Below are 86,695 nucleotides of genomic sequence, written 5' to 3' on the forward strand. Positions count from 1 at the left end.
CCCGTGCGGGTCGGGGCCGCGCTGGCGGAACTCTGGGCGCTGATCCGCAGCCTGAGGCACCGGCGCAGCCTTGCGGCCTGGCTGGCCTCGTCGATGTTCTCGCGCGATGCGCTGAACGCGCTTTACGGCTTTGGCGGGGTCTATGCGGGCACCGTGCTGGGCTGGCCGGTCTTTCTGGCGGGCGTCTTCGGGGTCATCAGCGCGGTCTCGGCGGCGATCATCAGCTGGCTGGGCGGGCGGGCCGACCGGCGCTTTGGCCCGCGCGCGGTCATCATCGCCTCGATCCTGGCGCTGTCGGCGGTCTGCACGCTGCTGATCGGAATGGACCGGAATTCGGTCTTCGGCATTCCGGCGCCCGACCCGATCCTGGCCGGGCTGCGGCTGCCCGACCTGATCTTCTTTGCCTGCGGGGCGGTGATCGGCGGGGCGGGCGGCGCGCTTCAGGCGGCCAGCCGCACGATGATGGTGCGCCACACGACCGAAGAACGCGCGACCGAGGGCTTTGGCCTTTACGCGCTGTCGGGCAAGGTCACGGCCTTTCTGGCGCCCTTCCTGATCGCGGTGACGACCGATATCAGCGGCAGCCAGCGCATCGGCTTCCTGCCGCTGATCGTGATCTTCCTGCTGGCCCTGCTTCTGCTAAGGTGGGTGGACCCCGAAGGAGAGGCAGAGGGACCGCGCCCATGAAACATATGCTGAAAGCCGCCGCGCTGGTGCTGGGGCTTGCTGCCCCCGCCAGTGCCGATCCGCTGGCCAAGGACGTGTTCGGCGCGTTCCGCACCCCCTCGCAGGGGCCTGCCGTCTCGATCGGCTTCTATTCGCAGGGCTGCGCGCAAGGCATGGTGCAGATGCCCGAAAGCGGGCCGAGCTGGCAGTCGATGCGCCTGTCGCGCGACCGCCACTGGGGCCATCCGGTGATGATCGACTTCCTGCAGGGCCTGTCGCGCGCCGCGCAGCAGGCCGGGTGGCAGGGCCTTTACATCGGCGATATCAGCCAGCCGCGCGGCGGGCCGATGACCTCGGGCCATGCCAGCCACCAGATCGGGCTGGATGCCGATATCTGGATGCTGCCGCCGCCCTCGCTGACGCTGAGCCGCCAGCAGCGCGAGAACATCTCGTCCGTCTCAGTCGTGGCATCGGGGGGGCTGGGGCTGTCGCAGCACTGGAATACCGGACATTTCCAGATCATGCGCGCCGCCGCCCGCGATCCGCGCGTGGAACGGCTGCTGGTCGATCCCGTGGCCAAGGTCGCCATGTGCCAGATGGAGACGGGCGACCGGTCCTGGCTGCGCAAGGTGCGCCCGATCAACAACCATGACCACCATTTCCACATCCGGCTGTCCTGCCCGCAGGGCTCGATCTGCCGGACGCAGGACCCGCCGCCGCCCGGCGATGGCTGCGCCGAGGCGCAGGAATGGATCAACAACCGCGCCAATCCCTCGCGCGCGCCTGCCGCGACGCCGGACCCCGATTACCGGCATCCCCGCACCTATCGGATGAGCGAGCTTCCCCAGCAATGCCAGATCGTCGCCACCTCGCCCTGATCCTGATCGCGCTGGCCGCCCCTGCCGGGGCCGAGCCGGTGGCGCAGCATCTGGCAACCCATATCTGGCGCCATGACGACTCGCAATTCGGCGGCTTTTCGGGCATCGAGATCACCGGGGACGGCACCCGCTTTCACGCGCTGACGGACCGGGCGCATCTGTTCACGGGCCGGATCGACCGCGACGCGGCGGGCCGCATCACCGAGCTGCACATCGAGGACCGCGCCCATCTGTCCGACCGCGACGGCACACCCCTGCCTGCCGGGCATCTGGGCGACAGCGAGGGCTTGGCCGTCGCGCCCGACGGGCGGGTCTGGGTCAGCTTCGAGGGGCTGCACCGGGTCGTGGGTTATGACGATCCGCACGGCCCCTCGGACCCGCTGCCCCGCCCGCCGGTCCTGCCCGGCTTGGGCGCGAATTCCGGGTTCGAGGCACTGGCCCTGCGTGATGACGGGGCGCTGGTGATCGTGCCCGAGCGATCCGCCAGCGTGACGACGCCCTTCACCGTGCTGGCCTTCCAGGATGGCGCATGGACCGAGATGACGCAGATCCGGCGCGACGGGAACTGGCTGCCGGTGGGCGCCGATTACGGCCCCGACGGCCGATTCTATCTGCTTGAACGCGACTTTCTGGGCCCTCTGGGCTTCCGGTCGCGGCTGCGCAGCATGGTGCTGGATGCGGAAGGGCCGCAGGACGAGCATGTGCTGATCGAAAGCGCGCCGATGCAATTCGACAATCTCGAGGGTGTCTCGGTCTGGGGCAGCCCTGACGATCTGCGCGTCACGATGATCTCGGACGACAATTTCCTGTTCCTGCAACGGACCGAAATCGTGGAATACCGCATCACCCGAAGCGACCGGCAGGCGCAGGGGAATTGACAGGCCGGGCAGGCCGGGCGTAAGCGCGCTCTGCCCCGCCACTGCCCGCGCGGGGCCGAGTTCTCCGCCACCTTGTAAAACGGACCCCCAGATGAACCGCTTCCTGCCCGGCATCCTTGCCATGGCCGCCATCGTCGTGGCCTCGAACATCCTTGTGCAATTCGTGGTCGGCGACTGGCTGACCTGGGGCGCCTTCACCTATCCGCTGGCCTTTCTCGTCACCGACGTCATGAACCGCGTCTATGGCCCCGCCGCCGCGCGCCGCGTCGTGCTGGCGGGATTCGTCACCGGCGTCGCCTGCTCGCTGGTCGCCGCCGGTTTCCAGGCAACGACCCTGCGAATCGCCATCGCCTCGGGGACGGCCTTCCTGGTTGCACAATTGCTGGATGTGGCGATCTTCGATGCGCTTCGGGGCGGGCGCTGGTGGCGGGCGCCCCTGGCCTCGACCGTCGTCGGATCGGCGGTGGACACGGCCTTGTTCTTCACCATCGCCTTTGCCGCCTTCCTGCCCGCCGACGCCAATACCGGCTGGGCGAACGAGGCCGTTCCGCTGCTTGGTTACGGACCGGTCAGCGCGCTGTGGATTTCGTTGGCAAGTGCCGACTGGCTGGTCAAGCTTGGTCTGGCACTACTTGCCCTTGTGCCCTTTCGTATAGTTGTCCGCAAATTGTTGCGGTCTGAAACATAATGGCAATTGACTGACAGGGAATCTGTGGCACCCTGAAATTCTAACGGCAATCTTTTGAAAGGAGGTGGTCCAGTGTCGAGAGTGATATTGGAGAGAGGTGTCGGAACAGTCAGGGGGGCCGTGGCCTGAGGGCAGCCCCGAGGGTCGTAACCCCTGATTGGGACCGGACGGGTTTCTTCCATCCCTAACCGGACCATCTCCGTGGAACTCGCGGGCCGTCCCATCGGGACGGCCCGTCTCTTTTGGTTCATGCGGAACCGCGCCGCCCGAACGCCGGCCGGGGCGCGCATGGCCCCGACCGGCATCGCGGCATCAGATCCGCTCGATGGCCAGCGCGATGCCCTGACCGCCGCCGATGCACATCGTGATCAGCGCGCGGCGCCCGCCGATCCGCTCCAGCTCGTGCAGGGCCTTGATCGCGATGATCGCACCCGTGGCGCCCACCGGATGGCCAAGCGCGATCGCCCCGCCATTCGGGTTCACCCGCGCCGGGTCCAGCCCCAGCCCCTTGGTCACGGCCAAGGCCTGCGCGGCAAAGGCCTCGTTCGATTCGATCACGTCGAAATCGGCGGCCTTCAGACCGGTCCGCTCCAGCAATTGCTCGACGGCGGGGACGGGGCCGATGCCCATGACCTCGGGGCGAACGCCTGCCACGGCATAGCCCAGGATCCGGGCACGCGGCGCCAGGCCCGCAGCCTCGGCCGCATCGCGCCGCGCCAGGACCAAGGCCGCCGCGCCGTCATTGATGCCGCTGGCATTGCCCGCCGTCACGCTGCCGCCCTTCTGGAAGACCGGCTTCAGCGCGGCCAGCTTCTCCAGCGTGGTTTCCTTGGGATGCTCGTCGGTGTCGAAGGCGACGACGCCCTTGCGCGACTTGATCTCGACCGGGACGATCTGGTCGCGGAAATGGCCCGCCGCGATGGCCGCCGCCGCCCGACGCTGCGATTCCAGCGCGAATTCGTCCTGCTGTTCGCGGGTGATGTCATGCTCGGCGGCGACATTCTCGGCGGTGACGCCCATATGCCCGGTGCCCATCGGGCAGGTCAGCGCGCCGGTCATCATGTCCAGCATGACCTGATCACCCATCTTGGCACCGAACCGCGCCGACGGCACGGCATAGGGCGACCGGCTCATGCATTCCGCCCCGCCCGCCACAGCGAATTCCGCATCGCCCAGCAGCAGCGACTGCGTGGCCGAGACGATGGCCTGCACCCCCGACCCGCAGAGCCGGTTCACGTTCATCGCGGGGACGGTGTGCGGGATGCCCGCATTCAGCATCGCCACGCGGCTGAGATACATGTCGCGGGGCTCGGTGTTGATGACATGACCGAACACGACCTGCCCCACCTTTTCGGGGGCAAGGCCCGCGCGCTCAAGCGCGGCGCGGGTGACGGTGGTCGCCAGATCGATGGGCGGGGTGCCGGCAAGGCTGCCGCCAAAGCCGCCGATGGCGGTGCGCGCGCCGGACAGGATCACGATTTCGGATGCAGACATGATGGCCTCCTCTCAGGGTGGGCACAGCATAGAAGCCCCGCATCGTGCCGCAAGTCGCAGCCGATGTGCCGTCACGGAACCGGCGCAAATTGCATCGCACGCCAAGGATCGCTATGGTCCCGGGGAATAACGCGATCAGCCGAGGCCCCGATGTCTGCAAACACCCCGCGACTGCGCATCAAGCTGCGCCTCGAATATGACAGCCCGCTGATCCTGGGGCCCGGCAAAGCCGAGCTGCTGGCCCGGATCGACCGCCTGGGCTCGATCTCTGCCGCCGCGCGCGAGATGGGGATGAGCTACAAGCGCGCCTGGACGCTGGTCGAAGAAATGAACACCGCCTTTGCCGATCCGGTGATCGACAGCGCGCGCGGCGGGGCGGGAGGCGGCGGGGCGCGGGTGACGCCGACCGGGCAGGAGGTGCTGCGTCATTACCGCGCGCTTGAGACGCTGCTGCGCGAGGCCGGGGCCGAAAATCTGCGCGCCCTCAACGCGCTTCTGCGGCCCGAGGGTGCGGCCTGATCCGACCGGCGGCAGCCCGCCCATTCCGGCTTTGTGATTTCAAACCCTCGTGTTTTCCGCTAATACTTCGGGAAAACGACCCAAAGAACAGCACGAGGGCAGGATGAACAGGCTTCTGAAGCTCGCGATTGTCGGGCTCGTCGCGTCTTGCGGCGGCGGCAATTTCAGCGCGCCGCGCCAGCTTGACAATGCATGCGCCATCGCGGCCGAGCGCCCTGGCTATATGCGGGCGATGCGCGCGACCGAACGCAAATGGGGCGTGCCTGTGCATGTCCAGATGGCGACGATGTATCAGGAATCGAAGTTCATCGGCGATGCGCGCACCCCGCACCAATACGCGCTTGGCGTGATCCCCATCGGCCGGCAGAGCAGCGCCTTCGGCTATTCGCAGGCCCTCGACGGCACGTGGGAGGAATACCAGCAGGCCACCGGAAACCGCCGCGCCCGCCGCGACAACATCCGCGACGCCACCGACTTCATGGGCTGGTACATGCATGGCAGCCAGCAGCGCCTGGGCCTGTCCAAGCACGATGCCGGGCGGCAATACCTGGCCTATCACGAGGGTCGCGGCGGCTATGCGCGCGGCAGCTACAACCAGAAGCCCTGGCTGGTCCGGGTCGCGGGCCAGGTCAGCCAACGTTCGGAAATGTATCGCCAGCAACTGGCCACCTGCCGCCGCGCCTGATCGTCAGCCCTCCGGCGGCGCCGGCCCAAGCCGCGCCGCCGCTGCAAGGCCCGCCCTGCGGCCGCTGGCCAGGCACCCGGTCAGCAGATAGCCGCCGGTCGGCGCCTCCCAGTCCAGCATCTCGCCTGCGGCGAAGATGCCCGGCAGCGCCTTCAGCTCAAGCCCCGGCGCCAGCGCGTCTGCGGTGATGCCCCCGGCCGAGGAGATCGCGCGATCCAGCCCCATAGGTCCGGCCAGCGGCATGGCCAGCGCCTTGGCGCGCGCGGCCCAGCCGGGCGCATCCTCGGACGCGGGCAGGGGCCGGGCCCATTCCATCAGCAGCGCGGCGCGCACCGGATCGCCCAGCACGCGGCGCAGCCAGTTCCCGACAGACAGCCGCCCGCGCGGGCGCGCAAAGCGCCGCGTCAGCATGGGCAGGTCCAGATCGGGCGCCAGATCCAGCACCGGCGCCGCACCGTCGCGGATCGCGGCGGCGACGGCATAGACGCCGCCACCCTCGATGCCCGCACGCGCGATCACCCATTCACCACGGCAGACCTGCGCCCCGGCGCGGATCGCCACGCCCTTGACGGCAGCCCCGAAATGACGGGCCATTGCGGGCGACCAATCCACCCGGAACCCCATATTCGCGGGCCGGAAGGGCGCGACCGGGACGCCTGCGCGCTCGAGCATGCCCTGCCAGGCCCCATCCGAACCCAGCCTCGGCCAGCTTGCCCCACCCATCGCCAGCACCGCGACACGCGGGCGCACCAGCACCGGCCCTTCGGGCGTCGCAAAGCGGAAGCCGTCCTCGATCCCCTCCAGCCGCCAGCGCCGCCGCAGCGTCACGCCACCCGATTCCAGGCGCGCAAGCCAGGCCCTGAGCAGCGGCGACGCCTTCATCCCGACCGGGAAGACCCGCCCGGTCGAGCCGGTGAACAGCGCGATGCCCAGCCCCTCGGCCCATGACTTCACCTGATCGGGGCCGAAACCGTCCTCCAGCCCGGCCGAGGCGCTTCCGGAAAAGGCCGCGCGAAAGGCGGGGGCGGGCTCATCTTTCGTCAGGTTCAGCCCCGACTTGCCCGCCATCAGAAACTTGCGCGCGGGAGAGGGCATGGCCTCGGCGACCAGCACGCGGCGGCCCGGCGCCATCAGCATCTCGGCGGCCATCAGCCCGGCGGGACCGGCGCCCACGACCAGCGCATCGACCTCGATGCTCACCGCCTGCCCCTCGGCCGCATCGCCAGCCGCAGCAGAGCGCGTTCGACCAGCGGCATCTGCGGCGCGCGGGTCGATGATCGCAGCGTCAGGTCCAGCGACAACAGCGCGTGGACGGCCTCCTCCAGCGGGCCAAGGCCCCAGCCCTGCGCCTGCCGCGCCATGCGGTCGCGGCGCGGGCCGTAGATCGGAGGCCGCGCCCGCGCCAGCGCGACCGCAGGCCCCGCCGGGTCCGCCGCCGCCAGATGCAGCGCCCGGAAATGGCGAAGCGCTGCGATGCAGATCGAGACCGGCGCAAGCCCCTGCGCCGCGATCCGCCGCATCAGCGCGCCGAATTCGGCCTCGCGGCGTTCGGCGACGGCGTGGATCAGCTCGTCCAGATCGGCCTCGATCGTGGCAGGGGCCATCAGCGCGATCTCGTCCGGCGTCAGGGGCAGCGGATCGCCATGCTTGTAAAGCCCGATCTTCTCGATCGTCTGGCGCAGATCGCCGGGATCCAGCGCACGAGCCAAGACCAGCATCTCGCGCATGGCGTCGCGCGGCACCTCGCGCAGACCGGCATCGGACAGCCAGCGGGCGATCTCGTCCTCGCCGGGCGGGTCGTCGTAGATCGGTGCGCAGATCGCCTGACCATGCGTCTCGAAGAGCTTGCGCAGCGCCGAGGATTTCGCCAGCGCCCCTGCCGCGACCACGATCACCGCATCGCCCGCGCGCCAGCCTTCCAGAGCCGTCCGCACCGCATCCGCGGCGCTGTCGGGCGCGTCATCGACCAGTACGACCCGCGGGCCGGGAAAGAAGCCCACCTCGCGCACCGCGTCAATCAGCTGGGCGGGGTCCTTCTTCAGCCCCGCCCCGGCCATGCGGGTCAGGCGCATCTCTTCGTCGGCGCGTTCGCCGACCAGCGCCTTGACGGCCTCGGCCCGCTTCATGGCGACGCGCATCGGGTCCTGCCCGTAGATCAGCAGGCCCGGCCGCGACGGGTCGGGCCGAGCCAGATAGCGCGCGATCTCGGCCCCTTTCAGCAGCATCGCTCAGCCCGGCAGGGTGCGGGCGGCAGCCAGCAGCCGCGTCACGACCTGATCGGCCAGCATCAGGGCCAGCCGCTCGCGCGCGTCGCCCTCGGCCGTCAGCGTCGAGATGGTCGTGCCGGTCGTCGAATACGAGGTGAAGCTGCTGACCCGGCCCTGCGTCAGCACTGCGCCGTCCGGCCCGGTCAGCGCGAAATCGGCGGTGCCGTTCAGCGAATAGCGGGTCGTGATCTCGTCCGGCGTGATCGCCTGAGAGGTGACGCCGACGCTGATCCGGTAATCCAGATCGTAGATCGCCGCGTCCTCGGGCCCCAGCCGTTCGGCCAGCCGGCGGTTGAAGACGAAATCCACGGGCGTGTCCGGGTCGCGGGGCCGGACCTTGCCGAACAGCCGTTTGCCGCCCCCGCCCGGGCCATAGACCGGCTGCAACCCGCAACCGGCCACGACCAGCAGGCCGAGGATCAGCGCCCGGCGGTCAGGCGACCACATTGACGATCCGCCCCGGCACCACGATCAGCTTCTTGGGCGCCGCACCTTCAAGGAAGCGCTGCACCGTCTCGTCGGCCAGGACCAGCGCCTCGACCTCCTCTTTGGGCATGTCCTTGGGGACCGCAATCTCGGCCCGGCGCTTGCCGTTGATCTGGATGGGAAGCGTCACGGTGTCATCCTCCAGCAGCGCCGGATCGGCCTGGGGCCAAGGCGCGTCCACGACCATCCCCTGCCCGCCCGAGATCGCCCAGACCTCTTCGGCCAGATGCGGCACCATCGGCGCCATCAGCTGCGCCATGATGCGCAGGACCGCGCGGCGCGCCTCGCCCCCGGCGGGCGACTTGCCGACCGCATTGGCGAGTTCGTAAAGCTTCGCGACGGCCTTGTTGAAGGCGAAGCCCTCGATGGCCCTTGTCACGTCGGCGATGGCCCGATGCGCGGCGCGGGTCAGCGCGGGATCGTCGCCGCCCTCGGCAGGCGCCTCCTCGGCCAGGCGGAAGACGCGGGCCAGAAACTTGGCCGCGGCCTCGGCGCCTGCGGCGGTCCATTCCACGTCGCGCTCGGGCGGGCTGTCCGACAGCATGAACCAGCGCGCGGTATCCGCGCCGAAACTCTCGACGATGTTCACCGGATCGACGACGTTCTTCTTCGATTTCGACATCTTGGCCGAGGGGATTATCTCGACCGGGGTGCCGTCGGCCAGGCGGCCGTCCGTCACGTCCTCGGGCAGGTGATAGACCGGCCGGCCGCGCGCGTCGGTCGTCCTGTAGATCTCATGCGTGACCATGCCTTGGGTGAAGAGCGCGTCGAAGGGCTCCTTCGCGGCCTCGGGCAGGTGGCCGGTTTTCACCATCGCGCGGGCGAAGAAGCGGGAATAGAGCAGGTGCAGGATCGCGTGCTCGATCCCGCCGATATACTGGTCCACGTTCATCCAGTAATCGGCCTCCGCCCGGTCGGTGGGCGTGTCCGCATGGGGCGAGGTGAAGCGGGCGTAGTACCAGCTGCTGTCCACGAAGGTGTCCATCGTGTCCGTCTCGCGACGCGCGGCGTTGCCGCAGACCGGGCAGGGCACCTGCCGCCAGCTGGGATGGCGGTCCAGCGGGTTGCCGGGCACGTCGAAGGTCACGTCCTGCGGCAGCAGCACGGGCAGGTTCCGCTTCTTCTCGGGCACGGTGCCGCAGGTATCGCAATGGACGACCGGGATCGGGCAGCCCCAATAGCGCTGGCGCGAGATGCCCCAGTCGCGCAGGCGGAACTTGGTCACGCCCTCGCCATAGCCCTGCGCCTCGGCATGGGCGATGGCGGCGTCCACCGCGGCCTCGCCGGTCTGGTCGGCCGCGCCCGCGAAGCCGCGGACATAGGTGACGGTCTCGGTCTTGGCCGGCACAAAGGGCGCCTTCGCCACCAGCGCGTCGGCTTGATCCTGCGTCATGCCGCGCTCGCCGAAGGTGGCGCGGATCGGCAGGCCGTATTTCGTGGCGAATTCGTGGTCGCGCTCGTCATGCGCCGGGCTGCCGAAGATCGCGCCGGCGCCGTAATCCATCAGCACGAAATTCGCGATCCAGATCGGCAGCTGCCAGTCCGCATCCAGCGGATGGCGCACGGTTAGCCCGGTGTCGAAGCCCAGCTTGGGCGCGGTCTCGATGGCCTCCTCGGTGGTGCCGATCTTGCGGCATTCCTCGCGGAAGGCCTCGATCTCGGGGCGAGAGGCGGCCAGTTCCTTGACCAGCGGATGGTCCGGCGACAGCGCGACGAAGCTCGCACCCATCAGCGTGTCGGGGCGGGTCGTATAGACCTCGATCGCCTCATGGCCGGCGGGCGCGTCCACCGTCCGGAAGCGGAACTGAAGGCCCCGCGACTTGCCGATCCAGTTGGCCTGCATCAGGCGCACCTTTTCGGGCCAGCCCTTCAGCCCGTCCAGCGCCCCCAGCAATTCATCGCTGTAATCGCTGATCTTGAAGAACCACTGCGTCAGTTCCCGCCGTTCCACCGTGGCACCGGACCGCCAGCCCTTGCCGTCGATTACCTGTTCATTGGCCAGAACGGTCATATCGACCGGGTCCCAGTTCACCTGCGCCGACTTTCGCGTGATCAGCCCCGCCTCGAGCATGTCGAGGAACAGCGCCTGCTGCTGGGCCACATAGGCGTCGTCGCAGGTCGCGAATTCGCGGCTCCAGTCGATGGACAGGCCCAAGGGCTTCAGCTGGTCGCGCATGGTCGCGATATTGGCATAGGTCCAGTCGCGCGGATGGCCGCCCTGCTCCATCGCGGCATTCTCGGCGGGCATGCCGAAGGCGTCCCAGCCCATCGGGTGCAGCACGCTGAACCCCTGCGCGCGCTTGAAGCGCGCCACCACGTCGCCCATCGTGTAGTTGCGGACGTGCCCCATGTGGATGCGACCCGAGGGATAGGGGAACATCTCGAGCACGTAGTATTTCGGGCGGTCGTCGCGGGTGGCGGTGAAGCTGCCGGCCTCGGCCCAGGCCTTCTGCCATCGGGCTTCGCTGGTGGCGGGATCATAGGGCATCGGGAACCTCGGGCGTCATTCGTTGCCCGCAGGGTTTATACGCGCCGCCGCAGCGGGTCCAGATGCGCCCGCCGTGATCGGTCGCTATAGCCGCCCGTCGCGCAGGCGCAATTGCCGCGCCCGGGTCAGGATCGCATCCTCGACCGCGCGCACGGTGCCCGGCTCGACCGCGGCGCCGCCCTGGCCCTGCAGCGACAGGCGCAGGCTGCGCGCATCCAGCGCCGGATCGCTGATCTGGATCGTGGCGCGATAGGCCCGCCCCCCGCCTGGAGGCGTGCCGAATCCCGTCTGGATCACTCCGGTGAACGGATCGACCGTCTGCACCGGCAGGAAGTTCAGGACCTCGAGGCTGGCATTCCACAGATACTTGTTCACCCCGATGGTCGAGTTGATGTCCTCGGACCGGCCGAACACGTCCTGGATGCGCGTCCCGCGCAGGGCCGGACGCATGTCGGGCTCGTTCAGGGCAGCCTCGGTCGTCGAGGCGTTGCGGGCGCCGCCGCCGCAGGCAGCAAGACCCGCCATCAGCATGGTGGCCATCGTCAGGCGCGCGATGCGTGCAGGTGTCATGCCATCCCCCGGCTGTTGCTTGTGGGCCAAGCATTAGACCGGATCGCCGGTGCGAAACAAGCGCCTTGCCTTGCGCGCGCGGGCGCCGCAACGCGGCATGACGCCGCCAGAGGCAGGCCGCGCAATTCAGGTGTGGCCCTTGTGCATCACAGAAATGGGCAAAGAAATCAGGGCAAACGTGATTCCGTTGCATCACATGTTCGAAAGGGGGAAACAAACAGCATACCCAGGGCGGGATCGCCGGCTTGGGCACCAGAGAGACAAGAGGGAACACACCATGAAAAAGGCTCTTATCGCCTCCACCGCGCTGGTTCTGTCGGCCGGTGTCGCCGCTGCCGACGTCACTTTCTCGGGCTTCGCTCGCACCGGTCTGGACTTCGTCGAAGGCCGCGAGCAGGAATCCCAGATCCAGTCGCGCGTCCGTCTGAACGTGCTGGCCACCACCTCGACCGACCAGGGCGTGGACTTCGGCGCCCGCCTGCGCTTCCAGTGGGACCAGGGCGAGTCGGAACTGGACAAGTTCGCTCCCGGCCAGATCTACGTGACCGCCAGCGGCCTGACCGTTTCGGTGGGTAACGTCGGCACCGCCTTCGACAGCGCCGGCCTGCTCTACGCGTCGGAAATCGGTATCTTCGACCGCTCGCTCGGCAACCCGGCCGGCTCGTTCTTCGCCTACTCGACCGGCGGCTACGGCGCCAACAACAACCGCGTCGGCATCGCCGCGACCTATGCGGTTGACGCTCTGACCGCCCGCATCTCGTACGTGAACACCGACCAGACCATCAGCGGTGGCAACGAAGAGATCGGCGTCTCGGTCGACTACTCGATGGACGCGATCGCCCTGTCGGCTGCTGCCGTTCTGGACGGCGCTGGCATCGACGGCAACGACCAGTACTTCCTGGGCGCTGCCTACACCCTGCCGGGCACCGAGAACAAGGTCGGCCTGAACTGGATCGACAACGGTGACGTCGCCGACAGCACCACCTTCACGCTGTATGGCGAGTTCGAGGTTGCTCCGCTGACCACCGTCAAAGGCTATGTCGCCAACAACGACGCGGCCGGCAACGCCACCGACATCGCCTATGGCATCGGCGGCCGTTACGACCTGGGCGGCGCCTACCTGGCCACCGCGATCCACCGCGACTACAACAAAGACATCATCGCCGACTTCGGTGTGCGCTTCAACTTCTGATCCCACGATCAGCGGTTACGGAAAGAGCGGGCCTTGCGCCCGCTCTTTTCTTTTTGTCTTGTGCGGTCATGGGACTGGATGACATCAGGCGCCGCATCAGCGCGGCCGAGGACAAGGCCGGGCGCGCGCCCGGCAGCGTGACGCTGATCGCAGTCAGCAAGGTGCAGCCCGCCTCGCGGGTCGAGGCCGTGCTGGACCAGGGGCACCGCGTCTTTGGCGAGAACTACGTCCAGGAAACCCAGGGCAAGTGGCCGGACTGGCGCGGACGCTATCCCGATGTCTCGGTCCACATGATCGGCCCTGTCCAGTCGAACAAGGCGCGCGCGGCGGTCGGCCTGTTCGACGCAATCCACACGCTGGACCGCATGACCCTGGCCCGCAAGCTGGCGCAGCATTGCGCGGAACAGGGCCGCCAGCCGCAATTGTTCGTTCAGGTCAATACCGGGGACGAGCCGCAGAAGGCCGGGATCCTGGCCGACGAATTGCCCGGCTTCCTCAGCCAATGCCGCGATCTGGGCCTGTCGCCCGAGGGGCTGATGTGCATCCCCCCCGAGGGTTTGGACCCGCTGCCCCATTTCCGCCTGTTGCGGCGCCTGGCGCAGGATAGCGGCTTGGCCCTTCTGTCCATGGGGATGAGCGCCGATTTCGAGACCGCCATCGCCGAGGGCGCGACCCATGTGCGCGTCGGCTCGGCGATCTTCGGGGCGCGCGATTACGGCTAGGGCCGGCGGCTGACGATCAGTTCCGTCCCCGGCACTGCGCGGGCCGCGATCCACAGAAGATGCGGCCGCGCAAAAGCGATGCAACCCTCGGTCCCGAAGCGGGGCCTGCGCCATTGATGCAGGAAGATCGCCGAGCCCCGGCCCGGCAGCCCCGCCTGATTCCAGTCGGTCGTCAGGATCAGGTCATAAAGCGGATCGGCCCGGCGCAGGCGTTCCTGGCTGGCCGAAAGCGGCGCGCGGACATGGCGGTTATAGGCGGGATGGCCCGGATCGTCGCACCACAGATCGCCCGGCCCGATGGGCCGCGCCCAAGGCGCCGGGGGCGGCAGGCGGTCGGGACGATACCACAGCCCGGTGATGCGGTGGCGCCCCTCGGGCGTCGCGCCATCCCCCTCGCGCTTGGTGGCGCTGATGCCGGTCTTGCCGATGGCGCAGGGAAACAACCGCCCGCGGAATCGCAGCCCGGCTGGCGTCAGGACCATGTCCTCGGCCCTCACAGCAGGTGGCCCGATTTCTGCGCCTTGACGGCCAAGTATCCCTGATTGTGCGGGTTCTGCGGCACGATCAGCGGCACACGTTCGGCCACGTCGATGCCGTGGCCCTGCATCATCGCCACCTTGCGCGGGTTGTTCGTCATCAGCCGGACCCCGCCGAAACCCAGCCGCCGCAGCAGCGCGGCGCCGATGCGGAAGTCGCGCTCGTCATCCTCGAAGCCCAGCCGGTGATTGGCCTCGACCGTGTCGAAGCCCTGATCCTGCAGGTCATAGGCGCGCATCTTGTTGGCCAGCCCGATGCCCCGGCCCTCCTGATTGAGATAGAGCAGGACCCCCGCCCCCGCCTGCCCCATCGCCTCCAGCGCGGCGTGCAGCTGGGGGCCGCAATCGCATTTCAGACTGCCCAGAACGTCGCCGGTGAAACAGGCCGAATGCAGCCGCGCCAGAACCGGCGCGTCGCGGGGCGGATCGCCGATCTCGACGGCGTAATGCTCTTCGCCGCCATTGTCGGGGCGGAAGACATGCAGGCGAGAGCGTTCGGCAGCGATGATCGGCACGCGGGCGGCGGCGACGGGGGCCAGCGCGGCCTCTTGCGACAGCTGCGCCATCAGGGGCGCGGTCGGCAGGCGGGTCAGACCCTCGACCGGAGCGGCGGGCACCATCACTACGGCGGGCAGAAGCTGCGCCGATTTCGCCAGCGCCAGCGCCGCACGGTGGTCCGAGGCGTCGCCCTCTCTGGCGGTGAAGAGCGGCCCCTTCATCGGATGGCGCAGATCGTCCGCCGGATCGGCCAGCGCGCGCAGCCAGGCCAGATCCGCCTCGGGGGGCAGGATCACGCGCGCAAGCCCCGCATCATAGGCCCGCGCCTTCAGCGTCTGGGCCCGCCGCTCGGTCAGGGCCAGCACGGCGGGGCCAAGCGCCCGCAGGTCTGCCAGGCGCGCCGCGGACAGGGTTTCGGCCGCGGCGGCAACGTGGCTGCCCACCATCACGGGCAGCCCCATCCGCAGGTCGGCACGGGCGCGGGCCACGATTTCGGCGAGGGTCGGGATCAGGCTCATCCGGGCGCTTTCTGAAACAATCCGAAACAAAACCCGCTGCTGCGACAAAACCATGTGAGAAATCCGACATGGTGCTGGACGACACGCGGGCGTGATCCTTCATGTGTGCCGAGAAGCCAAAGGAGGCAACATGCCCGGACTGAAAAAAATCCTTCTGGTCGATGACGAGGAAGACCTGCGCGAGGCGCTGGCCGAACAACTGGTCGCCACCGAAGATTTCGACGTTGCCGAAGCCGGCAGCGGCGCCGAGGCCGTCGAGGCCACCAAGAACGCCATTTTCGATCTGGTCGTGCTGGATGTCGGCCTGCCCGACACGGACGGGCGCGAGCTGTGCAAGAAGCTGCGCAAACTGAACGTGAAATGCCCGATCGTGATGCTGACCGGCCACGATACCGATGCCGACACGATCCTCGGCCTGGATGCGGGCGCGAACGATTACGTCACCAAACCCTTCAAGTTCCCGGTCCTGCTGGCCCGCCTGCGCGCCCAGCTGCGCACGCATGAACAATCCGAGGACGCGATCTTCCAGCTTGGGCCCTACACGTTCAAGCCCTCGATGAAGATGCTGATCGACGCCAAGGACCGCAAGATCCGCCTGACCGAGAAAGAGACCAACATCCTGAAGTTCCTTTATCGGGCGCAGGACGGGGTCGTGCCGCGCGACGTGCTGCTGCACGAGGTCTGGGGCTACAATGCGGGCGTGACCACGCATACGCTGGAAACCCACATCTACCGCCTGCGCCAGAAGATCGAGCCCGATCCCTCGAACGCGCGACTTCTGGTGACGGAATCGGGCGGCTACCGGCTGGTCGCCTGAGCCGTTGCGCGAATTCCCGCCGGGCAAATTATGGCGGGAACCGGCGCGGGGGGGATGCGTTTTCTACCCGAAGCCCAGTGGTCGGTGGATGCGGCCACACTCCCTCCTCTCCCTCGCCCCGGCAGTCAGGCTGCCGGGGCTTTTTCTCATCCGCGGCCGTGAGGCGCGGTCCAGTCGGGCCGGGGGCCGATGGGAATGATCCGGTGCGGATTGATCATGTCGTGACTGTAGTAATAGTGCCGCGTGATATGGTCGAAATGCACCGTCTCGGCGACGCCCGGCCATTGGTAAAGCTCGCGCGCCCAGCCCCACAGGTTCGGGTAATCGACGATCCGGCGGCGGTTGCACTTGAAATGCGTGTGATAGACCGCGTCGAAGCGCAGGACGGTGGTGAACAGCCGCCAATCGGCCTCGGTGATGCGGTCGCCGGTCAGATAGCGGTTTTCGGACAACAGCCCCTCGATCCAGTCGAGGCTGTCGAACAGCGGCCCCACGGCCTTGTCATAAGCCGCCTGCGTGGTGGCGAAACCGGCCTTGTAGACGCCGTTGTTCACTGTGTCGTAGATCCGGTCGTTGATCGGCTCGATGGCGTCGCGCAGTCCTTCGGGCCAGTAATCGTCGCGATTGCCGGTGATCCCGTCAAAGGCGCTGTTGAACATGCGGATGATGTCCGCGCTTTCATTCGACACGATCTGGCCGGTTTCCCTGTCCCACAGCACGGGCACCGTCACCCGCCCCGAGGCATCAGGCCGCGCCTTGACGTAGATCTCGCGCAGATAGGACAGCCCGAACTGCCTGTCGCCCGTCGCGCCGTCGAAATCGGTGCGGAATTCCCAGCCCTCGGACCCCATGTCGGGATGCACGACCGAGACCTCGATATGCGGCTCAAGCCCCTTGATGGCGCGGAAGATCAGCGTGCGGTGCGCCCAGGGGCAGGCATGGCTGACATAGAGGTGATAGCGCCCGCTTTCCGCCCGAAAGCCGCCCTCGCCGGTCGGACCCGCGCTGCCATCCGCCGTCACCCAGTTGCGGAACTTCGACGTGTCGCGCTTGAACTCGCCGCCGGTGCTATCGGTGTCATACCATTCGTCCTTCCAGACGCCGTTGACCAATTGGCCCATGACTTCCTCCTTGCTTTCTGTCGTCAGGGCAACGGGCCCCGGCGCGGCTGCGTTCCCCCGTCAGGCGATGGCGCGGTCGCGCGTCTCGGCCCTGACCAGCATCAGGGCCAGCGCGGCCAGCAGCAGCAATGCGGCAAAACTGCCTATGGCAAGACCGAAGCCCTTGGCGAAGACCACGGCCAGCAGGCTGGGCGCAAGGATGCCCCCCAGCCGCGCCATGGCGCTGGCCGTGCCCATGCCGGTGCCCCGCAGATGGGTCGGGTAAAGCTCGGGCGTAAAGGCGTAAAGCGCGCCCCACGTGCCCAGCAGCGCAAAGCTCATCACGATCAGGGCGGCGGCGACCAGCAGAGGCGCGGTCGCAAAGGCGAACATGCCGCAACCCGCCGCGCTGAGGATCAGGAACCCCGTCAGCGTGGCGCGGCGGCCCACGGCCTCGACCCCCCAGGCGGCCAGCGCATAGCCCGGCACCTGCGCCAGTGCCAGCACGACGAGGAAACCGTAACCGCGGACAAAGCCGAAGCCCTCGGTCGCCAGCTGGCCGGGCACCCAGACGAAGACGCCGTAATAGGACAGCGAGACCAGAAACCACACCGCCAGAACGCCAAGCGTGATCCGCCGCAGTGACCCCGCCCAGATCGAGCGTGCGGCCCCGGCCTCGACCGGCGCGGCGACCAGATGGGTCTGGGGCGGCAAGGGCGGCGCGCCATTCACGGCCAGCACCTTCTGGATCACGGCGCGCGCCTCAGCCTGCCGGCCGGTGCGGACCAGATACATGGGGCTTTCGGGGATCCAGAAGCGCAGCAAGAACCCGATCAGGGCGGGTGCGGCGGCGACGAAAAAGATCCAGCGCCACGGCGCATCGGCCCCGAAGCTGACGGCAGCCCAGGCTGTCAGTGCGATGACGATGGTGCCGATGGCCCAGAACCCCTCCAGCCAGACCAGCCACCGGCCCCGGTTCCGGGGGGGCAGAAACTCGGCCATCATGGCGTAGTCGACGGGCAGCGTGCCGCCCACCGCCACCCCGGTCAGGAAGCGCAGCACCAGAAGCCAGGTGAAGTCCCCCGCCCAGACCGAGGCGAGGCCAAAGACCGCATCCATCGCAACGGTCCCGACCAGCACCCATTTCCGCCCGATCCGGTCGGCCAGCCGCCCAAAGAGGAACGCGCCCGCGAACATGCCCAGAAAGAACGCCGTGCCGATCTGCAAGGCGGTCACGCGGTCCAGACCGAAGGTGACGGCCACCGAGGGCGCGGCGAAGCCCACCGCGATGACCTGCATCGCATCCGCCGCCCAGACCAGCCCGAAGATACCCAGCAGGCGCCACTGGAACCGGCCCGTGCCGCCCTGCGTCAGAGCATCGTCGATGGTCATGCGCCGCATGGCAGGCCCTTTCGCGTTTCCCCAATCCATAGCGCAGGCATCCCATATCGCAACCCGCCTTGGCACCCGGCGCCCCCGCCGCTAGGGTCCGCCGCAAAGGAGAGCCCCATGTTCACCATCGCCACCTGGAACATCAACTCGGTCCGCCTGCGCGAAGGGCTGGTCGCGCGCTTTCTGGCCGAGGAAGGCCCCGACATCCTGTGCCTTCAGGAATGCAAGTCGCCGGTCGAGAAGATCCCCCTGACCCGCTTTGCCGAACTGGGCTATCACCACATCGTCGCGCGCGGGCAGAAGGGCTATAACGGCGTCGCCATCCTGTCGCGCCTGCCGATCACCGATGCGGGCGACCGGGATTACGCGCGGCTCGGCCATGCGCGCCATGTCTCGGCCCGGCTGGAAAACGGCGTGGTGATCCACAACATGTATGTGCCCGCAGGCGGCGACATTCCCGACCGCGAGGTCAACGAGAAATTCGGGCAGAAGCTGGATTTCCTGACCGAGATGCGCGACGTCTTCCACGCCGACCGCCCCGAACGCTCGATCCTGGTGGGCGACCTGAACATCGCCCCGCGCGAGGATGACGTCTGGTCGCATAAGCAGCTGCTGAAGGTCGTCAGCCACACCCCGATCGAGGTCGAGCATCTGGCCCAGGCCCAGGATGCCGGAAACTGGGTCGACGTGACCCGCAAGGACATCCCAGAAGGCAAGCTCTACAGCTGGTGGTCCTATCGCTCGCCTGACTGGGATGCCGCCGACAAGGGCCGCAGGCTGGACCATATCTGGGCCAGCCACGACATCGCCAATGCGGCGCATGGCAGCCGCATCCTGCGCGATTGCCGTGGCTGGGAAGGCCCAAGCGACCACGTCCCGGTGCTGGCGCGCTTCGACCTCTAGCGCCTGCCTGTGACCCGATGGGGCCTTTCGCTTGCGCGGCCAAGGCCCCATATTGCGCCCAAGATCGACCAGAACCTCCGGGGACGCCATGAGCATGCTTTTCGACGGGGCCGCAGCACCCAAGACCGATGATTTCATCAAGGACGTGACCGAGGCCGATTTCATGGCCGAAGTGGTCGAGGCCTCGATGCAGGTTCCGGTGATCGTCGATTTCTGGGCGCCCTGGTGCGGCCCCTGCAAGACGCTCGGCCCCGCGCTCGAGGCCGAGGTGGCGCGCCACAAGGGCCGGGTCCGCATGGCCAAGGTGAATGTGGACGAGAACCAGATGATCGCGGGCCAGCTGCGCGTGCAGTCGATCCCCACGGTCTATGCCTTCTTCCAAGGCCGCCCCGTCGATGCCTTCCAGGGCGCGATCCCGGCCAGCCAGATCAAGCAATTCGTCGAAAAGCTGGTGGCAATGGGCGGCGATGACGGCGGGCTGGCCGACGCGCTGGAAGCCGCCGAACAGATGATCGAGGCCGGAGAGACCGCCGACGCCATCGAGACCTTCACCGCCATCATCGGCGAGATGCCCGACAGCCCCGAAGCCTGGGGCGGCCTGATCCGCGCCCATCTGGCCGCAGGCGACGCCGCCGCGGCCTCGGCCACGCTGTCGCAGGTGCCACCCGCCATCGCCGGCGCCGCCCCGGTCGAGGCCGCACGCGCCCAGCTGGACCTTGCCCGCCAGGCCGAAAACGCAGGCCCCCTGACCGACCTGCAGGCGCGGGTCGAGGCCGACCCCGCCGACCAGCAGGCGCGGCTGGATTACGCGACGGCCCTGCACGCGGCGGGCCGGATCGAGGATGCGGTCGAGGTCCTGCTGGACAGCTTCCGCCGCGACCGCGACTGGAACGACGGCGCGGCCAAGGCCCAGCTTTTCACCATCTTCGACAGTCTCAAACCCGGCGATCCGATCGCGCAGAAGGGTCGCCGCCGGCTGTCCTCGCTGATCTTCGCCTGAGCCGATGCGCCGCCGCTTCGATCTTCCCGACCGCATCCCCGTCTTTCCGCTGACCGGGGCCGTGCTGATGCCGCGCGCCCGCATGCCGCTGCACATCTTCGAGCCGCGCTACCTGCAGATGCTGGAAGACACGCTGAAGACGTCCCACCGCCTGATCGGCATGATCCAGCCCGAGGGCGAAGGACTGGCCTCGATCGGCTGCGCGGGGCGCGTGGTGGCCTTCTCGGAAACCGATGACGGGCGCATGATGATCTCGCTCGGGGCGGTGTCGCGCTTCCGGCTTCTGGACACGTTCGAGGGCTTCACCCCCTATCTTCAGGCCGGAATCGACTGGTCCTCGTTCGGCCGCGATCTCGGCGCGCCGGAACAGGATGACGGCCTCGACCGGCAGGCCCTCTTCGCGCTGCTTGCCCGCTACATGGAAAGCGAGGGCCTCTCGACCGATTGGGAGGCCGCCGCCCAGGCCGAGGACGAGCTGCTGATCAACTCGCTCTCGATGATGCTGCCATTTTCGGCGGGCGACAAGCAGGCACTGCTGGAATCGCCCAGCCTGACGGACCGGCGCGAATTGCTGGTCGGCCTGATCGAATTCGCGCTGCATGGCGGCCAGGACGAGGAACGACTGCAATGACCGACACCGCCCCCAGCTTCGACCGCCACATGCTCGAGGCGCTGGTCTGCCCGGTGACGCATGCGACGCTGTCCTACGACGCGGCGCGCCAGGAACTGGTCTCGCGCGCGGCCGGTCTGGCCTTCCCCATCCGCGAAGGCATCCCGATCATGCTGATCGACGAGGCGCGGCAGATCAAGGCCGATGACTGACCCCCTCCACGACCCGCGCCCGGCGGCCTTTCCGCGCGTCTCGGCACGCAGGCTCGGCCCTGTGGCGCTGCCGCTCTGGGTGCGGCTGGTCATCCTGGCCTGCTGCCTGGTCGAGGGCGCGCTGATCGCAGCCGGCCTCTTCGGCTACCCGGTCGCCCGCCATGCGACGGTGATGCTGGGCGGCTTCTGGTCGCCGGTCTTCTGGCAGGGGATCGGCCTCTACCCCTTCCAGCAATGGGTGATGTTCCTCAGCTACGGCCTGCTGCATGCGGGCCTGCTGCACCTCGCCATGAACATGATCGGCCTTGCCGCCCTGTCGCGCGAATTGATGCGGATGATGGGCACGGGCCAGATGGCGCTGATCTATCTCGTCTCGCAGATCGCGGGCGCGCTGGTCTTCGCCTGGTTCGAACCCGCCGCTGGCCCGATGAGCGGCGCCTCGGGCGCGGTCTTCGGCATCGCGGGCGCGCTGGTCGTGCAGACGGCGCTCACGCTCAGACGTCGCCAGCGATCGACGGCACCGCTGGTCCGCGCGGTCGCGCTGATCCTCGGCCTGAACATCGCGCTGACCTTCGCCATGCCCTCGGTCGCGTGGCAGGCCCATCTGGGCGGCGCCTTGGCCGGGATCGCGCTGACCCTCGCCTTCGCCGCCCGCCGCAAAAGCGCCTGACCAGCCGCTTTGCCTTGGCTCAAATATCCTCGGGGGGTCCGGGGGGCGAAGCGCCCCCGGCCTCTCCGCCGGGCGCCTCGGCCGCTTCCTCCTCCGCGACGGGCGGATCAAGCGCCTCCGGCTCCTCGACCCCTTCCATCGCCATCAACCGCCGCAGGGCGGGCCGGAAGCCATCGGCCGACGCATGGACCAGAGCCGCCGCATCCCCGCCTTCGGTCAGATGCTCGGCGACGATCCGGTGGCCCAGCCCGTGGCCGGACCATTTCCGCATCCTGCCGCGTCCCTGGAACCACTCTCCCATATCCTGATCCCGCCGCGCCCACAGGGCGGCCGCCTGTTTCAGCATCCCCGATCCCGGTCGCACCTGATCCCAGGGATCGGCTCCGCCGCCCAGAAGATCGGTCACGAAATGCCCGGCCAGTCCCGCCGCCACCAGCGCCTCGCCCAGGGAACGGTCCACGGGCACCATTTCCCACCGGGTCAGGTGGAACATCTGGCGCGCCAGCATGCGCCGGAAATGCTCGGGGTCGACGCGATCGGGGTCCAGCACCAGTTCGATGACCCCGGCCGAGGGTGCATGGCCCGCAATCCCCCATTCCGGGATCACCGCATCGCCCCGGCGGACGACCAGATCGAAGCGCGGCAGGTCCAGCCGGGCCGAGACCAGTTCCACGACCTCGCGCGCATGGGCGCGGATCTCGGCCATGATCGGGGTCAGCGCGCCGCGCGCATTCAGCATGTGAACCTGCCAGACAGTCATCGATGTCTCCTTCGGCGCCGGTTTCCGCGATCAGATCTCGGGAACCAGAACCTCGCGCTTGCCGACATGGTTCGCCGCGCTGACGACGCCCTGTTCCTCCATCTGCTCGACCAGACGGGCGGCCTTGTTGTAGCCGATGGCCAGCTTGCGCTGGATATAGCTGGTCGAGCATTTCCGGTCGCGCGCCACGATCATCACCGCCTGATCGTAAAGCGCCTCGTCGCCGCTCTCGCCGCCGCCAAGGCCCAGGACCGCGTCGATGTCGTCGGCCTTCTCCTCGTCGACGCCCTCGACCACGCCCGACTTGTAGCTGGGCGGCCCGAAGGATTTCAGATGCGTCACGACCTCCTCGACCTCCTCGTCGCTGACGAAGGGGCCGTGGATGCGGGTGATCCGCGCGCCGTTGCCCATGTAGAGCATGTCGCCTTGGCCCAGAAGCTGCTCGGCCCCCTGCTCGCCCAGGATCGTGCGGCTGTCGATCTTGCTGGTCACCTGAAAGCTGATCCGGGTCGGGAAGTTCGCCTTGATCGTGCCGGTGATCACATCGACCGAAGGCCGCTGCGTCGCCATGATCAGGTGGATGCCCGAGGCCCGTGCCATCTGCGCCAGACGCTGGATGCAGGCCTCGATCTCTTTACCCGCGACCATCATCAGGTCGGCCATCTCGTCCACGATGACGACGATATAGGGGAAGGTCTCGGGCTGGAACTCTTCCGTCTCAAAGATCGGCTCGCCGGTATCCTCGTCAAAGCCGGTCTGGACCGTGCGCTTGAACAGTTCGCCCTTGGACAGCGCCTCGCGGACGCGGCCATTATAGCCCTCGATGTTGCGCACGCCCATCTTGGACATCTTGCGATAGCGGTCCTCCATCTCGCCCACGACCCATTTGAGGGCGACGACCGCCTTCTTGGGATCGGTGACGACCGGCGACAGCAGATGGGGGATGCCGTCATAGACGCTGAGTTCCAGCATCTTGGGGTCGATCATGATCAGCCGGCATTCGTCCGGCGTCAGCTTGTAGAGCAGCGACAGGATCATCGTGTTGATCGCGACCGATTTCCCCGAGCCGGTGGTCCCCGCGATCAGCAGGTGGGGCATCTTGGCCAGGTTCGCCACGACCGGATCGCCGCCGATATCCTTGCCAAGTGCCAGCGGCAGAGGCTGCGTGCCGTCGCCAAAGGCACGGCTGGCCAGGATCTCGCGCAGCAGCACCTTCTCGCGCCGCGCATTGGGCAATTCGATCCCGATCACCGTGCGGCCGGGCACGGTCGAGACGCGCGCCGACAGCGCCGACATCGACCGCGCAATGTCGTCGGCCAGACCGATTACCCGGCTGGCCTTGAGCCCCGGCGCGGGTTCCAGTTCGTAAAGCGTGACGACGGGGCCGGGGCGGACCTCGGTGATCTGGCCCTTGACGCCGTAATCGTCCAGCACGGCCTCCAGCATCCGGGCATTCTCCATCAGCGCCTCTTGCGAGATCTGATGCGTGTCGCCGGCCGTCGGCGCGGTCAGCAGCGCCAGCGGAGGCACCTCGTAGGCCGGGCCGCTTTCGTCGAAGCGCAGGCGCGGCTCGGCCTCGGCCTGGGCGCTGCGCGAGGGTTCGGTGCGCTTGGCGGGGGCCACGATCTGGCGCGGGGTCTCGGCGCCGAAGGGGCGCGGCTCGGATTCGGGCTCCGGAACGGCGGCGGGGGCACCGCCGTCGCGGGCCAGACGCGCCGCGACCGCCGCCAGAACCGACGGCCTGCCCGAGCGCTTGGTGATCGCATCGCTGATGCGGCCGCGCAATTCGTCCTGGGTCGGGGCGGGGCCGTGATCGTCATGGTCGATCAGCTCGGGCTCGATCAGTTCGGGCTCGGGCATCTCGGCCTCCAGCTCGAAGGGTTCGGGCGCGCGGCGCGTGCGGGCGGGGGCGGGTTCGACGCGCGGCTGCGGGGCCTCGTCCGCGCTGCGGGCACGACGGTCGCGCAGGCCCGCGACCAGCGCCTGCGCGCCGCCAAAGGCCGCCTGCGCCATCTGCGCGGCCAGCGCCAGACCCATCACGAAGCGCCGCCACAGGCCGCGCAGTTCGGCCCGGTCGAAGCCCAGCACAAAAGCAAGGATCGCCACCACGCCCGCAGCCGTCAGCAGGCCCGCCACCCGGATACCGATCTGCGCCTTCACGGGCATCAGGTTCAGCATGGCGCCCATCACCATGTCGCCGAAATGGCCGCCCAGGCCATAGGTCTGCTGCCATTCGGGTCCCGGCAGCAGGGTCGAGCAATAGACCGCGACCAGCGCGACCGCGATCGGCGTGAAGATGCCGCGCATCAGCCGCGTCTCGCCCTTGTGCAGCATAAGCCGCAGGCCCCAGACGACACCCGCCAGGACCAGCACCCAGGACCCGTAGCCCGCAATCATCATCAGCGGCGAGGCGATATAGGCGCCAAAGCTGCCCAGAAGGTTCTGCGCCGGTTCGTCCGTCGCCGACAGGAAGCTGGGATCGTCCGAGGACCAGCTGCCCAGGATCATCGCCACGATCACCGCCAGCGTGATCAGGCCCGCGCCCATCAATTCCTTGCCCCGGCGTTCCAGCGCGGCGCGGGTGGTCTGGTCGAACAGCGGATCGCGGTGTTTCGCGTGCCAGCTTGCCATGGCTCAGCCCCTTTCATCCGTCAGAACGTCGACCATGCGGCGCAGGGCCGTCTCGGTCTCGTCGGCATCGGCGACCAGCGCCACGCGGACAAAGCCGCGTCCGGGGTTCTGCCCGTCCACCTCGCGCGCCAGATAGGCGCCGGGCAGGACCTGAATGCCCGCTTCGGCCCAGAGCCTGCGCGCCGCCTGTTCGCCATCTTTCACGGGCAGCCACAGGAAGAACCCGGCCTCGGGCGGCAGGTAGCCCGGCATGTTGCCCAGAACCCGGTCCGCGATGGCGTATTTCTGCTGATAGAGCGCGCGGCTGGCCGCGACGTGATCCTCGTCACCCCATGCGGCGGCGCTGACGGCCTGCACCGGCAGGGGCAAGGGCGCGCCCGCATAGCTGCGCAGGCGGCGCATCTCGCGGATCTGGGCCACGCCGCCCGCCGCGAAACCCGACCGAAGCCCCGGCAGGTTCGAGCGTTTGGAGAGCGAGTTGAACATCACCACCCGGTCGGGCAGGCCCATCGCGGTCGCCACCTGCAGGGCGCCGGGCGGGGGCGTGTCGCGCCAGATCTCGGAATAGCATTCATCGGCGAAGATCAGGAAATCGTGCCGCTCGGCCAGCGTGATCAGCCGTTCCAGATAATCGCGCCCCGCCACCGCGCCCTGCGGGTTGGCGGGCGAGCACAGATAGGCCACCGCGACCCGGTCAAGCAGCGCCGGATCAAGGCCCGCGTAATCGGGCAGGTGCCCCGTCTCGGGCGTGGCAGGGACAAAGACCGGATCGGCCTGCACCGCCGAGGCCGCGACCGCGTAGACCTGATAGAACGGATTGGGCACCAGAATGGCCGGGCGCTGGCCGTTCTTGCGTTCCGGGCACAGCGCAAGGGCCGCGTTGAACAGCCCCTCGCGCGTGCCGTTCAGCACCATCAGCCGGTCGGGGGCCACATCCAGATCATAGCGCCGGCCCAGCCAGCCGCTGATGGCGCCCAGCAATTCGGGCGTGCCCTCGTTCACCGGATATTTCGCAAGGCTGCCGATGCTGTCGGCCATCACCTGCGCGACGAAATCGGGCATCGCGTGGCGCGGCTCTCCGATGGTCAGCACGGTGGGGGCGGCGCCCGGCGCCAGCCCCGGCGTCAGGTCCGCAAGCAATGCCCGCAGACGCGGGAACGCGTATTCCGGCAGGTTCGAGAACCGCTCGGGGAATGCCATCTCTGCCTCGCTTCGGGGTCTGCGCCCCGTTTTCCTGACAGAAACTTTAGCGTGATCGCCGCCTTGCGTCCAGCAAAGAGCGGGCAGAGGGCGGGCAGCCCTCAGACCGCCAGCGCAGCCTCGGCCCCGGCGGCCACGCGCAACAGATGCCGGTCCCGCCCCGCATGCCCCATCAGCGAAATCCCGCAGGCCGGGTGCCCGGTGGGCAGCGTCACCGCCGGCAGGCCCAGCAGGTTGCCGATCCGCGTATTGCGCAGCGTCAGCAGGTTGGCGCGCACGAATTCGGCCTGATCGTTCATCAGCCGCTCGACCGGAGGCGGCAGGATCGGCACGGTCGGGATCAGGACGGCATCGAATCCGCCCGCGACCTCCTTGATCCACTTGCGACGGATGCGGGTCAGGCTTTCCCAGCCGGCGACGTAATCCATCGCGCCGATATCGGCCCCGCCCCGGAAGCGCTCCAGCACCGGGGTCCACATCAATTCCGGCGCATCCTCGATCTGGGCGCGCCAGATGCCATAGGCCTCGGGCGCGAACAGCACCGGCGACAGGGCCAGCGCGCGGTCAGTCCATTCGGTCGCGACATGGGTGATGTGCGCGCCCGCCCGGCCCAGCCGGTCCAGCGCATCGGCAAAGGCGGTGACGGGCGCGGTCTCGGCCCCCTCGAAGGGCGCGCCCTCAAGCACCAGCAGGCGGCGCCCGGCAATCGAGGCATCCGCCAGATCGGGCGCAGGCTGATCCGTCATCAGCGCGAAGATCTCGGCGCAATCCTCGACGCTGCGGGCGATGGGGCCGGTCACGTCGAACTTGCGGCAGAGCGGCACGACCCCCTTTTCCGGCACCGCACCGGGCGTCGGCTTGAACCCCACCAGGCTGTTCCAGGCCGCAGGCACCCGGATCGAGCCGCCCGTATCCGACCCGATCGCCGCCGCCGCCAGCCCAAGCGCGACCGAGACCGCCGCCCCCGACGAACTGCCCCCCGGCGCCAAATCGGGGTCCAGCGCATTGGGCGGCGTCGCGGTCATCGGGTTCAGGCCAAGGCCCGAAAAGGCCAGTTCCGTCAGGTGCGTCTTGCCCAGACAGACCGTGCCGCGCCGCGCCAGACGCGCCAGCACGATGGCATCCTTGCGCGGCACGCGGCCCTCCAGCAGGCGCGAGCCGGCCTCGGTCAGGGTGCCGCCGCTGTCGATATTGTCCTTCCAGCTGATCGCCACCCCGTCCAGCAGGCTGTGGCGGCGCTCCTGCTTGGCGCGGTCATGCGCGGCGACGGCCTCGGACCGGGCGCGGGCGGGCGTCAGCCGGGCATAGATGCGCGCGCAATCGGGATGGTCCTTCGCGGCGGCCAGATAGGCCTCGGTCTGGTCGATGGGGTCCAGCAGGCCCGCCATGATGGCGCGCCCCTGCTGCATGGCCGAGGCCTTCAGCCAGTCCATGCTCAGAAATCCACCGCGATGCCGTTCTTTTCGTAATCGCCGTAGCGCACGGGTTCGGGACCGTCACGGCCGCCATATTCCTTGGGCAGGATCTGGGCGGCGCGCGCCTTGCGGCGTTCCTCGGCCTCGGCCAGGGCGCGTTGGGCGGCGGGGGGAAGATCGCGCATGGCGGGGCTGGCATCGGGCGCCGGAACCTCGGTTCTGTCATCGCTCATGGAAAGATCCTCGGAATGGTCGTAAGGGTCTGGGCCAGTCTTGACGAAGATCTAGGTGAAGGAAAGCGTTTTGGCAAAGCCGGGCGGCGATATGGCGCGGAAGGGCGCATTGCGATTGATCCAGGGCGTGCGCGAGGGGCGCTCGCTCTCTGACCTGTCGGGCGCCTTGCGTGCGCTGCCGGTGGCCGAACAGGCCCGCGCCGCCCGGCTGGCCGCCGAGACGCTGCGCCATCAGGGCCGGGCCGATGCCGTCATCGCCGGTCTGGTCGCGCGCAATCCGGCGCCCCAGATCGCCGACGTGCTGCGCCTTGGCGTGGTCGAGATGCTGGAACTGGGCGCGCCCGCCCATGGCGTCGTGGGCGCCGCTGTCGATCTGACGCGGGGCCTGGGCAAACGCGGGCAGGCGGCGGCGGGGATGGTGAACGCGGTGCTGCGCAAGGCCTCGGCGCATCAGGGCTGGGCCGAGCTGCCGCCGCAGCGCCTGCCCGAATGGCTGCGCGAGCCGCTGTCCGAGGCCTACCCCCCCGAAACCCTGCTGGCCATCGAGGCGGCCCATCAGCGCGGCGCGCCCCTGGACCTGACGCTGAAGCCCGGCGCCACACCCCCGCCCGGCGCCGAGGCCCTGCCGACCGGATCCTGGCGCATCCACGGCCCCGCGCAGGTCACCGCCCTGCCCGGCTTTGCCGAGGGCGCGTGGTGGGTGCAGGACGCCGCCGCCGTGCTGCCGGTGCGCCTGCTGAACCCGCAGCCGGGCGAGGCGATCGCGGACCTCTGCGCCGCGCCGGGCGGCAAGACGCTGCAACTGGCCGCGGCGGGCGCCCGCGTCACCGCGCTGGACATCAGCGAACAGCGCCTGAAGCGCGTGGCCGAGAACCTGTCCCGCTGCGGCCTTGCCGCCGATCTGCTCGCGGGCGACGCGCTGGACTGGCGGCCTGCCACCCCGCCGGACGCGATCCTGCTGGACGCGCCCTGTTCGGCCACCGGCACGATCCGCCGCCATCCCGACCTGCCCCATATCCGCGACGGCCACGGCATCGCCGAGCTGATCGAATTGCAGGCCGCGATGCTGGATCACGCGCTGGCCGTGCTGCGCCCGGGCGGGCGGCTGGTCTTTGCCACCTGCTCGCTGATCCCGGACGAGGGCGAGGTGCAGATCGACGAGGCGCTGTCCCGCCATCCCGGCCTGACGGTTGAACGCCCCGACCTGCCCCATATCGCCCTGCCCGGCATCGACCCCGCCTGGATCACCGAGGAAGGCGGCCTGCGCCTGCGCCCCGATTTCTGGGCCGACCGGGGCGGGATGGACGGGTTCTACATGGCTCTTCTGCGAAAGCCGGGCTGACAGGCCGGGGCGCGAAGGCCCCGCTGGCGCTGGACCTTCGGGCAGGCTTTCGCTAATCGGGCTGCGAACCAGATCCTCGAGGCCCTCATGACCGACCCCGTCGCCCTCAAGCGTGCGCTGATCTCCGTTTCCGACAAGACCGGCCTGATCGATTTCGCCCGCGCGCTGGATGCGCGCGGCGTCCAGATCCTGTCCACCGGCGGCAGCGCCAAGGCCCTGCGCGATGCGGGCCTGACCGTGACCGACGTGGCCGATGTCACCGGCTTCCCCGAGATGATGGACGGCCGCGTCAAGACCCTGCACCCCAAGGTGCATGGCGGCCTGCTGGCCCTGCGCGACAATCCCGGCCACGTGGCCGCGATGGAGGAACACGGCATCGGTGCGATCGACCTGCTGGTCGTGAACCTCTATCCCTTCGAGGAAACCGTCGCCAAAGGCGCCGCCTATGACGACTGCATCGAGAATATCGACATCGGCGGCCCGGCGATGATCCGGGCGGCGGCCAAGAACCACGGCTTCGTCACCGTGGTCGTGGACGTGCAGGATTACGACGCGGTGCTGGCCGAGCTGGACGCGAACGGCGGCACGACCCTGCCCTTCCGCCAGAAGATGGCGCAGATCGCCTATGCCCGCACCGCCGCCTATGACGCCGCCGTGTCCTCGTGGATGGCGGATGCCATCGGAGAGGCCACGCCTCGCCGCCGCGCCTTCGCCGGCACGCTGGCGCAGGGCCTGCGCTACGGCGAGAACCCGCACCAGCAGGCGGCCTTCTACGTCACGGGCGACGCGCGCCCCGGCGTGGCGACGGCGCAGCAGCATCAGGGCAAGGACCTGTCCTACAACAACATCAACGACACGGACGCCGCCTTCGAGCTGGTGGCCGAGTTCGACCCGGCCAACGGCCCCGCCTGCGCCATCATCAAGCACGCCAATCCCTGCGGCGTGGCCCAGGGCGCGACCGCGCTTGAGGCATACAAGCGCGCCTTCGACTGCGACCGCACCTCGGCCTTCGGCGGGATCATCGCGCTGAACCAGCCCCTGGACGGCGCGACGGCCGAAGAGATCGTCAAGATCTTCACCGAGGTCGTCATCGCGCCCGACGCCGACGAGGACGCGCGCCGCATCTTCGCCGTCAAGAAGAACCTGCGCCTGCTGACCACGGGCGGGCTGCCCGACCCGCGCGCCGGCGGGCTGGCCTGGCGGCAGGTCGCGGGCGGGCTCTTGGTGCAGGGGCGCGACAACGGCCATGTGGCGCGCGCCGACCTGAAGATCGTGACCGAGCGTCAGCCGACCGAGGCCGAACTGGCCGACCTGATGTTCGCGTGGACCGTCGCCAAGCACGTCAAGTCGAACGCCATCGTCTATGCCAGGGACCGCGCGACCGTCGGCATCGGCGCAGGCCAGATGAGCCGCGTGGACAGCACGCGCATCGGGCGCCGCAAATCCGAGGATATGGCCGAGGTTCTGGGCCTGCCCGAGCCGCTGACCAACGGCGCGGCGGTGGCCTCCGACGCGTTCTTCCCCTTTGCCGACGGCATCGAGGCGCTGGCGGCGGCGGGTGCCAAGGCGGTGATCCAGCCCGGCGGCTCGATGCGGGATGACGAGGTGATCGCGGCGGCGAACCGGCTGGGTCTGGCGATGGTGCTGACCGGCCAGCGGCATTTCCGTCACTGATGGCCGCGCCGGCGAAACCCCTGCGCGCCCCCGCGCGCAAGCCCGCCACCCCGCGCAAACGCGCGCCCAAGGGGCCGCAGCGCGCCGATATGCGCCTGGTCGCCTGGGTCGCGGCGGTGATCTTCGTTCTGGATCAGGCGCTGAAATACTGGGTCGTCCATGTCCTGCAACTGGACCGCGTGCGCGCCATCGACGTCTTTCCGCCTTGGCTGAACCTGCGCATGGCATGGAATCAGGGCGTCAATTTCGGGCTCTTCGCCTCGGATCAGGACGTGATGCGGTGGGTGCTGATCGGCATCGCCTTGGTGATCTGCCTCTGGGTCTGGTTCTGGGTACGCCGCAGCGCCTCGGGGCGGCTGGCGCGGATCTCGGCGGGGCTGCTGATCGGCGGCGCGCTCGGCAACGTGATCGACCGCATCCTTTATGGCGCGGTGGCCGATTTCCTGAACATGTCGCTGCCGAACTGGCAGAACCCCTACAGCTTCAACGTGGCCGACATCTCGATCTTTGCGGGCGCCATCGGGCTGGTCCTGATCCCGCAGCCGCAGCCCGAGCCGCCGAAGAAGCCCCGCAAGCCGCGCGCGAAACCGGCAACGCCCAGGGCGACCGTGCCCGAGACCATCGCAGCGCCGGATGCCGATGCCGGTGAGGGGTCTCGTAAGGAGGCCCGTGACGAGGGCCGTGACGGGACCGGAAAATCCGGCTAGAACGGGCGCAAAGGACCAGAGGGGCAGGACATGCGGGCATATGCGCTGATGATCGGAGTGGCGGCCGCGACGGCGCTTGCGGGCTGCTCGGGCGATGGCAGGCTGATGAACATCCGTGCGGGGCAGACCTCGCCCGACGAATTCGCCATCCTGCCGACGCGGCCCCTGTCGATGCCCGCCGATCTGGCCGTGCTGCCGACGCCCACGCCGGGCGGCGCGAACCTGACCGACCCGAACCCCCAGGGCGACGCCGTGGCGGCGCTTGGCGGCAATCCGGGAAGGCTGGCCGATCAGGGCATCGGCGCGGCGGACCAGGCGCTGGTCGCGCATGCCTCGCGCCTGGGCACCGACCCCTCGATCCGGGCGACGCTGGCGGCGGCCGACCTGCGCTGGCGCGAGCGCAATGCCCGCCGCCCGCTTGAGGTCCTGTTCAACACCACCGTCTATCAGCGCGCCTATGCGCCCATGGCGCTGGACCAGCGGGCGGAATTGCTGCGCTGGCAGCGCGCGGGCGCCGTCACGCCGACCTCGCCTCGGCCGCAGACGCGCTGATCCGATGGATCAGGTCCTCGATCCCGCAGCGCCGGATTTCGGCGCCGATCCTTGGCCCGCCTATGCCCGCCTGCGCGCCATGCCCGGCCTGCCCTGTTGGGCGGCCTTTGACGGGCATCTGGCCAGCCGGATGGAAGATGTCCGCGCCATCGCGCTGGACCGGCGGATGGTCCGCTCGGCGGCGGCCTTCCTGCCCCCGGACGAGGTGCGCCGCCTTCAGGTCGCGGGAAATTTCCACGACATGCCGTTCCATGAACGCTACGTCCAGACCTCGATGCTGGAGGTGGACGGCCCCGACCATGACCGCCTGCGCCGCGCGGTCTTTCCCTTCTTCACCAAGACAAGGCTGGAGAGCCTGCGCGGCTTCGTGACCGACTGGGTCGCCCGCGAGCTGGCGCCGCTGATCGGCGCGGGGCCGGTGGATTTCATCGAGACGCTGGCCGCGCATCTGCCAGGGCAGGTGATCGGCCATCTGATCGGCACCGACCCGGCGCTTGCCCCGCAGATGACCGCCTGGTCCGAGGATGTCGTCAGCTATTTCGACATCGACCGCAGCGCCGCCAAGAAGGCACGCGCCGAGGACGCCACGCGTCTCTTCGCCGAGTTGCTGGAGGATCTTTACGCCGCCCGCCGTGCCGCGCCGCGCGACGATCTGATGAGCGCCATGATCGGCGCCGAGGCCGAGGGCCTGCTGACCCATGACGAGCTGATCGCCACGATCATGCAGATCCTGCATGCGGGGCACGGATCGACCATCGACGTGATCGGGTCGGGGCTGAACGCGCTGATCGGCCATCCCGACCAGATGGCGGCCCTGCGCGCCGAGCCGGCGCTGATGCCGCAGGCCGTGCAGGAGATGTTCCGCCATTCCGCGCCCCTGCCCTTTTTCCACCGCTACGCGTCCGAGGATCTGACGATCTGCGGGCAGGACTGGCCCAGGGGGACGAAGTTCGGCCTGCTTTACGCCAGCGCGAACCGCGACCCGAAGGCCTTTGCCGATCCCGACCGGCTGGATATCCGGCGCCGGCCAAACGTGCATCTGGCATTCGGCGCGGGCGCGCATGTCTGTCTGGGCAACAATCTGGCGCGGCTGAACATGGAGGTGCTGTTCTCGGCCCTTCTGTCGCGGACGCGGGCGATGGAGCCCGCAGGCCCGGTCCTGTGGAAGACCGGCCTGCAGGCGCATGGCCCGCGCAGGCTGCCGCTGACCCTGATCGCCTGAAGCCGATCCGCGCCCGACGGTCGGGCAGCGGCGAAAGCCCGACCCCATCGAGGGGCCGGACTTTCGCGGGCTTCGCCCCGCGCGCCCAAAGGGCCGATCCGCCGACACATTCGCTTGAGTCCGGGTTGCGCCCGGATCGCGACAGGTCCAGATTTCCAACCGGAAAGAGGAGGTTGGTTCCCCGATGCCCTGCCCCGCCCTGAAAGCGCCCGTCACCGCCGCCCTGCCGCTAATGGGGGGGCTGATCCTGTCCGCAGGCACCGCCCTAGCCGATCTGGCCGATGGCGTCACCCATTTCACCCTGCCCAATGGGCTGGAAACCGTGGTGATCGAGGATCGCCGCGCCCCGGTCGTCGTGCAGATGGTGTGGTACCGGATCGGCGCCGCAGACGAGGAACCGGGCAAGTCCGGCATCGCGCATTACCTGGAACATCTGATGTTCAAGGGCACGGACACGCTTGGGCCGGGCGAGTTCTCGCGCATCGTGACGGCCAATGGCGGCAGCGACAACGCCTTTACCTCGTGGGATTTCACGGCCTATTTCCAGCGCATCGCCAGCGACCGCCTGCCGATGGTGATGGCGATGGAGGCCGACCGGATGGCGAACCTCAACATCTCGGACGACGACTGGCTGGCCGAACGCCAGGTCGTGCTGGAGGAACGCGCGCAGCGCATCGACAGCGATCCACGCGCCCTGTTCGCCGAGGAACTGAACGCGGTTCTCTACGACAACCACCCCTACGGCCGCCCCATCATCGGCTGGCGCGACGAGATCGAGGCGCTGACGCTGGACGACGCGAATGCCTGGTATGACGCGCATTACGCGCCCGACGCGGCGATCCTGATCGTGGCGGGCGACGTCTCGGCCGACGAAGTGCGGGCACTGGCCGAGGAACATTACGGCCCCATCCCCGCGCGCGGCGACATCGCCCCCCGCCAGCGCCCGCAAGAGCCGCCCAAACGGGCCGACAGGCGCCTGGAAATGTCCGACCCCCGCGTCCCGCAGCCGCAGATGACGCGGCGCATCCTGGCGCCCGCGCGCGAGGCGGGCGACCAGCGGCAGGCTGCCGCGCTGACAGTGCTGGCCGAGTTGCTGGGCGGATCCTCGCAGACCTCGGTCCTGGGCCGCGAACTGGTGCTGCCGGGCAAGGCGCTGTTCGCGGGCGCGCGTTACGACGGGCTGTCGCTGGACCAGACCGACTTCGCGCTGTCGCTGGTGCCTGCCGACGGGGTGTCCCCGGCCGAGGCCGAGGCGGCGCTGGATGCCGCCCTGGCGCGGTTCCTCGAGGAAGGCCTCGACCCGGCCGATCTGGAACGGGTGCGGACGCGGATCAGGGCCTCCGAGGTCTATGGCCGCGATTCCGCCCATGCCCGCGCCTATGATTTCGGGCAGGGCCTGTCGACGGGCCTGAGCGTCGAGGACGTGCTGGACTGGCCACGCATCCTGAGCGAGGTGACCGAAGACGAGGTGATGCAGGCCGCACGGCTGGTTCTGGACAATCCGGGCCGCGTGACCGGCTGGCTGCTGCCCGATGCGCCCGATCCCGACAGCCTTGCCGCCGAGGCGCCCGCGACGCTGCCCGCGCCTGCCCCGGCCCCCGAGACCCCCGCAACCGCCGAATCCGAGGTGCAAGGATGATCCGCGCCGCCCTTTTCTCGCTGTTCGCGGCCTTCGCCCTGCCCGTCCAGGCGATCGAGATCCAGGAGGTCACGTCGCCCAAGGGGATCGGCGCATGGCTGGTGCAGGATGACAGCATCCCCTTCGTCGCGGTCGAGTTCCAGTTCCGCGGCGGGGCCAGCATGGATGCGGCCGGCAAGCGGGGCGCGGTCAACCTGATGACGGCGCTTCTGGAAGAGGGCGCTGGCCCCCGCGACGCCACGGCCTTTGCCCAGGCGGTCGAGGATCTGGGCGCGCGCCTGTCCTTTTCGGCGGGCGACGACACGGTGAATGTCAGCCTGCGCAGCCTGACCGAGACGCGCGACGAGGCCGCCTCGCTTCTGGCCGAGGCGCTGAGCCAGCCGCGCTTCGACGATGCCGCGATCGAGCGCGTCCGCGCGCAGGTGCTGGCGGTGATCCGGTCCGAGGCCAACAACCCCAACGCCCTTGCGGCGCAGGAGCTGGCGCGGCAGGCCTGGGGCGAGCATCCTTACGGCAGTTCGGCCAATGGCACGGCGGCCAGCGTCGAGGCGCTGACCCGCCCGGATCTGGTGGCGGCCAAGAACCGGGTTCTGGCGCGCGACCGGGTGGTGGTCGGCGCGGCGGGCGACATCTCGGCCGAGGAGCTGGGCCTGTTGATCGACAAGGTTCTGGCGGGCCTGCCCGAGCAGGCCACCGCCCCCCTGCCCGACCCGGTCGAGCCTGCGCTGACCAGCGGCGTGACCGTCATCGACTGGGACAGCCCTCAGACGGTGGTCAGCTTCGCCGGGCCGGGCATCGCCATCGACGATCCCGATTACTTCGCGGCCTTTCTGGCCAACCACATCCTGGGCGGCGGCGGGTTCAGTTCCCGCCTAATGGAGGAGATCCGCGAAAAGCGCGGTCTGACCTATGGGGTCGGCACCGGGCTGTCGACCGGGCTTTACGGCCAGACCTGGCGCGGCGGCATGGCCAGCGCCAATGCCACCGTGGCCGAGGCGGTCGAGCTGATCCGCGCCGAATGGGCGCGCATGGCCGAGGGCGTGTCCGAGGACGAACTGGCCAATGCCAAGACCTATCTGACGGGCGAATACGCGCTGCGCTTCGACGGGAACGGGCGGATCGCCTCAATCCTGGCGGGCATGCAGCTGATCGGGCTGCCGGTCGATTACATCGAGACCCGCAACGACCGCGTCGAGGCCGTGACCGCCGAGGATGTGCGCCGCGTGGCGGGCGAATTGCTGGACCCTGACCGGCTGCGCTTCGTGCTGGTCGGGCGGCCCGAGGGGATCGAGGCCGACGACGACCTGCCGCTGGCGGCGGAATAGCCGGCCCTGCGGGCCGGCGGTGGCGCCGCGGCCGGCACGCCGGCCGACCGCGGCGCGGTCGCGCGGCTGGTCGGGGCGAATCTCTGGCAGGCAAGCGGGCGAGATGCTAGATATGGGGGCATGAACACGCACGCCCCCAATATCCGGCCCGATGACCGACCCGTCATCCGGCAGCTGGACGAGGCCACGGCCAACCGCATCGCAGCGGGCGAGGTGGTCGAGCGTCCGGCCTCGGCGGTCAAGGAGCTGGTCGAGAATGCGCTGGATGCGGGTGCAAGCCGCATCGACATCGCTATCGAGGAAGGCGGGCGCCGCCTGATCCGCGTGGTCGATGACGGTTGCGGCATGACGGCGGACGACCTGCCGCTGGCCCTGTCGCGCCATGCGACCAGCAAGATCGACGGCAGCGACCTGCTGGCGATCAACAGCTTCGGCTTCCGCGGCGAGGCGCTGCCCTCGCTTGGCGCGGTGGGGCGGCTGGTCATCACCTCGCGCGCGCGGGGGGCGGATGCCGCCCAGATCGCCATCACCGGTGGGCGCGTCGCGCCGGTGCGTCCTGCGGCGGGCAATCCCGGCACTGTTGTCGAATTGCGCGACCTGTTCTTTGCCACGCCCGCCCGGCTGAAGTTCCTGCGTTCGGACCGCGCCGAGACGCAGGCCGTCGCCGAGACCGTGCGCCGCCTTGCCATGGCCGAACCCTTTGTCGGCTTCACGCTGACCGCCGACGGGCGCGAGATCTTTCGTGCCGATGCCGAACAGGGCGAGCTGTTCGGCGCGCTGACCACCCGGCTCACGCGGATCATGGGCGCGGATTTCATCGACAACGCCCTGCCGCTGGACGCGACGCGGGATGAGGTCACGCTGACCGGCTTTGCCGCGCTGCCGACCTATTCGCGGGGGGCGGCGGTGGCGCAGCATGTCTATGTGAACGGGCGCCCGGTCCGCGACAAGATGCTGACCGGGGCCTTACGGGCGGGCTACATGGATGTGCTGGCGCCGGGGCGCCATCCGGCGGCGGTGCTGTATCTGACCTGCGATCCGCAACTGGTCGATGTGAACGTCCACCCCGCCAAGGCCGAGGTCCGGTTCCGCGACCCGCAGGCCGCGCGCGGGCTGGTGGTCAGCGCGCTGCGACATGCGATGGCGGGGGCGGGGCACCGCGCCTCGGCCACGTTGGGCACGGCGGTGGCGGATGCGTTCCGCCCCGAGACGCCCGCGACCCACACCCCCCGGACATGGCAGGCGCCGCCGCCCTCGGCCCCGGCGATCCGGGCTGCGCAAGAGGCGCAGGCGCCGCTGCTGGCGTCGGGCTTTGCCGAGGCCAGCGCCTCGGCCCGGCTGGAGCCGGTGACCGAGGCCCCGGCGCATGCGCCCCTGGGTGCGGCGCGCGCGCAGATCCACGAGAATTACATCATCGCCCAGACGGCCGACGGGATGATCATCGTCGATCAGCACGCCGCCCATGAACGGCTGGTCTATGAGCGGCTGAAGGCGCAGGCCGCCAGCCGCAGCATCACGACGCAGGCGCTGCTGATCCCCGAGATCGTCACCCTGTCCGAGGCCGACGCGACCCTGATCCTGTCGCTGGCCCCCGATCTGGCCGAGCTGGGGCTGGTGATCGAGCCTTTCGGCCCCGGCGCCATCGCGATCCGCGAAATGCCCGCGCTGCTGGGCCGTCTGGACGGGACGGCTCTGATCCGCGACATCCTGGACGATCTGGCCGATCAGGGCGTGTCCGACCGGCTGCAGGCGCGGATCGACGCGGTCCTGTCCTCGATGGCGTGCCACGGGTCCGTGCGGTCGGGCCGCCGGATGAGCGCGGACGAGATGAACGCCCTGCTGCGCGAGATGGAGCGCACCCCCCGGTCGGGTCAGTGCAATCACGGCCGCCCCACCTGGGTCCGGCTGGGTCTGTCGGATATCGAGCGCCTTTTCGGCCGCAAGGATTGACCCGCGCCGCCCTCGGCGCGACACTGGCGCGAAGGGAGGTGCGACATGCTGCAAATCGCCACCGACAAGATCGCCCATGTGATCATCCGCGCCCGCGACTATGACAGCGGGGTCAATCCCTGGGCCCATCAGGGCAGCCGTCGCCAGCACGGCACGCGCACGGAACTGCACGATTTCATCGATTCGATGAACGATGACGAACAGGCCAGCCTTGTCGCGGTCATGTGGATCGGCCGCGAAAGCTTCGAGCCCGAGGAACTGGCCGAGGCCATCGCCACCGCCCGCGCCGAACGGACCACCCCCACCGCCGATTACCTGATGGGAGAGCCGCGTCTGGCCGATCTGCTGGAGGCCGGGCTCGAGGCGCTTGGCATCTCGCCCGAGGATGTCGAGGACGCGCTGCAGAAGCCCGTCTGACGCAAGAACCCCGCCCGGACGGGGCGGGGTTCGGATCATGTCGCCATAGCCCGATCAGCCCTCGGGCGTCAGGCGGATCAGGGCGCCGTTTTCGTGGTCGGTGATGACCATCAGCGCACCATCGCTGGCGACCTCGATCTCGCGCACGCGGCCGATGCCTTCGGCATAACGCTGCTCGCCGGTGACGCGGCCATCCTCGATCGTCAGGCGGATGATGTCCTCGCTCTGAAGGCCGCCGATCAGGGCGTCGCCCTGCCAATCGGCGAACATGTCACCCTCGTAGAAGGCCATGCCGCTGATCGCGGGCGAGGGGTCCCAGTAATAGACGGGCTGCTCCATGCCTTCCTGCGCGGTCAGGCCCTCGTTCACCTCGGGGCCGGCATATTCGACGCCATAGGTGATGACCGGCCAGCCGTAATTCACGCCCGGCTGGATCAGGTTCAGCTCGTCCCCGCCGCGCGGGCCGTGTTCGTTGAACCAGATGTTGCCTTGCGGATCGATGGCGCCGCCCTGGATGTTGCGGTGGCCCATCGACCAGATCTCGGGCAGCGCGCCCTCGATCCCGGCGCCGGCGGGGCTGCCATCCTCGCCGTTGATGCGGATCACCTTGCCAAGCGTCGATTGCGGGTCCTGCGCATATTCGCGCGGCTCGGGGTCGGACCGCTCGCCCAGACCCACGATCAGATGCCCCTCGTCGTCAAAGAGGATGCGGGCGCCGAAATGCTTGGTCGATTCCCAGGCGGGCACCTGCTGCCAGATGCGTTCGACCTCTTCCAGCGCGGTGGCGTCCTCGTTCAGGATGCCGGTGGCGATGGCGGTGGTGTTCTCGCCGTCCTCCAGCGGCTCGGCATAGGTCCACCAGACGCGGCGGGTCTGCTCGAAATCAGGGGCGATGGCGACATCATGCAGACCGCCCTGATCGCGGGCATCGACCTCGGGCAGCCCCTCGATCGGGTCCGAGACCTCTCCGTCCGGGGTGATGACGCGCATCCGGCCCGGACGTTCGGTCACAAGCCAGTTGCCGTCGGGCATCTCGACCAGACCCCAGGGATGTTCCAGCCCGTCGGCGATCACCTCCTGCGCCAGGGTCAGGTCGTCCTCGATCACCGGGGCGCGGGTCTGGCCCTCGAAGGCCGGGGTCTGGCCGAATTCCGCGCCATGCGGCGGAGCGTCGTTGAAATCCTGGGCGAAGGCCGCCCCGGCCAGAAGCCCGGTCCCTGCGGCAAGTGCCAGCGTGCTGATCGTCAGGCTCGGAGCCTTGGGGCGCGCATTCGTCGTCATCGTGGTCCTCCATTCCGTCTGGCTGTGTCGGGGACCGAACATCCCCTGCACGGAATGCGTTCCGCGAAACGGTTCACGAAGGCGTCAGGGGCGGGAACCGCGCGTCAGCGGGGCCGGTGCTGTTCGAACAGGGCCTCGGCCCGCGCCCAGGGGGCGGTGAAGGCGTCCAGCTCCTCCAACACGGGCAGCAGCTGCGCCGCATAATCCTCCGAGCTTTCCAGCGGCAGCATCGAGGGCAGGTTGTCGATGGCCATGACATCCAGAACCGGGCTGTCGGCGACGCGCAGCACGGGTGCGTCCCAATCGGTCGTCCGGTCATAGACCTTGATCGGAGAGAATTCGCTGGTCGGGTCGCAGGCCACATCTCCGATCACCGCCAGCGCGCGCGGCGCGGTGATGGCGGATCGCGGCACGAAGACCGGGGCGCCCGGCTGGGCGAGGATCGCGTTGATGAAGATGTCGTGCATCAGCACCTCGGGGAACGGGCCGCCATGCGCGGTCTCGGCCATGTCCCACCGGGTGACGGTCACGCCCATCGCCGTCAGCAGATCGCAGGCGCCGCCGCCCACCCGGCCCTTGGCACCGATGACGATGGCGCGCGGCCGGGGCCGCCCCGTCGCATCCATCCGCGCCCGCAGATCGGCCAGCAGCGCGTCGCGGCGGGGCCATGCCCGCACCGGCGGGCAGATCCCGCCCGCCTGCTGCGCGACCCAGGCCGACAGGGACACCGCCGCCCCCGCATAGCCCGCCCAGTAGCCGAAGGCCGCCAGCCTGCGCCCGGCCTCGTCGGTCAGGTATTCCAGATCCAGCAGCGTCCCGCCCCCTTCGGCAAAGCGCCGCAGCAGCACCTGCCCTGCGGGCTGGCCCTTGTAGGCATGGCCGAACATGATGTGGCGGTGACGCAGCGGCGTGCCGTCCTCGGGCAGCTCCTTCAGGCCGAAGACGATCGCCTCGGCGGGGGCATCGCGCCAGCTTCCCTCGGGGGCGATGGTCGCACCGGCGGCGGCATAGGCATCCGTGGCGATGACGCGGCGCGGGCTGTCCTCGACCGTGACGGCGAAGCCCTGCACGATCAGGCGGCGCACGCCGTCGGGCGTGATGCCCACGCGATCCTCGTTCGGCCGGCTCTCGGCCCTGACCCACAGATGCGTCATAGCGTCCCCCTTTTGGCTGCCGGTCAATCTGTAGGTCAGCCGGGGACAGGCGGCAACCCGGCCCGTCAGAAGGGCGCGGGGCTGGAAAAGCCCAGCACCTCGCCGCTGTCGGGATGGCGCAGGCGCAGGCTTTCGGCATGCAGCATCAGCCGGGGATGATCCGCCGCCGCGCCCGAGGCGTAAAGCGGATCGCCCAGGATCGGATGCCCGGTCTCGGCCATGTGGACGCGCAGCTGATGGCTGCGGCCGGTGACGGGAATCAGCCGCACGCGCGTCTCGGCATCATCGGCCCGGATCACCCGCCAGTCGGTCTGGGCGGGACGGCCCTCGGCATGATCGACCTTCTGGCGCGGGCGGTTCGGCCAGTCCACGATCAGCGGCAGATCCACGCGCCCGGTCTTCGGCTCAAGCCGCCCGGCCAGCCGCGCGACATAGACCTTGCGGACCTGCCGCGTCTCGAACTGGCGCCCCAGATGGCGCTGCGCATGCGGGGTCAGCCCGAAGACCATCACCCCCGACGTGTCCAGATCCAGCCGATGCACCAGAAGCACGGTCGGAAAGGCCCCGCGCAGTCGCGCGATCAGACAATCGGCCCGGTCCTCGCCGCGCCCCGGCACCGACAACAGCCCCGATGGCTTGTCCACGACCAGGATCTCGTGATCGGCATGAAGGACTGTGATCCCGCCTTCGGGGGGCGCATAGACGAAATCGCTCATCGCGCCACGAGGCGCAGCGCCAGCCCCGCGAACATCACCGCCGCGATGCGGTTGACCAGACCCAGCCGCTTGCCGATGACCTGCCCTGCCAGCCCGCCGACGATGCCGTAGCCCATCGTGACCAGCGTGCCGGTAAAGGCGAAGATCAACCCCAGGCCAAGGATCTGCTGCCAGATCGGCCCCCAGGCGGGATTGGTGAATTGCGGCAGGAAGGCCAGCATGAAGAGGACGGGCTTGGGGTTCAGCGCGTTCGACAGGAAGCCGCGCCGGATGATCGACCAGACGCGCACACTGCCCCGCGCGGCGGGATCGACCTCGCCCGCATTCCAGCTCTTCCAGGCCAGCCACAGCAGATAGGCGGCCCCCAGATACTTGATCGCCCGCAGCGCCTCGGGATGGGCGGCGACCAGCGCGCCCAGACCCACCGTGGCCAGCGTCACATGCATCAGCACGCCCAGACCCACCCCGAACCCGGCCCAGGCCCCGGCGCGCGGCCCGCCCTGGATGCCGCAGGCGCTGGCGAAGAACACGTCTTGGCCCGGCGCGAAATTCAGGACCAGCCCGCCCAGCACGAAGGCCAGCAGCTGGGCCGAGGGGATGGCGGCGATCGTTTCCCAGATCATCGGGACTCCTGCATCAGAGATGGCCGAACACGTCGGCCAGAATGCCTGCCAGCGCCTCGGCGTCGCCTGCGTCAAAGGCGGCGGGCCGGTCGCTGTCGATGTCCAGCACGCCGATCAGCCGCCCGCCCGCGCCGAAGACCGGCAGGACGATCTCGGACCGCGTGCTCGAGGAACAGGCGATATGGCCGGGAAAGGCATCGACATCATCGACCAGCTGGACCTCGCCGCTGCGCGCGCAGGCCCCGCAGACCCCGCGCGAGAACGGGATCACCAGACAGCCATGCCCGCCCTGATAGGGCCCGATCTTCAGCAGCTCCGGCGCCACCACCCGGTAAAAGCCGGTCCAGTCGAACCGCTCGTCCGAATGATGCAGCTCGCAGGCCACGGTGGCCATCAGCGCGACCTCGTCGGTCTCGCCCTCGCAAAGCGCCCGGATGCGGGCGCGGATCTCGTCATAATCGCTCATTCCCCCTGAATACGCCCGGCCGCGGAAACAGGAAAGCCCGCCCCTTTGCCTTGGTGAAAATATCCCGGGGGGAGTCCCCGCACGGGGACGGGGGGCAGCGCCCCCCTTGACCCGCTCTGGCACAAGAGCCCGCCTTCTGGCAAAAGAAGCCCGCGCGGGCATGGCCTGTCGGGCCGGGGCCGCGCGACCGCGAAAGGACGGCTCGGGACAGCATGCTGGCATGGTTCGAACTGGATGAAACCGCTTCGCCCGGTCAGGCCGACCGGATGATCGAGACGCTGGCCCAAGACCTTCTGGCCCGGGGCTGGCGGCTGGCCGGGGCGGTGCAGCGCAATCTCGACCGGGGTGCCGATTGCGCCTGCGACATGGAACTGCATCTGCTGGGAAGCTCCGGCCCTCCGGTGCGGATCTCTCAATCGCTCGGGCCGGGCGCCTCGGGCTGCCGGCTGGACACGACCGCCCTGGCCGGGGCCGCAGGCCGCGTCGCGGCGGGGCTGGCCGAGGCCGAGCTGGTGATCCTGCCGAAATTCGGCCGGCAGGAGGCCGCCGGCGCGGGCTTTCGTGATGTCATCGGCCGGGCACTGTCCGAGGGCATCCCCGTCCTGCTGCATGTGCCGCACCAGCAACGTGCGGCCTTTGCGGAATTCGCCTGCGGAATGGGGTCGCGCCTGGCCCCGGACGGGTTGCGCGACTGGTGCGAGGGGCTGCGCACATGATTCAGGTCGACGCGCGCGGACTGCTCTGCCCCCTGCCGGTCCTGCGCCTGCGCAAGGCGCTCGAGGGGCTGGCGCCCGGCGACCGGCTGGTGCTTCTGACCAGCGATCCGATGGCGGTGGTCGATGTGCCGCATTTCTGCGGGCAGGCCGGTCATGTCATGGTGCAGTCGCGCCCGATCGGGGAAGGCGCGCATGAATTCGTCGTGACGCGGGGCTCTCTGTCGGCCCCGACCGCCACTGACCTCGACCCCGGGAATGGTTGAAGACCGAAGATGAGCATGGCGTTCCTGTCCAATCGCAAGCGGTTCGACGACCTGACCCAGCAGGAGGTCGTTGCGCTGGCCATCGCCTCGGAAGAGGACGATGCCCGCATATATCGCAACTGGGCCAGCTTCCTGCGCGCGGATTATCCCGCCACCGCCGCGATCTTCGACGCCATGGCGCAGGAGGAGGACAGCCACCGCCGCGCGCTTCTGGACCTGCATCGCGAACGGTGGGGCGACGCGATCCCGGTGATCCGCCGCGAGCATGTGGCCGGCTATCCGATGCGCCGCCCGGCCTGGATGATGCAGAACCTGACGCTGGACCAGATCCGCAGCGAGGCCGCGGGGATGGAGCGTGACGCCGCCGATTTCTATGCCCGCGCCGCGCAGCTCAGCCAGGATGCGGGCATCCGCAAGCTTCTGGGCGATCTGGCCGCCGCCGAGCGCGATCACGAGACCCGCGCGGATGAACTGGCGGACGCGCATCTGGGCGGCGATGCCCGCGCGGCCGAGGATGCGGTCGCCCATCGCAACTTTGTGCTGACCTGGGTCCAGCCCGGTCTGGCGGGGCTGATGGACGGTTCCGTCTCGACGCTGGCGCCGATCTTCGCGGTGGCCTTCGCCACGCAGGACCCCTGGACGACCTTCATCGTGGGGCTTGCCGCTAGCCTGGGCGCCGGGATCAGCATGGGCTTCACCGAGGCCGCATCCGATGACGGCGTCGTCTCGGGGCGCGGCTCGCCCATCAAGCGGGGCATCGCGGCGGGGGTGATGACCACGATCGGCGGCCTGGGCCACGCGCTGCCCTATCTGATCGCGGATTTCTGGACCGCGACCACCATCGCGATCATCGTCGTCTTCCTGGAACTCTGGGCCATTGCCTGGATCCAGAACCGCTGGATGCAGACCCCCTTCTGGCGGGCCACCTTGCAAGTCGTGGTCGGCGGTGGTTTGGTGCTGGCCGTAGGCATATTGATCGGGTCCGGCTGAGGCCCCACGGGGGCAGCATGAGCCATTCCAGCGCGCGCCATGGCTGAGGTCTTTCTGCGGACCCTGCCCTTTTTCGGACTGATCGGTCTGGGCTGGCTGGCCGCCGCATCCCGCGTCTTCCCGCCCGAGGGCGCGGCCTGGCTGACCCGCTTCGTCTTCTATTTCGCGCTGTCGGCGATGCTGTTCCGCTTTGCCGCCGGGCTGGATCTGGCGGCGATCTTCGATCCGCGCTTCGTTCTGGCCTATCTGTCGGGATCGGTGGCGGTCTGGGCCATCGGCATGGCGGTCGCGCGGGCGCGCGGCCTGCCCCTGCCCGAGGCCGCGATGGAGGCGCATTGCTGCATGACCGGCAATACCGGCTTTCTGGGCGTGCCGATGCTGGTCGCGCTGATGGGGCCGGTGGCGGTCGGGCCGCTGTTGATGGTGCTGACCATCGACATGCTGGTCTTTTCGGCGCTGATCACGCTGATCGTCCACGGCGCGCGGCAGGGCGGGCTGCGGCTGGCGGCGGTCCTGCCGGTGCTGCGCGGGCTGGCGGGCAATCCGATGATCCTGTCGATGCTGGCCGGTCTGGCCTGGGCGCAATCGGGCTGGACCCTGCCGCGCCCCTTGGACGAATTCCTGGCCCTGCTGGGCGCGGCCGCGACGCCGGGCGCGCTCTTCGCCATCGGCGCGGGTCTGGCCGGCCGCCGGCTGGTCCGGGTGGCGGCGGCCGGCTGGCTGTCGGTGGCCAAGCTCGTCCTGCATCCGGCTGCGGTCGCCCTGGCGGCCTGGGCCTTCGGCGTGCCCGCGGTCGCGGCGGCGGTGATGGTCGCGGCCTCCGCGCTGCCCGTCGCGGGCAACGTCTTCATGCTGGCCGAACATTTCCGCATCGCGCCGCAGCGCGTCTCGGCAGCGATTCTCGTCTCGACCGCGCTTTCGATCCTGACCATTCCCGTCGTGATGCTGCTGATCACGACCCCCTGACCGAAAGGAGCCCCATGCGAACCCTCGACCGGCTGGACCTGACCAACCTGAAAGTCGATCTGGACGCGGACGGCATCGCCAGCGTCACGCTGAACCGCCCGGCCAAGCGCAACGCGCTGGACCTTGCCACGATCGAGGAGCTGATCGACGTCTTCCAGGCGCTGCCCCGCTCGGGCGCGCGGGCGGCGATCCTGTCGGGGGCCGGTCCGCATTTCTGCGCGGGCCTCGATCTGGTGGAACATCATCAGGCCAACCGCACGGCGGCGGATTTCATGCATGTCTGCCTGCGCTGGCACGAGGCCTTCAACAAGATGGAATATGGCGGCGTCCCGGTGATCGCGGTGCTTCAGGGCGCGGTCGTGGGCGGCGGGCTGGAACTCGCCTCGGCGGCGCATATCCGCGTAGCGGGCCCCGACACCTATTTCGGCCTGCCCGAGGGGCAGCGCGGCCTGTTCACCGGTGGCGGCGCGACGATCCGCGTGGCAGACCTGATCGGCAAGGCGCGGATGATCGACATGATGCTGACCGGCCGCCTCTATCGCGGGGACGAGGCCGTGTCGGTCGGGCTCTGCCAGTATCTGGTGGACGATCCCGCCACGAAGGCGCGCGAGATCGCGCTGGCGGCGGCGGCGAACCCGCCCTTGTCGAACTTCGCCATCTGCTCGGCCATCAGCCACATGCAGAACATGAGCGCGCTGGACGCCGCCTATGCCGAGGCCGCCGTCGCAGGCGTGGTGAACACGCAGGAGGCCGCGCGTGGCCGCCTTGCCGCCTTCGCCGACGGGACAGGGCCGCGCATCAAGCCGGGCGCCTGATCGCCGCGACGCGTCGCGCGCCTGTGCCGCAAGGCGCAGGGGCGGCGGCCGGTCGGGCCTCGATGGCCCGGCCGGGCGCGGCTGGGCGCGCCGCCGCTACACCGTGCCGCCGTTGACGAACATCGTCACCCCGATGCCCAGCCCGCCGATCACCACGAATCCCAGCAGCGTGAACAGCCCGTCCCGCGCCAGCATCCCGAAGGACAGAAGCAGCACGACCGCCCCCAGGATCGACGAGGTGAACGGCACCAGTTCCAAAAACGGCATCATCAGCCCGCAGGCCAGACACAGCGCCTGCGCGATCCACAGGACCGGCGGCCAGACCAGGACGCGCAGCCGGTTGCGGGTGATCCGATCCAGCCAGCCCGCAGGCCGCTTCATCCGGGCGGCAGCCGATAGCAGGCGCTCGCTGTCGATCTCTTTCTCCAGCAGCCAGCGCGGCAGCCAGATCCGCTGCCGCTGCGCCAGCATCTGCGCCGAGACCAGCGCGATGGTGATCCCGCAGAGCGACGAAAACAGCGGCACGCCCGACAGGGGCGAGACCACCGCCAGCGCGGGGATCATCAGCTGCGGGATGAAGCTGTCGCGGCCTAGCGCGTCGATCACGTCGCGCAGACGCGTGCGCTCGCCCTGTTCCGCCACGGCCTGAATCCGGCCCATCAGCCCGGTGATCGTCTCGTCGCCGTCCATCATCCCTCCGCCAAGGCCATGCAGCGAACGCCGCCCCGGTGGAAAGGTTCACCCCGCCCGGCGTGCCGCGCCCAGAACACGGTCCAGCGTGGCCAGAAAGCGCGCACGCTCGGCCTTGCCGAAGGTGCCGCCACTGCCCTGATGAAACGGGTTCGCCGCCCGGATATCGGCCATCAGGTCGCGGGCGGCAAGGCGGGGACCGATGTTCGAGGCGCTCAATTCTTCGCCAGCATGGGTGACGACCCTTGCGCCTGCCTTGATGCAGCGATCTGCCAGCGGCAGGTCGCCCGTCACCACGACATCGCCGGGCCCGCAATTCTCGGCGATCCAGATATCGGCCAGGTCCGGCCCCTCGGGGACGATCTGCAAGCGCACCAGCGGATGCGTGGGCATCCGCAGCCCGCCATTGCAGACCAGCACCATCTCCACGCCCATGCGGACGGCCACCCGTTCGGCCTCGGCCTTGACCGGGCAGGCATCCGCATCGATGTAGAGCGTGGTCATCAGTCGCGCAGCAGCTCGTTGACCGAGGTCTTGGACCGCGTCTTCGCGTCCACCCGCTTGACGATCACCGCGCAGTAGAGGTTCACGCCATTCTTCGACGGCATCGAGCCCGAGACGACGACCGACCCGGCGGGAACCTCGCCATACATGACCTCGCCGGTCTCGCGGTCCACGATCTTGGTGGATTGCCCGATATAGACGCCCATGCCCAGGACCGAGCCCTCGCGGATGATGCAGCCCTCGACCACCTCGGAACGGGCGCCGATGAAGCAATCATCCTCGATGATGGTGGGGCCGGCCTGCAGGGGCTCCAGCACGCCGCCGATGCCCACGCCGCCCGACAGATGCACGTTGCGGCCGATCTGCGCGCAGGAACCGACCGTGGCCCAGGTGTCCACCATCGTCCCCTCGCCCACATGGGCGCCCAGGTTCACGAAGGAGGGCATCAGCACCGCGCCCTTGGCGATATAGGCCGACCGGCGCACGATCGCGCCCGGCACGGCGCGGAAACCGGCCTGCCGCCATTCGGCTTCGGTCCAGCCGTGGAATTTCGAGGGAACCTTGTCCCACCAATTGCCGCCCTGCGGCCCGCCCGACATCTCTTCCATGTCGTTCAGGCGGAAGGACAACAGCACGGCCTTCTTGGCCCACTGGTTCACATGCCATTCGCCCGTCTCGCGGCGCTCGGCCACGCGCAGTGTGCCGTTGTCCAGCGCGGTCAGGGTGGCCTCGACGGCGTCGCGAGCCTCGCCCCTGGTGGCAGAGGTGATGCCGTCGCGCGCCTCCCAGGCGGCTTCGATGGCGGCTTCCAGTGCGGCGTTGTTCATCTGCGGTCCCCCGGTCAAGTGTCGCGACCGGGATTAACGGGCTTGCCCCGCCGACGCAATGGCGGGGCAAGACCTTGGGTCAGCGCCTGTCCGTCAGGCGGCCACGTCCAGCTTGACCAGCGTCTGGTTCAGCAGCACATAAGCCACCTCGCCAAAGGTGACGGGGCCGGTGAAGCCGCCGGTGCTGCGGCCCTCGAGTTCGCCATAGAGGTAGTTCAGGATACAGTTGCACGACAGCATCCGTTCGCCGCCCGTCCCGGCCTGCGCGGCAAAGCTGGCGACGTAATCGCCCTGGGGCGCGGCCAGGCGGTATTCGACGCCCGGAAAGACGGGGGCGTAGAACTGGACCTCGTGCGCCACGGAATCGACCGCGCGGAACGACACGTTGATGTTCGCGCCCGCATAATCGGCGACCAGCGGCAGGCGGGTGTCGAAACCGTGCTGCGTCACATAATCGGCGAAATCGACCTCGGCGCCGTTGATCACGGCCTTCTTCACGGCGAAGCCGCCCTCGGGGAAGGTCACGGTCTGTGCCGGATCCTCGCTTTGCGAGAACAGGTTCACGATGTCCAGACGCGGCTGCGCGCCCTGGGGCAGGGCGACATGCAGCAGCACCGCGCCCTCGTGGTGGCGCGTGCCGGTGGCCCCGTCAAAGACCGAAGGCGCGACGCTGCCGATATCGTCCAGATGCACGCCGCTGATCCAGCCCAGCAGGGGCTGGTCGAACAGGCGCGGATAGGTGGCGCCATCCTCGGCGAAGCGCGCATGCGCCTGCGAGAAGGCGGGAATGATGATCAGCGTGATCCCGCCGGCCGCATAGCCATCGGCCAGCCCCGGCAGATCGGCCACGCCCAGATGGCGCACGTTGGCGGTGCTGCCCTCGGGCAGGGTCGAGCAGAACAGCCGCTCGCGATCCACCTTGCCGCCGGCTTGCGTCATGAAATAGACGGTCGAGCCGCCGATCCACTTGCCTTGCGGCAATTGCGCCATCAGCGCCTCGTCGCCCGCGATGGTCATGACCGCGCCCGCGCGGATGCGTTCGGCCGCTTCGGCGGGGGTCAGGAATTCGTTCTTCATGCTTCGGTCTCCGTCAGAACGTCAGGCCTGCGCCAGTTCGGCGGCGGCGGCGGGGTTGCGGGCGATGTAATCCTTCAGCTCGGCCAGCTTGGCCGACAGCGTCGTCGGGTTTGCACGCAGTTCCACGCGCAGGCGGTTCACCAGGATGCGCGTGCCCAGAGAGGCGCCCTTCAGATCCCCGCTATCGGACAGGGTCCGCTTGAGTATGTCTTCATTTGCCATCGTTTCTCCTTCCGGCGTCATTGTCGCGCATTTACCCAAAGCGCCGTGCAAGAATCGTGCCAGATGAGCAGGGACAGGCTTCCGCGGCGTTCCGCGTCGGTTTCCCGACGGGCCGGCGCGCACAGCATCGGTTTGCCACCGGCGCGCGCGCGGGTTACTGCTGGAAGGCATCAGCGCGAGGCAGGACCATGCACGACGACAGCCGCAAGACCCCGTTCCGCCACAGCGGCGAGGATATCGAGGCCGCGCGCCATTCGCCCGACACGCCGCAGACGCGCGCGCCCTCCTACCGGCTGGCCTTTGCCGACAACGAGTTCCTCCTGCGCGAGGAATTGCGCCCCGTCCGGCTGCAGCTGGAATTGCTGAAGCCGCAGATGATCCTCGATGAACGGGGCATCGTCTCGACCGTGGTGATGTTCGGCGGCGCCCGCGTTCCGTCGCCCGAACGCCAGGCCCAGGCGCGCACGCCCGAACTGGCGGCCCTGTCGAAGTATTACGAACAGGCCCGCATCTTCGCCCGGCAGATGACCGAACGCAGCCTGACGACGGGCGGACGCGAATTCGTGATCTGCACGGGCGGCGGCCCCGGTGTCATGGAGGCGGGCAATCTGGGCGCCGAAGAGGTGGGCGGCCAGTCCATCGGCCTCGGCATCGTGCTGCCGCATGAACAGGCGCCCAACCGGCATGTGACGCCGGACCTGTCGTTCAACTTCCACTATTTCGCCATCCGCAAGATGCATTTCCTGATGCGCGCCCGCGCGATCACGGTCTTTCCGGGCGGCTTCGGCACGCTGGACGAATTGTTCGAGACGCTGACCCTGATCCAGACGCGGCGCATGGCGCGCATCCCGGTCCTTCTGTTCGGCGAAAGCTTCTGGGAAGAGATCATCAACTGGCGCGCCCTGGCCCGCGCCGGCACGATCAGCGAGGAAGACCTCGACCTGATCCGCTATGTCGAGACGGCCGAGGAAGCCGTCGCGATCATCGACGCCTTCCCCGCCCCGGAGCCCCCCGCCACCGAAGCCTAGGAGGCCTCGGCCTCGATCTGGGCGCGGGTCTTGCGGCCCCGTTCGGTCGCGGATTTCAGCTGCCCGCAGGCCGCCATGATATCCTCGCCGCGCGGGGTGCGGATCGGGCTGGCATAGCCCGCCTTGTAGATGATGTCGGCGAAGGCCCGGATCCGCTCGGGCGAGGATCGCCGATAGGGCGCCCCCGGCCATTCGTTGAAGGGAATCAGGTTGATCTTGGCCGGAATGCCCTGGATCAGCTTGACCAGCCGGCGGGCATCGGCATCCGTGTCGTTCACCCCGTCCAGCATCACGTATTCAAAGGTGATCCGCTCGCTGTTCGTCAGGCGCGGGTAATCGCGCAGGGCCTCCAGCAGGGTGGCGATGTTCCAGCGCTTGTTGATCGGCACCAGCCGGTCGCGGACCTCGTCGGTCGTAGCGTGGAAGCTGACGGCCAGCAGGCAGCCGATCTCCTGCGCGGTGCGCGCGATCTCGGGAACGACCCCGCTGGTCGACAGGGTGATGCGGCGGCGCGACAGGGACAGGCCCTCGCCATCCATCACGACCTTCATCGCGTCGCGGACATTCTCGAAATTGTAGAGCGGCTCGCCCATGCCCATCAGCACGATGTTGCTGACCAGCCGGGTCTCGTCCTTGGGCGCCCCCTGGACGGGCCATTCGCCCAGATCGTCGCGCGCCAGCATCAGCTGGCCGACGATCTCGGCCGGCGTCAGGTTGCGGACCAGCTTCTGCGTGCCGGTATGACAGAAGGAGCAGGTCAGCGTGCAGCCCACCTGGCTGCTGATGCACAAGGTGCCGCGCCCCTCCTCGGGGATATAGACGACCTCAACCTCGTGGCCACCGGCGATCCGCACCAGATATTTGCGCGTGCCGTCCTGGCTGATCTGCCGGGTGACGATCTCGGGCAGCACGATCTCGAAATGCTCGGCCAGAAGCGCGCGGTAATCCTTGGCCAGATTGGTCATGGCCGCAAAATCGCGCACGCCCCAATGATAGACCCATTGCCAGACCTGCCCCACCCGCATCCGGGCCTGCCGTTCGGGCGTGCCGGCGGCGATCAGGGCCTCCTGCAATTGCGGGCGGGTCAGGCCGACGATGTTCGTGCGGCCCGTCTCGGGCAGCTTGCGCGGAATGGTCAGCACATCCTGCGTGATCGGCGCAGACGGGGTCTGATCGGTCATGGCACCACCGGCTCTGGGTCAGGGAAAAGGCGCGAAAGGCCGTTATCTAAGCGAAAGCGGGCCGGAAATCAACCAGCCCGCCCCTTTGCCTTGGCCCGAAATATCCCGGGGGGAGCCACCGTCAGGTGGCGGGGGGCAGCGCCCCCCTGCCCGGCCTCACTGACAGCGCGACCGCGCCGTGTTCGTGGCCGCCGTCACGCCGGCCAGGCTGAACGTGTCCTTGGTCGTCGTGCCGCGCGCCGAACGGCCGGTCACGACCGCGCTCGATCCCGCGCGCAGCGCGGCGACCAGCGCCTCGTCATCCGAGGGGCTGCCGGTCCAGGCGCTGTCACCCTCGGTGAACAGGTTGAACTTGCGCCCGCCCACATCGACCTCGACCGTCGAATCCGGGGCGAAGGGATAGCCGCCCGTGAACGAGACCTCGCCATTCTGGCCGGGGCGATAGGCGATATACAGGCGGATATCGCCGCGCGTCACCTCGGCGGGTTGCCCGTTGCGGGTGTTGATGGTCGAACGCGGCGGCGAGACCGCCCAGCATTCCCGCGGATTGTCCGCCGCGAACACCGTCCAGTCGCCCTCGGTGGCGACGACGTTCGTCGATTCCTGCGCCATGGCCGTCCCGAGCCCGGCGATCAGGACGAGGCTGGCGCCCAGTCCGCGCAGCGTGGTGGTCAACATGCTCTGGCCTCCTGCCATTCACTTTCGCCGTTTCGCCCGGCGTTTTCCCTGATTGCTGTGGTCTTTTCAACCATCTGCCGTAAGGATAGCGAAAATCGACCGCCAAGAAAGCCCGGGCTTGCATGATCGCGCAATTGTCACCCTGCCCGCGCGACGCGAAAAACCCCGCAAAAGCAGGGCCGGCACGAGGATGACCATGAATGCAGCAACCCTGATCGAACTCTGGCGCGGCGAGATGCGCGAGAGCCACCATGCCGGCCATGCCGTCATCTGCGACCGGCAGGGCGTGATCGAGGCCTGGGGCCGTCCCGCCACCGTGATCTTTCCGCGCTCGTCGTGCAAGATGATCCAGGCGCTGCCCCTGGTCGAAAGCGGTGCGGCCGATGCGGCCGGGCTGACCGACCGGCAGCTTGCCCTGGCCTGCGCCAGCCATTCGGGCGCGCGGATGCATGTCGAGGCCGTGCAGGACTGGCTGGCCGCGCTTGGCCTTGGCGATGACGATCTGCGCTGCGGCAGCCACATGCCCCGCGACCGGGACGAGAACCGCCGCCTGACCTGCGAAGACGAGGCGCCCTGCCAGTGCCACAACAATTGCTCGGGCAAGCATGCGGGCTTCCTGACGCTGAACCGCCACCTGAAGGGCGGGCCGGATTACGAAAAGGTCGACCACCCCGTCCAGCGCGCGGTCCTCTCCGCCTTCGAGGAGGTGACGCGCCAGACCAGTCCCGGCTACGGGATCGACGGCTGCTCGGCCCCCAACTGGGCCTGCTCGCTCGAGGGGCTGGGCCGGGCGATGGCGGCCTTCGCCACGCCGGGCACCGACCGGCGCGGCCAGGCGATGCGGCGGCTGGTCGATGCGATGCGGACCCATCCCGAGATGGTCGCGGGCGAGGGCCGGGCCTGCACCACGCTGATGCGCGCCTGCGGCGGCGGCGCCGCGCTGAAGACCGGGGCCGAGGCCGTGTTCGTGGCCATCCTTCCCGCGCAGGGGCTGGGTATCGCGCTGAAGATCTCGGACGGGGCGACACGGGCCAGCGAGGCCGCGATCACGGCGCTTCTGCGTCATGTGGGGGTGCTGGCGGCCGATGATCCGGTGATCGCGCGCTTCCTGCCGCAGCCGATGCGGAACTGGCGCGGCATCGCCACCGGCGATCTGCGCTGCGCGCCGGGTTTCCCGGGCTGAGGCGGGGCTGCGTCACGAAATCGTCGCGCTTTGATGCTCTGATGCGCGCCGGGCGCCCCCGCGCCTCGATTGTCCCGATCCGCCTCAAGGTCCGGCGCCCCTTGGCAGAGGCGGCGCCGGAAGCCGGGCTCAGACCATCTGCCAAATCAGCCGCAGGGCCAGCGCGGTCGAGGTGACGACCAGCAGCGGCTTGATCAGCCGCGCGCCCACCCGCGACGCCGCCCGCGCGCCGAGCACCGCGCCCAGGATCTGCGCCGCGCCCATCATCAGACCGATCAGCCACAGGGGCTGGCCGACGACCGCAAAGGCGATCAGCCCGCCGATATTCGAGGCGAAGTTCAGCAGCTTGGTATGCGCCGTGGCCTTCAGAACGCCGTAGCCCGCCAGCGTCACGAAGGCGATCATGTAGAACGACCCCGCCCCCGGTCCGATCAGCCCGTCATAGAATCCCACCAGCGGCACCGCCGTCGCGGCAAAGGCCCAGGGCGCCATCCGGCGGACGCGGTCCAGGTCGTTCAGGCCGGGCTTCAGCGCGAAGAAGGCCGCGATGCCGATCAGCACGACCGGCAGGACCAGCCGCAGCCCGTCGGTCGGCACGCTGCTGATCAGCACCGCCCCCGCCGCGCCCGCCAGTCCCGCGATCAGCGCCAGCCGCCACTGGGCCCGCAGATCGACCAGCCCCTTTGCCGCATAGCTGATCGCCGCCGTCGCTGCGCCAAAGGCGCCTTGCACCTTGTTCGTGGCCAAGGCCTGCGCGGGCGGAATACCGGCCAGCATCAGGACCGGCAGGGTGATCAGCCCCCCGCCCCCCGCGATGGCATCGACAAAGCCTGCCGCGAAGGCCGCACCCAGCAGCAGGAGAATCAGATCGAGCGTGATTTCGGGCATGGTCGCCTTTCGGAGGGCGGGGCGCCGTGGGGGCTTCGCGCCCCCACACCCCCGATTTGGACCAAGGCAAAGGGCTGGTCCCGTGTGCTGTGGCCGTCAGGGCATGACGAATTCGTCGGCGTGGTAGCCCTGAAGGTAGAGGAGCGCGGTCAGGTCGCCGTGATTGATGCGGATCCGCGCCTGCGCGGCGACGGCGGGCTTGGCGTGAAGCGCCACGCCGGCCCCGGCCAGCTGGATCATGCCCAGGTCGTTGGCACCGTCGCCGACCGCAATCGCGTCTTCGGGGGTGGTGCCCAGCCGTGCGGCGATCTCGGTCAGGGCCTCGACCTTGGCTTCGCGGCCCAGGACCGGCAGGGCGACGTGACCGGTCAGCACGCCCTCTTCGGCCAGAAGCGTGTTGGCGCGGTGTTCGTCGAAGCCGAGTTGCCGGGCGACCGATTCGGTGAAGGCGGTGAAACCGCCCGAGACCAGCGCCGCATGGGCGCCGTTGGCGCGCATCGTGGCGACCAGCGGCGCGCCGCCTGGGGCCAGGGTGATGCGGGTGGCCAGCACCTCGGCCACGGTCGTCTCGGGCAGGCCCGCCAGCAGCGAGACGCGTTCGATCAGGGCCTCGTGAAAGTTCAGTTCGCCATTCATCGCGCGCGCGGTGATGTCGGCGACGCGCGGGCCCACGCCCGCCAGATCGGCCAGTTCGTCGATGCATTCCTGTTCGATCATGGTCGAATCCATGTCCGCGATCAGGATGCGCTTGCGCCGGCCCTTGCTGTGCTGGATCGCCATGTCGATGCCGATGAGCTGGAGGTCCTGCCAGACCTGCTGGCTGTCCTCGGGCGCCTTGGACAGGTCGAATTCGGCCGCGATTCCCTGGGCCAGCCAGCGCGGCGCGTCTCCGCCCCATCGCGCGGCAAGGCCCGCGGGCAGGTCCGCATCGAGATTGGCGGCGCGGGGCGATGCGATCAGCGAGACGGTGAACATGCGCGGCATCCTTTGTCAGCACGGGCGGCGTCGGCCAGACGGGTCTAGGGCAAAGTTTTTTCTTGCGCCAGAGCAGGGGCGGGCTTATTTGCGGCGGTGGGACACCCCTCCCCAACGAGGGGCTTTTAGCTGGAAGGCTAGTCACATGACCGATCATGCGATCCCGGCCGCGCGGCCGGCAAATCCGCGCTTTTCTTCGGGCCCCTGCGCCAAGATCCCCCATTCTTCGCTGGACCTGCTGTCGGACGCGCCCCTTGGCCGCTCGCACCGCGCCGCCGTCGGCAAGGCGAAGCTGGCCGAGGCGATCGAGCTGACGCGCGAGGTCCTGGGCGTTCCCGCCGACTACCGCATCGGCATCGTTCCCGGCTCGGACACGGGCGCGGTCGAGATGGCGATGTGGTCGCTGCTGGGCGCCCGCCCGGTCGAGATGCTGGCCTGGGAAAGCTTCGGCGAGGGCTGGGTCACGGATGCGGTCAAGCAGCTGAAGCTGGACGCGACGGTGCGCAAGGCCGAGTACGGCCGGATCGTGGATCTGGCCGAGGTTGATTTCGACAAAGACGTGGTCTTCACCTGGAACGGCACCACCAGCGGCGTGCGCGTGCCGAACGGCGACGCGATCCCGGCGGATCGCGCGGGTCTGACCATCTGCGACGCGACCAGCGCCGCCTTCGCGATGGACCTGCCCTGGGACAAGCTGGATGTGGTTACGTTCAGCTGGCAGAAGGTGCTGGGCGGCGAGGGCGCGCATGGCGTGCTGATCCTGTCGCCGCGCGCGGTGGAGCGGCTTGAGACCTATACCCCCGCCTGGCCGCTGCCCAAGATCTTCCGCATGACCAAGGGCGGCAAGCTGATCGAGGGCATCTTCAAGGGCGAGACGATCAACACGCCCTCGATGCTGGCGGTCGAGGATTACCTCGTGGCGCTGAAATGGGCGCAGTCGATCGGCGGGCTGCCGGCGCTGATCGCGCGGGCGGATGCCAATGCGGGCGCGGTGCGGGACTTCATCGCGGACAAGGACTGGATCGCGGATCTGGCCGAGGACCCGGCGACGGCCTCGACGACCAGCGTTTGCCTGAAGTTCACCGATCCGGCGATCAAGGACGGCGCCGCCTTTGCCAGGGCCGTGGCCAAGCGGCTGGAGAAGGAGGGCGTCGCGCTGGATGCGGGCGCCTATCGCGACGCGCCGGCCGGCCTGCGGATCTGGTGCGGATCAACGGTCGAGACCGCCGATGTCGCGGCGCTGATGCCGTGGATCGAGTGGGCCTATCGCGCCGAGCTGGCCGCGCAGTGAGCCGAGAGGCCGGGGGGCTTTGCGCCCCCCGGACCCCCCGCAGGGTATTTTTCCAACGAAGAAGAGGCCGGACGTCAGCGTGGCCAAGCCCGGACGTTCCCAGACAAGGATGAATGACATGCCGAAGGTTCTCGTCTCCGACAAGCTGTCGGAAACCGCCGTCCAGATCTTCCGCGATCGCGGCGTCGAGGTGGATTACCTGCCCGATCTGGGCAAGGACAAGGAGAAGCTGGCCGAGGTGATCGGGCAGTATGACGGGCTGGCGATCCGGTCCGCGACCAAGGTGACCGAGAAGCTGCTGGAGCGCGCGGGGAACCTGAAGGTCATCGGCCGCGCCGGGATCGGGGTCGACAACGTGGACATCCCCGCCGCCAGCAAGAAGGGCGTCATCGTGATGAACACGCCCTTCGGCAACAGCGTGACCACGGCCGAGCACGCCATCGCGATGATGTTCGCCGTGGCGCGCCAGCTGCCCGAGGCGAGCGTTTCCACCCATGCCGGCAAGTGGGAGAAGAACCGCTTCATGGGGGTCGAGCTCTTCAACAAGACCCTGGGCGTGATCGGGGCGGGCAATATCGGGTCCATCGTGATCGACCGCGCGCTTGGGCTGCACATGAAGGTGCTGGCCTATGATCCCTTCCTGTCCGAGGAGCGCGCCAAGGAGATCGGCGTGACCAAGGTCGAGCTGGACGATCTGCTGGGGCGGGCGGACTTCATCACCTTCCACGTGCCGCTGACCGAGAAGACCCGCAACATCCTGTCGCGCGAGGCCATCGCGAAGCTGAAGCCGGGCGTGCGGATCATCAACTGCGCCCGCGGCGGGCTGGTGGACGAGGAGGCGCTGGCCGAGGCGCTGAAGGACGGGCGCGTGGCCGGGGCGGCCTTCGACGTCTTCGCGGTCGAGCCGGCGACGGACAGCCCGCTCTTCAACCTGCCGAACGTGGTGGTCACGCCCCATCTGGGCGCCTCGACCACCGAGGCGCAGGAGAACGTCGCCCTGCAGGTGGCCGAGCAGATGTCGGATTACCTGCTGACCGGCGCTGTGCAGAACGCGCTGAACATGCCCTCGGTCACGGCCGAGGAGGCCGCGGTGATGGGCCCCTGGATCAAGCTGGCCGGGCATCTGGGCGCCTTCGTGGGCCAGATGACCAACGAGCCGATCAAGGCGATCAACGTCCTCTATGACGGCGTCGCCTCGGAGATGAACCTGAACGCGCTGAATGCCGCCGTGATCGCGGGCGTGATGAAGGCCACGAACCCGGACGTGAACATGGTCTCGGCCCCGGTCATGGCGAAGGAACGCGGCGTGCAGGTCTCGACCACCACGCAGGACAAGGCGGGGGTCTTCGAGGGTTATGTCAAGGTCACCTGCGTCACCGAAACGCGCGAGCGGTCCATCGCGGGGACGGTGTTCAGCGACGGCAAGCCGCGCTTCATCCAGATCCGCGGGATCAATGTCGATGCCGAGGTCGGGCGCCACATGCTGTATACCCGCAACAAGGACGTGCCGGGCGTGATCGGTGCGCTTGGCTCGATCCTGGGCAATCTGGGCGTGAACATCGCGAACTTCACGCTTGGCCGGGCGGCCAGCGGCGGGGATGCGATCGCGATCCTCTATCTGGACGAGGCGATCAGCGACGAGGCCTTGGCCGCGCTGGAGAATACCGGCAAGTTCCAGCAGGCCCGCCGGCTGCAGTTCGAGGTTTGACCTTGGCGCCGCGTCCCGTCATCAAGGGGCGCGGCATCGACACAAGGGGGCGGAATGCGGCTTTACGCGATCGGCGACATTCACGGACAGCTCGACAAGCTGCTCGAGGCCCATGACCGCATCCAGTCCGAGGCCGGCAAGGACGCGGTGATCGCCCATGTCGGTGACCTGATCGACCGCGGCCCGGATTCGCGCGGCGTGGTCGATCACCTGATGCGCGGCCGCGACGCGGGGCGCCCCTGGATCGTCGTGCGCGGCAATCACGACCGCTTCCTGCCCGCCTTTCTGGAACGGCCCGACTGGGTCGATCCGGGGCTGAGTTCGGGACAGCACTGGGTCGACCATCCCGGCTTGGGCGCCGCCGAGACGCTGGCCTCTTACGGGGTCGATCCGGCGCAGGACCGCGACGGCCTGCTGCGCGAGGCACGGCGCGCCGTTCCCACCGATCATGCGCGCTATCTGGCGACGCTGCCGCTGTGGCATCTGCATCCGCTGGCGCTGGTCGTCCATGCAGGGATCAGGCCCGGCATCGGGCTGCTGGATCAGGCCGAACAGGACCTTGTCTGGATCAGAAAGGGCTTTCTGGACAGCGATGCCGATTTCGGCCCGCTGGTCGTGCATGGCCATACCGCTCTGGACAATGCCAAGCATCACGGCAACCGGCTGAACCTGGATGGCGGAGCGGGCTATGGCCGCCCGCTCTGCACCGCCGTGATCGAGCCGCAGGGCGTCCATCTGCTGACCTCCTCGGGACGCGAGCCGCTGGCGCCCGAAGTGGCGGGCTGAGCGCCCTCAGGCGCCCGACAGAAGCAGCATCAGCCACGAGGCCGCGCCGCCCATCAGCGCCGTCATCGGCAGCGTGACCGCCCAGGCGGCCAGGATCGTGGCGACATGGCTGCGGCGGATCAGGCGGCGGCGGCTCTGTTCCTCTTCGGGGAGGTCGGGTCGCGCGGCCTCGCGGCGGCGGCGGTCCTGCCATTCGCGGGCGAAGCCCACGCCGAAGACGCCGCCCACCGCGACATGGGTCGTCGAGACGGGCAAGCCGGAACCAGAGGCGCCGATCACCACCACGGCTGTCGCCAGAGTCACGCAGAAGGCGCGGCCCGCATTCAGCCGGGTGATGCCGCTGCCGACCATGCTGACGAGCCGCGCCCCGAAGAGCAGCGTGCCAAGCGCGATAGTCATGCCCGCCGCCAGCAGGACGGCCCCCGGCACGATGCCGTAACCGCCCCCCGCCCCGGCGCCGCCGATGATCACCGACAGCGGCCCGGCCACGTTGCCGACATCGTTTGCGCCATGCGCAAAGCCCATGATCAGCACCGAGACCAGCAGCGCGGGTCGCAGCAGCGGCTTGGCGCCCGAGCGTCCGGCGCGGGCAAGCTCGGTCGTGACGCCCCGATAGGTGGTGGCCCAGCCGATGGCCGTCGCCGTCGCGGCAAGCCCAAGGCCCGGCCATCCCCGGTCCAGACCGACATCCAGAAGCCGCGTCAGATAGATGGTGAACAGCCCGCACATCAGCCCGACCAGCGCGGGCAGCCAGCGTCGGGCGGCGCGGGCGCGGTCGGGCGCCTCCAGCACCTTGCGTCGCAGCAGGATCACCAGCGAACCGGCCAGCAGACCCGCCAGGATCGGCGCCACGACCCAGGTCAGCGCGATGCCCCCGATCGAGGCCCAGGCGACGCCCGACAGGCCATAGGCGGCCGTCCCGGCGCCCGCGATACCGCCCACGATGGACTGAGAGGTGCTGACCGGCAGGCCGATCCCCGTGGCAAGCGTGATCCAGCAGGCCGCCCCGGTCAGCGCGGCCAGCATGACCAGCGCGCCCGTGCCCGAAGCCTCCAGCGCCACCGGATCGACGATCCCGCCCGCAAGACGCTGCGCCACGGCGCCACCTGCCAGAACCGCGCCCGCGACCTCGGCCAGGGCCACGAGGACGAGGCCGGGCACCAGCCCGATGGCCCCCGCGCCCACCGCCGGACCAAGCGAGTTCGCCACGTCGTTCGACCCGATGGCCAGCCCCAGCCAGGCCGCCACGATCAGCCCGGCGCCCAGCCAGACATAGGCCGCCCCTGCGCCCGACACGCCCACCGCCAGCAGGATCAGCGCGACGAAGGCCAGCACCATCAGCCCCAGCCGCCAGACCGGGCGCATCGCGTGAAGCTGCGCGGCCTCGGCATGGGTGATGCGGCCCAGATCCTTGTCCAGGACGCGGAACCGCCCGCCGCTGCGGCCCGGCCGCGGCTCAGCCACGGGCATCCGGCGTCGGCAGAGACAGAAGGATGCGCTTCAGCCCCGGCTCGACGACCATGCGCGCCGCATCCTCGGGGGCGAACCAGCGGCGGCGGCGCTGGCGCGCCTCGGGGAAGTCGTCGGCGGCCTCGGTCACGTCCAGCAGGAAGACGCGCATCTCGACCGGGATGGCATAGCCCTCGTCCTGTTCCTTGTCGTAAGAATAGCGCCCCAGTTCGCTGTCGTGGACATGGCCGCGGATACCGGCTTCCTCCCACGCCTCCTGCGCGGCGGCGCCCGACAGGCTGCGCCCCTCCATCGGCCAGCCCTTGGGGATGACCCACCGCCCCGAACCGCGGCTTGTCACCAGCGCGACATCCCCGGAAACCGGGTCACGGCAGATCGCCCCGACCTGCATCGCAGGGGGGCGACGGCCAAGAACCAGCCTGAGAGAGCGGGCCAATGCGGTCATTCCTCGTCGTTCACCTTTCCCCGGAGCATCTTGACGTCACCCCGCACCGCCTTGGCCTTCAGCCTGCGGCGCTGGCTGCCCAGGGTGGGGCGCGTGGCGATGCGTCGTTTGGGTTGAACCGCCGCCTGACGGATCAGTTCCGCCAGCCTTTCGCGCGCGATCTCGCGGTTGCGGGCCTGGCTGCGGGTCTCCTGCGCCAGGATCACGACGGCGCCGTCCTGCGTCCAGCGGCGGCCCGCCAGACGCTGAAGCCGCCGCTTGACCGGATCGGGCAGATGAGGCGAACGCGCCGCCTCGAACCGCAATTCGACGGCGGTCTCGACCTTGTTCACGTTCTGCCCGCCCGGCCCCTGCGACCGGGTGAATTGTTCCGACAATTCCCATTCCGCTATCGCGATCTGATCCGTGACGTGAAGCATGCCCAAGGATACGGCGGTCCCGAATCACAGTTAAAGCGCTTTTTGCGAATTTAGGGTTAATTCTCCGGCATCTGGCGCAGGACGCGGCAGGGTTCCTGCTCGGGCCAATGGGCAAAGGGCAGGACGGCGCCCTCGGTCCGGCTGCGGCGGATGCGCGCGGGGTCGATGACGGCGCGGACCCAGCCGGGCTGGTCCATCGCGCCCTCGGCGATGATGCCGGTCTCGGGCCAGAACCCGTCAGGCGGGCCGTAGATCGCGGCCCGGCCCCGGTTCTCGTCCAAAGCGGGCATCCAGTCGCACGCGCCCACGGTCGGCGCCTGAACGACGACGCACTGGCTTTCTAGCGCGCGGGCCATCGCGCCGATCCGCACGCGGTTGAAGCCCGCGACCGTGTCGGTGCAGCTGGGCACCAGCAGGATCTCGGCCCCCGCCTCGGCCAGGGCGCGGCCCAGCAGCGGAAACTCGCTGTCATAGCAGATCAGGATACCGATGCGGCCAAGCGCGGTGTCGAAGACGCGCAGGCCCGGCGCGCCCGCGACATGCCATTCCTCGCGCTCGAACCGGGTCATGATCTGCTTGTCCTGATGGCCGATCCGGCCCTCTGGCCCATAGAGCACGGCGCGGTTGAACGGCCGCCCGGACCCGTCGAAGACCGGCCCCGAGCCGCCCAGAATGTGACAGCCATGCTGCGCGGCCAGTTGCAGGTGCAGCGCCTCGACCGCCGGCCAGTGGCGGGCGACCTCATGCAGGCTGGCCTGAAGATCGGCGGCGACGGCAGCCCCGCCAAGCGAGGCAAGCTCCATCGCGGCATATTCGGGGAAGACCAGCAGGTCGGCATCGGCGTCGGGCACCCAGGCCGACAGCTTGCGGGCATAGGCGTCGAAATCGGGCATGAATTCGACAGGATAGGCGGCAGCGGCAATGCGGATCATAGCGGGCGCATCCAGAATTGCAGGTCTTTCGTCGTGTCCGAGGGCTGGTCCAGATCGCGCCAGGAAAACTGCGCGACGACGCCCGGCAGCAGCTGATAGCCGCGCCGCGTCCAGAACCCGTCCAGCGGGCGGTAATCGGCAGGGCGGGCGGGGTGATCGGCGGGCCGGATCACGCTGCAGAATGCCGACCAGCGCGCACCCAGCTTGCGGGCGTGGGCCTCGCGCGCGTCAAAGAAGGCGTGGCCCAGCCCGTGTCCGCGATAATCGGGCAGGAGCACCGATTCCGCGCAGTAGAAGATCTGGTCCAGCGGCTCGGGGCGGTCGGCGAAGGCGGCGGCGAAATCGGCGGCATGATCGGCCATCGGTGCACCCGTTGCCGCCCCCACGATGCGCCCGTCATCCAGCGCGGCGACCACCACCGCGCCGGGCGACAGATAGGCGCGCAGGTAATCGCGCTCGTAGTCCAGCGACCCGTCATAGAGATACGGAAAATCGCGGAAGACCGCGATCCGCAGCCGGGCCACGTCGTCCAGCGCCTTGGCCAGGGCCGTGCCGGTCAGGACGCGGGTCGTGACGCTCATCCGCCGACCTGCCGGACCCAGTCGGCCAGGTTGTAATAGGTCGTCACGCGCGCGATGCGGCCGTCGCGGATGGTGAAGAACGCGCCCGCAGGCAGACGATAGGTCTGGCCATTGGCGGGGGGCAACCCCTCGTCGGTTTCCAGATAGGTGCCGTTCACCACGAATTCCGCCGCCGCACGGTCGCCTGCCTCGTTGGCGAAGACCACGATGTCGGTCAGCGTCTCGCGGTAGCAGCGCGTCATGTGCGCGTTGAAGGCCGCGAACAGGTCGCGCCCCTTGCGGATCTGGCCCTCGTTGACGTGATGCTCGACCTCGTCATGCAGCATGTCCAGCATCCGGTCGGTCTGGCCCGCGTTGAAGGCGTCGTAATAGGCGGTGATCAGTGACTTGGCGTCCATCGGAAACTCCTTCTTTGGGGCGGACCCTAGCGGCCTTTCGCGCAGAGGTCACTTCCGCCGAAAGGGTGAGCGGCCAGACGCCTTGCAATCCCGAGTGAAGCTGTTAGCGCTAGGGTTGATTGACCAGCGAGGGGGTTCTTCGATGAACGGACAGGATCAGATGGGCAGGCGCGAGATCACCTGCTTCAAGGCGTATGACGTGCGCGGAGAGCTGGGCAAGAACCTCGACCCCGACGTGGCCTATCGCATCGGGCGCGCCTTTGCGCAGGCCCGCGCCGCCAAGCGCGCGGTGGTGGGCCGCGACAGCCGCGAAAGCTCGCCCGAACTGGCCAAGGCGCTGATCGAGGGTCTGACCGATGGCGGCGCGGATGTGCTGGATCTGGGTCTGGCCGGCACCGAAGAGGTCTATTTCCACACCGGCTTTCACGACACCGATGGCGGGATCGAGGTGACGGCCTCGCACAACCCGATCAATTACAACGGCATGAAGATCGTGGGTCGCGGCTCGGCGCCGCTGGACCCGGCGACCGAACTGCCGCCGATCGTCGAACTGGCGACCTCGGGCGATTTTGCCCCGGCCAGCAAGGGCAGCGTGACCGATTTCAGCCATGCCCGCGCCGAATATGCGTCGCGGATGGCCGATTTCGTGGACGTCGCGGCGCTGAAACCGATGAAGATCGTGGTGAATGCCGGGAATGGCACCGCCGGGCCGACCTTTGACGCCATCGCCGCTGAATTGCAGCGTCGCGGCGCGCCGCTGACCTTCGTGCGGATGCACCACAATGTGGACAGCAGCTTCCCCAACGGCATCCCGAACCCGCTGCTGCCCGAGAACCAGCCCCCAACCGTGGCCGAGGTCAAGGCGCAGAATGCCGATCTGGGCGTGGCCTGGGACGGCGATTTCGACCGCTGCTTCTTCTTCGACGAGGATGGCCGCTTCATTCCGGGCGAATACATCGTGGGCCTGCTGGGCGCCGCGTTCCTGGAGAAGTCGCCGGGCGAGAAGATCGTCCATGACCCGCGCGTGATCATGAACACCCGTGCCATGATCGGCGAGGCGGGCGGCGAGGCGGTGGTCAGCAAGACCGGCCACGCCTTCATCAAGCGCAAGATGCGCGATGTCGGCGCGATCTATGGCGGCGAGATGTCGGCGCATCACTATTTCCGCGATTTCTACTATTGCGACAGCGGCATGATCCCGTGGCTGCTGATGATCGAGCTGCTGTCGCGCAAGGGCAAGACGCTGGCCGAATTGCTGTCGGAGCGGATGCGGCTCTACCCGTCCTCGGGCGAGACGAACTATCACATCGACGATCCCGACGCGGCGATTGGGCGTGTGATCGGCGCCTATGAATCGCGCGCGGACAGCCGCGACGATCTGGACGGCGTGTCGCTGGATTTCGGGACCTGGCGCTTCAACCTGCGGAAATCGAACACCGAGCCCGTCGTGCGCCTGAATGTCGAGGCCGATGGCGATGCGGACCTCGTGGCCGAGAAACAGGCCGAGCTGGCCGCCCTGCTGAAGGGCGAGGCCGCCTGACAGCGGTCGCCATAGGCGGAAACGAAAACCGCCCGCGCCTTTCTGGGCGCGGGCGGTTCTTTTTCTCAAAGGTCTGAGGCATCAGCCTTTTTTCAGGACCTTGTTGCCCAGCAATTCCGCGATCTGCACCGCGTTCAGGGCCGCGCCCTTGCGCAGGTTATCGCTGACGCACCACAGGTTCAGGCCGTTCTCGACCGTGCCGTCCTGACGGATGCGGCTGATGAAGGTCGCGTAATCGCCCACGCATTCGATGGGCGTGACGTAGCCGCCGGGCTCGCGCTTGTCGATCACCAGGATGCCGGGGGCCTCGCGCAGGATGTCGCGGGCCTCGTCCTCATCCAGGAAATCCTCGAATTCGATGTTGATCGATTCGGAATGGCCGACAAAGACCGGGACGCGCACGCAGGTCGCCGTGACCTTGATCGCGGGGTCGAGGATCTTCTTGGTCTCGACCACCATCTTCCATTCCTCCTTGGTCGTGCCGTCTTCCATGAAGACGTCGATCTGGGGAATGACGTTGAAGGCGATCTGCTTCTGGAACTTCTTCGGCGCGACCTCCTGACCCGGCACATACATGCCCTTGGTCTGGTCCCAAAGCTCGTCCATGCCGTCCTTGCCCGCGCCGCTAACCGATTGATAGGTCGAGACAACCACGCGCTTGATGCGGGCGCGGTCATGCAGCGGCTTCAGCGCCACCACCATCTGCGCGGTCGAGCAGTTGGGGTTCGCGATGATCATCTTGTTCTTGTAGTCGTGGATCGCGTCCGGGTTCACCTCGGGGACGATCAGCGGGATCTGCGGGTCGTAGCGATAGAGCGAGGAATTGTCGATCACGACGCAGCCCGCCGCCGCCGCGCGGGGCGCGTGCAGCTTGGTCGCGTCCGAGCCGATGGCGAACAGCGCCATGTCCCAGCCGGCGAAATCGAACTGCTCGATATCCTGAATCTTCAAAGTCTTGTCGCCGAAGCTGACCTCGGTTCCCTGGCTGCGGCGCGAGGCCAGCACGGCGATTTCATCCACCGGGAACTGGCGCTCGGCCAGGATGTTCAGCATTTCGCGGCCCACATTGCCCGTGGCGCCAGCGACGACGACTTTGTAACCCATTTCGGGGGGACTCCTTTTCCTGCGGTCGGGGGCGTTTAACGCAAAAGGACGCGCAACGCCAGTGCGCGTTGCGTGGCATCCGGCGCAACACTCTTGCGCGGCCACCGGCGGACGGGCCTTGAAAGGCCGGGAAAATCGGCCTCACCGCCCGGCCACCGGGGATGCACGGGGCATGCACCGGATGTGCACCGCTTGCGAACGTTGCGCGCGGGGCTCAGATCAGGCGCAGCCTAGGATCGGATGCGGCGAGGGCGCGGACCCATTCGCCCTCGGCCCCGAAATCATGCGGCACCTGCGCGGCGCTGCGGCGGCCCGACAGCGAGAGGCTGGCGAAGAAGTCGAACCCGTAGAGCGTCAGCGAGGCCAGGGGCGCGCGCAGGCAGAGGTCGATCGTCAGCGCGCCCGTCGTGGGGGGAGCGCCGAGGCGGGCAGCCAGCGCGCGGTGGTCGTGGAGGGGATGCAGGTAGAAGCCGGGCGAGGTGGCGCTGCGCCAGTCCAGCCGCTTGCGCTTGGGCGACATCCACAGGATGCGCGCAGGGTCGAGCCTTGCGCGGTCGGCATCGCCGAGGCGCGTGGCCAGCGCCAGCCAGTCGGTGCGGGTGCCGTGGCTGGCAGCGCTCGGCATCGGCGCGCGGTTGATGCGGATCACCAGATCGGCAGCGTCGATAGCTGGGCCATGCGCGGTTTTTGCCAGCGCGCGGGCATTGCCGATCAGCGCGACATGGCGGTCCGCCAGCGCCGACAACAGGTCGGGTTGCGGGGCCGAGAGCGCGGCCAGAGGCGCCTCGGCCCGCAGGGTGCGCGCGAGCAGAAAGCCCAGCCGCGTCACGCCAGCATCCGGCGGTAGAGGTCCACCAGCGCCTGCGCCTCGCCCTCGATGGCGTGGTTGGCGGTGACATGGGCGCGGGCATCCGCACCGGCCTGCGCGCGGGCCGCGTCGTCATCCAGCCAGCGCGCCAGAGCCGCCGTCAGGGCGGGGGCGTCGCCCGGCGCAATCAGGCTGCCGGTCTGGCCGTCGCGGATCAGCGTCTCGTAGGCGCCGACGCGGGCGGCGACGGTCGGCACGCCGCAGGCCATCGCCTCGAGCGGGGTGAGGCCGAAGCCCTCCCACCGCGCGGGGGCGGCGAACAGGTCCAGCGCCTGATAATGGCGCACGACCTGATCCCAAGGCAGTTCGCCCAGAAAGCGGATGCGGTCCTGCAGCCCGGCCTGGGCGATCCGCGCCTTCAGCTCGTCGGCAAAGCCCTGTTGATCCTGCGTGATGCGGCCCGTCATCAGGATCTGCGCGCGGGGGCGGTCGGGCAGCAGGTCCAGCCCCGCCTGCACCAGAAGGTCGATCCCCTTCTGCGCGCGGATGCGGCCGAAGCAGCCGATCAGCAGCGCGTCGGGGTCAAGGCCCAGTTCGCGGCGCAGGGCGGCGCGGTCGGGGGCGGGCTGGAAGACCTGCGTATCGACGCCGTGCAGGATCACCTGCGCCGGGCGTTCCAGATAGCTGGCCGCCTGCGGCGAGGTCGCCACCAGCGCGTCCTGTTGCCGGATCAGCCAGCGGGTAAAGCCGGTATGCCTGCGCTGCGCGGCGGATGTGAAGAGCAGCCGGTATCTGCGCCGCAGCACATGACGCAGGATCAGGCCAAGCGCCATTTCCGTGTTGCGCCGCGCATGCCAGACCCGCCAGCGGTCGCGCGGGATCGTCGCGGCGCGGGTCAGCGGGATATGCGGCAGCTCGGGTGGCAGGCCCGGCCCGGTCGCGGCGATGGCGATCATGCGCGCCTGCACCGGGATCAGCCGCACCACGGTCGCGGTGACGCCCGACAGGCGGCGCTTGAGGTTCGGGGCGACGATCAGCGGATCAGGCGTCGGGTCGGGCATCCGGGCGGGCCTCGGGGGTGCGGAAGTAGAACAGGAACCCGACCACCAGCGGGATCAGGAAGAACAGCCACAGCATAGAGAAAGCCTGCGCGGGGGGATAGGCCGCCTCGGCCGCGTAATAGACCGGACGCGAGGCGAATTGCATCGCCCCCACGCCTCCGATCGAGAACATGTTGAGGAAGGTCACGCCCCGCCCCACCAGATGCGGCGGCAGGAAGGACCGGCCATGCGCCATCAGCAGCGGATAGGCCGCCCCCGAGACACCCACCAGCGCCAGAAGCGTCACGGCAAGGCCGAGGCTGGGCTGCGGCACCAGCCACATCGCCGCCATCACCGCGATGGTGGCGGCGGTGAACAGCAGGATCGTGCGGCGCAGGCTGCCGATGATCCGCGCGGCGGGACCGACGAGGAAATTGCCCAGCACCATCGCCAGACCCATGGCCAGCGTCGCATTGCCGATCGTGCGCGGATCGGCGGCGAAGACCTGATCCAGCCACGGCGCCGCCCAGAGGCCGCGAATCGCCCCCGCCGCCGCGTAGTTCACCGCCAGAAGCGGCAGGATGAACCACAGCGCGCGCAGGGCGAGGATTTCACGCAGCGAGCCCTTGGGCTGGTCGTCGCCCAGCCGGGCCGGGTCGCGCACCGTCCGCGCGATCATCAGCGCCACGCCCAGCGTGATCGCGACCAGCAGCCACAGCGTCGGGCGCCAGTCGATCGCCTCGATCACCCAGACCAGCGGCGCGGCGCCGAGGATGTTGCCCAGCGAGCCGAAGCCCACCACCGCCCCCGCCAGCGTCCCGAAGGCCGAGGCCGGGTATTCGCGCGCCAGGATGTAGTAGGAGGCCATCAGCACCGGCGCGCAGCCGATCCCCAGAAGCGTCAGCGCGACATGCAGGTGCCAGGGCGCGGTGGCCAGGGCGAAGACCAGCGCGCCTCCGCCGCCGCCCAGGGCCAGCATCAGCGCGCAGGTGCGGCGCGGGCCGTAGCGGTCCAGCGCCTGCCCGACGGGGATCTGCATCAGGGCGAAAGCGATGAACCACAGGCCCGAGGACAGGGCCAGATCGCCGGGCGTGGCGCCCAGCTGGTCCTGCAGCACCGGCGACATCACCGCCAGAAAAGCGCGGTAGAACTGGCTGAGCATGTAGGCCAGCACAAGGCTGACGATTCCGGCCGTGACGAGTGGCATGTGGTCCTCCGTTCCCCGGCCGCAAGCTGCGCCAAGGAGCGGAAAGCTGCAAGATGTGCAATTTCCGCCGCCCGGTGGGCGGGGCGGATCAGCCCTGCGCGGGCGTGGTGGCGCCGCCCATCGATTCCAGCCGCTCGATCAGCGGCGTCAGGGCCGGGCCGCGCGTGGCGCAGGCCTGCGGGTCGTCCATCACGCTGTAGGCGGGGCGGAAATATTCGCGGTCGTAATCCAGCGGGTCCAGCCCCAGCCGCGCGATCAGCCGGTCCGAGGTGCCGTTCAGCAGCTGCCATTCGCCGTCGCTGACGGCGTAGTCGGGGCAGTTCTCGCTGATCACGTTCGCCTCGGCCAGTTCGCGGATCAGGTCGCGGGCGGCCTCGTCCGACAGGTCCGAGACGTCGGGCAGCGGCACGACAAGCCGGTCGCCCGGCACGCCGTCGGCGCCCTGAGACAGGGCCTGACCGGCCAGCAGCAGACCGCCGGCCAGCACGGTTCCCAGCATGATCGCATCCCAGGTCTTCATCGCATTCCCCCTCTTGCGGTCGGTGCGCGGCGCAAGGTCGCCTTGCCGGCGGCCGGGTGCAAGGCAACTCGGCGTGAGGATGCCCGCGAACTTGACCCACGCGCAACCCTTGTCTAACCCGACCCTGCGCCGCGCCTGGCGGCAGAAGACCCGCGCCAATCCGGCGCCCTTTGGAGGGTTCATGTCCGACCGTTACTCGCTTCTCATCCTGCCCGGCGACGGGATCGGCCCCGAAGTCATGGCCGAGGTCGTCAAGGTCATCGACTGGTTCAAGACGAACCGCGCCATGCCGTTCGACATCCAGCACGGGCTGGTCGGCGGCTCGTCCTATGACGCGCATGGCACGCCCCTGACCGACGAGACGATGGCGCTGGCGCAGTCGGTGGATGCGGTCCTTCTGGGCGCGGTCGGCGGCCCGAAATACGACGATCTGGATTTCGCGGTGAAGCCCGAGCGCGGCCTGCTGCGCCTGCGCAAGGAGATGGACCTGTTCGCCAACCTGCGCCCGGCCCAGTGCTTCGACGCGCTGGCCGATTTCAGCAGCCTCAAGCGCGAGGTGGTCGCGGGGCTGGACATCCTGATCGTGCGCGAACTGACCTCGGGCGTCTATTTCGGCAATCCGCGCGGCATCGAGGCCGACCCCACGCCGGGCAACGAGGGCGGCCGCGTCGGCATCAACACCCAGCGCTATACCAGCGGCGAGATCCGCCGCGTCGCCCGCGCCGCCTTCGAGCTGGCCGCCAAGCGGCGCGGCAAGGTCTGTTCGATGGAAAAGGCCAACGTCATGGAATCGGGCATCCTGTGGCGCGAGGAAACCCAGTGGGTCCATGACAACGAATACAGCCAGATCGAGCTGTCGCACATGTATGCCGATAACGGCCTGATGCAGCTTGTCCGCAAGCCCGGCCAGTTCGACGTGATCCTGACCGACAACCTGTTCGGCGACCTTCTGTCGGATGCGGCGGCGATGCTGACCGGATCGCTGGGGATGCTGCCCTCGGCCAGCCTTGGCGCGCCGATGGCCAATGGCCGGCCCAAGGCGCTGTACGAGCCCGTCCACGGCTCGGCCCCCGACATTGCGGGTCAGGGCAAGGCGAATCCCATCGCCTGCATCCTCAGCTTTGCGATGGCGCTGCGCTATTCCTTTGCCGAGGGCGAGGCCGCCGATCAGCTGGAGGCCGCCGTCCAGACGGTTCTGGCCGATGGTGTCCGCACCGCCGATCTGATGGGCCCGGAAGGCGGCCAGCCGGTCAGCACCGCCGAGATGGGCGACCGGATCGTGGCGGCCCTGTCGGCCTGACCCTTCAGCCGGGCGCTGGCGGGCGGTGCCGGGCCAGCGCCTCGAGATGGGCCGCGACGCGGTCCAGCCAGCGCGCCGCATCGCTGGCGCGCAAGGCCTGCGCCGGATCGTCGGGCGGTCCGGCCAGGATGCGGGCGCGGTGATCGCGCGCCCGGCCCTGCGCCCGCGCGGCCAGCCGCGCCATGCGGGCGATCTCCGATTCGGCCAGAGCCGCCGCCGCAAGGGCGCGCGCCGGGCGGCGCAGGGCGGGATGCGCGCCGATTGCGTGCAGGCTGGCATGGTCGGCCAGCCGGTCCTGCAACCGCCCCAGATGGTCCATACGGTGCAGAAGCTGCGCATAGCGCGCCTGCAGCCCCGCCTGATCGGGCGCGACGCGGATCTGGGCAAGCCAGGGCCCCAGCGCATCGAGCGTCTGGCGCACCTGTCCGGCGCTGGCCGCCAGCGGCCGCAGGTCCGGGCGCGGCGACAAGGCCTGAACCAGCGCGCGGGCCTGAAGGGCGGCGGCCTTGCGCGCGACGGATTCGGCCGCGTCCAGCGCGGCGGCGGGGTCGGACAGCAGGCGGCGGTCCAGCGCCTGCGCGAGGCCCGGATCGCGGTCGGGGACCAGCCAGCCCACCAGCGCCGCAAAGGGCCGGGTTAGCGGCAGGAACACCAGCGCGCCCGCAATGTTGAAGGCGCTGTGGAACAGGACCAGGGCGGTCGGCGCGTCGGCCGCTCTCAGCAGCGGCGCGACCAGACCCAGAAGCGGCAGCGCCATCGCCGCCGTCACCAGATTGAACATCAGGTTGGCAAGGCCGGTCATCCGCACCTCGCGCGAGCCTCCGATGGCGGTCAGCAGCGCGGTGAAGGTCGTGCCGACATTCAGCCCGATCACCAGGGCCGCGCCCTGCGTGACCGTGACCCCGCCCGAGCCGACCAGCACCAGCACCATCGCCACCCCCGCGCTGGAGCTTTGCGTCAGCGTGACCAGCACCACCCCGATCCCCGCCAGCGCCAGCCAGCCCGGCAGGCCGTCATCGGGCAGGTGGCGCAGCCAGCGCGCCGCATCCAGCCCCGCCATCGCCTGCTGCATCATGTCCAGCCCCAGAAACAGCAGGGCCGTCCCGGCCAGCATCTGCCCCAGCCGCGCCGCCCGCCCGCGCGACAGCAGCATCAGCAGGCTGGCCGCGAAGAGGACCGGCAGCATGGCCTGCGCCAGATCCAGCTTGAAGCCCAGCAGGACCACGATCCAGCCCGTGACCGTCGTGCCGATATTGGCGCCGAAGAGGATGCCCAGCGATTGCGCGAAGCCCAAGACGCCCGCCCCGACGAAGCCGATCGTCATCACCGTGACCGCCGTCGAGGATTGCACCGCCGCCGTCGCCGCAAGGCCCGTCAGCATCCCGCGCAGGGGTGTCGTGGTCAGCCGCGCCAGCCAGCGCCGCAGCCGGTCGCGGCCCAGTTCGCGCAAGGCGGCGGTCATCGTCTCCATCCCGAAGAGGAACAGCCCGACGCCGCCCAGAAATCCCAGAAGGGCGTGATCCATGGACCAAGATTGCCCGGCCTCTGCGGGATTGACAATCGCCGCCCGGATGCCTTGTGTTGGCGCAAACAGCGACATCGGAGGGACCATGGCCGCAAACAATTTGCGCGGCGCCGCGCTGGCGCTTTTGGCGATGGGAATCTATGCGACCCATGATGTCGCCATCAAGGCGCTGGGCGGCACCTATCCTCCGCTGCAGATCCTGTTCTTCTCGTCGCTGCTGTCCTTTCCGCTGGTGACTCTGGTCCTGTTGCGCGACCCCAATCCCGGCACGCTGCGCGCGGCCAATCCGGGCTGGGTGGCGCTGCGGACGGTCTGCGCCGTGCTGGGCGGCATGACGGGGTTCTACGCCTTCTCGACCCTGCCTCTGGCGCAGGTCTATGCGATCCTCTTCTCGATGCCGCTGCTGATCACGGTCCTGTCGATCCCGCTTCTGGGCGAACGCGTAGGCCGGCACCGCTGGTTCGCGGTCGCCCTGGGGCTGATCGGCGTGCTGATCGTGCTGCGGCCGGGCACGCAGGCTCTGTCCACGGGCCATCTGGCGGCGCTCATGGCGGCGCTGACCGGGGCCACGGCGGCGGTGATCATCCGCAGGCTGGGCGGGACCGAGCGGCCGATGGTGCTGATGATGTGGCCGATGCTGGCCAATTTCGCGGTGACCGGCGCGTCCCTGGGCTTTGCCTATCAGCCGATGACCGCGGGCGCGCTGGCGCTGAGCGGCGCGATCGCCGCGATGGGGCTGGCGGCGGGCTTTCTGCTGATCCTCGCCTATCGCGCGGGCGAGGCCGCCATGGTCGCGCCGATGCAATATTCCCAGATCCTGTGGGCCACGGCCTATGGCTGGTTCCTGTTCGGGGAATCGGTCGACCTGCCGACCATCCTGGGCATCGCGGTGATCGTCGCCTCGGGCGTCTACATCGTCTGGCGCGAGCGGCGCGGCGGCAATTCCGCCAACAGCCCCGTGATCGAGACCCGCATGCGCAGCGAGACCGTGACCGCCCCCAAGACCACGATCCTGCAAAGATTGTGGGGTCCGCGCGGCTGAGGGGCTTGCAATCCCCCCGGGCTTTCGCTACCTGCCCAAGTCACGGTCGGAGCGTAGCGCAGCCTGGTAGCGCACCTGCTTCGGGAGCAGGGGGTCGGAGGTTCGAATCCTCTCGCTCCGACCATGATGACCGCCTCCCGACGGTCGCCCTCATCCCGCCATCCCCCTGATGCCAGCGCACCGATCCGGCGCGCAATCGTCCGTTCCCGCCCCCGCCCGCGCGTGGGGTGAAACCCCCTGCACGATCCTGTCGTAACCCATCAGACCTGGCCCGCTAATTGCAGCAAATTCGACGCGTTTCGGCGATGCCGGGCAAGGCTTTCTTCATCGCTTCCGGGCAGGTTCGGGAAGCATGCAAGATCAGGACGTTGGAGATTGGGGATGGCGCAGGTGACGACGCTGGCCATGTGGGAACAGGTTCGGGTAGACACGCGGCGCGTGGCGGGCATCGTCAACGAGCTGGGCGAGACCTCGGCCCGCAACGTGATCGAGCTGGCGCTTGAACAGCTGGCGGCCAAGCTGACGGCGGTGGATCAGGCTTTGTCCCAGGGGGATCTGGCGCAGGCGGCGGCGGATGCCGAACGCGTCGCGCGGCTGGCCTGGCAGATCGGCCTTCTGTCGCTGGCGGGCGTGGCCATGGATCTGGGCAGCTGCGCCGATCGCGGCGACCGCGTCGCGCTGGCGGCGGTGCAGGCGCGGCTGATGCGGGTCGGCAACCGCTCGCTGACGGCCATCTGGGACCGCACCGCTCTAGCCTGAGCGCGCCCTGCCGGCGCATCGGCATCGGCCGGGACGGGGGGTGCGGGTCGGGGGGTTGCGGGTCGGGGCACAGGCTGTAACCTTGCGCCGAACCGCGAACGGAACCGATGATGACCCCTGAATTCGCCCCGGCCTCGTCCGATACGCTTCCCCTCTGGCCCTTGTGGAAAGGGCAGGACCTGCCGGCAGAGGCCGGCGACTGGCCCCGCGCCTGCGGCTTTTCCGCCCGCCCGGGCGAGATCTGCCTGCTGCCCGGCGCGGATGGCGGACTGGCCGGCGCGCTTCTGGGTCTGGGCGATCCGGCGCAGGCCGCGCGCGAGCGTTTCGCGCTGGCCCGCGCCCATGCCCTGCCCGCCGGGGATTGGCATCTGGCCGCCCTGCCCGAGGACCTCGACCCCGAGGAATCGGCCTTGGGCTGGCTTCTGGGCCAATACCGCTTCACCCGCTACAAGGGCAGCCCCACGCCCGGCCCGCGCCTCGTCTGCCCCGAGGGCGTCGATGCCGACAGGCTGGTCGCCATCGCCTCGGCCGAATTCCTGACGCGCGACCTGATCAACACCCCCGCCAGCGACATGGGCCCCGACAAGCTGGAGGCCGCCGCCCGCGCGCTTGGCAACAGCATCGGCGCAAGGGTCGAGGTGATCTGCGGCGCGGCCCTGACCAAGCAGAACTTTCCGCTGATCCATGCGGTCGGCCGCGCCGCAGCGATCGAGCCGCGCCTGATCGACATGCGGCTGGGCGACGACGGGCCGCTGCTGACCATCGTGGGCAAGGGCGTGTGCTTCGACACGGGCGGGCTGAACCTCAAGCCCGGCGCCTCGATGGGGCTGATGAAAAAGGACATGGGCGGTGCTGCGACGGCGCTTGGCCTGCTGAAGATGCTGGCCGCGACGGGCGCTGCGGACCGGATGCGCATCCGCGTGCTGATCCCGGCGGTGGAAAACAGCGTGGCAGGCAATGCCTTCCGCCCGGGCGACGTGCTGGCCAGCCGCAAAGGGCCAAGCGTCGAGGTGAACAACACCGATGCCGAGGGGCGGCTGGTCCTGGCCGATGCGATGGCCTACGGGGCCGAGGAAAACCCCGACCTGATGATCACGCTGGCCACGCTGACGGGGGCGGCGCGGGTGGCGCTCGGCCCCGATCTGCCGCCCTTCTACTGCGATGACGACGCGACGGCCGAGGTGCTGCAACAGGCCGGGATGCAGGTCGGCGACCCGGTCTGGCGGATGCCCTTCTGGGCGCCCTATGAATCGCAGATCGAACCGGCCATCGCGGATCTGGACAACGCGCCCTCCGGCGGGATGGCAGGCTCGATCACGGCGGCCCTGTTCCTGCGCCGCTTCGCCGAAGGCGCGGGCCGCTACGCGCATTTCGACATCTATGGCTGGCAACCCGCCGCCGCGCCGGGCCGCCCCAAGGGCGGCGTGGGCCAGGGCGCGCGCGCGATCCTGGCGGCGCTGCCCAGGATCATCGCATGAGCGACCGCCGCCTGACGCCCGCCACCGACCGGGTGGCGCTGACCACCCTGCGCGGCGTGCTGGACCGCCCGGAATGGACCGATGGCAGCCCGGCCCGCATCGCTCGCCCGGTCACGGACCTCCTGGCCCGCCCCGACGGGCCGCGCGACCGCCAGCTGCTCTGGGGCGCCGACGTGACCCTGATCGAGACGCGCGGCGAACATGCCTTCGTGCAGGCCCGCGCTGACGGCTATTGCGGCTGGATCGACAGGGCCGCGCTGACCGCCGACCTGCCCCCTCTGACCCACCGCGTCACGGCCCCCGCGACGCATGTCTATCCCGAACCCGACATGAAGACGCGCGAGCGGACCAGCCTGTCGATCGGCAGCCGCCTCGCCGTCACCGACACCCGCGACGGCTTCGCCGCTTTGGCCACGGGCGGCTACGTCCCCTCCCAGCATGTCGGCACGGACCCGGCCCCCGACCCGGTCCCGGTCGCGGAAAGTCTGCTCGGCACGCCCTATCTCTGGGGCGGCAACAGCCGATGGGGGATCGATTGCTCGGGCCTCGTGCAGATGGCGCTGACGGCCTGCGACCGGCCCTGCCCCGGCGACAGCGACCTGCAACGGGCGGCGTTCCCGCCCACCGACAGGATCGAGCGCGGCGACCTGCTGTTCTGGCCGGGCCATGTGGCGATGGCCATCTCGGCAGACATGATGATCCACGCCACCGCCTGGGCCATGGCGGTCATCCATGAGCCCATCGCAAGCGCCATGAGCCGGATCGAGGCCGCGGGCCAGGGCCCTTTCCTCGGCGCGCACCGCCCCTGACGCCCCTTTGCCTTGGTCCAAATATCCCGGGGGGAGTCGCGGAACGCGACGGGGGGCAGCGCCCCCCTGCCCGGCCTAAAGGTTGAACACCCGCTCGGGCTGGACCATGCCGCCCTGATAGCGCCCGATGCAGACCGGCCCGGCGGGGTCCGAGACCCAGACCAGCTCGCCCCATTCGGCCCCGCCCGTCACCTGACCGGGATTGCCGTTCCTGATGCGGACCGCGCCCTCGGGCGTGGCGCGCAGCATCGGCAGGTCGGTCAGCCCGGTCTCCAGCGGCTTCAGCTGCGTCTGAAGCCAATCCTGCGCCTCGCGGTCCACGCGGGCGAAATCCACGCCCTCGGCCGCGTCGAAGGGGCCGGACCAGGTGCGGCGCAGATGCGCGACATGACCCAGACAGCCCAGCGCGCGGCCCAGATCGCGGGCGATGGACCGGACATAACCGCCCTTGCCGCAGACCATCTCAAGCCGGGCCGAATCCGGTCCGGTCTCCAGCAAGGCAAGGCTCTCGACCCAGAGGGGGCGGGCGGCCAGTTCCATCTCGACCCCTTCGCGGGCCAGGTCATAGGCGCGCTCGCCCTCGACCTTGACGGCGGAAAAGGCGGGGGGGACCTGCATGATCTCGCCGGTCAGGGCGGGCAGCGCCGCCTCGATCGCGGCGCGGTCGGGGCGCAGGTCCGAGCGGCGCACCACCTGGCCCGAGGCGTCGTCGGTGGTCGTCTCGGCGCCCCAAGTCACGGTGAAATCATAGCATTTCAGCGCGTCGGTCACGATGGGAACGGTCTTGGTCGCCTCGCCCAGGGCCACGGCCAGAACCCCGGTCGCGTCGGGGTCCAGCGTGCCGGCATGGCCCGCCTTTTTCGCGTCCAGCGCCCAGCGCACCTTGGCGACCACGGCGGTCGAGGTCACGCCCGCGGGCTTGTCCACGATCAGCCAGCCATTGATGTCGCGACCCTTCTTGCGGCCCATGACCCACCTTTCCGAAAGCAAGGCGGCGGCATAGCGGGCCCGGGCCCGGTGGTCAACAGGGCGAGGTCAGCCGTCCTGCCCCACCAGCCCGATGATCGGCCCCATCGAGCGGCCGAAATCCGCGCGCCGGACCGAGGGCGCATAAAGCCGCGACACCGATCCGTCGAAATAGAGCGCATTCGGCGTGCCCAGCCCGTCGCGGAAGAAGCGGCCGAATTCGTGGAAGGTGACCGGACGGTTCGAGATGGCGAACCAGGCCGTCTGCCCGTCGGCCGAGACGCCGACCCCGTTGCGGATGTAGCGGCTGGTCGAATCGACCAGAAAGCGGGGGTGCAATTCGCCCTCGATCACCAGCATGGGGCCGGACTGGGTGGCCAGCCGGCAATCGGGGCGGGCCTGCGCGAATTGGCGGCTTTCGACCACCGCGAAGGGCTGCGCGCCGCCCGAACAGAAGACGCCGTTGGGCAGCATGCCGAAATTGCCCTCGCTGCCGGCGGTGACGAGGGGCGACAGCTCGACCCCGTCGATCACCAGAAGGCCCACCGCCCGGTAATCGGAATGGAACATCCCGGCATTCATCGCGAAGCCCAGCGATTCGCCCGGCGCCAGCACGCGGCGCACATTGGCGAAGTTGCGCAGCGGCGCGCCGTCCGGCCCGTCCTGCCAGAGCCGCAGCGCGCCTTCCTGCGCGGCGGGCACCTCGCAGAGGACATAGCCCTGTCCGTCATGTTCGACCCGTTCGCAGATCGCGGCGGCGGCGGGCAGGGCCAGCGCCAGCAGCATCCCGAAGGCCACGCCCAGACGGCGCGGCAGGTCAGCGCTCATCGTCATCCTCGGGGTTGTCGCTTTCGACGTCGCGGCGCACGCGCTCGTCGGCGAACATGCGGCGCGTGTCGTCCAGCCGGTCGAAGGTCTCGTCCAGCTGGAAGCGCAGCTGCGGCGCGTATTTCAGCGACATCGCCTTGGCGACCAGATGGCGCAGTTCGGGCGCGTTGCGGCGCAGGGCGGCCAGCGCGTCCTCGGCCCCCGCCCCGCCCAGGGGCAGCACGAAGGCGGTCGCGATCTTCAGGTCGGGCGAGGTGCGGACCTCGCCCACGGTGATCGAATGCCGGTTGAGGTCGGGATCATGCACATCCCCGCGCAACAGCACGTCGGACAGGGTGCGCCGGATCAGTTCGCCCACGCGCAGCTGTCGCTGCGACGGGCCTTGTCCATGGGAAAAGCGGTTCTGTGCCATGCCGTCCGATGTAGGGGGTCGCGGCGCGGCCCGCAACGGGATATGAGCCGCAGGACAGCCAAAGCGGAGAAGCCCGATGAGCGATTTCCAGAACAGCACCCAGCCCCAGCGTCCGGGCGTGGTCGTCACCGGCGCATCGGGCCGGATGGGGCAGATGCTGATCCGGCTCTTGCTGGACAGCCCGGACCTGCGGCTGGTCGGCGCGCTGGAGCGGACCGGCCATGACTGGATCGGTCGCGATGTGGGCCAGGCGATGGGCGGCGCGCCGGCGGGCGTCGTGGTCAGCCATGATGCGGTCGCGGCCATCGCGCAGGCGCAGGCGGTGATCGACTTCACCGCCCCTGCCGCGACCGTGGCCTTTGCCGAACTGACCGCGCAGGCGCGCGCCGTGCATGTGATCGGCACGACCGGGTTCGAGCCCGCGCATCTGGATGCGCTGCGGGCCGCCGCGCGCCATGCGCCGATCATCCGGGCGGGGAACATGAGCCTGGGCGTCAACCTGCTGGTCGGGCTGACCCGCAAGGTCGCCGCCGCCCTGGGCACGGATTGGGATATCGAGGTGGTCGAGGCCCATCACCGCCACAAGGTCGATGCGCCCTCGGGGACGGCGCTGATGCTGGGCGAGGCCGCCGCCGAGGGGCGCGGCGCCAGCCTTGACGATCTGCGCACCCCTGCGCGCGAGGGGATCACCGGCGCCCGGGCGCCCGGCAGCATCGGCTTTGCCGCCATTCGCGGCGGCGACGTGGTGGGCGAGCATGACGTGATCTTCGCCGCCGAGGGCGAGCGGATCGTGCTGCGCCATCTGGCGACCGACCGCGCGATCTTTGCGCGCGGCGCGCTGCGCGCGGCGCTGTGGGGGCAGGACAAGGGCCCCGGCGAATACGACATGCATGACGTGCTGGGGCTCTAGCCCTCTTGCCAGCGGCCCCCGGCCCGGCGCAGCCTTGCGCCGTGCCAGCCGGAGGATGCCATGAAGGATTGCCTGTTCTGCAAGATCGCCCAAGGGTCGCTGCCCGCCCATGTCCTGCACCGGGACGATCACGTCATGGCCTTCCTGGACCTGCATCCGATCCGCGAGGGCCATGCGCTGGTCATCCCGCGCGCCCATCACGTCTGGTTCGAGGACATGCCCGCCGATCTGGCCGCCCGCGTGACCCATTGCGCCCAGAGCATCGCCCGCGCGATGAAGGCGCTTTACCCGGTTGATCGCGTGTCGATGTTCTTCACCGGCATCCATGTGCCCCACGCGCATGCCCATGTCGTGCCGATGCATCATGTCCATGACGTGACCTCGGCCGCCTATCTGGCGGACGGACCCGAGGCGTTCTCGGTCCCGCCAAGGGCGGCCGATGACCGCATGGCCGCCGTCGCGGCCGATCTGGCGCGGGCGATGCGCCCCTAGCGGGCGATGCGGCAGCAGCCGGTCAGAAGCTCGGTCCCGTTCATCACCGCCATGGCGCGCAGGCCCATCACCCGGTCGGACATCCCGTCCGAGCAGGCCTGCGGCGTGGCCGTCAGCGTGATCGGCCCGGCCACGATCGCGCGCGCCGGGTCGCGGAAGACGCCGCTGTCGAGGATCGCGCCGATCCGGTGGCGCGTCTCGCCCTCGGGCGTGGCATGGACCAGGTCGCCGCCCTCGGCGTGAAGCGACCAGAAGGGCTCGGTCCCGTAGCAGGAAAAGCCCTGCGGCAGCTGGCCCCATTCCCAGACATCGGTGCGGTAATCAAGATAGCGCATCGAGACCCAGCCCGAGACCTCTCCGGCATTCACGCGGCCCCAATTGCCGCTTTGTTCGGTGATCTCGATCCCGGTGGCGTCGGGGGCCAGCGTGCCGATCACCGGGGATCGCGCATCGGGGCGCTGGCGGATGTTCAGCACGTCGTCCGAGGCCACGCGGGCCACGTCGAACAGGGTCGGCAGGATGTATTCCTGCGTCGCATGGGCGGGCGCGACATTCAGCGCCAGAAGCGCGGCGAGGCAGGCAGAGGGCAGCAGGCGCATGGATCGTTGTCCCTGATGATCCGCACCAGTCTAGCCCGGCAGAACCGCCGGCAGAAGCCGGGCGGGCTTCACGCTTTTGCGCGCGCGGCATTCGACCTTTTGACAAGTCGGCCTTTCCTGCGGAAAGGTCTAGACTGGCTTCAAGCAGCGTCGCCAACGGGGGCTAGACATGGCAGACAGCAGGCACGAACCCCAGAATGCCGCCGAAGGTTTCCGGACGGCCCTGATCGTCGAGGACCATCCTCTGTTCGGCGATGCGCTGGCGATGACGCTTCGCTCGGTCTCGGGGATCGCGCATGTGACCCATGCCGAAAGCCTGGGACAGGCCTGCGGGCTGCTGGGGTCGGGCCATCCCTTCGACGTGATCCTGCTGGACCTGAACCTGCCCGATGTGGACGGGCTTGAGGGCCTGCTGACGCTGCGCCGCACGGCGCCGGGCGTGCCGGTCCTGCTGGTCACATCGGTCAACGAGACGCAGGTGATCCGTTCGGCCCTGGCCGGGGGCGCTGCGGGTTTCGTGCCCAAGCATTCGCGCCGCGACGTGTTCCGCGCCGCCTTCGAGGCGCTGGCCGCGGGCGAGATCTTCGCCCCCGACCTGCCCCCCGAAGCCGCCATGGACGAGGATGCGGGCGGCCGTCCCAATCCCGAATCGATCATGCGGCGCCTGTCCCAGTTGACAAGGCAGCAGGCCAGGATCCTTGATCTGATCTGCGAGGGGCAGATGAACAAGCAGATCGCGCATGAATTGTCGATCGCCGAGACGACCGTGAAGGCCCATGTGACCGCGATCATGCGGAAGATGGGCGTGTCGTCGCGGACGCAGGCGGTTCTGATGGCGCGGGACGCGAATCTGAGGGGACGGATTGCCGATGGTGGAGGCACGGCATGATCTGATGGCGCAGCACGGCGGGCAGGACGCGGCGCAGGAGGAGGCGCCGCGCCGGGCCTCGGTCGCGGCGGCACTGGCCGATCCGGCGGGCGCCCTGGCCGAGCGGCTGGGTCCGGGCCCGCATGCGCTGATCGTGCTGTTCGCGGGCGAGGGCGCCGTGCTGCCGCAGGTGCTGGCCGGCCTGACCGCGCGCTATCCCCGGACCGAGATCCTGGGCTGCACCACGGCGGGCGAGATCGGCGAGGACGGCTATGCCGAGGGGCATCTGGTCGCCATCGCCTTTCCGGCATCGTCCTTCGCGGTCGAGACGGTGGTGATCGACCCCCTGTCGGCCATCGATTCGCGCCGGATGGTCGCCCGGCTTCAGCAGGCGCGGCTGGACCTCAGCCGCCATGCCGACCGATTGCGGCACGAGCTGGCGCTGCTTCTGGTCGACGGCGTCTCGGGCGAGGAGGAGTTCCTGATCGCCTCGCTGTCGGGCGGGCTGGGGCCGATGCCCATCGTCGGCGGATCGGCCGGGGACGGGCACAATTTCAGCCGCACGCAGGTCTTTCGCGGCGAGCGGGTGCATGATCACGCGGCCATCGTCTGCCTGATCCGCAGCCGGATGGTGATGCGGACCTTTTCCTTCGATTCGACCATGCCCTCGCGCCGGCAGATGGTGGTGACGCAGGCCGACCCGGCCCGGCGCATCATCCTGCGGATCAACGACGAGCCCGCCGCCGCCGAATATGCGCGGCTGCTGGATTGCCCGCTCGACAATCTGGGGCCCGAGCTTTTCGCCACCCGCCCGGTTCTGGTGCGCGTAGGCGGGCGCCATTTCGTGCGCGCGATCCGCGATGTCGGGCCGGGGCAGTCGCTGCTGTTCTTCGGCGCCGTGGCCGAGGGGATGGTGCTGACCCTGTCGGCCGAGACCGACATCGCCGCCCATCTGGAACGCGCGCTGGAGGGGCTGTCGCGCGACGCGAGGCCCAGCCTGATCCTGGGCTTCGACTGCGTGTTCCGCCGCATCGAGGTCGAGACGCGGCAGCGCGTGGCCGAGGTCTCGGCGCTGCTGGCCCGTCACCGGGTTGCGGGCTTTTCCACCTATGGCGAGCAGATCAACGGGATGCATCTGAACCAGACGCTGACGGGAGTGGCCTTCTATCCCGACGGGGCGGGCTGGGCATGACGAGCGTGCCCGTCCTGCCCGACCTGCCCGCCGATATCGAGGCGATGCTGCGGCCCGGCGACGACCCGGCGCGGCGGCATGAAAAGCTGGTCAGGATCGTGCAATCGCTGATCCGCCAGATCGAGGACCTGCCCGACGATCACGGCGCGGGCTATGCCCAGTTCCAGCGCGCCGCCGTGCTGGAGGAGGAGGTCCGCGCCCGCACCGAACAGCTGGAACATGCGCTGGACCTGCTGAACGCCTCGAACGCGCAGCTTTCCGCGGCCCTGGCCGAGAAGGAGGCCGCGCGGCGCAACCTGGCCTCGGCCATCGAGACCGTGCACGAGGGGTTCGCGCTGTTCGATGCCTCGGACGTGATGGTGATGTGCAATTCGCGCTTCAACGCGCTGCTGCCGGACATCCGCGACCGGCTGCGGCCCGGCCTGTCCTTCGAGGAATATCTGGCGCTGGCGGCCAGTTCGCGCCATCTGGTCCTGCCCGAGGGCCTGACCCGCGACGGCTGGATCGAGATGCGCCGCCGCCGCCATGCCGAACGCCACTTCATCCTGACCCAGGGCATGGCCGACGGGCGGCTGGTGCAGGTTTCGGAGCAGCGGACGGGCGATGGCGGCACCGCGATCATCCAGACCGAGGTGACGGAACTGGTGCGCGCCGAACGCGCCGAACGCGGGCGGATGCTGGACGACCAGGCCGCGATCCTGCAGGCGACGCTGGAACATCTGCCGCTTGGGGTCTGCCTGTTCGATGGCGGGCTTCGGCTTCTGGGCTGGAACAGCAACCTGTCGCAGATGCTGGCTCTGCCGCTGCCGCGCCTGCGGCGGGGGATGCATTTCGACGATCTGTGGCAGCAGATCCGGCGGCAATTCGTCTTTCCCGCCGGGCAGGGGGCGCATTCGCTCCTGTCCTGGGCGCGGTCGGTCCGGCGCAAGGAAAGCTACCGGACCGAGGTGACGCTGGGCGCGGGCCGCACGCTGGCCATCTTCGCGCAGGAGATCCCCGATGGCGGCTTCGTCATGTCGCTGGACGACATCACCGACCACAAGCGCGCCCTCTACGAGATCAGCCGCGCCAACGAGACGCTGGAGACCCGCGTGCAGGAACGCACGCTGGAGCTGGAGGACGCGCTGGCCCGCGCCGAACGCGCCAATGCGTCGCGCGCGCGGTTCGTCGCGGCGGTCGGCCATGACCTGATGCAGCCCCTGTCGGCGGCGACGCTCTATGTCGGGTCGCTGATGGAAGAGATCGCGGGCGCGGGGCCGCGCGCCAAGCTGGACAAGATCCAGCGCTCGCTGGATTCGGTCAGCGGGCTGATCGAGGCGCTGCTGGACATCTCGCGCCTCGAGGCCGGGCAGGCCGCGCTGACGATCGAGCCTGTCGCCCTGGCCCCCATGCTGGAACAGCTGCGCGCCGAATTTGCGCCCTTGGCCGAACAGAAGGGGCTGGAACTGGTGCTGCGCCCGGCGCGCGCCACGGTCCTGTCGGACCGGACCTATCTGCGGCGCATCCTGCAGAACCTGATCTCGAACGCGATCCGCTACACGGATCGGGGCCGGGTGATGGTCGCGGTGCGGATGCGCGGCGACCGGCTGCTGGTGCAGGTGCGCGACAGCGGGCGGGGCATCGCGGAAAAGGACCATCAGGTCATCTTCGCCGAATTCCGGCGGCTGGATGCCAAGGCCTCGGCAGCCGAAGGGCTGGGGCTGGGGCTGGCCATCGTGGACCGGGCGGCCTCGCTTCTGGGGCACGGGCTGAGCCTGCGTTCGGCGCCGGGCCGGGGTTCGACCTTCTCGGTCGAGATGACGACGACGCGGCAGGGGGCCAGCGACGGGCTGGCCGGTCCGGTCGCGGCGGCGCCCACGCAGGCCCTGTGCCTGACCGCGCTGATCGTGGAAAACGACCAGGGCATGACCCAGGCCCTGACCCAGCTGCTGGAGCAATGGGGGGTGGACGTGCTGGACGTCACCTCGGGCGAGGAGGCCGTCGCCCTGATCGAGGAAACCGGGGTCGAGCCGGATCTGTGCCTGTGCGATTATCAGCTGGGCGCGGGGATGGATGGGCTGGAATGCCTCAAGGCGCTGGCGGGGATGCTGCCGCCGAATGCGGGCCGCTGGCTGATGACCGCGAACCGGGCCGATGCGCTGGCGCAGGAGGCCGCCGCCCTGTCGGTCGAACTGCTGACGAAACCGATCCTGCCCGCCACGCTGGCGCGGATCGTCATGGCCGCCGGGCGTCAGGCGCGGCCGGTCGAATAGCGCCGCTCAGGCCTCTTCGTGCAGCCTGCGGCGCAGGATGGCGCGGGCGCGGTTCACGCGGCTCTTGATCGTGCCGATATCGCAGCCCAGCACCTCGGAGGCGTGCTGGTAGCTTTCGCCGATCACCGCGACCAGAACCAGCGCCTCGCGGTAATGGACGGGCATCTCGCGCAGCGCCTGCTGCATTTCCTGCGAGGCCATGTGCCAGTCCTGCGTCGCCGCCACCACCGGCCCGCCCGAGACGCAATCCTCGGCCCCCGTCCTTTCGCGCGCCCGCTTGCGGCAATCGGTGTAGAAGCGGTTGCGCATGATGGTGAACAGCCAGGCCCGCATATGGGTGCCGGGGCGGTAGCTGTGGGCGTTCTCGATGGCGCGCAGCAGGGTTTCCTGAACCAGATCCTCGGCATCGGCAGCGTTGCCGCAAAGCGATCTGGCATAGGCTTTCAGCGCGCGGACATGGGCTAGGACGTCGTCGGACATGATGAGCTTTCGGGCCGGATTGCGGGTCGAAGTTGTATGACCAAATGCCGCACTCGCCCGTTCAGTTCCGTGACCGCCGGCAACCGGCGGTCCGCCGCAGATGGCGGCACGATCCGCAGCGGGAACAAACCGACAGGACACTTGTTCCAGCCCCATCTCTTCGCAGCACATTTACGGAGAACCCCGATGAGCTTTCACGCCCTGACCGCCAAAGGTGGCGGCGATCCTCTGGCCGAGGCCGATCCGGTTCCGCTTGTCGGGCCGGGGCGGAACAGCCCGCCCCGGATCGTCCGCCGCACCACGATCACGCTGCATCTGGAATTGCGCGATGACGGCGCGGTTCAGGTGACCTCGGGCGACATGCCCTGGCTTGCCCTGTGCGAACACGACCCGCGCCGCCTGTTCCGCGATGTCTGCGGCGCGCTGCGCTATGAA

Annotated in this window: 91 protein-coding genes and 1 tRNA gene; 46 read left to right on the forward strand and 46 right to left on the reverse strand. The window is 69.2% G+C overall.

What is annotated here, in order from left to right; translation table 11 throughout:
* The 4 genes from QAR72_RS03865 to QAR72_RS03880 form a co-directional block, all read left to right on the forward strand.
* Window positions 1-687: MFS transporter (locus QAR72_RS03865; RefSeq protein WP_304616051.1), on the forward strand; the 687-nt coding region annotated here is incomplete at its 5' end.
* Window positions 684-1,544, forward strand: a complete 861-nt coding sequence (mepA, locus tag QAR72_RS03870; RefSeq protein ID WP_304616052.1) for a penicillin-insensitive murein endopeptidase — start codon at window positions 684-686, stop codon at window positions 1,542-1,544. The genes QAR72_RS03865 and mepA, both read left to right, overlap by 4 nt.
* Window positions 1,517-2,422 (forward strand): esterase-like activity of phytase family protein, encoded by a 906-nt coding sequence (locus QAR72_RS03875; RefSeq protein WP_304616053.1) that lies wholly within the window; start codon window positions 1,517-1,519, stop codon window positions 2,420-2,422. Before mepA ends, QAR72_RS03875 begins: the two co-directional genes overlap by 28 nt.
* 91 nt (window positions 2,423-2,513) lie before the next feature.
* Entirely contained in the window at window positions 2,514-3,110 is a 597-nt protein-coding gene (locus QAR72_RS03880) for a queuosine precursor transporter (protein ID WP_304616054.1), read from the forward strand.
* Between the two features lie 312 nt (window positions 3,111-3,422).
* On the opposite strand, the gene QAR72_RS03885 is transcribed toward QAR72_RS03880, so the two are convergent.
* Window positions 3,423-4,604, reverse strand: coding sequence for an acetyl-CoA C-acyltransferase family protein (locus tag QAR72_RS03885; protein WP_304616055.1), 1,182 nt, complete (start codon window positions 4,602-4,604; stop codon window positions 3,423-3,425).
* Window positions 4,605-4,754: 150 nt separating this feature from the next.
* On the opposite strand from QAR72_RS03885, the gene QAR72_RS03890 reads away from it, so the two are divergent.
* Window positions 4,755-5,123: a winged helix-turn-helix domain-containing protein gene (locus tag QAR72_RS03890; protein WP_304616056.1), complete on the forward strand. Its 369-nt coding sequence runs from the start codon at window positions 4,755-4,757 to the stop codon at window positions 5,121-5,123.
* Between the two features lie 103 nt (window positions 5,124-5,226).
* Window positions 5,227-5,808, forward strand: a complete 582-nt coding sequence (locus tag QAR72_RS03895) for a transglycosylase SLT domain-containing protein (protein WP_304616057.1) — start codon at window positions 5,227-5,229, stop codon at window positions 5,806-5,808.
* Window positions 5,809-5,811: 3 nt separating this feature from the next.
* On the opposite strand, the gene QAR72_RS03900 is transcribed toward QAR72_RS03895, so the two are convergent.
* The 5 genes from QAR72_RS03900 to QAR72_RS03920 all read right to left on the reverse strand — a co-directional run bounded on the left by QAR72_RS03900 (window position 5,812) and on the right by QAR72_RS03920 (window position 11,619).
* Window positions 5,812-7,008: an NAD(P)/FAD-dependent oxidoreductase gene (locus QAR72_RS03900; RefSeq protein WP_304616058.1), complete on the reverse strand. Its 1,197-nt coding sequence runs from the start codon at window positions 7,006-7,008 to the stop codon at window positions 5,812-5,814.
* Window positions 7,005-8,033, reverse strand: a complete 1,029-nt coding sequence (gene holA, locus QAR72_RS03905; protein WP_304616059.1) for a DNA polymerase III subunit delta — start codon at window positions 8,031-8,033, stop codon at window positions 7,005-7,007. The genes QAR72_RS03900 and holA overlap by 4 nt, the downstream gene beginning before the upstream one ends.
* Window positions 8,034-8,036: 3 nt before the next feature.
* Window positions 8,037-8,522, reverse strand: coding sequence for an LPS assembly lipoprotein LptE (gene lptE / locus QAR72_RS03910; protein ID WP_304616060.1), 486 nt, complete (start codon window positions 8,520-8,522; stop codon window positions 8,037-8,039).
* Complete coding sequence (gene leuS / locus QAR72_RS03915) at window positions 8,509-11,049, reverse strand: leucine--tRNA ligase (protein WP_304616061.1); 2,541 nt, start codon at window positions 11,047-11,049, stop codon at window positions 8,509-8,511. Before leuS ends, lptE begins: the two co-directional genes overlap by 14 nt.
* 84 nt (window positions 11,050-11,133) lie before the next feature.
* A complete protein-coding gene (locus tag QAR72_RS03920) occupies window positions 11,134-11,619 on the reverse strand; it encodes a DUF3576 domain-containing protein (protein ID WP_304616062.1) in 486 nt (161 codons plus the stop codon).
* 277 nt (window positions 11,620-11,896) lie between these two features.
* Here QAR72_RS03920 and QAR72_RS03925 point away from each other — a divergent pair, with 277 nt between their 5' ends.
* Complete coding sequence (locus QAR72_RS03925) at window positions 11,897-12,811, forward strand: porin (protein WP_304616063.1); 915 nt, start codon at window positions 11,897-11,899, stop codon at window positions 12,809-12,811.
* A 68-nt stretch (window positions 12,812-12,879) separates the two neighbouring features.
* Complete coding sequence (locus QAR72_RS03930; RefSeq protein ID WP_304616064.1) at window positions 12,880-13,533, forward strand: YggS family pyridoxal phosphate-dependent enzyme; 654 nt, start codon at window positions 12,880-12,882, stop codon at window positions 13,531-13,533.
* Here QAR72_RS03930 and QAR72_RS03935 read toward each other — a convergent pair.
* Both QAR72_RS03935 and ribA read right to left on the reverse strand, forming a co-directional pair.
* Complete coding sequence (locus QAR72_RS03935; RefSeq protein ID WP_442953544.1) at window positions 13,530-14,015, reverse strand: L,D-transpeptidase family protein; 486 nt, start codon at window positions 14,013-14,015, stop codon at window positions 13,530-13,532. The two genes, QAR72_RS03930 and QAR72_RS03935, sit on opposite strands and share 4 nt — an antisense overlap.
* 11 nt (window positions 14,016-14,026) lie before the next feature.
* A complete protein-coding gene (gene ribA / locus QAR72_RS03940; RefSeq protein WP_304616066.1) occupies window positions 14,027-15,085 on the reverse strand; it encodes a GTP cyclohydrolase II in 1,059 nt (352 codons plus the stop codon).
* Window positions 15,086-15,215: 130 nt separating this feature from the next.
* Here ribA and QAR72_RS03945 point away from each other — a divergent pair, with 130 nt between their 5' ends.
* Complete coding sequence (locus QAR72_RS03945; RefSeq protein WP_304616067.1) at window positions 15,216-15,902, forward strand: response regulator transcription factor; 687 nt, start codon at window positions 15,216-15,218, stop codon at window positions 15,900-15,902.
* Between the two features lie 146 nt (window positions 15,903-16,048).
* Here QAR72_RS03945 and QAR72_RS03950 read toward each other — a convergent pair whose 3' ends face one another.
* On the reverse strand, window positions 16,049-17,023 hold the full coding sequence (locus QAR72_RS03950; RefSeq protein WP_304616068.1) for a glutathione S-transferase family protein: 975 nt from the start codon (window positions 17,021-17,023) through the stop codon (window positions 16,049-16,051).
* A 60-nt stretch (window positions 17,024-17,083) separates the two neighbouring features.
* Window positions 17,084-18,403: an MFS transporter gene (locus QAR72_RS03955; RefSeq protein WP_304616069.1), complete on the reverse strand. Its 1,320-nt coding sequence runs from the start codon at window positions 18,401-18,403 to the stop codon at window positions 17,084-17,086.
* 108 nt (window positions 18,404-18,511) lie between these two features.
* Between QAR72_RS03955 and QAR72_RS03960 the strand changes: the two genes are divergently transcribed.
* From QAR72_RS03960 to QAR72_RS03980, 5 genes are all read left to right on the forward strand, one after another.
* A complete protein-coding gene (locus QAR72_RS03960) occupies window positions 18,512-19,297 on the forward strand; it encodes an exodeoxyribonuclease III (RefSeq protein WP_304616070.1) in 786 nt (261 codons plus the stop codon).
* A 94-nt stretch (window positions 19,298-19,391) separates the two neighbouring features.
* Window positions 19,392-20,297, forward strand: coding sequence for a tetratricopeptide repeat protein (locus tag QAR72_RS03965; RefSeq protein ID WP_442953547.1), 906 nt, complete (start codon window positions 19,392-19,394; stop codon window positions 20,295-20,297).
* Window positions 20,298-20,301: 4 nt separating this feature from the next.
* Complete coding sequence (locus tag QAR72_RS03970; protein ID WP_304616072.1) at window positions 20,302-20,928, forward strand: LON peptidase substrate-binding domain-containing protein; 627 nt, start codon at window positions 20,302-20,304, stop codon at window positions 20,926-20,928.
* Window positions 20,925-21,119 (forward strand): Trm112 family protein, encoded by a 195-nt coding sequence (locus tag QAR72_RS03975; protein ID WP_304616073.1) that lies wholly within the window; start codon window positions 20,925-20,927, stop codon window positions 21,117-21,119. Before QAR72_RS03970 ends, QAR72_RS03975 begins: the two co-directional genes overlap by 4 nt.
* Entirely contained in the window at window positions 21,112-21,789 is a 678-nt protein-coding gene (locus QAR72_RS03980; RefSeq protein WP_304616074.1) for a rhomboid family intramembrane serine protease, read from the forward strand. The genes QAR72_RS03975 and QAR72_RS03980 overlap by 8 nt, the downstream gene beginning before the upstream one ends.
* A 19-nt stretch (window positions 21,790-21,808) precedes the next feature.
* Here the strand turns inward: QAR72_RS03980 and QAR72_RS03985 are convergent, their stop codons facing one another.
* From QAR72_RS03985 to QAR72_RS04005, 5 genes are all read right to left on the reverse strand, one after another.
* Entirely contained in the window at window positions 21,809-22,549 is a 741-nt protein-coding gene (locus QAR72_RS03985; protein ID WP_304616075.1) for a DUF2268 domain-containing putative Zn-dependent protease, read from the reverse strand.
* A 30-nt stretch (window positions 22,550-22,579) separates the two neighbouring features.
* Window positions 22,580-25,180, reverse strand: a complete 2,601-nt coding sequence (locus tag QAR72_RS03990) for a DNA translocase FtsK (RefSeq protein ID WP_304616076.1) — start codon at window positions 25,178-25,180, stop codon at window positions 22,580-22,582.
* Window positions 25,181-25,183: 3 nt separating this feature from the next.
* Window positions 25,184-26,380, reverse strand: coding sequence for an aminotransferase class I/II-fold pyridoxal phosphate-dependent enzyme (locus tag QAR72_RS03995; protein WP_304616077.1), 1,197 nt, complete (start codon window positions 26,378-26,380; stop codon window positions 25,184-25,186).
* A 101-nt stretch (window positions 26,381-26,481) separates the two neighbouring features.
* Window positions 26,482-27,813 carry an amidase gene (locus QAR72_RS04000; RefSeq protein WP_304616078.1) on the reverse strand — a complete coding sequence of 444 codons (1,332 nt, stop codon included), beginning with the start codon at window positions 27,811-27,813 and terminating at the stop codon, window positions 26,482-26,484.
* A 2-nt stretch (window positions 27,814-27,815) separates the two neighbouring features.
* The gene (locus QAR72_RS04005) at window positions 27,816-28,028 is read right to left on the reverse strand and encodes a DUF1674 domain-containing protein (RefSeq protein ID WP_304616079.1); all 213 of its coding nucleotides are present in this window, start codon (window positions 28,026-28,028) and stop codon (window positions 27,816-27,818) included.
* A gap of 91 nt (window positions 28,029-28,119) precedes the next feature.
* Here QAR72_RS04005 and QAR72_RS04010 point away from each other — a divergent pair, with 91 nt between their 5' ends.
* From QAR72_RS04010 to QAR72_RS04050, 9 genes are all read left to right on the forward strand, one after another.
* Entirely contained in the window at window positions 28,120-29,370 is a 1,251-nt protein-coding gene (locus QAR72_RS04010) for an RsmB/NOP family class I SAM-dependent RNA methyltransferase (protein WP_304616135.1), read from the forward strand.
* Between the two features lie 87 nt (window positions 29,371-29,457).
* Complete coding sequence (gene purH, locus QAR72_RS04015) at window positions 29,458-31,044, forward strand: bifunctional phosphoribosylaminoimidazolecarboxamide formyltransferase/IMP cyclohydrolase (protein WP_304616080.1); 1,587 nt, start codon at window positions 29,458-29,460, stop codon at window positions 31,042-31,044.
* On the forward strand, window positions 31,044-31,751 hold the full coding sequence (gene lspA / locus QAR72_RS04020; protein ID WP_304616081.1) for a signal peptidase II: 708 nt from the start codon (window positions 31,044-31,046) through the stop codon (window positions 31,749-31,751). The genes purH and lspA overlap by 1 nt, the downstream gene beginning before the upstream one ends.
* Before the next feature lie 30 nt (window positions 31,752-31,781).
* Window positions 31,782-32,303 (forward strand): DUF3035 domain-containing protein, encoded by a 522-nt coding sequence (locus QAR72_RS04025; RefSeq protein WP_304616082.1) that lies wholly within the window; start codon window positions 31,782-31,784, stop codon window positions 32,301-32,303.
* Between the two features lie 4 nt (window positions 32,304-32,307).
* A complete protein-coding gene (locus tag QAR72_RS04030) occupies window positions 32,308-33,525 on the forward strand; it encodes a cytochrome P450 (protein ID WP_304616083.1) in 1,218 nt (405 codons plus the stop codon).
* Window positions 33,526-33,709: 184 nt separating this feature from the next.
* A complete protein-coding gene (locus QAR72_RS04035) occupies window positions 33,710-35,164 on the forward strand; it encodes a M16 family metallopeptidase (RefSeq protein WP_442953545.1) in 1,455 nt (484 codons plus the stop codon).
* Window positions 35,161-36,489 (forward strand): M16 family metallopeptidase, encoded by a 1,329-nt coding sequence (locus tag QAR72_RS04040; protein ID WP_304616084.1) that lies wholly within the window; start codon window positions 35,161-35,163, stop codon window positions 36,487-36,489. Before QAR72_RS04035 ends, QAR72_RS04040 begins: the two co-directional genes overlap by 4 nt.
* Before the next feature lie 120 nt (window positions 36,490-36,609).
* Entirely contained in the window at window positions 36,610-38,439 is a 1,830-nt protein-coding gene (gene mutL / locus QAR72_RS04045) for a DNA mismatch repair endonuclease MutL (RefSeq protein ID WP_304616085.1), read from the forward strand.
* A 45-nt stretch (window positions 38,440-38,484) separates the two neighbouring features.
* Window positions 38,485-38,856, forward strand: a complete 372-nt coding sequence (locus QAR72_RS04050) for a DUF3775 domain-containing protein (RefSeq protein ID WP_219829862.1) — start codon at window positions 38,485-38,487, stop codon at window positions 38,854-38,856.
* 54 nt (window positions 38,857-38,910) lie between these two features.
* Here the strand turns inward: QAR72_RS04050 and QAR72_RS04055 are convergent, their stop codons facing one another.
* The 5 genes from QAR72_RS04055 to QAR72_RS04075 form a co-directional block, all read right to left on the reverse strand.
* Window positions 38,911-40,137, reverse strand: coding sequence for a PQQ-dependent sugar dehydrogenase (locus QAR72_RS04055; RefSeq protein WP_304616086.1), 1,227 nt, complete (start codon window positions 40,135-40,137; stop codon window positions 38,911-38,913).
* A gap of 104 nt (window positions 40,138-40,241) precedes the next feature.
* Window positions 40,242-41,291: a saccharopine dehydrogenase gene (locus QAR72_RS04060; protein ID WP_304616087.1), complete on the reverse strand. Its 1,050-nt coding sequence runs from the start codon at window positions 41,289-41,291 to the stop codon at window positions 40,242-40,244.
* Between the two features lie 65 nt (window positions 41,292-41,356).
* Entirely contained in the window at window positions 41,357-42,007 is a 651-nt protein-coding gene (locus tag QAR72_RS04065; RefSeq protein ID WP_304616088.1) for a pseudouridine synthase, read from the reverse strand.
* On the reverse strand, window positions 42,004-42,630 hold the full coding sequence (locus QAR72_RS04070) for a LysE family translocator (RefSeq protein ID WP_304616089.1): 627 nt from the start codon (window positions 42,628-42,630) through the stop codon (window positions 42,004-42,006). Before QAR72_RS04070 ends, QAR72_RS04065 begins: the two co-directional genes overlap by 4 nt.
* Window positions 42,631-42,643: 13 nt before the next feature.
* Window positions 42,644-43,096 (reverse strand): GAF domain-containing protein, encoded by a 453-nt coding sequence (locus QAR72_RS04075; protein WP_304616090.1) that lies wholly within the window; start codon window positions 43,094-43,096, stop codon window positions 42,644-42,646.
* A 212-nt stretch (window positions 43,097-43,308) separates the two neighbouring features.
* On the opposite strand from QAR72_RS04075, the gene QAR72_RS04080 reads away from it, so the two are divergent.
* The 5 genes from QAR72_RS04080 to QAR72_RS04100 are packed head-to-tail and all read left to right on the forward strand — an operon-like array spanning window position 43,309 to window position 46,846.
* Window positions 43,309-43,812 (forward strand): DUF2478 domain-containing protein, encoded by a 504-nt coding sequence (locus tag QAR72_RS04080; protein ID WP_304616091.1) that lies wholly within the window; start codon window positions 43,309-43,311, stop codon window positions 43,810-43,812.
* Window positions 43,809-44,075 (forward strand): sulfurtransferase TusA family protein, encoded by a 267-nt coding sequence (locus QAR72_RS04085; protein WP_304616092.1) that lies wholly within the window; start codon window positions 43,809-43,811, stop codon window positions 44,073-44,075. The genes QAR72_RS04080 and QAR72_RS04085 overlap by 4 nt, the downstream gene beginning before the upstream one ends.
* Before the next feature lie 15 nt (window positions 44,076-44,090).
* Entirely contained in the window at window positions 44,091-45,065 is a 975-nt protein-coding gene (gene mbfA / locus QAR72_RS04090) for an iron exporter MbfA (RefSeq protein ID WP_304616137.1), read from the forward strand.
* 39 nt (window positions 45,066-45,104) lie between these two features.
* Window positions 45,105-46,031, forward strand: coding sequence for an AEC family transporter (locus QAR72_RS04095; protein WP_304616093.1), 927 nt, complete (start codon window positions 45,105-45,107; stop codon window positions 46,029-46,031).
* 14 nt (window positions 46,032-46,045) lie between these two features.
* Window positions 46,046-46,846 carry a crotonase/enoyl-CoA hydratase family protein gene (locus QAR72_RS04100; protein WP_304616094.1) on the forward strand — a complete coding sequence of 267 codons (801 nt, stop codon included), beginning with the start codon at window positions 46,046-46,048 and terminating at the stop codon, window positions 46,844-46,846.
* A gap of 96 nt (window positions 46,847-46,942) precedes the next feature.
* On the opposite strand, the gene QAR72_RS04105 is transcribed toward QAR72_RS04100, so the two are convergent.
* The 5 genes from QAR72_RS04105 to QAR72_RS04125 form a co-directional block, all read right to left on the reverse strand.
* Entirely contained in the window at window positions 46,943-47,536 is a 594-nt protein-coding gene (locus tag QAR72_RS04105; RefSeq protein ID WP_304616095.1) for an exopolysaccharide biosynthesis protein, read from the reverse strand.
* Window positions 47,537-47,584: 48 nt separating this feature from the next.
* Entirely contained in the window at window positions 47,585-48,040 is a 456-nt protein-coding gene (locus tag QAR72_RS04110; protein ID WP_304616096.1) for a YaiI/YqxD family protein, read from the reverse strand.
* Window positions 48,040-48,867 carry a 2,3,4,5-tetrahydropyridine-2,6-dicarboxylate N-succinyltransferase gene (gene dapD, locus QAR72_RS04115; protein WP_304616097.1) on the reverse strand — a complete coding sequence of 276 codons (828 nt, stop codon included), beginning with the start codon at window positions 48,865-48,867 and terminating at the stop codon, window positions 48,040-48,042. The genes QAR72_RS04110 and dapD overlap by 1 nt, the downstream gene beginning before the upstream one ends.
* A 93-nt stretch (window positions 48,868-48,960) precedes the next feature.
* Window positions 48,961-49,944 carry a DUF6976 family protein gene (locus QAR72_RS04120; protein WP_304616098.1) on the reverse strand — a complete coding sequence of 328 codons (984 nt, stop codon included), beginning with the start codon at window positions 49,942-49,944 and terminating at the stop codon, window positions 48,961-48,963.
* A gap of 21 nt (window positions 49,945-49,965) precedes the next feature.
* Window positions 49,966-50,166, reverse strand: coding sequence for a hypothetical protein (locus QAR72_RS04125; protein ID WP_304616099.1), 201 nt, complete (start codon window positions 50,164-50,166; stop codon window positions 49,966-49,968).
* Between the two features lie 188 nt (window positions 50,167-50,354).
* Between QAR72_RS04125 and QAR72_RS04130 the strand changes: the two genes are divergently transcribed.
* Window positions 50,355-51,194, forward strand: coding sequence for an LOG family protein (locus tag QAR72_RS04130; RefSeq protein ID WP_304616100.1), 840 nt, complete (start codon window positions 50,355-50,357; stop codon window positions 51,192-51,194).
* Here QAR72_RS04130 and rlmN read toward each other — a convergent pair.
* Entirely contained in the window at window positions 51,191-52,375 is a 1,185-nt protein-coding gene (gene rlmN / locus QAR72_RS04135) for a 23S rRNA (adenine(2503)-C(2))-methyltransferase RlmN (protein WP_304616101.1), read from the reverse strand. The genes QAR72_RS04130 and rlmN overlap by 4 nt on opposite strands.
* 156 nt (window positions 52,376-52,531) lie before the next feature.
* A complete protein-coding gene (locus QAR72_RS04140; protein ID WP_304616102.1) occupies window positions 52,532-53,053 on the reverse strand; it encodes an invasion associated locus B family protein in 522 nt (173 codons plus the stop codon).
* Between the two features lie 196 nt (window positions 53,054-53,249).
* Between QAR72_RS04140 and QAR72_RS04145 the strand changes: the two genes are divergently transcribed.
* On the forward strand, window positions 53,250-54,236 hold the full coding sequence (locus QAR72_RS04145; RefSeq protein ID WP_442953546.1) for an asparaginase: 987 nt from the start codon (window positions 53,250-53,252) through the stop codon (window positions 54,234-54,236).
* A gap of 129 nt (window positions 54,237-54,365) precedes the next feature.
* Here QAR72_RS04145 and QAR72_RS04150 read toward each other — a convergent pair whose 3' ends face one another.
* Window positions 54,366-55,124 (reverse strand): TSUP family transporter, encoded by a 759-nt coding sequence (locus tag QAR72_RS04150; RefSeq protein ID WP_304616104.1) that lies wholly within the window; start codon window positions 55,122-55,124, stop codon window positions 54,366-54,368.
* A 96-nt stretch (window positions 55,125-55,220) separates the two neighbouring features.
* On the reverse strand, window positions 55,221-56,099 hold the full coding sequence (gene serB / locus QAR72_RS04155) for a phosphoserine phosphatase SerB (RefSeq protein ID WP_304616105.1): 879 nt from the start codon (window positions 56,097-56,099) through the stop codon (window positions 55,221-55,223).
* 145 nt (window positions 56,100-56,244) lie between these two features.
* Between serB and QAR72_RS04160 the strand changes: the two genes are divergently transcribed.
* The 3 genes from QAR72_RS04160 (at window position 56,245) to QAR72_RS04170 (ending at window position 59,884) form a co-directional block, all read left to right on the forward strand.
* Complete coding sequence (locus QAR72_RS04160; protein WP_304616106.1) at window positions 56,245-57,390, forward strand: phosphoserine transaminase; 1,146 nt, start codon at window positions 56,245-56,247, stop codon at window positions 57,388-57,390.
* Between the two features lie 118 nt (window positions 57,391-57,508).
* Window positions 57,509-59,098: a phosphoglycerate dehydrogenase gene (gene serA / locus QAR72_RS04165; protein WP_304616107.1), complete on the forward strand. Its 1,590-nt coding sequence runs from the start codon at window positions 57,509-57,511 to the stop codon at window positions 59,096-59,098.
* Between the two features lie 54 nt (window positions 59,099-59,152).
* A complete protein-coding gene (locus tag QAR72_RS04170; protein ID WP_304616108.1) occupies window positions 59,153-59,884 on the forward strand; it encodes a metallophosphoesterase in 732 nt (243 codons plus the stop codon).
* 6 nt (window positions 59,885-59,890) lie between these two features.
* Here QAR72_RS04170 and QAR72_RS04175 read toward each other — a convergent pair whose 3' ends face one another.
* The 6 genes from QAR72_RS04175 to QAR72_RS04200 are packed head-to-tail and all read right to left on the reverse strand — an operon-like array spanning window position 59,891 to window position 64,129.
* Window positions 59,891-61,348 (reverse strand): inorganic phosphate transporter, encoded by a 1,458-nt coding sequence (locus QAR72_RS04175; protein ID WP_304616109.1) that lies wholly within the window; start codon window positions 61,346-61,348, stop codon window positions 59,891-59,893.
* Entirely contained in the window at window positions 61,341-61,799 is a 459-nt protein-coding gene (locus tag QAR72_RS04180; RefSeq protein WP_304616110.1) for an NUDIX hydrolase, read from the reverse strand. The genes QAR72_RS04175 and QAR72_RS04180 overlap by 8 nt, the downstream gene beginning before the upstream one ends.
* Window positions 61,796-62,218, reverse strand: coding sequence for an alternative ribosome rescue aminoacyl-tRNA hydrolase ArfB (arfB, locus tag QAR72_RS04185; protein WP_304616111.1), 423 nt, complete (start codon window positions 62,216-62,218; stop codon window positions 61,796-61,798). The genes QAR72_RS04180 and arfB overlap by 4 nt, the downstream gene beginning before the upstream one ends.
* 56 nt (window positions 62,219-62,274) lie before the next feature.
* Window positions 62,275-63,147, reverse strand: a complete 873-nt coding sequence (locus QAR72_RS04190; protein ID WP_304616138.1) for a carbon-nitrogen hydrolase family protein — start codon at window positions 63,145-63,147, stop codon at window positions 62,275-62,277.
* Window positions 63,147-63,731, reverse strand: a complete 585-nt coding sequence (locus QAR72_RS04195) for a GNAT family N-acetyltransferase (protein WP_304616112.1) — start codon at window positions 63,729-63,731, stop codon at window positions 63,147-63,149. The genes QAR72_RS04190 and QAR72_RS04195 overlap by 1 nt, the downstream gene beginning before the upstream one ends.
* Window positions 63,728-64,129, reverse strand: coding sequence for a ketosteroid isomerase-related protein (locus QAR72_RS04200; protein WP_304616113.1), 402 nt, complete (start codon window positions 64,127-64,129; stop codon window positions 63,728-63,730). Before QAR72_RS04200 ends, QAR72_RS04195 begins: the two co-directional genes overlap by 4 nt.
* 142 nt (window positions 64,130-64,271) lie before the next feature.
* Between QAR72_RS04200 and QAR72_RS04205 the strand changes: the two genes are divergently transcribed.
* The gene (locus QAR72_RS04205) at window positions 64,272-65,669 is read left to right on the forward strand and encodes a phosphomannomutase (protein ID WP_304616114.1); all 1,398 of its coding nucleotides are present in this window, start codon (window positions 64,272-64,274) and stop codon (window positions 65,667-65,669) included.
* An 81-nt stretch (window positions 65,670-65,750) separates the two neighbouring features.
* On the opposite strand, the gene QAR72_RS04210 is transcribed toward QAR72_RS04205, so the two are convergent.
* The 5 genes from QAR72_RS04210 to QAR72_RS04230 all read right to left on the reverse strand — a co-directional run bounded on the left by QAR72_RS04210 (window position 65,751) and on the right by QAR72_RS04230 (window position 70,348).
* Window positions 65,751-66,773 (reverse strand): aspartate-semialdehyde dehydrogenase, encoded by a 1,023-nt coding sequence (locus QAR72_RS04210; protein WP_304616115.1) that lies wholly within the window; start codon window positions 66,771-66,773, stop codon window positions 65,751-65,753.
* Window positions 66,774-66,987: 214 nt separating this feature from the next.
* Complete coding sequence (locus tag QAR72_RS04215) at window positions 66,988-67,602, reverse strand: glycosyltransferase family 29 protein (RefSeq protein ID WP_304616116.1); 615 nt, start codon at window positions 67,600-67,602, stop codon at window positions 66,988-66,990.
* Window positions 67,599-68,642, reverse strand: a complete 1,044-nt coding sequence (locus QAR72_RS04220) for a glycosyltransferase family 4 protein (RefSeq protein ID WP_304616117.1) — start codon at window positions 68,640-68,642, stop codon at window positions 67,599-67,601. Before QAR72_RS04220 ends, QAR72_RS04215 begins: the two co-directional genes overlap by 4 nt.
* Window positions 68,623-69,828, reverse strand: coding sequence for an MFS transporter (locus QAR72_RS04225; RefSeq protein WP_304616118.1), 1,206 nt, complete (start codon window positions 69,826-69,828; stop codon window positions 68,623-68,625). The genes QAR72_RS04220 and QAR72_RS04225 overlap by 20 nt, the downstream gene beginning before the upstream one ends.
* Before the next feature lie 88 nt (window positions 69,829-69,916).
* On the reverse strand, window positions 69,917-70,348 hold the full coding sequence (locus QAR72_RS04230; protein WP_246587978.1) for a hypothetical protein: 432 nt from the start codon (window positions 70,346-70,348) through the stop codon (window positions 69,917-69,919).
* Between the two features lie 181 nt (window positions 70,349-70,529).
* Here QAR72_RS04230 and leuB point away from each other — a divergent pair, with 181 nt between their 5' ends.
* Window positions 70,530-71,648 carry a 3-isopropylmalate dehydrogenase gene (leuB, locus tag QAR72_RS04235; protein WP_304616139.1) on the forward strand — a complete coding sequence of 373 codons (1,119 nt, stop codon included), beginning with the start codon at window positions 70,530-70,532 and terminating at the stop codon, window positions 71,646-71,648.
* A 4-nt stretch (window positions 71,649-71,652) separates the two neighbouring features.
* On the opposite strand, the gene QAR72_RS04240 is transcribed toward leuB, so the two are convergent.
* Entirely contained in the window at window positions 71,653-73,173 is a 1,521-nt protein-coding gene (locus tag QAR72_RS04240) for a Na/Pi cotransporter family protein (protein WP_304616119.1), read from the reverse strand.
* Window positions 73,174-73,258: 85 nt separating this feature from the next.
* Between QAR72_RS04240 and QAR72_RS04245 the strand changes: the two genes are divergently transcribed.
* From QAR72_RS04245 to QAR72_RS04265, 5 genes are all read left to right on the forward strand, one after another.
* Window positions 73,259-74,215: a DMT family transporter gene (locus tag QAR72_RS04245; protein ID WP_304616120.1), complete on the forward strand. Its 957-nt coding sequence runs from the start codon at window positions 73,259-73,261 to the stop codon at window positions 74,213-74,215.
* 47 nt (window positions 74,216-74,262) lie between these two features.
* Window positions 74,263-74,339: transfer RNA gene (locus QAR72_RS04250), tRNA-Pro, on the forward strand.
* Window positions 74,340-74,596: 257 nt separating this feature from the next.
* Window positions 74,597-74,974, forward strand: a complete 378-nt coding sequence (locus QAR72_RS04255; protein WP_304616121.1) for a DNA repair protein RecO C-terminal domain-containing protein — start codon at window positions 74,597-74,599, stop codon at window positions 74,972-74,974.
* Between the two features lie 110 nt (window positions 74,975-75,084).
* Window positions 75,085-76,452, forward strand: a complete 1,368-nt coding sequence (locus QAR72_RS04260) for a leucyl aminopeptidase family protein (protein ID WP_304616122.1) — start codon at window positions 75,085-75,087, stop codon at window positions 76,450-76,452.
* Entirely contained in the window at window positions 76,449-77,261 is an 813-nt protein-coding gene (locus QAR72_RS04265; protein WP_304616123.1) for a C40 family peptidase, read from the forward strand. The genes QAR72_RS04260 and QAR72_RS04265 overlap by 4 nt, the downstream gene beginning before the upstream one ends.
* Before the next feature lie 75 nt (window positions 77,262-77,336).
* On the opposite strand, the gene truB is transcribed toward QAR72_RS04265, so the two are convergent.
* From truB to rbfA, 3 genes are all read right to left on the reverse strand, one after another.
* Window positions 77,337-78,230 (reverse strand): tRNA pseudouridine(55) synthase TruB, encoded by an 894-nt coding sequence (gene truB / locus QAR72_RS04270; RefSeq protein ID WP_304616124.1) that lies wholly within the window; start codon window positions 78,228-78,230, stop codon window positions 77,337-77,339.
* Between the two features lie 66 nt (window positions 78,231-78,296).
* Window positions 78,297-79,055 carry a phosphodiester glycosidase family protein gene (locus QAR72_RS04275; protein ID WP_304616125.1) on the reverse strand — a complete coding sequence of 253 codons (759 nt, stop codon included), beginning with the start codon at window positions 79,053-79,055 and terminating at the stop codon, window positions 78,297-78,299.
* Window positions 79,045-79,467, reverse strand: a complete 423-nt coding sequence (rbfA, locus tag QAR72_RS04280) for a 30S ribosome-binding factor RbfA (RefSeq protein WP_304616126.1) — start codon at window positions 79,465-79,467, stop codon at window positions 79,045-79,047. The genes QAR72_RS04275 and rbfA overlap by 11 nt, the downstream gene beginning before the upstream one ends.
* Before the next feature lie 76 nt (window positions 79,468-79,543).
* Between rbfA and dapB the strand changes: the two genes are divergently transcribed.
* Entirely contained in the window at window positions 79,544-80,377 is an 834-nt protein-coding gene (gene dapB / locus QAR72_RS04285; protein WP_304616127.1) for a 4-hydroxy-tetrahydrodipicolinate reductase, read from the forward strand.
* A gap of 60 nt (window positions 80,378-80,437) precedes the next feature.
* Window positions 80,438-80,869, forward strand: a complete 432-nt coding sequence (locus tag QAR72_RS04290; RefSeq protein WP_304616128.1) for an HIT family protein — start codon at window positions 80,438-80,440, stop codon at window positions 80,867-80,869.
* Here QAR72_RS04290 and QAR72_RS04295 read toward each other — a convergent pair.
* Window positions 80,866-81,468, reverse strand: coding sequence for a COG3650 family protein (locus QAR72_RS04295; RefSeq protein ID WP_304616129.1), 603 nt, complete (start codon window positions 81,466-81,468; stop codon window positions 80,866-80,868). The two genes, QAR72_RS04290 and QAR72_RS04295, sit on opposite strands and share 4 nt — an antisense overlap.
* 169 nt (window positions 81,469-81,637) lie before the next feature.
* Between QAR72_RS04295 and QAR72_RS04300 the strand changes: the two genes are divergently transcribed.
* From QAR72_RS04300 to QAR72_RS04310, 3 genes are read left to right on the forward strand one after another with little or no spacing between them, the layout of a single operon-like run.
* Window positions 81,638-82,357: a LuxR C-terminal-related transcriptional regulator gene (locus QAR72_RS04300; protein WP_304616130.1), complete on the forward strand. Its 720-nt coding sequence runs from the start codon at window positions 81,638-81,640 to the stop codon at window positions 82,355-82,357.
* A complete protein-coding gene (locus tag QAR72_RS04305; RefSeq protein ID WP_304616131.1) occupies window positions 82,338-83,528 on the forward strand; it encodes an FIST N-terminal domain-containing protein in 1,191 nt (396 codons plus the stop codon). The genes QAR72_RS04300 and QAR72_RS04305 overlap by 20 nt, the downstream gene beginning before the upstream one ends.
* Window positions 83,525-85,780, forward strand: coding sequence for a hybrid sensor histidine kinase/response regulator (locus tag QAR72_RS04310; protein WP_304616132.1), 2,256 nt, complete (start codon window positions 83,525-83,527; stop codon window positions 85,778-85,780). Before QAR72_RS04305 ends, QAR72_RS04310 begins: the two co-directional genes overlap by 4 nt.
* 6 nt (window positions 85,781-85,786) lie before the next feature.
* Here QAR72_RS04310 and QAR72_RS04315 read toward each other — a convergent pair whose 3' ends face one another.
* Window positions 85,787-86,260, reverse strand: a complete 474-nt coding sequence (locus tag QAR72_RS04315; protein ID WP_304616133.1) for a sigma-70 family RNA polymerase sigma factor — start codon at window positions 86,258-86,260, stop codon at window positions 85,787-85,789.
* 186 nt (window positions 86,261-86,446) lie between these two features.
* On the opposite strand from QAR72_RS04315, the gene QAR72_RS04320 reads away from it, so the two are divergent.
* The coding region (locus tag QAR72_RS04320) for a hypothetical protein (protein WP_304616134.1) at window positions 86,447-86,695 on the forward strand (249 nt) is incomplete at its 3' end.

It is taken from the genome of Paracoccus sp. (in: a-proteobacteria) (assembly GCF_030604785.1).
In the GTDB taxonomy this organism is placed as follows: Bacteria; Pseudomonadota; Alphaproteobacteria; order Rhodobacterales; family Rhodobacteraceae; genus Paracoccus.

Coding starts and splice junctions, on each gene's coding strand:
- QAR72_RS04025 (WP_304616082.1), top strand. CDS start 31,782: ATGCGGGCATATGCGCTGATGATCGGAGTGGCGGCCGCGACGGCGCTT.
- QAR72_RS04315 (WP_304616133.1), bottom strand. CDS start 86,260: ATGTCCGACGACGTCCTAGCCCATGTCCGCGCGCTGAAAGCCTATGCC.
- QAR72_RS03880 (WP_304616054.1), top strand. CDS start 2,514: ATGAACCGCTTCCTGCCCGGCATCCTTGCCATGGCCGCCATCGTCGTG.
- QAR72_RS04310 (WP_304616132.1), top strand. CDS start 83,525: ATGACGAGCGTGCCCGTCCTGCCCGACCTGCCCGCCGATATCGAGGCG.
- QAR72_RS04295 (WP_304616129.1), bottom strand. CDS start 81,468: ATGCGCCTGCTGCCCTCTGCCTGCCTCGCCGCGCTTCTGGCGCTGAAT.
- QAR72_RS04060 (WP_304616087.1), bottom strand. CDS start 41,291: ATGACGCATCTGTGGGTCAGGGCCGAGAGCCGGCCGAACGAGGATCGC.
- QAR72_RS03885 (WP_304616055.1), bottom strand. CDS start 4,604: ATGTCTGCATCCGAAATCGTGATCCTGTCCGGCGCGCGCACCGCCATC.
- QAR72_RS04205 (WP_304616114.1), top strand. CDS start 64,272: ATGAACGGACAGGATCAGATGGGCAGGCGCGAGATCACCTGCTTCAAG.
- QAR72_RS04210 (WP_304616115.1), bottom strand. CDS start 66,773: ATGGGTTACAAAGTCGTCGTCGCTGGCGCCACGGGCAATGTGGGCCGC.
- QAR72_RS04050 (WP_219829862.1), top strand. CDS start 38,485: ATGCTGCAAATCGCCACCGACAAGATCGCCCATGTGATCATCCGCGCC.
- QAR72_RS04265 (WP_304616123.1), top strand. CDS start 76,449: ATGAGCGACCGCCGCCTGACGCCCGCCACCGACCGGGTGGCGCTGACC.
- QAR72_RS04105 (WP_304616095.1), bottom strand. CDS start 47,536: ATGGACGGCGACGAGACGATCACCGGGCTGATGGGCCGGATTCAGGCC.
- arfB (WP_304616111.1), bottom strand. CDS start 62,218: ATGCTTCACGTCACGGATCAGATCGCGATAGCGGAATGGGAATTGTCG.
- lspA (WP_304616081.1), top strand. CDS start 31,044: ATGGCCGCGCCGGCGAAACCCCTGCGCGCCCCCGCGCGCAAGCCCGCC.
- serA (WP_304616107.1), top strand. CDS start 57,509: ATGCCGAAGGTTCTCGTCTCCGACAAGCTGTCGGAAACCGCCGTCCAG.
- QAR72_RS04005 (WP_304616079.1), bottom strand. CDS start 28,028: ATGAGCGATGACAGAACCGAGGTTCCGGCGCCCGATGCCAGCCCCGCC.
- QAR72_RS03955 (WP_304616069.1), bottom strand. CDS start 18,403: ATGCGGCGCATGACCATCGACGATGCTCTGACGCAGGGCGGCACGGGC.
- QAR72_RS04065 (WP_304616088.1), bottom strand. CDS start 42,007: ATGAGCGATTTCGTCTATGCGCCCCCCGAAGGCGGGATCACAGTCCTT.
- rlmN (WP_304616101.1), bottom strand. CDS start 52,375: ATGACCGATCAGACCCCGTCTGCGCCGATCACGCAGGATGTGCTGACC.
- purH (WP_304616080.1), top strand. CDS start 29,458: ATGACCGACCCCGTCGCCCTCAAGCGTGCGCTGATCTCCGTTTCCGAC.
- QAR72_RS04110 (WP_304616096.1), bottom strand. CDS start 48,040: ATGACCACGCTCTACATCGATGCGGATGCCTGCCCGGTCAAGGCCGAG.
- ribA (WP_304616066.1), bottom strand. CDS start 15,085: ATGAGCCTGATCCCGACCCTCGCCGAAATCGTGGCCCGCGCCCGTGCC.
- QAR72_RS04200 (WP_304616113.1), bottom strand. CDS start 64,129: ATGGACGCCAAGTCACTGATCACCGCCTATTACGACGCCTTCAACGCG.
- QAR72_RS03935 (WP_442953544.1), bottom strand. CDS start 14,015: ATGGTCCTGACGCCAGCCGGGCTGCGATTCCGCGGGCGGTTGTTTCCC.
- QAR72_RS04070 (WP_304616089.1), bottom strand. CDS start 42,630: ATGATCTGGGAAACGATCGCCGCCATCCCCTCGGCCCAGCTGCTGGCC.
- QAR72_RS03895 (WP_304616057.1), top strand. CDS start 5,227: ATGAACAGGCTTCTGAAGCTCGCGATTGTCGGGCTCGTCGCGTCTTGC.
- QAR72_RS03875 (WP_304616053.1), top strand. CDS start 1,517: ATGCCAGATCGTCGCCACCTCGCCCTGATCCTGATCGCGCTGGCCGCC.
- QAR72_RS04260 (WP_304616122.1), top strand. CDS start 75,085: ATGACCCCTGAATTCGCCCCGGCCTCGTCCGATACGCTTCCCCTCTGG.
- QAR72_RS04075 (WP_304616090.1), bottom strand. CDS start 43,096: ATGAGCGATTATGACGAGATCCGCGCCCGCATCCGGGCGCTTTGCGAG.
- QAR72_RS04160 (WP_304616106.1), top strand. CDS start 56,245: ATGACCGATCATGCGATCCCGGCCGCGCGGCCGGCAAATCCGCGCTTT.
- QAR72_RS03960 (WP_304616070.1), top strand. CDS start 18,512: ATGTTCACCATCGCCACCTGGAACATCAACTCGGTCCGCCTGCGCGAA.
- QAR72_RS03920 (WP_304616062.1), bottom strand. CDS start 11,619: ATGACACCTGCACGCATCGCGCGCCTGACGATGGCCACCATGCTGATG.
- QAR72_RS04170 (WP_304616108.1), top strand. CDS start 59,153: ATGCGGCTTTACGCGATCGGCGACATTCACGGACAGCTCGACAAGCTG.
- truB (WP_304616124.1), bottom strand. CDS start 78,230: ATGGGCCGCAAGAAGGGTCGCGACATCAATGGCTGGCTGATCGTGGAC.
- rbfA (WP_304616126.1), bottom strand. CDS start 79,467: ATGGCACAGAACCGCTTTTCCCATGGACAAGGCCCGTCGCAGCGACAG.
- QAR72_RS03990 (WP_304616076.1), bottom strand. CDS start 25,180: ATGGCAAGCTGGCACGCGAAACACCGCGATCCGCTGTTCGACCAGACC.
- QAR72_RS04145 (WP_442953546.1), top strand. CDS start 53,250: ATGAATGCAGCAACCCTGATCGAACTCTGGCGCGGCGAGATGCGCGAG.
- QAR72_RS04125 (WP_304616099.1), bottom strand. CDS start 50,166: ATGGCAAATGAAGACATACTCAAGCGGACCCTGTCCGATAGCGGGGAT.
- QAR72_RS04000 (WP_304616078.1), bottom strand. CDS start 27,813: ATGGACTGGCTGAAGGCCTCGGCCATGCAGCAGGGGCGCGCCATCATG.
- QAR72_RS04225 (WP_304616118.1), bottom strand. CDS start 69,828: ATGCCACTCGTCACGGCCGGAATCGTCAGCCTTGTGCTGGCCTACATG.
- mbfA (WP_304616137.1), top strand. CDS start 44,091: ATGGCGTTCCTGTCCAATCGCAAGCGGTTCGACGACCTGACCCAGCAG.
- QAR72_RS04220 (WP_304616117.1), bottom strand. CDS start 68,642: ATGCCCGACCCGACGCCTGATCCGCTGATCGTCGCCCCGAACCTCAAG.
- QAR72_RS03930 (WP_304616064.1), top strand. CDS start 12,880: ATGGGACTGGATGACATCAGGCGCCGCATCAGCGCGGCCGAGGACAAG.
- QAR72_RS04100 (WP_304616094.1), top strand. CDS start 46,046: ATGCGAACCCTCGACCGGCTGGACCTGACCAACCTGAAAGTCGATCTG.
- QAR72_RS04180 (WP_304616110.1), bottom strand. CDS start 61,799: ATGACCGCATTGGCCCGCTCTCTCAGGCTGGTTCTTGGCCGTCGCCCC.
- QAR72_RS03965 (WP_442953547.1), top strand. CDS start 19,392: ATGCTTTTCGACGGGGCCGCAGCACCCAAGACCGATGATTTCATCAAG.
- QAR72_RS04300 (WP_304616130.1), top strand. CDS start 81,638: ATGGCAGACAGCAGGCACGAACCCCAGAATGCCGCCGAAGGTTTCCGG.
- QAR72_RS03925 (WP_304616063.1), top strand. CDS start 11,897: ATGAAAAAGGCTCTTATCGCCTCCACCGCGCTGGTTCTGTCGGCCGGT.
- QAR72_RS04095 (WP_304616093.1), top strand. CDS start 45,105: ATGGCTGAGGTCTTTCTGCGGACCCTGCCCTTTTTCGGACTGATCGGT.
- holA (WP_304616059.1), bottom strand. CDS start 8,033: ATGCTGCTGAAAGGGGCCGAGATCGCGCGCTATCTGGCTCGGCCCGAC.
- QAR72_RS04120 (WP_304616098.1), bottom strand. CDS start 49,944: ATGAAGAACGAATTCCTGACCCCCGCCGAAGCGGCCGAACGCATCCGC.
- QAR72_RS04080 (WP_304616091.1), top strand. CDS start 43,309: ATGCTGGCATGGTTCGAACTGGATGAAACCGCTTCGCCCGGTCAGGCC.
- serB (WP_304616105.1), bottom strand. CDS start 56,099: ATGTTCACCGTCTCGCTGATCGCATCGCCCCGCGCCGCCAATCTCGAT.
- dapD (WP_304616097.1), bottom strand. CDS start 48,867: ATGAACAACGCCGCACTGGAAGCCGCCATCGAAGCCGCCTGGGAGGCG.
- QAR72_RS04035 (WP_442953545.1), top strand. CDS start 33,710: ATGCCCTGCCCCGCCCTGAAAGCGCCCGTCACCGCCGCCCTGCCGCTA.
- lptE (WP_304616060.1), bottom strand. CDS start 8,522: ATGTGGTCGCCTGACCGCCGGGCGCTGATCCTCGGCCTGCTGGTCGTG.
- QAR72_RS03890 (WP_304616056.1), top strand. CDS start 4,755: ATGTCTGCAAACACCCCGCGACTGCGCATCAAGCTGCGCCTCGAATAT.
- leuB (WP_304616139.1), top strand. CDS start 70,530: ATGTCCGACCGTTACTCGCTTCTCATCCTGCCCGGCGACGGGATCGGC.
- QAR72_RS04230 (WP_246587978.1), bottom strand. CDS start 70,348: ATGAAGACCTGGGATGCGATCATGCTGGGAACCGTGCTGGCCGGCGGT.
- mutL (WP_304616085.1), top strand. CDS start 36,610: ATGAACACGCACGCCCCCAATATCCGGCCCGATGACCGACCCGTCATC.
- QAR72_RS03945 (WP_304616067.1), top strand. CDS start 15,216: ATGCCCGGACTGAAAAAAATCCTTCTGGTCGATGACGAGGAAGACCTG.
- QAR72_RS04130 (WP_304616100.1), top strand. CDS start 50,355: ATGCACGACGACAGCCGCAAGACCCCGTTCCGCCACAGCGGCGAGGAT.
- QAR72_RS04055 (WP_304616086.1), bottom strand. CDS start 40,137: ATGACGACGAATGCGCGCCCCAAGGCTCCGAGCCTGACGATCAGCACG.
- QAR72_RS04275 (WP_304616125.1), bottom strand. CDS start 79,055: ATGAGCGCTGACCTGCCGCGCCGTCTGGGCGTGGCCTTCGGGATGCTG.
- QAR72_RS04030 (WP_304616083.1), top strand. CDS start 32,308: ATGGATCAGGTCCTCGATCCCGCAGCGCCGGATTTCGGCGCCGATCCT.
- QAR72_RS04140 (WP_304616102.1), bottom strand. CDS start 53,053: ATGTTGACCACCACGCTGCGCGGACTGGGCGCCAGCCTCGTCCTGATC.
- QAR72_RS04150 (WP_304616104.1), bottom strand. CDS start 55,124: ATGCCCGAAATCACGCTCGATCTGATTCTCCTGCTGCTGGGTGCGGCC.
- QAR72_RS04240 (WP_304616119.1), bottom strand. CDS start 73,173: ATGGATCACGCCCTTCTGGGATTTCTGGGCGGCGTCGGGCTGTTCCTC.
- mepA (WP_304616052.1), top strand. CDS start 684: ATGAAACATATGCTGAAAGCCGCCGCGCTGGTGCTGGGGCTTGCTGCC.
- QAR72_RS04195 (WP_304616112.1), bottom strand. CDS start 63,731: ATGAGCGTCACGACCCGCGTCCTGACCGGCACGGCCCTGGCCAAGGCG.
- QAR72_RS04255 (WP_304616121.1), top strand. CDS start 74,597: ATGGCGCAGGTGACGACGCTGGCCATGTGGGAACAGGTTCGGGTAGAC.
- QAR72_RS03950 (WP_304616068.1), bottom strand. CDS start 17,023: ATGGGCCAATTGGTCAACGGCGTCTGGAAGGACGAATGGTATGACACC.
- QAR72_RS04040 (WP_304616084.1), top strand. CDS start 35,161: ATGATCCGCGCCGCCCTTTTCTCGCTGTTCGCGGCCTTCGCCCTGCCC.
- QAR72_RS03970 (WP_304616072.1), top strand. CDS start 20,302: ATGCGCCGCCGCTTCGATCTTCCCGACCGCATCCCCGTCTTTCCGCTG.
- QAR72_RS03980 (WP_304616074.1), top strand. CDS start 21,112: ATGACTGACCCCCTCCACGACCCGCGCCCGGCGGCCTTTCCGCGCGTC.
- QAR72_RS03975 (WP_304616073.1), top strand. CDS start 20,925: ATGACCGACACCGCCCCCAGCTTCGACCGCCACATGCTCGAGGCGCTG.
- QAR72_RS03985 (WP_304616075.1), bottom strand. CDS start 22,549: ATGACTGTCTGGCAGGTTCACATGCTGAATGCGCGCGGCGCGCTGACC.
- QAR72_RS04010 (WP_304616135.1), top strand. CDS start 28,120: ATGGCGCGGAAGGGCGCATTGCGATTGATCCAGGGCGTGCGCGAGGGG.
- QAR72_RS04245 (WP_304616120.1), top strand. CDS start 73,259: ATGGCCGCAAACAATTTGCGCGGCGCCGCGCTGGCGCTTTTGGCGATG.
- QAR72_RS04290 (WP_304616128.1), top strand. CDS start 80,438: ATGAAGGATTGCCTGTTCTGCAAGATCGCCCAAGGGTCGCTGCCCGCC.
- QAR72_RS03995 (WP_304616077.1), bottom strand. CDS start 26,380: ATGGCATTCCCCGAGCGGTTCTCGAACCTGCCGGAATACGCGTTCCCG.
- leuS (WP_304616061.1), bottom strand. CDS start 11,049: ATGCCCTATGATCCCGCCACCAGCGAAGCCCGATGGCAGAAGGCCTGG.
- QAR72_RS04305 (WP_304616131.1), top strand. CDS start 82,338: ATGGTGGAGGCACGGCATGATCTGATGGCGCAGCACGGCGGGCAGGAC.
- dapB (WP_304616127.1), top strand. CDS start 79,544: ATGAGCGATTTCCAGAACAGCACCCAGCCCCAGCGTCCGGGCGTGGTC.
- QAR72_RS04085 (WP_304616092.1), top strand. CDS start 43,809: ATGATTCAGGTCGACGCGCGCGGACTGCTCTGCCCCCTGCCGGTCCTG.